The following is a 111,633-nucleotide window of genomic DNA, read 5'->3' on the forward strand; positions in this document are numbered from 1 at the left end:
GGGGACGGTCGACGTCGGGGCGGCCGATGCCGGGGACGGCCGATGCCGGGGACGGTCGACGTCGGGGCGGCCGATGCCGGGGACGGCCGATGCCGGGGACGGTCGACGTCGGGGCGGCCGATGCCGGGGACGGCCGATGCCGGAGCGCGACTTCAGGCGGTAGGGGTTCTGGCGAGCAGGAGGATGACCTCGTAGACCTCTTCGACCCAGCCGTCGGGGAACGTCCTCAGCAGGTGCTCGCGTTCGGTGGCGAGGAAGGCGGCGGTGTGTTCCTGGCCGTGCACCAGGAAGACCGAGTGGCTGCCGATGTTGGCCAGGTGGGTGTCGACCGGGACGCGGCGGCTCCAGCGGACCGTGCGGCGGGTGAAGTCGAGGCGGCCGGCGGGGTCGGCGGCGTGGGCGTTGACGTTGCGTTTCTCGGCCGAGACGTCGATGCCGAAGTGGCGGGCGGTGCGTTCGGCGGCCTCGGCGATCCAGGGGACGTCCAGGGCGTCGGTGTTCCACCACAGCGCGAGGGCGCCGCCGGGGCGCAGGACGCGGAGGGCCTCCGGGATCGAGCGGGCCGGGTCGGTCCAGTGCCAGGCCTGGGCGTAGGTGACGAAGTCGAGGGAGGCGGTGGCCAGGGGAAGGTCGTCGCCGGTGCCGCGGACGAGGGGGATGCCAGGGTGTGCGCGGCGGAACTGGGCCGCCATGCCGTCGCCGGGTTCCACGGCGACGACGTCGGCGCCGCGGGCGGGCAGGAGGGCGGTGGCTATGCCGGTCCCGGCACCGACGTCCGCGACGCGGGAGCGGGCGAGGGGCCGGCCGGCCAGGGCCTCCACCGCGTCGAAGAGAGGTGGGGGGTAGGTGGGGCGGTTGGCCGCGTACTGGGCCGCGGCGGCGTTGAAGGAGTGGGCCCTCGCGGAGCGCGGGGCCGGCTGGGGGGCCGGGGGGTGTGGGGGGTGTGGGGGCGAGGGCTGTGTGGCCGCGCGCTGTGTGACCGAAGGCTGTGTGGCCGCGCGCTGTGTGGGAGGGGGTTGTGTGGCCGAAGGCTGTGTGGTCGAAGGCTGTGTGGCCGCGTGTTGTGACGTGGGGTGCTGGGGTTGTGGGGGCGTGGCTTCGGTGGGGGTGCGGGCGGAGTCCGTCATACCGCCATGGTGGCCGGGGGCCGGAGGCCTGGCGGTGAGTTTTCGGTGTGAGCGGCGTCAGGCGCGGCGCTTCTTCGAGGGGTTGCCCGTGCGGCGGGTCGAGCGCTTCTCGTGCTGTTTGCGCGCTGCCTCGTACTCGGCGCGGTGGAGCCCCTCGCCCGGGGCCTCGGTGAGGGAGCGGAAGAAGTAGGCGAGGAGGGAGCCGACGAAGCCGATGGAGAGGAGGCCGCGCAGGGATGCCTGGCGGTCGGGGTCGGGGCGGCGGGTGAAGCCGTCCCAGGTGTGGCGGAAGGCCATGGCGCTGCAGACGGCGAACATGACGATCATGAGGAGCGAGACGAAGCCGCCGATCGCGGCGATCTGCAGGCCCTGGTAGGCGAGGCGCAGGACGACGCACGCGGCGACGGCCGCGGCGAGGGAGCCGGCGGCGACGGCGGCGCGGCGGGCGGCGTAGCCGTTGTCGTGGTGCAGCCAGGTCGTGCCGAAGAAGCGGAGGGGTTCGGGCTGCGGGCCGTCGTGGGTGGGGGTGCCGGTCTCTGTGCTCACGGCTCGATTATGGCTCTCCCGGGTGCCCGGGGTGCCTGCGGTGGTCCCTGCGGGTGGGCGGGGTGCGCGTCCAGGCCCGCGCAGCGGCAGCGGCGGTGGGTCGAGGCCGCGCCTGCGGATGAACCCCTCGTCGTCCCGGCCTGGACGGCCCCTGCGGATCGACACCCTGCACGGCGATGTGGCCCGCAGTGGGGGCGGGCCACACCGGCCTGTGCGGTCAGGAGCAGCGGGGGCGGATGTAGCCGTCGCTGCCCGTGTTCACATAGGCGTCCGAGACGTACTGGCCGCTCGCGATGTTGTCCCAGATGTTCGTCGTGCCGTAGGGGCCCGTGATCCACGTGCCGGGTGTCTGGCAGTGGATGGCGACACGGGATCCCGCGGGCAGGACCTTGACGATCGGGTAGCCCGTGCCGGGGCCGCTGCGGACGTTGACGCTGACGCCGGGTGCGATCGGGAACGTCGTGGCCGCTGCGGCCAGTGTGGTGACCACCGGCGCGGCGGTCCCTTCCTCCGGCCGTTCGGTGCGCTCGATCTCGACAGGCTCGACTGACATGGTGTACCTCCCCCGTTGACCCCATGGCTGCCATGGGGTCCCGTTGATTCCCCCGCATCACGCCTTCAAACACGTGTGCGTGACTTGCCGGTGGAGGCTGGCAAGCCGCCTCTGTCCCGAACGACTCATCGACTAGGCTCCGTGCGTCGCGCGCGCGGACGAACAGCACGGGGGTGGTTCCATGGCGCCACAGCGAAACGCCGGGGCGGGCGCGGAAGCGGAACTTCCTGAATACGCCGGTCACTACCGTCTGGAGTCCTGCCTGGGCTCGGGCGGGATGGGCGTGGTGCACCTGGCCCGGAGCACCTCCGGGATGAAGCTCGCCGTGAAGGTCGTGCACGCGGAGTTCGCCAAGGACCCGGAGTTCAGAGGGCGTTTCCGGCAGGAGGTGGCAGCCGCCCGGCGGGTCAGCGGGGCCTTCACCGCGCCGGTCGTGGACGCCGATCCCGAGGCCGGGCGGCCCTGGATGGCCACGCTGTACATCCCGGGTCCGACACTCGCCCAGGAAGTGAAGCGGAACGGGCCGCTGGCGCCGGCCCAGTTGCGCCGGCTGATGGCCGGGCTCGCGGAGGCCCTCCGGGACATCCACCGGGTCGGGGTCGTGCACCGGGATCTGAAGCCGAGCAACGTGCTGCTCGCCGAGGACGGACCGAAGGTCATCGACTTCGGCATCTCCCGCCCGGCGGACAGCGAGTTGCGGACCGAGACCGGCAAGCTCATCGGCACCCCGCCCTTCATGGCGCCCGAGCAGTTCCGGCGGCCGAGGGAAGTGGGGCCCGCCGCCGACGTGTTCGCCCTCGGGTCCGTGATGGTGCACGCGGCGACCGGGCGGGGGCCGTTCGACTCCGACAGCCCGTACGTCGTCGCCTACCAGGTCGTGCACGACGAGCCCGAACTGACCGGCGTGCCGGAGGAGTTGGTGCCGCTCGTGCGGCGCTGTCTCGCCAAGGAGCCCGAGGACCGGCCCTCGCCCGACGCGTTGATGCGGGAACTGCGCTCGGTGGCCGCCTCGTACGACACGCAGGCCTTCATACCGCAGCAGCGGGTGGAGGAGCAGCCGGTGGGGCAGGCGGCGGAGCGGGGTGAGCCCGTGCCCGTGGTCGCCTCCGGCGACGAGGGCGAGGAGCGTGTGGAGAAGGCCGCCCGGCGGCGGTTCGGCAGGCGCGGGGTTCTGGTCGCCGGGGCGGTCGGGCTGGTCCTGGCCGGGGCGCTGGCGTCGGTGTCGCTGGCCGGGGGCGGCGGTCCGGCCCCGGTCACCTCGCCGCGGACGACGGCTGCCGCGTTCTCCGGCTGGGAGGCGGAGCCCGTGGGCCGGGAGGGCGTGCCGCAGTGCTCGTACGCGAAGGGCTTTCTGCTCTGCGCCCGGAACGGGGTGGTGTTCGCCCTCGATGCCGCGGACGGCCGGGTGCGGTGGCGGCACGCGCTGGAGGGGGCCGATGCCGCGGGGCCGCCGGCCGGTCCGCCGGTCGTGACGGACGGTCTGGTGCTGGCGGGGCTCGGGCAGGGGCGAGGGCTGACCGCGCTCGACATCGCCTCGGGTGACGTGGTCCGGGACGCGGAGCTGCCCGTCCACGGGGGGTTGCGGGCCGTGGACGGCATGGTCCTGCTCACCGCGTCCGACGGCACGGTGAGCGGGGTGGAGGCCGCCTCCGGTGAGGTGAAGTGGAGCCATCGCGTCGCGGGCCAGGACGTGCCGTACTTCGTGTCGTTCGCCGGTGATCCGCTGGCCTACGCGGCGAGTGTGTCCGGTGACGGGGGCAGCACCCGGGTCACGGCGGTGGATCCGCGCTCGGGCGACGTGCGGTGGGACGCGCGGCTCGACGGCGGTCTGGAACCGCTCGGGACGGTGGACGGGGCGGTCGTCTTCCTCTCGGTCGACGCGGTCACGCAGGAGACCCGGGCCGTGGTGCGCTACGACCCCCGGAGCCGGAAGAGCGTGCGGGTTCCGTTGCGGGTGCCGCTGCAGCAGGCGATGGGCGGTGTGCGCGGGGACGTCGTGCACCTCATGGCGACGGGCGGTTCGCTGGTCGCGGTCGATCTGGCGGCGCGCGAGGAGCTCTGGCGGCTGGAGACGGGCGTCGTGCGGGGGTCCAGGCCGGTCGCCGACGACCGGCATGTGTACGTCACCGCGCCGGACGGGCGGCTGCTCGGCGTCGACGCGCGGCGCGGAAAGCTCCTCGGGGAGACGCCGCCACGGCTGGGGACGCGGTCGGACCGGGTCCCGGCCGCCCTGCCCGAGCCGGTGGTGGTGGGTGACCGGGTCTACGGCAGCGCACCCGACGGGACGGTCTTCGCCGTCAGCGGGCGCGCTCCGGCCGGCTGGTAGGACGGCACGGACGAGACCTCCCGGTGGCAAGGCGCGGCACGGCGGAGGCCCCCGGTCACGAGGCGCGGCACAGCCGAGGACCCCCCGTTGACGAGGCACGGCACAGCCGAGGACCGCCCCAGGCGACAAGGCGCGACACGGGCAAGGGCCGCCCCCCGTGACGGGAAGCGGCCCTCGGCCGGATGTTCCAGGCCGGATCGTGGCCGATCGCGGTCGCGTCGGCTCAGCCCAGCTTCGACACGTCCCGGACGGCGCCCTTGTCCGCGCTGGTCGCCATCGCCGCGTAGGCGCGCAGGGCGGCCGACACCTTGCGGTCGCGGTTCTTCGGGGCGTACCGGCCGTTCAGGGCCTGCTCGCGGCGGGCCAGCTCGGCGTCGTCGACCAGGAGGTCGATCGAGCGGTTCGGGATGTCGATGCGGATGCGGTCGCCGTCCTCGACCAGGGCGATGGTGCCGCCCGCGGCCGCCTCGGGCGAGGCGTGGCCGATGGACAGGCCCGAGGTGCCGCCGGAGAAGCGGCCGTCGGTGACCAGCGCGCAGGTCTTGCCCAGGCCGCGGCCCTTCAGGTACGAGGTCGGGTAGAGCATCTCCTGCATGCCGGGGCCGCCCTTGGGGCCCTCGTAGCGGATGACGACGACGTCGCCGTCCTTGACCTGCTGGGTGAGGATCTTCTGGACGGCCTCCTCCTGCGACTCGCAGACGACCGCCGGGCCCTCGAAGGTCCAGATGGACTCGTCGACGCCGGCCGTCTTCACGACGCAGCCGTCCACGGCCAGGTTGCCCTTGAGGACCGCCAGGCCGCCGTCCTTGGAGTAGGCGTGCTCGGCGGAGCGGATGCAGCCGCCCTCGGCGTCCTCGTCCAGGGCCTCCCAGCGCTCGGACTGGGAGAAGGCCTCGGCGGAGCGGACGCAGCCGGGGGCGGCGTGCCACAGCTCGACGGCCTCGGCGGACGGGGAGCCGCCGCGCACGTCCCAGGTCTTCAGCCAGTCGGCGAGGGAGGGGCTGTGCACGGAGTGCACGTCCTCGTTGAGCAGGCCCGCGCGGTGCAGCTCGCCGAGCAGGGCGGGGATGCCGCCCGCCCGGTGCACGTCCTCCATGTAGTACGTGCGGTCCTTGGCCACGTTCGGGGCGACCTTGGCCAGGCACGGCACGCGGCGGGAGACCTCGTTGATCTCCTCCAGGCCGAAGGGGACGCCCGCCTCCTGGGCGGCGGCCAGCAGGTGCAGGATCGTGTTGGTGGAGCCGCCCATCGCGATGTCGAGGGCCATGGCGTTCTCGAAGGCCGCGAAGGACGCCACGCTGCGCGGCAGGACCGTCTCGTCGTCCTGCTCGTAGTAGCGGCGGGTGATGTCCATGACGGTCTTGGCCGCGTTGACGTAGAGCTGCTTGCGGGCGGTGTGCGTGGCGAGGACCGAGCCGTTGCCCGGCAGGGACAGGCCGATGGCCTCGGTCAGGCAGTTCATCGAGTTGGCGGTGAACATGCCGGAACAGGAGCCGCAGGTCGGGCAGGCGTTCTCCTCGATGCGGAGGATGTCCTCGTCCGAGATCTTGTCGTTCACGGCGTCGGAGATCGCGTCGACCAGGTCGAGTGTGCGGACCGTGCCGTCGACGAGGGTGGCGCGGCCGGACTCCATGGGTCCGCCGGAGACGAACACCGTGGGGATGTTCAGCCGCAGGGCCGCGTTGAGCATGCCCGGGGTGATCTTGTCGCAGTTGGAGATGCAGATCAGGGCGTCGGCGCAGTGGGCCTCGACCATGTACTCCACGCTGTCCGCGATCAGGTCGCGGGAGGGCAGGGAGTACAGCATGCCGCCGTGGCCCATGGCGATGCCGTCGTCCACGGCGATGGTGTTGAACTCGCGCGGGATGCCGCCGGCCTCCCGGACGGCCTCGCTGACGATCCGGCCGACCGGCGCGAGGTGCGTGTGGCCGGGGACGAACTCCGTGAAGCTGTTGGCGACCGCGATGATCGGCTTGCGGCCGATGTCCGCACCCGGTACACCGGAGGCGCGCATCAGGGCGCGGGCGCCCGCCATGTTGCGGCCGTGGGTGACTGTGCGGGACCTCAGCTCGGGCATCGTCGCTCGCTCCTTCAGAGACTGCGTCAGAGGATTCGGGGATTTCTGACTGCTGTCGAGCGTACGCCGCTCATCCAGAGGGCGGGACGCGCTGTCCGGAATACGGGACGACTGTCTCGTCGGCGGCACACGCGGGGCTCACGGATCGGTCAGGTGTCCCTGGACGACCGGGGCCAGCCGGGCGATGATCTGCTCCGGGTCCGCCGAGGCCAGCGGTTCGACCCTGATGACGTAGCGCAGGATCGCCGTGCCCACGAGCTGGGCGGCGGCCAGCTCGGCCCGCAGCTCCGCGTCGGGCAGGTCCAGGCGTACGGCGATGCGGCGCAGCACCTGGGTGGCGACGATCCGGCGGAAGACGGCGGCGGCGGTGTCGTTGGTGAGGGCGGAGCGGACGATGGCGAGCAGGGGCGCGCGGGTCGCCGGGTTCTCCCAGACGCCGAAGAAGAAGCGGGCCAGCCGCTCGCCGACGCCGTCGAGCGGGCCCTCCTCGATGGCCTTCGGGGCCTGCAGCGCGGGTCCGAAGGACTGGGTGATGGCCGCTTCGAAGACCTGTTCCTTGGTGCCGAAGTAGTGGTGCACGAGGGCCGAGTCGACGCCGGCGGTCTTGGCGATGCCGCGCACGGACGTCTTCTCGTAGCCGCGCTCGGAGAACTCGTCGCGGGCGGCGGTGAGGATGCGGTCGCGGGTGTCGGCCGACTCCGTGCGCGGAGGGCGGCCGCGGCGGCGGGCGGCCGGTCCGGTGCCGGCCGGGGGCCGGTCGGTCATCGGCGCGGCACCTTCGCGGCCGAGGCCAGGTGGAGGCGGGTGAAGGCCAGGGCCTCGGCGAGGTCGGCCTCGCGCTCCGCGCTCGACATGGCGCGGCGGGTGTTGACCTCGATGACGACGTGGCCGTCGAAGCCGGTCAGGGCGAGCCGCTCCAGCACCTCGGCGCAGGGCTGCGTGCCGCGGCCGGGCACCAGGTGCTCGTCCTTGGCGGAGCCGCGGCCGTCGGCGAGGTGGACGTGGCCGAGGCGGTCCCCCATGCGGTCGACCATGGCCAGCGCGTCGGAGCGGGCCGTCGCCGTGTGGCTGAGATCGATCGTGAAGTGGCGGTAGTCGTCCTTCGTGACGTCCCAGTCGGGGGCGTAGGCGAGCATCTCGCGGTCGCGGTAGCGCCAGGGGTACATGTTCTCGACGGCGAACCGCACGTCGGTCTCGTTCGCCATGCGCCAGATGCCCGTGACGAAGTCGCGCGCGTACTGGCGCTGCCAGCGGAACGGGGGGTGGACCACGACCGTGCTCGCGTCCAGCTTCTCGGCCGCCGCGCGGGCCCGCTGGAGCTTCGTCCACGGGTCGGTGGACCACACGCGCTGCGTGATGAGCAGGCAGGGGGCGTGCACGGCCAGGATCGGGATCCGGTGGTAGTCGCTCAGTCTGCGCAGGGCCTCGATGTCCTGGCTGACGGGGTCGGTCCAGACCATGACCTCGACTCCGTCGTAGCCGAGGCGCGCGGCGATCTCGAAGGCCGTGGCCGTCGACTCCGGGTAGACCGAGGCCGTCGAGAGGGCGACCTTCGCGTCCGGGATCTTCACGGCTGGCTCTGCCATGCAGGACAGATTACGGGGTGCGGCGGGCAGGTCGTGGGGTGCCCGTTGGCCGTTGTGGTGATTGCCACGTGGTGGATCCGCGCGCGCCGGGTTCCCTACGCCGACTCCATGTGGTCGAGCCGGCGCAGGATCACGCCCTCGCGCAGCGCCCACGGGCAGATCTCCACGCACTCCACGCCGAACAGGTCCATCGCGGCCTCGGCCACCAGGGCACCGGCCAGCAGCTGGCCCGCCCTGCCCTCCGAGACGCCGGGCAGTTCGGACCGTTCCCGCTCGGTCATGCCGGACAGCTTCGGGACCCAGCTCTCCACGGACTCGCGCTTGAGTTCCCGCTGGACGTAGGGGCCCTCGGCGGAGCGGGCGGCGCCGGCTATGCGGGCCAGTTGCTTGAAGGTCTTGGACGTGGCGACGACGTGGTCGGGGGCGCCGAGCCGGCTGAACTCGCCGACCGTACGGGCGATCTCCGTGCGGACGTGGCGGCGCAGGGCCCGGACGTCGTCGGGGGCGGGCGGGTCGCCGGGCAGCCAGCCGGCGGTGAGGCGGCCGGCGCCCAGGGGCAGGGAGGCGGCCGCGTCGGGCTCCTCGTCCATGCCGTAGGCGATCTCCAGGGAGCCGCCGCCGATGTCCAGGACCAGCAGCTTCCCGGCCGACCAGCCGAACCAGCGGCGGGCCGCGAGGAAGGTCAGGCGCGCCTCCTCCTCGCCGGTGAGGACCTGCAGCTCGACGCCGGTCTCGGCGCGCACGCGGGCGAGGACCTCGTCGGCGTTGCGGGCCTCCCGGACGGCGGACGTGGCGAACGGCAGGAGGTCCTCGACGCCCTTGTCCTCGGCGGCCTGGAGCGCCCGGTGGACGACCGAGACCAGCCGGTCGACACCGGCGGGGCCGATCGCGCCGTCGGCGTCGAGGAGCTGGGCGAGGCGCAGTTCCGCCTTGTGCGAGTGCGCGGGCAGCGGGCACGCGCCGGGGTGCGCGTCCACCACGAGCAGATGCACCGTGTTCGAACCCACGTCGAGGACACCGAGTCTCATGTACGGAACGCTACTGCCAGCGGGGCCGTCCGCCGTCCTCGGTGCGGGGATACGGCCCGTACCCTGGAGGCGTGCCAAAGACGAAAAAGGCCAAGCGCGACAAATCACCGGGCGTCGCGGTCCCCGACGAGCAGGGGCTCGACTTCGCTCGCGCGTGGGTGGAGTTTCCCGATCCGGCGGACGACGAGCAGGTGTTCCGCTGCGATCTGACATGGCTGACCTCTCGCTGGAACTGCATCTTCGGCAGCGGCTGCCAGGGCATCCAGGCCGGCCGCGCGGACGACGGGTGCTGCACCCTGGGTGCCCACTTCTCCGACGAGGACGACGAGAAGCGCGTCGCCGAGCATGTGGCCAGGCTCACGCCGGACATCTGGCAGCACCACGCCGAGGGCACGGCCAACGGCTGGGTCTCCGAGGACGAGGACGGCGACCGGCAGACCCGGCCCTTCCAGGGGTCCTGCATCTTCCAGAACCGGCCGGGCTTCGCGGGCGGCATGGGCTGCTCGCTGCACATCCTCGCCCTCAAGGAGGGCCGTGAGCCGCTGGAGACCAAGCCGGACGTGTGCTGGCAGCTGCCGGTGCGCCGGACGTACGAGTGGATCGACCGGCCCGACGACACGCGTGTGCTGCAGGTGTCGATCGGTGAGTACGACCGGCGCGGCTGGGGCCCGGGCGGGCACGACCTGCACTGGTGGTGCACCTCGGCGACCTCGGCGCACGGGGCGGGCGATCCGGTGTACGTCTCCTACCGGCCCGAGCTGATCGAGCTGATGGGCAAAGCCGGCTACGACCGTCTGGTCGAGCTGTGCGAGGAGCGCCTGGCCTCGCAGCTGCCGCTCCTCGCGCCGCACCCCGCGGACCCGGTGGTCTGAGCCGGGCCCTACGAGGTGGCCGGGCTCGGGTCGCCGCTGCCCGGGGGCGGGGGCGTCGAGCCCGCCGGCTCGGTGGGTTCCGGGTCCGTCGTGGGCGTGGGGTCCGGGTCGGGCGACGGGGGCGGTGTGGTCGGCGTCGGGTCCGGGTCCGGGGCGGACGTCGTGGGCGTCGGGTCGGGCCGGGTCGAGGGCGGCTCGGCCGGGCTGCTGGGGCGCGGGCCGGGGCCCGGGGGGCTGGGCGCGCTGCCGTAGCCCTCGATGTGGACGACGGCTCCGACGGGGGCGACCGCCACCTGCGCGTGCCAGGGGCCGGCGGGCTCCCGCAGGTGGTCGACGTACACCTTGATCGTCAACGACTCGCCGGGGCGGAGCGTTCCCGAGGACTGGCTGAGGTAGAGCCAGTGGGCTCCCGTGGTGGCCGACCAGCGGACCGGCGCCGTCCCGGTGGCGGTGAGGGTGACGAGGGTGGTGTCGCCGCTGTTGTCCGCCGTGACCTCCAGGGCGGTCCCGCGGCCGGCGCCGGCGACGCCGATGACCTCGACGGAGACGTCGGCCTTGCCGTCCTTGCCGAACCGGGGGGCGGGCCGGGTGCCGGCGTTGCCGGTGTTCTCGTAGCCGCCGCCGGCCATCTCGCCGTCCAGGGCGAACGGGTCGTCCGCCTCGCGCGCGGAGGCCGAGCGGCCGTCGTGGCCCTCGCCGATCGGGGTGCCCCGGTAGGCGGCCCACAGGGCGAGCACGGGGGCGGCGACGACGGTGGCGACGACGGTCGTGGTGACGGCACGCGCGCGAAGCCGGTCCCGGCGGGCGGCGTGGTCCTTGGGGTCCATCGGGAAGCCGCGCCGGTCGAAGCGTGGCCCGGCGCTCCGCGCGCGCGGGTGGTGCGCCATGGCGACGTGCAGCGCCGCCCGGGGCGCCGGCAGGACGGGCAGTTCGGCGGGGGTGACGCTGTTGCCGGGCCAGCGGCCGGGGACGGCGCGCTCGGCGGCCCGGCGGCAGCGCGGGCAGTCGTCGACGTGGCGGACGAGCTCGCGGCGCAGCGCCGTGCCGAGCACCAGCCGGTCGTCGCCGACGAGGTGCGCGACGCTCGGACACGCCCCGGTCTCGACGACGGCGAGGGCCGCACGCGTGCGTTCCACCTCGCAGGCGGCGGAGGCGAGCAGGTCGCGGGCGGCCGCCTCGTCCATGCCGAGCACGGCGGCGACCTCACCCGCGGCGAGGTGGTGGCGCACGGCCAGTTCGAGCGCCTCGCGCTGCTCCGGGGTGGTGCCGGCGGCCTCCGGCCAGGCCAGCAGGGCCAGTTCGCGGCGGCGCCGCTCCTGGACCTCCTCCGAGAGGCCCGGGGCGGCCTGCCGGTCGGCGCGCTGCCGGTCGGAGCGGCCCGCGGCGTGGCTGCTCTGACGTTTCTGCTTGGCCTCGGCCAGCTTGCGCAGGCACGCCCAGCGGGCCAGCGCGTAGAGCCAGGCCCTGCGGTCCGCGGGCGCGTCGGGGACGTGCCGGCCGCGGCGCTCGGCGAGGGCGAGGACGTCGCCCAGGGCGGCGGTCGCGGCGTCGTGGTCGCACAGCACCGACAGGCAGTAGGTGAACAGGCCGTCCAGGTACGGCTCGTAGCGCGCGGGCGGACGCTGCGCCAGCGTGCGCGCCGCCCCTCGGTCGCGCGCTTCCCGGTGCGCCCGATGCGCGCCGGCCGTGCGGGTCGAGCGGGTCGAGATCTCCGGAGAACTGCTCATCATTCGGCGACCGTAGGCGGCCGGGAGGGGCGCCTTCCGACGGCTTGAGCACATTTAATCCGTACGGGTGAAACGATCCCTCAAACGGGGACACGGGCCCCTGGCTCCGGCCCCCGCGGGGGGTGGCGGAGCCCTGGCGCGTGAGCGGCCGGCGCCGTCCGGTGGCCGCGTTGTCAGTGGCGGGGGCTACGGTTCGGTCCATGGCTGCCCGTACGAAATCCACCAAGGACCGCCCGTCCTACCGCTGCACCGAGTGCGGCTGGCAGACGGCGAAGTGGCTCGGCCGCTGCCCCGAGTGCCAGGCCTGGGGGACGATCGAGGAGTACGGCACACCCGCGGTCCGCACGACGACCCCCGGCCGGGTCACCACCTCCGCCCTGCCCATCGGCCAGGTGGACGGCCGCCAGGCAGCCGCCCGCACCACGGGCGTGCCCGAGCTGGACCGCGTGCTCGGCGGCGGGCTGGTCCCGGGCGCGGTGGTGCTCGTCGCGGGCGAGCCCGGCGTCGGCAAGTCGACGCTCCTGCTGGACGTGGCGGCCAAGTCGGCGAGCGACGAGCACCGCACGCTGTACGTGACGGGCGAGGAGTCGGCGAGCCAGGTCCGGCTGCGCGCCGACCGCATCGGCGCCATCGACGACCACCTGTACCTGGCGGCCGAGACGGATCTGGCGGCGGTGCTGGGCCACTTGGACGCGGTGAAGCCCTCGCTGCTGATCCTGGACTCGGTGCAGACGGTGGCCTCCCCGGAGATCGACGGCGCGCCCGGCGGCATGGCCCAGGTACGCGAGGTCGCCGGGGCCCTGATCCGGGCCTCCAAGGAACGCGGCATGTCCACGCTCCTGGTGGGCCACGTCACGAAGGACGGCGCGATCGCGGGCCCGCGCCTGCTGGAGCACCTGGTGGACGTCGTCCTGCACTTCGAGGGCGACCGGCACGCCCGCCTGCGGCTCGTACGCGGCGTCAAGAACCGCTACGGCACCACCGACGAGGTCGGCTGCTTCGAACTGCACGACGAGGGCATCACGGGCCTCGCGGACCCGAGCGGACTTTTCCTGACACGCCGGGCGGAACCGGTCCCCGGCACCTGCCTGACCGTCACCCTGGAGGGCCGCCGCCCCCTGGTCGCCGAGGTCCAGGCGCTCACGGTCGACTCCCAGATCCCCTCCCCGCGCCGCACCACCTCCGGCCTGGAGACCTCCCGCGTCTCGATGATGCTGGCGGTGCTGGAACAGCGGGGCCGGATCAGCGCCTTGGGCAAAAGGGACATCTACTCCGCGACGGTCGGCGGGGTGAAGCTCTCGGAGCCGGCGGCGGACCTGGCGGTCGCCCTCGCCCTGGCGAGCGCCGCGAGTGACACACCTCTCCCCAAGAACCTCGTCGCGATCGGCGAAGTGGGCCTCGCGGGCGAGGTGAGACGAGTCACGGGCGTGCAGCGCCGCCTGGCCGAAGCCCACCGTCTGGGCTTCACGCACGCCCTGGTACCGGGCGATCCGGGGAAGATCCCGGCGGGCATGAAGGTCCTGGAAGTCGCGGACATAGGGGACGCCCTGCGGGTCCTCCCCCGGTCCCGTCGCAGAGAGGCCCCACGGGACGAGGAGGGTCGCCGGTAGACTTTGCCCTGGTCTCGCCCGTCCGTGCGAACCGAGCGCGCGACACGGGGGCGCCCAGAACCTGCGACCGGAGGAGTGCAGTGGCAGCCAACGACCGGGCATCAGCTCCCGGAAAGTCCGGCGGGAGTGCCGGCACCGATGGCCTGATGCGCGCCTCCCTGAGCGCCGTGGCACCCGGCACCGCCCTCCGCGACGGCCTGGAGCGTGTGCTCCGCGGCAACACCGGCGGTCTCATCGTGCTCGGCTCCGACAAGACGGTCGAGGCGCTGTGCAGCGGCGGTTTCGTGCTGGACGTCGAGTTCACCGCGACCCGTCTGCGCGAGCTGTGCAAGCTGGACGGCGGCATCGTGCTGTCGTCGGACCTGTCCAAGATCCTGCGCGCGGGCGTGCAGCTCGTCCCGGACCCGACGATCCCCACGGAGGAGACGGGCACCCGGCACCGCACGGCGGACCGCGTCAGCAAACAGGTCGGCTTCCCCGTCGTCTCGGTCTCGCAGTCGATGCGCCTGATCGCCCTGTACGTCGACGGCCAGCGCCGCGTCCTGGAGGACTCGGCGGCGATCCTGTCCCGCGCCAACCAGGCCCTCGCGACCCTGGAGCGCTACAAGCTCCGCCTGGACGAGGTCGCGGGCACGCTGTCCGCGCTGGAGATCGAGGACCTGGTGACCGTCCGGGACGTCTCGGCGGTCGCCCAGCGCCTGGAGATGGTCCGCCGCATCGCCACGGAGATCGCCGAGTACGTGGTGGAGCTCGGCACGGACGGCCGGCTGCTCGCCCTCCAGCTGGACGAGCTGATCGCGGGCGTCGAGCCGGAGCGCGAGCTGGTCGTGCGGGACTACGTCCCCGAGCCCACGGCCAAGCGGTCCCGCACGGTCGACGAGGCCCTCGCCGAGCTCGACGCCCTCAGCCACGCCGAACTCCTCGAACTGCCCACGGTCGCCCGGGCGCTGGGCTACACCGGCTCTCCCGAGACGCTGGACTCGGCGGTCTCCCCGCGCGGCTTCCGGCTGCTCGCCAAGGTGCCGCGCCTGCCCGGCGCGATCATCGACCGCCTGGTGGAGCACTTCGGCGGTCTGCAGAAGCTGCTCGCGGCGAGCGTGGACGACCTGCAGACGGTCGACGGCGTGGGCGAGGCCCGGGCGCGCAGCGTACGCGAGGGGCTCTCGCGGCTGGCCGAGTCGTCGATCCTGGAGCGGTACGTCTAGCGCGCGAGGCGCACGGACCGACGACGGACAGAGCCCCTGGACGGCTGAACGGCTGAGGGCGGTACCCGGTGCGGGTACCGCCCTCAGCCGTCCGTGCCGCCGGCCCGGGACGTGGGCCTGCTTCGGCCGAGGGACGAACGCAACCGGCCGGACGGGCTCAGTCGGCGGACAGCACGAACGACGTCTGCACCTTCGCGAAGCCCGGGGTCTTGGCCTCCACCAGGTAGGTGCCGGTCTTCGCCGAACCCGCCGGGGGCGTGGCGCACTCGGGGGCGCTGGGCTTGCGGTCCCACTTCACCATGTAGGTGATGTCGCTGCCCGCCGGCACCCGGAACACCTGGCGCGCGGCCGCCTTGGGGCAGTCCGCGGAGGACCAGTAGTCGTCGTCGCCGCCGGCCGGGGTGACGGTGAACACCGCGCTCTTCGGCCCGAGGTCGATCTTGCAGTCGTTGCCCGAGATGTTCCGCGCGGTCAGCAGGAACGTGGGCGTCTTCTCGGGGTCGTACGTGTTGTTGCGGCTGCGCAAGCTCAACTTGACCACGCTCGCGGTGCAGTCGGGCAGGGTGGAGCCGGCCGGCAGCGTGTCGCCCGCGCCGACGCCGCCCACCGTGCTGCCGTCCCCGGAGCCACCGGCGCCGCCCGACCCGGCGGATCCGCCGGAGCCGTCACCGGACCCGTCCCCCGAACCGCCGTCCGAGCCACCGCCGTCCCCGGAGCCGTCGCCCGAGCCGTCACCGGACCCGGACGACGAGCCGCCCGAGCCCGAGCCGCCCGACTCGTCGCGTCCGCCGGGGGCTTGGCTGATGGCCGGACCCGAACTCGACGGGCCGGGCGTGATGGAGGGCGCGGGATTCTTGCCGTTGGCGCCGTTGTCGCCGTCCTTGCCGCCCCCGCCGCCCATGGTCACGATCCAGGTGATCAGCAGCGCCAACAGGGCGACCACAGACACGAGTACGACCCTCCGACGCCAGTAGATGGAGGAGGGAAGCGGCCCGACCGGATTGCGCAGAGATCCCACGGCGCAAACCTTACGAGAGAACGGCGCGTTCGCTTGTCCCACCCGCCGCTCGGGGCACAACTTTTCCGGATCATCATCCCGGAAGAACGCCGCCCCACCCCTGTCTTTCGACAGGTACGGCACCCGACGATCGCAGGGTGTGACGGTTTCGGGCCGCGGCCTACCGTCCGTGACCATGACCTTCGACGACACCGCGCGCTACCGCGACCTCACCGACTTCGCCCGTGACACCCCGATGTGGGTACGGCAGAGGGCCGAACTGTGGACGGAGGCCGGGCTGCTCGTGTTCGTCGCGCTGTTCGCCGCCGCGTGGTGGCGCGCCCGTCACGACGGTCCACGGGCGTTCGCGATCGCGGTCCTTGCACCTCTGGCCACGGCAGGGGCGTACGTGTGCAGCGAGTTGCTCAAGTCCGTGGTGACGGAGGAGCGTCCGTGCCGTGCGGTCGCCGGTGCGGCGGCGTCCCTGGCCGCGTGCCCGCCGCACGGCGACGGGTCGTTCCCGTCCAACCAAGCGACGATCGCGGGCGGATCGGCCGTCGCCCTGGCCCTGGTGCGGCGCGCGCTGCTGCGGCTGACGGCCCCGCTCGCCCTGCTGATGGCCTTCTCCCGGGTCTTCGTCGGCTGCACTGTCCGCACGACGTCCTCGCCGGGCTGGTGCTGGCCGCCCTGGTCGCACCGGTCGCGGTCCGGCTGGGTACGGGGCCCGTGACGCGGCTCAGCGGCGCGCTGCGCGGCTCGTCGGCCCCCGTCGTGCGCTGGCTGGTGGGACCGCGCCGTCCGGCTCACGCACGGTCCTACGAGGTACGCGCCGGGCGTTGACGGGGCGCCCGGGGCGTGGAGGCGGCGGGAGCGGGGCCGAGCACTTCGCGTTCGCGGGGGCTCAGCACCGCCACGCGCGCGGGCCTTCGCCTCACGGGTGAGCCGGTCACCGCCGAGGCCCTCGTCGATGACGTACCGGGCCACCTTCGGCGACAGGAGCGCGGCGCCCGCCGCCACCGCCCGTACGCCCGCGATGAGTTCGTACGGGTCGCCGGACTTCAGCAGGAACCCGGTGGCGCCGCCGCCCAGGGCGCGGGTCCCGTAGGAGCCCTCGGAGAGGGTGGTGAGCATGGCGACGGCCGTGCCGGGCACGGTCCGTACGATCTCCTCCGCCGCGGTGAGACCGTCCAGGCGCGGCATGCGGATGTCGAGCAGCGCGACGTCCGGGCGGTGGGCGCGGGCCAGTTCGACCGCCGCGCGCCCGTCACCGGCCTCGGCGACGACCTCCGTCCCGTCGTCGCTGCCCAGGATGGCGCGCACCCCGGCACGCACCATCGCCTCGTCGTCGGCCGGCAGTACGCGGATCACCGTGCGAACTCCGCGTATTCCTCTCGCCCTTCGCCGGACAGGCCGACGCGCGGGACGGCGTCCTTGGCGACCAGCCGCCCGGCCCGGAAGCACAGTCCGAAGTGGTCGACGGAGACGAAGAGTTCGCCGCTGGCGCGGTAGTGATGGCAGTCGGCTCCGGCAGGCGGTTCAGGGGCCCGTCCCACGGGCGGGTCGTGCACCTCGCGCCCGGGCAGCACGCGCGCGACCCCGGCGGCCGCCGCGCCCGGCTGGAGCCGCGCGTAGACGGCGGGCGAGAGGACCGAGTGCGTCGGCGTACCCCGCGACAGCGGCGACAGGCCCCCGTGGACGGCGGCGTACCGACGACAGAGACGGTGGGCCTCGTCGGCGACCTACCCCGCGACAGCGGCGACGGGCCTCGTCGGCGGCGTGTCCCATCGGTGGCGGTGTGCCCGCGACGGCGTCCGTGCGTGGCACCATCGGAAGGTCATGACTGCTCCCACGAAGCCCTCGCACCCCGACCCCGCCGAGACCCCCGCCGTCCCGTCTGCCGCCGCCGCTTCCCCCGCCGTCCCTTCTCCGGTGTCGCCCGGCCCGGACCTGCACTCCCCCGTCATCGACTGGTTCGACGAGAACGCCCGCGACCTGCCCTGGCGGCGCCCCGAGGCCGGGGCGTGGGGCGTGATGGTCAGTGAGTTCATGCTCCAGCAGACGCCGGTGAGCCGTGTCCTGCCCGTCTACGAGCAGTGGCTGGCCCGCTGGCCGCGCCCCGCCGACCTCGCCCGGGAGGCACCCGGCGAGGCCGTGCGCGCCTGGGGCCGGCTCGGCTACCCGCGTCGCGCCCTGCGGCTGCACGGCGCCGCCGTCGCGATAACGGAACGGCACGGCGGTGACGTACCGGCCGACCACGCCCAGCTGCTGGCGCTGCCCGGCATCGGCGAGTACACGGCCGCCGCCGTCGCCTCCTTCGCCTACGGACAGCGCCACCCCGTGCTGGACACCAACGTGCGCCGGGTCCTCGCCCGCGCGGTCACCGGCGTGCAGTACCCGCCCAACGCCACCACCGCCGCGGAACGCAGGCTGGCCCGCGCACTGCTGCCCGACGACGAGCCGACCGCCGCGCGCTGGGCCGCCGCCTCCATGGAGCTGGGCGCGCTGGTGTGCACGGCGAAGAGCGAGTCGTGTCACCGCTGCCCGATCGCCGCGCAGTGCGCGTGGCGGCTGGCGGGCAAGCCGGCGCACGACGGTCCGCCACGCCGCGGCCAGACGTACGCGGGCACCGACCGGCAGGTGCGCGGACGGCTGCTCGCCGTGCTGCGGGACGCGCACGGACCGGTGCCGCAGGCGGCCCTGGACCGGGTGTGGCACGAGCCGGTGCAGCGGGCCCGCGCCCTCGACGGGCTCGTCGCCGACGGTCTGGTGGAGCCGATGGCGGGCGGGCTGTACCGGCTGCCCCTGGCCTGACGCACCGGGACGTCCCCGACGTACAGGACGCCGACGCACAGGAACGTCACAGACGCTCCCCCGCCCTCACCGAGCCACCACGGTGGGCAAATCACCCCATAACGGCATCAACAAGCCCACCGTTTTACCCCGTTCCGACATCCGTTACACAACCGACGGACAGCCGAGCGCTGGCCGCAGGCTGCTTCGGACAGCGCCGTGACAACGCCTCCGTACCTTCAGATGCGTTCCCGGAAGACACGGGACGACTGAGGACCACAGGCAGTGCACGGGCGGCGGGGAGCCGGCCCGGAACGGGGAAACGGGAGGCGGTTCACCATGGCGCAGGGCGAGGTGCTCGAGTTCGAGGAGTACGTCCGCACCCGGCAGGACGCGCTGCTGCGCAGCGCCCGCCGCCTGGTCCCGGACCCGACGGACGCGCAGGACCTGCTGCAGACGGCTCTGGTGCGGACCTACGGCCGCTGGGAGACCATCGAGGACAAGCGGCTGGCCGACGCCTACCTGCGCCGGGTGATGATCAACACCCGGACGGAGTGGTGGCGGGCCCGCAAGCTGGAGGAGGTGCCCACCGAGCAGCTCCCGGACGCCTCGGTCGACGACTCCACCGAGCAGCACGCGGACCGCGCCCTGCTGATGGACATCCTGAGGGTGCTCGCCCCGAAGCAGCGCAGTGTCGTGGTGCTGCGACACTGGGAGCAGATGTCCACGGAGGAGACGGCCGCCGCCCTCGGCATGTCGGCCGGAACGGTCAAGAGCACGCTGCACCGGGCGCTCGCCCGGCTCCGCGAGGAGCTGGAGTCCCGCGATCTGGACGCACGCGCGCTGGAGCGTGAGGAGCGGGAGCGGTGCGCGGCCTGACCGGCGAGGGTTCCCCGGAGAACCGGGGCGGCTTCCAGGCGGTGATCACGGCACTGGCCGTGTTCGCCGCCCTCGCCCTTTTCGCGTCCTCGTGTGCCGCCGGCGGCACCGGTGCCCGCGACGAGGGCCCGGCGCACGCCGACTCGGTGTCGGGTGCCGCCGCGGCCAGCCCGACCGCGGTGCCGTCGAAGACCCCCGACGCCGTGAACGCGGTCGCGCTCGTCAAGGACGACCCGAAGGTCGCGCCGGAGGTCAAGCGGGACCTCAAGCCGTGCGTGGCCGACGAGTACCCCGTCGACGTCTCCTACGGGAAACTGACCGGCGGCTCGGCCGACGATGTCGTCGTCAATGTGCTGACCTGCGGTGACGCGGTGGGCGTGGGCAGTTATGTGTACCGCGAGCAGGACGGCTCGTACCAGAATGTGTTCAAGGCCGAGGAGCCCCCGGTCTACGCGGAGATCGACCGCGGCGACCTCGTGGTCACCAAGCAGGTGTACGACAAGGGTGACCCGGTGTCGAGTCCCTCCGGGGAGAACGTGATCACGTACCGCTGGTCGTCGGGCCGGTTCGAAGAGGAGTACAGCACGCACAACGACTACGGGAAGGTCGTCGGCGACACCCCGTCGCCGGCGCCCGCGAGCTGACGCCGCCGCACGGCCGCGTGAACCGTTCGGGCGCCCCGGACCGATGACTCGGTGAACGCGGCGCCCGTTCCCCGCGTCACAGCGAAGAGAACGCACCCCACGAACCACAGAGGACAGAGAGCACCGGGATGGCAGACCAGACCCACGTCCTGTTCGTCGAGGACGACGACGTCATCCGCGAGGCCACGCAGCTCGCCCTGGAACGGGACGGCTTCGTGGTCACCGCCATGCCCGACGGGCTGTCGGGTCTGGAGGCGTTCCGGGCCGACCGCCCCGACATCGCGCTGCTGGACGTGATGGTCCCCGGCCTGGACGGGGTCAGTCTGTGCCGCCGCATCCGGGACGAGTCGACCGTGCCGGTGATCATGTTGTCGGCCCGGGCCGACTCCATCGACGTGGTGCTGGGTCTGGAGGCGGGCGCCGACGACTACGTGACCAAGCCGTTCGACGGCGCCGTGCTGGTCGCCCGGATCCGCGCGGTGCTGCGGCGGTTCGGGCACGCGGGCGGGGGCCGCGGCGAGGAGCGGGCCGCCCCGGCCGACGGCGGGGTGCTGACCTTCGGGGACCTGGAGGTCGACACCGAGGGCATGGAGGTCCGCCGCGCCGGGCAGCCGGTGGCGCTGACGCCGACGGAGATGCGGCTGCTGCTGGAGTTCTCCTCGGCTCCGGGCACGGTGCTCTCCCGGGACAAGCTGCTGGAGCGGGTGTGGGACTACGGCTGGGGCGGGGACACCCGGGTCGTCGACGTGCACGTGCAGCGGCTGCGGCAGAAGATCGGCCAGGACCGGATCGAGACGGTCCGGGGCTTCGGCTACAAGTTGAAGGCCTGAGCGGGGTATGAGGGGGCACTTCCGGCGCCTGGCCGCCGCGGGTCTGGAGCGCGCGGGCATCCGCACGGGCCTGAGATGGAAGCTGAGCGCGGCCATCGCGCTGGTCGGTGCGCTGGTGGCGATCGCGCTGAGCCTGGTCGTGCACAACGCCGCGCGGGTGTCGATGCTGGACAACGCGCGCGACCTCGCCGACGAACGGATCATGATCGCCCAGCGCAACTTCGAGCTGTCCGGGCGGATGAACTTCCCCAACACGAAGATCGACGACCCGAACCTCCCGGAGGAGCTGCGGGACCGGGTCGAGGCCGGCCAGCGGGCCACCTACGTGGCGGACCGGCCAGGTGACGCGCCGGACATATGGGCCGCGGTGCCGCTGAAGAACGGGCACGTGATGTCGCTGCACTCGGGCTTCACGGACCGCAGCTCGGACATCCTGAAGGACCTCGACCAGGCCCTGGTGATCGGGTCGATCGCCGTCGTCCTCGGCGGCAGCGCGCTCGGCGTGCTCATCGGCGGGCACCTGTCGCGGCGGCTGCGCAAGGCGGCCATCGCCGCCAACCAGCTCGCGGGCGGCGAGACGGACGTGCGCGTGCGGGACGCCATGGGCGGGGTCGTCCGGGACGAGACCGACGACCTGGCGAGCGCGGTGGACGCCATGGCGGACGCCCTGCGCCAGCGCATCGAGGCCGAACGGCGGGTCACCGCCGACATCGCGCACGAGCTGCGCACCCCGGTGACGGGGCTGCTGACCGCCGCCGAACTGCTGCCGCCCGGCCGCCCGACCGAGCTGGTGCTGGACCGGGCCAAGGCCATGCGCACACTCGTGGAGGACGTGCTGGAGGTGGCCCGTCTCGACGGCGCCTCGGAGCGGGCGGAGCTGCAGGACCTCATGCTGGGCGAGTTCGTCGCCCGGCGGGTGGCGGCCAAGGACCCGGACACCGAGGTGCGGATCGTGCACGAGTCGGAGGTCACCACCGACCCCCGGCGCCTGGAGCGTGTGCTGTTCAACCTGCTGGCCAACGCCGCGCGGCACGGCAAACCGCCCGTCCAGGTCACCGTCGAGGGCCGGGTCATCCGGGTGCGCGACCACGGCCCGGGCTTCCCGGAGGACCTGCTCGCCGAGGGGCCGAGCCGCTTCCGCACCGGCAGTCAGGACCGGGCCGGGCACGGCCACGGGCTCGGCCTGACCATCGCGGCCGGGCAGGCCCGCGTGCTGGGCGCCCGGCTGACCTTCCGCAACGTCCGCACGCCGGGCGCGCCGGCGGGCGTGCCGGCCGAGGGCGCGGTGGCGGTGCTGTGGCTGCCGGAACACGCGCCGACGAACACGGGCAGCTACCCGATGCTGCCCGGGTCCGGCACGTAGGAGCCGTCCGCTTCAGCAGGACCAGTCCTGGTCCATGTCCAGGCCGCCCTCGCGGGGCTGGGTGAACGAGAACCAGTTGCCGGAGTCGTCGCGGAACAGCGCCTCCGTGCCGTACGGGCGCTCCTGCGGCTCCTGGAGGAACTCCACGCCCCGGTCCTTGAGCTTCTGGTAGTCGCCGTGGATGTCGTCGGTGGTCAGCACGCCCGCGCCGAGCGCGCCCTTGGTCACCAGCTTGCGGAGCATCTCGGCGGACTCGGGGTCCATCGCGGGCCCGCCGGGCACCATCAGGGTGAGCTCGACGTCGGGCTGGTTCGGCGAGCCGACCGTGAGCCAGCGCATGCCGCCCTCGCCCATGGTCATGTCCGTACGGACCTCCAGGCCCAGCTTCTCCGTGTAGAACTCCTTGGCCCGGTCCTGGTCGAGGACCCAGACGGTCGAGATGGCGAGACCCTTGATCATGGCGTGCTCCTGCTGCTTCGCGGCCGGTCGTGCTTGCCCTGCCACCGTAGGCAGCGGGGGTGTCAGCGCGCTTCTCCGGAATTGCGCTGCTCGTCGGCGGGGGCCGGGGCGGAGCGGAAGCCGCCGGCCCAGAGCATGGCGTAGCAGCCGGGTATGAGGGCGGCTCCGCGGCCGACGTGCCGGGACCGGTACGCGCTGGGCGACAGGCCCGTCCACGCCTTGAAGCGGGCCGAGAACGTGCCGACGCTGCTGAAGCCGACCAGGTGGCAGATCTCCGTCACCGACAGGTTCGCCGTGCGCAGCAGGTCCTCGGCCCGTTCGATCCGGCGGTGCGTGAGGTACTGGCCGGGGGTCTCGCCGTAGGCCTCCTTGAAGGCGCGGATGAAGTGGTACCGCGAGTACCCGGCGTGCGCGGCCACCGTGTCCAGGTCGAGCCCGGGGTCGGCCCAGTCCCGGTCCATGGCGTCCTTGGCGAGCCGGACCTGCCGCATCCTGTCCATGCGACCGATGGTGACACCAGGGTCCGACACCGGCCGGTCCGCGCCCGCACGGCGGCACGGACACGCCCGCCGCTTCCCCCCGTGTCGGCGGGACCCGGGTGCGGGCACGGGCGAGCCCCCGGGGCCGGAGTCCCGGGGGCTTGTGTGCGGGCCGCTGTGCCGGTCGGCGTGCGGGCATCGCCGTAGGTGCGGCGGCGGTCAGACCGCCTCGGCCACCGGGGCCGGAGCGGCGGCCGGGTCGCCGGCCTTGCCGTCCTCCGCCGCCTTGGGCCCCGCTCCCTTCAGCGGCACCTCCTTGACGAAGACCGCCGCCGCCAGGGCGAGGACCGCCACCACGGCTCCCAGCAGGAACGCCGAGTGCGTGCCGGCGGCGACCGCGTGCTGGTACGCCTCCCGGGCGGCCTCCGGCAGCCTGGCCAGGCTCGCCTGGTCGAGCTGGGCGGACTGCTCGGTCACCTTCGACCCCAGCGCCCCGGCCCGCTCGGCCATGACGTCCTGGACGCGGTGGTTGAACAGCGCGCCCATGATCGCGACGCCGAAGGAGGAACCCAGGGTGCGGAAGAGGGTGGTGGACGAGGACGCGACGCCCATGTCCTTCATCTCCACGCTGTTCTGCGCCACCAGCATGGTGATCTGCATCAGGCAGCCCATCCCGAGGCCGACCACGGCCATGAAGACACCGGAGGTGAACCGCGAGGTGCCCGTGTCCATCGTGGACAGCAGGTACAGGCCGACGATCATCAGCGCGCTGCCGAGCACCGGGAAGATCTTGTACCGGCCGGTGTTGGTGGTCACCCGCCCGGCGACCATCGACGTCACCAGCATCGCGCCGAGCATCGGCAGGAGCAGCAGCCCGGAGTTGGTCGCGGAGGCACCCTGCACGGCCTGCTGGTAGAACGGCAGGAACAGCGTGGCGCCGAACATCACGAAGCCCGTGATGAAGCCGATGACCGACATCAGCGTGAAGTTCAGGCTGCGGAAGATGTGCAGCGGCAGGACCGGCTCCGCGGCCCGCGTCTGCCAGAACACGAACCCGACGAGCGCGGCGACGCCGATCCCGATCAGCTCCATGATCCGCGCCGAGGTCCAGGCGTACTCCGTGCCACCCCAGGTCGTGACCAGCACGATCGCGGTGATGCCGACGGTCAGCAGCACGGCGCCCAGGTAGTCGATGCGCGCCTGGGCCCGCTTCTTCGGCAGGTGCAGCACGGCGCTGACGGCCACCAGCGCGACCACGCCGAGCGGCAGGTTGATGTAGAACGCCCAGCGCCAGCCCCAGTTGTCGGTGATCGTGCCGCCGACCAGCGGGCCGCCGATCATCGCCAGCGCCATGACGCCGGCCATCATGCCCTGGTACTTGCCGCGCTCCCGGGGCGGGATCAGGTCGCCGATGATCGCCATGACGCCGACCATCAGACCGCCGGCACCCAGGCCCTGGACCGCGCGGAAGCCGATGAGCTGGCCCATGTCCTGGGCCATGCCGCTGAGCGCCGAGCCGATCAGGAACAGGACGATCGACGACAGGAACGTGCCCTTGCGGCCGTACATGTCGCCGAGCTTGCCCCACAGCGGGGTGGAGGCGGCGGTGGCGAGCGTGTACGAGGTGACCACCCACGAGAGGTGTTCGAGCCCGCCCAGCTCACCGACGATCGTCGGCATCGCCGTACCGATGATCATGTTGTCGAGCATCGCGAGCATCATCGCGATCATCAGCGCGAGGAGCACGACCCGCACGCTCCTGGGCTGTTTCCCCCCGGTGCCGGCGTCGGCCGCCACCGTGGTGTCCGTCGTGTCCGCCATCGCTTCCCACTCCCCCAGCTACCGCTACTTACTTGCCGACCGGCTAGTGAATACACTCGGAAGCTAGCCGCGGAACTAGCCGGGCGTCAAGTAAGTTTTATGGAAAGCGAGCGGCGTAGGAGGATGGGCGGCACCATGGACGGCACCAGGCAGCGGCGCCGCGGGGACACCCGCCGGCGCATCCAGGACGTGGCCCTCGAACTCTTCGCGGAGCAGGGCTACGAGAAGACGTCCCTGCGCGAGATCGCCGAGCGCCTGGACGTCACCAAGGCGGCGCTCTACTACCACTTCAAGACGAAGGAAGAGATCCTCGTCAGCATCTTCGAGGACCTCACGCAGCCGATCGAGGACCTGATCGACTGGGGGCGGAGCCGGCCGCACACGCTGGAGACCAAGCAGGAGATCATCCGCCGCTACGCCGACACGCTCGCCCAGGCGGCACCGCTGTTCCGCTTCATGCACGACAACCAGGCGTCGGTACGGGACCTGCGGATCGGCGAGTCCTTCAAGGCGCGCGTGCACAGCCTGCGCGACATCATCGTCGACCCGGACGCGGACCTGGTCGACCAGGTCCGCTGCGCGAGCGCGATCTTCACGCTGCACGCCGGGATGTTCCTGCTCCAGGACGTGGGAGACGACCCCGAGGAGCGGCACAAGGCCGTTCTCGAGGTCGCCACGGATCTGGTGACCCAGGCCCACCGGGCAGCCAGGAGCTCCTAGCGGGCCCGGTCGGCGCGGAGCCGGGTCAGACCTTCACGCCCTTGGCGCGCAGGAACTTCACCGGGTCGACCGCCGTGCCGTAGTTCGGGGTCGTGCGGATCTCGAAGTGCAGGTGGGGACCGCTGGAGTTGCCGGTGTTGCCGGAGCGGGCGATCTCCTGGCCGGTCTTGACGACCTGGCCGATGCGCACGTTCACCTTCGACAGGTGGGCGTACTGCGAGTACGTGCCGTTGCCGTGCTTGATCACGACGGCGTTGCCGTACGCGGGACCGTCACCGGCGCCGTTGGGGCCGGCCTTGACGACGGTGCCGCCGTGGGCGGCGACGACCTGGGTGCCGCTCGGGACGGCGTAGTCCTGCCCGCTGTGGGTGGACTGCCACATGCCGCCGTTCTGGGCGAAGCTCGCGGAGAGCTTGTACTTCTTCACCGGGTCGACCCAGGACGGCTTGGCCTTCTTCGCGGCCGCCTTCTTCGCTGCGGCCTTCTTCTCGGCCGCCTTCTTGGCGGCGGCGGCCTGGGCGGCCTTCTCGGCCTTCACGGCCTCGGCCTTGGCGGCCTTGGCCTGGGCGGCGGCCTGTGCCTGGACGGCACTGGCGGCACCGGACGCGGCCGTGGTGTCGGCGGCGGACGCGACCCCGGCTCCCAGTGCGACCGAGACACCGAGGCCGGCGGCCAGCACGGTCGCACGGGTGCGGAGCTGGGACGTACGGAAGGAACGGGACGTGACGCGCTGGGACATCGAAACCTCGTGGGGAAGGGGACGGAGAAAACCACCCGGCGCGCAGTCGCTCGCCGCATGGCCATCCCTTGGTAACCCGAGGCCCGACAAACTCCCAAAAACGTGATCTACGACAGAAGTTAGTAATTTGGTTCAGTGTTCTACGTCTCTTGACACACCCCTCATTCGGGACGAATCAGGGCATGGGCCTGCACTTCCACCCCTTCCCCGGGGGTGATGTCCGTTTCCTCCCAGCCCGCTCTCCACTATTCCAGGTAGTAACGGACATATCGCCTGTGCGGCATGTCACCGGGACCCTTCTTCGGCCATTCCGGAAATGTGGCGCACGCCTCTAGGCACCTACCGTCCGGTAACCCTACGGTTCCCCTCGCGCCACCCTCGACCACGAACATGCACACGACATGTTGGCAGCGTCATTGACGTGAGAGGACCCCCACGACATGCAGACCCGACGCCCCTGGCTGCGCCGCGCATCCGTCACCGCGGTCTCCGCGGCCGCCCTCGTGGCGATGGCCGCACCGGCCGATGCCGCGACCCCCTCCCGCGCCTCCGCGGCCGTCACCGCCGCCGCCACGGCCGCGGCGGCGGACGTCGACTACGCCACCTGGCAGAAGGACTGCCAGGCGGTGATGGACCAGGCGCTGCCCTACCTGAAGCAGCGGATCGCCGCGCCGAAGCCGGGCGAGAAGCAGGCCGTCGTCCTCGACATCGACAACACGGCGCTGGAGACGGACTTCGGCTTCAGCTACCCGCAGCCGGCCAACAAGCCGGTCCTGGAGGCCGCCAGATACGCCCAGGAACGCGGCGTCGCGGTGTTCTTCGTGACCGCCCGGCCCGGGATCATCTACTCGTTCACCGAGTACAACCTGAAGCAGAGCGGCTACCGGGTCTCCGGACTCTACGTCCGCAACTTCCTCGACCTCTTCAAGAACGTCGCCGACTACAAGACGGCCCAGCGCGTCGACATCGAGAGGAAGGGCTACACGATCATCGCGAACATCGGCAACAGCGCCACCGACCTCTCCGGCGGCCACGCCGAGCGCACGTTCAAGCTGCCGGACTACGACGGGCAGCTGTCCTGACCCGTCTCCGACGGGCGCAGAACGAAGTGGGGCCACCGCCCGAAGGCGGTGGCCCCACTTCGTGTCAGGAGCAGCCCCGAAGGGTCACGCGTCCTTGCTCAGGTTCGGACCGGTGCCACCACCGGCCGCCTGCTCGATCGGCGGGACGTCCGGCAGGGCCGACTTCTCCTCGCCGCGGAAGGTGAAGGTCTTGGCCTCGCCCTCGCCCTCCGTGTCCACGACCACGATGTGACCGGGGCGGAGCTCGCCGAAGAGGATCTTCTCCGACAGCGAGTCCTCGATCTCGCGCTGGATGGTGCGGCGCAGCGGACGCGCGCCCAGCACGGGGTCGTAACCCTTCTTGGACAGCAGCTCCTTGGCGGACTGGGAGAGCTCGATGCCCATGTCCCGGTCCTTCAGGCGCTCGTCCACCTTGCCGATCATCAGGTCGACGATCTGGAGGATGTCGTCCTGGCTGAGCTGCGGGAAGACCACCACGTCGTCGACGCGGTTGAGGAACTCGGGCCGGAAGTGCTGCTTGAGCTCGTCCTGGACCTTGTTCTTCATGCGCTCGTAGTTGGTCTTCGTGTCACCCGAGGCCGCGAAGCCCAGGTTGAACCCCTTGGAGATGTCCCGGGTGCCGAGGTTGGTCGTCATGATGATGACCGTGTTCTTGAAGTCCACGACCCGGCCCTGGGAGTCGGTCAGGCGACCGTCCTCCAGGATCTGCAGCAGCGAGTTGAAGATGTCCGGGTGGGCCTTCTCGACCTCGTCGAAGAGGACCACCGAGAACGGCTTGCGCCGCACCTTCTCGGTCAGCTGGCCGCCCTCTTCGTAGCCCACGTAGCCGGGGGGCGAGCCGAAGAGACGCGAGACCGTGTGCTTCTCGCTGAACTCCGACATGTCGAGGGAGATCAGCGCGTCCTCGTCGCCGAAGAGGAACTCGGCGAGCGCCTTGGACAGCTCGGTCTTACCGACACCGGACGGGCCGGCGAAGATGAACGAGCCACCGGGACGCTTGGGGTCCTTCAGACCGGCACGCGTACGGCGGATCGCCTTCGACAGCGCCTTGACGGCGTCGTTCTGGCCGATGACCCGCTTGTGGAGCTCCTCCTCCATGCGCAGCAGGCGGGAGGACTCCTCCTCGGTGAGCTTGAAGACCGGGATGCCGGTGGCGGTCGCGAGGACCTCGGCGATCAGCTCGCCGTCGACCTCGGCGACGACGTCCATGTCGCCGGCCTTCCACTCCTTCTCCCGCTTGGCCTTGGCGGCGAGGAGCTGCTTCTCCTTGTCGCGCAGGGACGCGGCCTTCTCGAAGTCCTGCGAGTCGATCGCGGACTCCTTGTCCCGGCGGACACCGGCGATCTTCTCGTCGAACTCGCGCAGGTCCGGCGGCGCGGTCATCCGGCGGATGCGCATCCTCGATCCGGCCTCGTCGATCAGGTCGATCGCCTTGTCCGGCAGGAAGCGGTCCGAGATGTACCGGTCGGCCAGCGTGGCGGCCTGGACCAGCGCCTCGTCCGTGATGGAGACGCGGTGGTGCGCCTCGTACCGGTCGCGCAGGCCCTTGAGGATCTCGATCGTGTGCGGCAGGGACGGCTCCGCGACCTGGATGGGCTGGAAGCGGCGCTCCAGGGCCGCGTCCTTCTCCAGGTGCTTGCGGTACTCGTCCAGCGTGGTCGCACCGATGGTCTGCAGCTCACCGCGGGCCAGCATCGGCTTGAGGATGGAGGCCGCGTCGATGGCGCCCTCGGCGGCACCCGCACCGACCAGCGTGTGGAGCTCGTCGATGAACAGGATGATGTCGCCGCGGGTGCGGATCTCCTTGAGCACCTTCTTCAGGCGCTCCTCGAAGTCACCGCGGTAGCGGGAGCCGGCGACCAGGGCACCGAGGTCCAGGGTGTAGAGGTGCTTGTCCTTGAGGGTCTCGGGCACCTCGCCCTTGACGATGGCCTGGGCGAGGCCCTCGACGACGGCGGTCTTGCCGACGCCGGGCTCACCGATCAGCACCGGGTTGTTCTTGGTGCGGCGGGACAGCACCTGCATGACCCGCTCGATCTCCTTCTCGCGCCCGATGACCGGGTCGAGCTTGGACTCACGAGCGGCCTGGGTGAGGTTCCGGCCGAACTGGTCGAGGACCAGGGACGTGGAGGGGGTGCCCTCGGCAGGACCGCCGGCGGTGGCGGTCTCCTTGCCCTGGTAACCGGAGAGCAGCTGGATCACCTGCTGCCGCACGCGGTTGAGATCTGCGCCCAGCTTGACCAGGACCTGGGCGGCGACGCCCTCGCCCTCGCGGATCAGGCCGAGCAGGATGTGCTCCGTGCCGATGTAGTTGTGGCCCAGCTGAAGGGCCTCGCGGAGCGACAGCTCCAGGACCTTCTTGGCACGGGGGGTGAAGGGGATGTGCCCGGACGGGGCCTGCTGGCCCTGGCCGATGATCTCCTCCACCTGCTGGCGGACCGCCTCGAGCGAAATCCCGAGGCTCTCAAGGGCCTTGGCGGCGACACCTTCACCCTCGTGGATCAGGCCCAGGAGGATGTGTTCAGTGCCGATGTAGTTGTGGTTGAGCATCCGGGCTTCTTCCTGAGCCAGGACGACAACCCGCCGCGCGCGGTCGGTGAACCTCTCGAACATCGTTAATCGCTCCTCAGAGCGGTCAGGCAGTGGGGGGAACTTCCCCTCCCTGTCCTTCCGCAGCTTAGTCCCGCAAGCGGGGACCGCTCATTCCAACTGCCGACACCGTCCTTGGCCTCCTGACCCCGAACGCCGACATCTGCTCCAACCCGATGGTGCGAGACGATGTTCCCGCAGGCCAGGCAGATACCCCACTCGCCAGTACGCCGATGGCGAACGTGAGACGTCCTTTCCTGCGTGTCGCCCCCTCCCACTAGGGATGTCTTACCCGTGGGGACCGACAGTCCATGCCGAGCGCCCCCGTTCCCTCCGCTACGGGCGAACAACCTTGCGCCTCCCCGCACCCCCCGCACGCCCCCTTTTCGCCACGCAACGCGCTCACATCAGCACACAAAGTGAACACAGCGTAACCCGCACGCCTTTCCCGCGGTTGCACTTGGCATGTTCGGCGCCCTCCCCTCCGTGTCCGCCCGCACACCCGGCGTGGTCCCACGGCCCCGCCGCTGCCGGGTCCGGCGGTGGTACGAGGACGCCCTGGGCTGGCCGACGGCGCCCGGGGACCCGGTGCGGCTGGCGCTCGGGGTGCGCTTCGACGTCCTGGACGTACCGGCGGAAGCGGGGAGCGCCGCGCTGCGGCGCCTGGGGCCGCGCTCTCCGGTGGCCGTCCGGGGCGGGCGCGCACTGCTGCTGGTGGCCGCGGGGAGCGCGGAGGAGCTGCCGGGGCTGCTGGAGTGGCTGGACTGGGGAGCCCTGCCGCTGGACCTCAGGGCACTCGGCTCGGGCGCCTTCATGGCGGCGCCGCTGCCGCCGGAGGCGCCCCTCAGGGAGGAGCCGCCGTCGCCGGGTGGACCGGACACGCGGTCGGCCCTCGCCGGCCCGCACGGCGTCACGGGCGTCCTGCCACCCCCCGGTACGGACGTGCCACCGCCGCGCAGGCCCGCCCCGGACGTGCCTCAGCCGCGTGTGCCCGCTGCGGAGGTGCCGCTCCCGCGGATGCCCGGCGGGGGTGCCGGCCGGCCGCTTCCCCTGGGCCGGCTCGGTTCCCAGGGGGCCGCCGTGTGGCTGCGGCCCCCCGAGCCGGGATGCGAGGTCGAGGCCTCGCTGCCGACGCTGTCGGCCTTGGGGGGCGGTGGAGACGCCCCCGATCTCGTGCGGCTGGTGGACACGGTGGCCACGCAGTGCCACCGGGCCCGGCTGCGGCGCGCGGGCGCCCCGCCGCCGGCCTTGCGTGCGCAGGGTCGGTAGTGCCGCTGTTCAGCCGTTGGCCTTCTCGTAAGCCTCGCGGATGGTCGCGGGAACACGGCCGCGGTCGTTGACCTCGTAGCCGTTCTCCTTCGCCCAGGCGCGGATCGCCGCGGTGTCCTGGCTGCCGCTCGAAGCCGCGCGCGTCTTTCCGCGCCCGCCCGAAGCACGGCCTCCGGTACGACGACCGCCCTTCACGTAAGGCTCGAGAAGGCCACGGAGCTTGTCCGCATTGGCGGTGGTGAGATCGATCTCGTACGTCTTGCCGTCCAGCGCGAACGTCACGGTCTCGTCCGCCTCGCCGCCGTCGAGGTCGTCGACAAGAAGGACCTGAACCTTCTGTGCCACCGGATTTCCTTTCATCGATATCTTCAGGGCCGGGGTGTGCCGGCGTCCGCCGTATCGCCGTCCCCTGTTATATGCAGTACTGCAGTACCTCGGAAAGCAAACCGCTTTTGCCGGAAAAACACAAACCCTCGGCAGAGACCGGTAGCCCCGCCCCCGTCCGGAAACGTGCGCGTTTCGGACATAGGGCACCGGGGCAGGGGCCGCGCCCCGGAATATGCCTTGACGAACCGGGCGGGCCCAGTTGTGGCCGGAGTGTTGTCCGCCCCGGCGATCACAGATGCAGAAGCATCCGGCTGTTGCCCAAGGTGTTCGGTTTCACTCGTTCGAGACCGAGGAACTCCGCGACACCCTCGTCATAGGAACGCAGCAGCTCCGCGTAGACATCCGTGTCGACCGGGGTCTCGCCGATCTCCACGAAGCCGTGCTTGGCGAAGAAGTCCACTTCGAAGGTGAGACAGAAAACGCGGCGAACGCCGAGCCAGCGGGCGGTCTGCAGCAACTTCTCCAGCACCCGGTGTCCCACGCCCGCGCCCTTCAGGCCGGGCTGCACCGCCAGAGTGCGCACTTCCGCGAGGTCTTCCCACATCACGTGCAGGGCGCCGCAGCCGACGACCTCGGCGTTGTCGTCGCGTTCCGCGACCCAGAACTCCTGGATGTCCTCGTAAAGAGTCACCGTCGCTTTGTCGAGGAGGATGCCCCCGCGGACGTAGGCGTCAAGGAGGCGACGCACGGCCGGGACATCGCTGGTGCGCGCCCGTCGGACGGTGATGGCTTTTGCGGGGACATCAGGGCTCTTCGCGGACATGAACGGACGCTATCGCCCGCCGGGCCCCCGAGCCGAGGCGGGGTTCTCCGGGGGCCCTTCCGCGGGTTCCGCCTGTTCCGGCTGTTCCGGCTCGGTCGTGGGTTCCGGGGCTTCCGCGGATTCCGACGCTTCGGTCGGTTCCGGGGTTTCCGGGCCCTGGACGATGCGTACGGCATCGTTGAGAGCCCGACGCTGTTCCTCGCTCATCATGCCGAAGAAGGCGACGAGAGCGGCGGCGGGGTTGTCACTCTGCGACCAGGCGTCGTTCATCAGGGCGGCGGCGTAGGCGGCACGGGTGGAGACCGCCTCATATCGATAGGCGCGGCCTTCCGCCTCGCGGCGCACCCAGCCCTTCTGGTGGAGATTGTCCAAAACGGTCATCACCGTGGTGTAGGCGATGGACCGCTCCTTCTGAAGATCTTCCAGGACTTCTCGAACGGTCACGGGGCGGTTCCACTTCCAGACCCGCGACATGACCGCGTCTTCGAGTTCTCCCAATGGGCGAGGCACAGCTCAGAACAATAGTGGGAGATCTGGGTAATGGCGTGGCGGACGTGCGCTTCACCGGCGAACGGGCACAAAAAGGGCGTACGACTCGAAGGCGCGGGCGCCGTGCGACGGGCCCCGCGGAGTCGTACGCCGTGGGAAGGGTGAGGTCAGGCGTCTGCCTTCGGGCCGGGCGCGGAGGCCTGGCGGGCGCCCTCCACGCGCGTGAGGGCGGCGTCGACGGCCGCGTCCTCCTTGGCCTTGTTGGCGCCGCCCTGTGTCTTCACGATCACCCGGATCACGCCGATGAAGAAGACGGCCATGACGACCGGGGGCAGGAGCGCGGAGACGTAGTCCATGGATCCAGGGTAGCCACGTCAGCCCGCGGCGAGCTGCTGGGGGTTCGCCGGGGGTGGCGGGGCGGGCTTGCGGCGCGGGAAGACCTCGCCCGGGGTGGGGATGGGGCGGGAGGGCTTCGGGCCGCCCGGGGCGGGCGCCGGATCCGGGGCCGGGGAGGGCTTGGGCGCGGGTTTCGGGGCCGGCGGCTTGCGGGCGGGCTTCTTCTCGGGCTGCCGGTCGGCTCCGCCGGGGAGGGCCAGGAGGCGGGTGCGGGCGGCGGGGACCGTGGAGTGCGGGCCGGGGGCCGCCGGGGCGCTCGTGGTGACGAGGGTGACCGTGCAGCGGTCCAGCAGGGCCGCGGCGGCGGGGTTGCCGCGCAGGGCGCGCAGGGCGGTGAGGTCGTCGGGGCGGGGGCGGTAGCCGGCGGCCAGCGCCTCGTCGAGGAGCGTGAGGTAGCCGGCGGCGGTGCCGGGGAGGGCGGCGCGGTACCGGCCCAGGTCGGCCACGAGGAAGGCACGCAGCCTGGCCCCCTCCCGCATCGCCTCGTCGAGCGACTCTGCGAGACGGAGACAGTCCTGGACGTCGTCGGACGAGGCGGGGGTCGGGTGGAGGGCGAGGGCGAGAGCGCGGCGGAGCACACGCAGCTCCTCCACGCCGAACGCCATGCCGCCGCGGGATCCGTAGGGCGTGGGCATGCGGCGACGATACGCGCTAATCAGACAATTTCGACATAGGGGACGGGTGTGGCGTGGGGGACCACTCGGGTGGGCGGAGGTGCCAGCGCTTCTCGGCTGCCGCCTCGCCCCGGCCCGGGGCCAGGGGCGGGCGCAGCCGAGCACGCCGCTCACATACGGGACACGTTCCGCTCGTAGACCAGCCGCAGTCCGATCAGGGTCAGCCACGGCTCGTGCTCGTCGATGACCGAGGACTCGCCCAGCACCATCGGCGCCAGGCCGCCCGTCGCGATGACGGTGACGTCGTCGGGGTCCTCCGCCAGCTCGCGGGCCACACGGTTGACGACGCCGTCGACCTGGCCGGCGAAGCCGTAGATGATGCCCGACTGCATCGCCTCGACCGTGTTCTTGCCGATCACGCTGCGCGGCCGGGCCACCTCGATCTTGCGGAGCTGGGCGCCGCGGACGCCCAGGGCTTCGACGGAGATCTCGATGCCGGGCGCGATGACGCCGCCGACGTACTCGCCGCGCGCGCTGACCGCGTCGAACGTCGTCGCCGTGCCGAAGTCGACGACGATCGCGGGGCCGCCGTAGAGCTCGACGGCCGCGACCGCGTTGATGATGCGGTCCGCGCCGACCTCCTTGGGGTTGTCCATGAGGATCGGGACGCCGGTCTTGACGCCCGGTTCGACGAGGATGGCGGGCACGTCGCCGTAGTAGCGGCGGGTCACCTCGCGCAGCTCGTGCAGGACCGAGGGGACGGTCGCGCAGATGGCGATGCCGTCGATGCCGTCGCCCAGTTCGTCGCCGAGCAGCGGGTGCATGCCCATCAGGCCCTGGAGCAGGACCGCCAGTTCGTCGGCGGTGCGCCGCGCGTCCGTGGAGATGCGCCAGTGTTCGACGATCTCCTCGCCGTCGAACAGGCCCAGGACCGTGTGGGTGTTTCCTACGTCGATCGTCAGCAGCATGGCCCGTACCCGCTCCCCTACTCCGCCGGCCGCAGGTCCAGGCCGATGTCCAGGATCGGCGAGGAGTGGGTGAGGGCTCCGACGGCCAGGTAGTCGACGCCGGTGTCGGCGTAGGCCTTGGCGTTGTCGAGGCCGAGGCGGCCGGAGGCCTCCAGCGCGGCGCGGCCCTGGACGATCGCCACGGCCTCCGCGCACTCGGCGGGCGTGAAGTTGTCCAGGAGGATCAGGTCGGCGCCGGCGTCCAGGACCTCGCGGAGCTGGTGCAGGGTGTCGACCTCGACCTCGATGGGGACCTCGGGGAAGCGCTCGCGTACCGCCTGGAAGGCCTGGGCGACGCCGCCCGCGGCGACCACGTGGTTGTCCTTGACCAGGGCCGCGTCCGAGAGGGACATGCGGTGGTTGACGCCGCCGCCGCAGCGGACCGCGTACTTCTCCAGGCTGCGCAGGCCGGGGGTGGTCTTGCGGGTGTCGCGGACCTTGGCCTTGGTGCCCTCCAGGACGTCCGCCCACGCGCGCGTGGCCGTCGCGATGCCCGACAGGCGGCACAGGATGTTCAGCGCGCTGCGCTCGGCGGTGAGCAGGTCGCGGGTGCGGGTGGTGACCGAGAGCAGCTTCTGGCCCGCCTCGACGCGGTCGCCGTCCTCGGCGTGGCGCTCGATCTCCAGTTCCTCTTCGCAGACGACCGAGAGGACGGCCTCGGCGACGCGCAGGCCGGCCACGACGCCCGCCTCGCGGGCGGTGAAGTCGGCCGTGGCGACCGCGTCCTCGGGGATCGTCGCGACCGTGGTCACGTCCACGCCGTGGGCCAGGTCCTCCTGGACGGCCACGTTGGCGATGTCCTCGACCTCGACGGGGTCGAGGCCGGCGTCGGCCAGGAGCTGGGCGAGCGCGGGGTCGAGGCCGCACTCCAGGTACACCTCGTCGTCCGCGCCGCAGGCGCAGCCGTCGCCGCAGCCGCCGGAGGAGGCGAGGGGAAGGTCGGGGGAGGTCACGTCGGTCACTGCTCCTGGAGGGCGGGGGGCGGGAAGGTCGCGGGGAAGTGTGTCGTGTCCGTGGTGTGCACGGCCAGGCTCCGGTCGGGGTTCAGGCGTACGACGATGTGGCGGCGCCAGGCCGTGTCGTCGCGCTCGGGGTGGTCCTCGCGCCAGTGGCAGCCCCGGGTCTCCTCGCGCAGCCGGGCGGCGGCGACCAGGACGCGGGCCACGCACAGCAGGTTGGTCGCCTCCCAGGTGTCGACGCCGGGCTCGGCCGTCTTGCCGTGCTCGGCGAGGGCCTCCCGGGCGTCCGTGTGCAGCCGCTGGAGCCGGTCGGCGGCCTTGGTGAGCGACTCCGCCGAGCGCAGGACGCCCGCCCCGCCGGTCATGATCCGCTGGATGGTGAAGCGGGCCTCGGCGCTCTGCAGGGGGTGCTCGGGGATCTCGGGGTACGGCAGCGGCTGCGGCACGCGCGCGTGCAGGCCGGTCGCCGCGATGTCGGCCGCGATGCGCTCGGCGTAGACGAGTCCTTCGAGCAGCGAGTTGGAGGCCAGGCGGTTGGCTCCGTGCACGCCGGTGCAGGCGACCTCGCCGCACGCGTACAGCCCCGGCACGGTCGTACGGCCGTGTGCGTCGGTGCGGACGCCGCCGGAGGCGTAGTGGGCGGCCGGGGCGACCGGGACGGGCTGGGTGACCGGGTCGATGCCGTGGGCGCGGCAGGCGGCCAGGATCGTCGGGAAGCGGTGCTCCCACATCTCGGCGCCGAAGTGGCGGGCGTCGAGGTACATGTGCTCGGCGTCCTGCTCCTGCATGCGGCGCGTGATGCCCTTGGCGACGATGTCCCGTGGGGCCAGTTCGGCCAGTTCGTGCTGGCCGACCATGAAGCGCACGCCGTCGGCGTCGACCAGGTGGGCGCCCTCGCCGCGCACCGCCTCGGAGACCAGGGGCTGCTGGCCCTCGGCGTCCGGGCCGAGGAACAGCACGGTCGGGTGGAACTGGACGAACTCCAGGTCGCTGACCTCGGCGCCCGCGCGCAGGGCCAGCGCCACGCCGTCGCCGGTCGACACCGACGGGTTGGTCGTGGCGGAGAAGACCTGGCCCATGCCGCCGGTGGCCAGGACCACCGCGGGGGCGTGGACGGCGCCGACGCCGTCGTGCTGGCCCTCCCCCATCACGTGCAGCGTGACGCCGGCCGTGCGGCCCTCGGCGTCCGTGAGCAGGTCCAGCACGAGGGCGTTCTCGACGGTGCGCATGCCGCGCGCGCGGACCGCCTCGACCAGGGCGCGGGAGATCTCGGCGCCGGTGGCGTCACCGCCGGCGTGGGCGATACGGCGGCGGTGGTGGCCGCCCTCGCGGGTCAGTTCCAGACCGCCCTCGGAGGACTCGTCGAACCGGGCGCCGGTCTCGATCAGCCGGCGCACGGCGTCGGGCCCCTCGGTGACGAGCAGGCGCACCGCCTCCTCGTCGCACAGGCCGGCACCGGCGACCAGGGTGTCGTCGAGGTGCTGCCCGGGGGTGTCGCCCTCGCCCAGGGCCGCGGCGATGCCGCCCTGCGCCCAGCGGGTGGAGCCGTCGTCCAGCCGGGCCTTGGTGACGACCACGGTGCTCAGTCCGGCGGCCTCGCAGCGCAGGGCGGCCGTCAGCCCGGCGACGCCGGAGCCGACGACGACCACGTCCGCGGCGATGGACCACCCGGGGGCGGGCGCGTGCAGTCGTATGCCTGTGGAGGTCACGAGGCGGCTCCGAGGGTTCCGAAGGTGAGGGGGATGTTGTCGATCAGCCGGGTCGCCCCGACCCGGGCGGCGACGGCCAGGACCGCCTCGCCGGTGAAGTCGTCGCCGATCTCGGTGAAGTCGGACGGGTCGACCAGGGCGAGGTAGTCCAGCCTGAGCGGCGGCTGGAGGCGGGCCGCCTCGTCGAGGACCTGGCGGGCGGCCGCGCGGACGGCGGCCGGGCCGCCCGGGACGGCCGTCGCCACGGCGTGCGCGTCGGCCGCCGCGCGGGACTCGCCGAGGGCGCTGAGGGCCTCGGCACGCGCGCGCGTGGCGGGCACCTCGCGGGCCCGGGCGCGCAGCGCCTCCTGCGCGGCGTGCCGGTCCTGGCCCGCGAACAGCGCCCGGGACAGGGCGAGGGCGGTGCGCCGCTCGGCGGCCGAGAGGTAGCGGTTGCGGCTGGACAGGGCCAGGCCGTCCTCCTCGCGGACGGTGGGCACGCCGACGATCTCCACGCCGAAGTTCAGATCCCGCACCATGCGGCGGATCAGCGCGAGCTGCTGGGCGTCCTTCTGGCCGTACAGGGCGACGTCCGGGCGGGTGAGGTGCAGCAGCTTGGCGACGACCGTGAGCATGCCGTCGAAGTGCCCCGGGCGGGAGGAGCCCTCCAGGCGCTCCCCCATGGGGCCCGCGCTGACCCGGACCTGGGGCTCGCCGCCCGGGTAGACCTCGTCCACGGCGGGCGCGAACACGACGTCGGCGCCCGACCGGCCGGCGAGACCGACGTCGGCGTCCAGGGTGCGCGGGTAGCGGTCGAGGTCCTCGCCCGCGCCGAACTGCAGCGGGTTGACGAAGACGGTGACGACGACCTCGCCCTCGGGTCCTGCGATGCCGCGGGCGGTGCGGATGAGCGTGGCGTGGCCCTCGTGCAGGGCGCCCATGGTCATCACCACGGCGCGGCGGCCCGTACGCGCGCGTGCGTGCAGATCGGCGGCGGTGCGCAGCAGGGTGGTGGTCATCGGGCGTCCCCTTCGGTGCCTCGGGTCCCGTCGGTCCCGTCGGCGAGTACCCCGAGGAGGTCCTCGGCGAGCTCCGGCTTCAGCAGGCCGTGCGCCAGGGCGCGGTCGGCGGTGGCGCGGGCCATGGCCAGGTATCCGGCGACGGTCTGCGGGGCGTGCCGGCGCAGCTGGGTGACGTGCGCGGCGACCGTGCCCGCGTCCCCGCGCGCGACCGGGCCGGTCAGGGCCGCGTCGCCGGAGCGCAGGGCGTTGTCCAGGGCCGCCCCGAGCAGCGGGCCGAGCATCCGGTCGGGGGCGGCGACCCCGGCCGCGCTCAGCAGCTCCATCGACTGGGCGACCAGCGTGACCAGGTGGTTGGCGCCCAGGGCGAGGGCCGCGTGGTAGAGCGGCCGGTTCTCCTCGGCGATCCACTCCGGCTCGCCGCCCATCTCGATGACCAGGGCCTCGGCGGCCAGGCGCAGTTCCTCGGGCGCGGTGACGCCGAAGGAGCAGCCGGCCAGGCGCTGGACGTCCACGGGCGTGCCGGTGAAGGTCATCGCCGGGTGCAGGGCCAGCGGCAGCGCGCCCGCGCGCAGGGCGGGGTCCAGCACGCCCACGCCGTACCGGCCGGAGGTGTGGACGAGCAGCTGCCCCGGGCGCACGGAGCCGGTGTCGGCGAGGCCGGCGACCAGCTTGGGCAGGGCGTCGTCCGGGACGGTCAGCAGCACCAGGTCGGCCCGCTTCAGCACGTCCTCGGGCGGCAGCACCGGCACGTCGGGCAGCAGCTGCGCGGCCCGGCGCCGGGAGGCGTCGGAGACCGCCGACACGGCGACCGGGCGGTGCCCGGCGAGCTGGAGGGAGGCGGCCAGCGCGGGTCCCACGCGGCCGGCGCCGACGACGCCGACGGTGAGCCGCGCGGGGCGGTCCCTGGGGTCTGGCTGTGGGGTTGTGTTCACTCGACGGCGGCCTTCCCGTTCCAGTCCGCTCCGGGTACCGGACGATTTCTCGTCATGTTAACGCGATCGGTTCCGGGGGCGTTCGGTTGTCCACAGGCTGTGCGTTCCGGTGGACACGGGGCCGTGGGTTCCGGTTGACGCGGCGGCGACGGGCCTGCGGACGGCCCGGGCGTACGGAAATGCGGGTGCCGGGCCGCACGCGCGCGGGGGAGGATCCGGGGCATGACTGACACGGCGGCACAGGACGAGCGGGTCCCCGACGAGGACCGGAAGGCACAGCTGCGTGAGCGGCGGCTGGCCGCGCACCGCGGCGCGCGGCGGGTGATGGCGCGCTTCGGCTTCCACCAGACGCTCCGCGAGCGCCTGGCCCGGCTGGACGGGGCGGCGGACGTGTACGACCTGGACACGCTGTCCGACGTGTACGGCGACGGCGTCGTCGAGGCGCTGGAGACGAAGGTCGCCGCGCTGCTCGGCACCGAGGCCGCCGCGTTCTTCCCGACCGGCACGATGGCCCAGCAGGTGGCGCTGCGCTGCTGGGCGGGCCGCACCGGCAACCCGACCGTCGCCCTGCACGCCCTCGGCCATCCCGAGGTGCACGAGCGGAACGCGTTCAGCGAGGTCGGCGGCCTGCGCCCGGTGCGCGTGACGAGCGAGCCGCGGCAGCCGACCGCCGCGGAGGTGCGTGACTTCGAGGAGCCGTTCGGTGCGCTGATGCTGGAACTGCCGCTCCGGGACGCCGGTTTCGCGCTGCCGGCCTGGGAGGAGCTCACCGAGGTCGTCGCGGCCGCCCGGGAGCGGGACGCGGTGGTGCACTTCGACGGGGCCCGGCTGTGGGAGTCCACCGTGCACTTCGGCCGCCCCCTGGAGGAGATCGCCGGCCTGGCCGACAGCGTCTACGTGTCGTTCTACAAGTCCCTGGAGGCGTTCGGCGGCGCCGCCCTCGCCGGTCCAGCGGAGCTCGTCGCCGAGGCCAAGGCCTGGCGGCACCGGTACGGCGGCCTGGTCTTCCAGCAGTTCCCCACCGCCCTGTCGGCGCTGCTCGGTCTGGAGCGGGAGCTGCCCCGGCTGCCGGAGTACGTGGCGCACGCGCGCGTGGTGGCCGCCGCCCTGCGCGAGGGGTTCGCGGCGGCCGGGACGCCGTGGGCGCGCGTGTACCCGCCGGTGCCGCACACCCACGACTTCCAGGTCTGGCTGCCGTACGACCCGGACGTGCTCGGCGAGGCGGCGGTCCGGGCGGCCGAGGAGACGGGCGTCGTCCTGTTCGGCGGTGCCTGGGACCGGCGCGGTCCGGACCTGGCGGTCACGGAGGTGCATGTGCGGGCCGCCGCGCTGGAGTGGTCCGCCGAGGACGTGAAGGCCGCGGTCGGGGAGTTCGTGGCCCGGCTTCCGGATCGGGTCAGGTAGGGCGCCGCCGCCACCGGACCAGGGCCGCGCGGAGCCCGTGGCGGACCGGGCGGCCCGCCAGGACGGCCCGGAACCGCCGTTCCTCGCGCCACGCCCGCAGCAGCCGCCAGTCGTGGGTGCCCGGCGCGGGCGGCGCGGCCGCACCGAGGGACCGGGCGCGGTGGGTGTCGAGGAGGTACTGCTGCGTGATGCTCATGACGGATCTCCTCTGCGGGACGGGAGCGGGAGTGGGTGGGCCGAAGGCTCCGCGGAAGGCCCCGGTCGTCCCACCGTGCGCCTCCGCCCCGCGTGGCGTCGCGCCGATTGACGACCCCCGTCAATCGGCGGGGGCGTTGTCGGTGGCGGGGTGCACCATGAGGTCATGAGCGTGCGGATCGACATCACGGGGCTGCGGCAGGAGAGGGTCGCCGTCGTCCCCTCCCCCCTGGCCGAGCTGGGCATGGCCCTGCACGCGCTGTCCGAGCCGGCGCACCATCCGGGACTGCAGGGCTGGGTGACGGGCGTGACGGCCCGGCTCGACCCGCACCTGGCCGACCGGATGTGCGAGGCGGACTTCCTGTGGCGCACGACGTTCTCCGACCTGTTCCTGCCGTGCGCGGGCCTGCCGGACCGCACCGCGCTGCCGGGCGCCGCGCTCGCCGAGGAGCTCGACCTGCTCGACAAGCTGTCCGACGAGCAGTTCGTCGACGCCGCGCTGGAGTTCACCTGCGCCACCGGGTACGGCGAGTGCGCGCCCACCGCGCTGACCGACCCGGAGGTGCGCCGCCGCGCCCTGGAGCTGGCCGCCGCGCGCGGGCCACGGCAGCTGCGGTTCAGCGAGCGGCTGCTGGCCGATCCGCCCCGGATCCGGCAGTGGCTGCGGCAGTTCCTCCAGGACTGCGACGAGGCGTTCTTCGCCGAGGCCTGGTCCCGCCTGCGCCACCAGCTCGCGGCGGACACCCGGCACAAGACGGACCTGCTGCGCCGCAAGGGCCTGGCCGGAGCGCTGGCCGCGGTGTCCCCGGCGGTGACGCTGGACGAGCCGGCCGCCGTGATCTCGGTCGACAAGCTCGGCGACGGCCGCACGGCCACCGGTGACGGCGGTCTGCTGCTCGTCCCGACGAGCCTCGGCTGGCCGCACCTGATGGTCCTGCACCGCCACGGCTGGCAGCCCGTGCTGCACTACCCGGTCGGCTCCCCCGAGCTCGCCGCCCCGCCCACGCTGGAGCAGCTGGCCCTGCGCATGACCGCGCTCTCCCACCCGGTGCGCATGCGCCTGTGCCGGTACCTGGCCCGCAGCGCCTACAGCACCGGCGAGCTGGCTCAGGTGCACGGCATGACGGCCCCGGAGATCTCCCGGCACCTGGCCGTGCTGAAGAAGGCGGGCCTGGTCACCACCCGCCGCCGGGGGCGCTACGTCCTGCACCAGCTGGACGTGACGGTGGTGGCCCGGCTGGGCAGCGAGTTCCTGGAGGGCATCCTCCGGTAGCGGACCCGGCCCGGGCGGCCGCCCGGGTCAGCCGTGCCCGCCGGCCCGCACCAGCCCGGTCTCGTAGGCCAGCACCACGACCTGCACCCGGTCCCGCAGCCCCAGCTTGGTCAGGATGCGGCCCACGTGGGTCTTCACGGTGGCCTCCGACAGCACGAGCCGGGCGGCGATCTCGCCGTTGGACAGTCCCTGCGCGACCAGCACCATGACCTCGCGCTCGCGGTCGGTGAGCCGCTCCAGCTCCTTGTGCTGGGGCGGCTTGGTGCCCGGCAGCATCGGCGCGAAGCGGTCCAGCAGCCGCCGGGTGGTGGACGGCGCGACGACCGCGTCCCCGCTGTGCACGGCCCGGATGGCGGCGAGCAGCTCACCGGGCGGCACGTCCTTGAGCATGAAGCCGGAGGCACCGGCCTTCAGCCCGGAGAAGGCGTACTCGTCGAGGTCGAAGGTGGTCAGGATGAGCACCTTCGGCGGGTCGGTGTCGGCGCAGATCCGCCGGGTCGCCTCGACGCCGTCGAGTTTGGGCATGCGGACGTCCATGAGCACGACGTCCACCTCGGTCGTCCGCAGCGCCTGGATGGCCTCCACGCCGTCGCCCGCCTCCGCCACGACCTCCATGTCCGGCTGGGCGGCGAGCACCATCCGGAACCCGGTGCGCAGCAGCACCTGGTCGTCGACGAGCATCACGCGGATCGTCATCGGGGTCTCTTCCGTTCTGTGGAGATGTCTGTGGCGGGATCTGTGGCGGTGGTTGTGGCGGGCGGGGAGAGCCGGGGCGGTGACAGGGGCTGTGACAGGTGTCAGCAGGGCGCGTGTCGACGTCAGTGCGCCGGTTTGAGCGGCAGCAGGGCGCTGATGCGGAATCCTCCGCCCGGGCGCGGGCCCGCGTCCAGGGTGCCGCCGACCATACCGACCCGCTCCCGCATGCCGATCAAACCGTGGCCCTGTCCGTCGAACCCGCCCTCCTCGTACAGCTCGTGCGGGGCGCCCTTGCCGTCGTCCTCGACGAGCAGGCCGAGGCCGTCGTCGAAGTAGACCAGGCGCACGCTGGCGCCCGCGTTGGGCCCGCCGTGCTTGCGGGTGTTGGTCAGCGCCTCCTGCACGATGCGGTAGGCGGTGAGCTCCACGCCGCTGGGCAGCGGGCGCGGGGTGCCCTCCACCTTGAAGTCGACGGGCAGCCCGGACCCGCGGCACTGCTCGACGAGGTCCTCGATCTGCTGCACGTCGGGCTGCGGCACGTACTCGCCGGCCTCCTGGTGCTCCCCGGTGCGCAGCACGCCGAGCAGGCGGCGCATCTCGGCGAGGGCCTGGCGGCCGGTGGAGGAGATGGTCTCCAGGGCCTTCTTCGCCTGGTCGGGCGCGGCGTCCAGGACGTAGGCGGCGCCGTCGGCCTGCACCACCATCACCGAGACGTTGTGGGCAACGACGTCGTGCAACTCGCGGGCGATGCGGGCGCGTTCGGCGGCGACGGCCACCTTGGACTGCGCCTCGCGCTCCCGCTCCAGGCGGGCCGCCCGCTCCTCCAGCTGTGCGAAGTAGGCGCGGCGGGTGCGGATGGAGTCGCCCAGCACCCAGGCGAGGGCGAAGGGCACGGTCATGAAGACGGTCAGCGCGATGTTGCCCGCGAGGCCCGTCTGGTCGCTGGGCCAGCGCAGGTGGGCCACGGGCGCGGCGCACAGACCGGCGCCCAGCGCGAAGCGGGAGGCCCAGCGGGCGCCCTCGGCCGCGACCGTGTAGACGATCACCAGCATCGCGAAGTCGGCCGGGCCGATCTCCACGTCGGTGATCAGCTGGGCCACGCCGGCCACCGCCGCGAGCAGCAGCATCTGCTCGGGCAGCCGGCGGCGCAGCGCGACGACCAGGCACAGCATCAGCGTGATCGGCACGGCGGCGGCCGGGGAGCCGTAGCCGCCCGCCACTCCGCCCACCAGCGAGATCCCGAGGAGGACGACGGCCCAGGCGGCGTCGACCCACGTCGGGTGCCTGCGGAGGAAGTCATAGAGGCGCTGCACGTAACCCAGCGTAGGGAAGCGGATAGGTGCAGGGGTCAACCGGAGGGCCGATCCGCGTCCGGCGCGCGTACTCCGCAAGGTGGAGTTGCGTGCGTTGTGTGCGCATAGCCTGGCCCGGTGACGGCGGGTGCGAGAGACGAGTGGCGTGGGTGGCGGGCCGCGGCGCAGGAGGCGCTGTACGGGCCGCGCGGGTTCTACCGCCGGGCCGAGGGGCCGGGGGCGCACTTCCGCACCTCCGTGCACGCCTCTGCGCTGTTCGCGGGGGCCGTGGCACGGCTGCTGTGCCGGGTCGACGAGGCCCTGGGCCGGCCCGCCGTGCTGGACTTCGTCGACATGGCCGCCGGGCGGGGCGAGCTGGCCGCCGGGGTGCTCGCCGCGCTCCCCGCCGAGGTGGCGGGCCGCACGCGCGCGTACGCCGTCGAGATCGCCGGGCGGCCCCCGGGTCTCGATCACCGGATCGAGTGGCGGTCCGCGCCCCCGCCCGGGACGACGGGGCTGCTGTTCGCCAACGAGTGGCTGGACAACGTGCCGGTGGACGTCGCCGAGGTGGACGCGGCGGGCCGGGCCCGGCGGGTCCTGGTCCGTGAGGACGGGACCGAGCGGCTTGGTGAACCGGTCGGCGGGGCTGAGGCTCGCTGGCTGGAGCGGTGGTGGCCGTTGCCCGCCGAGGAGGGGCTGCGGGCCGAGATCGGGCTGCCCCGGGACGAGGCCTGGGCCGGGGCGGTCGCGACCGTCGGCCGGGGACTCGCCGTCGCCGTGGACTACGCCCACACGGCGGGGACACGGCCGCCGTACGGGACACTCACCGGCTTCCGGGAGGGCCGCGAGATCCCGCCCGTACCGGACGGCACCCGCGACATCACGGCCCACGTCGCCCTGGACGCCTGCGCGCTGCCCGGCGGGCGGGTGCTCCCGCAGCGCGAGGCACTGCACGCTCTCGGCGTCACCGGCGCACGCCCCCCGCTCGCGCTGGCCTCCACCGACCCCGCCGCCTACGTGCGCGCCCTCGCGGGCGCCGGGGAGGCCGCCGAACTCACCGCGGCGGGCGGCCTCGGCGACTTCGGCTGGCTGGTGCAGCCGGTCGGCGTCCCCGACCCGTTCCGGACGTGAGCCCCTGCCTCGCCCGGCCCGTCCCTACTTGTCGATGTCCCCGACCACGAAGAACATCGACCCCAGGATCGCCACCATGTCCGCCACCAGCGTCCCCGGCAGCAGCTCCGTCAGCGCCTGGATGTTGTTGTACGAGGCGGAGCGCAGCTTGAGCCGGTACGGCGTCTTCTCGCCCTTGCTGACCAGGTAGTAGCCGTTGATCCCGAGGGGGTTCTCGGTCCACGCGTACGTGTGCCCCTCGGGTGCCTTGAGGACCTTGGGCAGGCGCTGGTTGACCGGCCCGGGGGGCAGCTCGGCCAGGCGGTCCAGGCAGGCGTCGGCCAGGTCGAGCGCGTTGTGGGTCTGCTCCAGCAGGCATTCGAAGCGGGCCAGGCAGTCGCCCTCGGACCGGGTCACGACCTTCAGGGTGTCCCGCAGTTCGCCGTAGGCGAGGTACGGCTCGTCGCGGCGCAGGTCGAAGTCGACGCCCGAGGCGCGGCCGATCGGTCCGCTGACGCCGTAGGCGTGGACGGCCTGCGGGCTGAGGACGCCGACGCCCCGGGTGCGGCCGCGGAAGATCTCGTTGCCCAGCACCAGGTCGTCGAAGCGGTCCATGCGGGAGCGGACGTCGGCGACGGCGGTCCGCGCGCGTCCGGTCCAGCCGGCCGGCAGGTCCTCCTTGAGCCCGCCGACGCGGTTGAACATGTAGTGCATCCGCCCGCCGGAGAGCTCCTCCATGACGTGCTGGAGCTCCTCGCGCTCCCGGAAGGCGTAGAAGATCGGAGTGATCCCGCCGAGTTCCAGCGGGTAGGAGCCGAGGAACATCAGGTGGTTGAGCACCCGGTTCAGCTCGGCGAGCAGCGTGCGCAGCCACACCGCGCGCTCGGGCACCTCCATGCCGAGCATCCGCTCCACGGCGAGGACCACGCCCAGTTCGTTGGAGAACGCCGACAGCCAGTCGTGGCGGTTGGCGAGCATGATGATCTGGCGGTAGTCGCGCGCCTCGAACAGCTTCTCCGCGCCGCGGTGCATGTAGCCGATCACCGGTTCCGCGTGCGTGATCCGCTCGCCGTCCAGGACGAGCTTCAGACGCAGCACGCCGTGCGTGGACGGGTGCTGGGGCCCGATGTTGAGCACCATGTCGGTGCTCTCCGCGGCGCCGCCGATTCCGACCATGGTCTCCGTCGTAGGAGTCATGCACACAGTCTCCCCTACGTACCCTGACCTCATGGAGACGGGGAGCCCGCACGAGGCGGGGGCGACGGGGGCAGGCGCGGCGACCGGACCGGAGGGGGCGGCCGAGCCCGCGTGGATCGCGCTGCCGCCCGGTCTGCTGCGGATGCGGCGGCTGCTGCTCGTCTTCTGGATCGGGCTGGTCACCCTGGCCGCCGGGCTCGTGCCGGGACTGCTGGCCGGGCCCGCCTGGGCGCTGTTCGCGCTCATGCCGCCGGCGCCGGCGGTCTGGGGCTGGGTGATGATCGAGCGCAACTGGCGTTCCTGGCGGTACGCCGAGCGGGCCGACGACCTGCTGATCAGCCGGGGCGTGCTGTGGCGCGAGGAGACCGTCGTGCCGTACGGGCGGATGCAGCTCGTGGAGGTGACCTCCGGGCCCGTCGAGCGGCACTTCGGGCTGGCCAGCGTGCAGTTGCACACGGCCGCCGCGGCGACCGACGCGACCATCCCGGGCCTGGACCCGGCCGAGGCGGAACGGCTGCGCGACCGGCTCACCGAGCTCGGCGAGGCCCGATCGGCGGGGCTGTGACGACCGACCGGGCCGCCGGACCGAACGGACCCGTCGAGCCCTCCGAAGCCACCGAGACCACCGAGACCACCGAGACCACCGAGACCACCGAGGCCACCGAGGCCACCGAGGCCACCGAGGCCACCGAGGCCATGCTGACCGACCGGGCCATCGGGCCGGAGCGACCTGTCGGGCTCGCGGCGCCGGCCGACGCCACGGTGACCGGCCGGGCCGCCCAGCCGGACCGGCCCGCGGAGGCGGCCGGCCCCACGGTGCCCGACGGGCCCGCCCGGGCCCCGGGCGACGTGATCGAACGGCGGTTGCACCCCGTCACCCCGCTGCGGCGGGCCTGGGCCCCGGTCGCCGTCGTCATCGGCTGGGCCGTGCACGACCCCGACGGCGCGCAGCGCCACCTGACCCGGCTGACCACGACGACCCTGCTCATCGGCCTCGCGGTGATCGTCCCGGCCGCCGCGCTCTACGGCTTCTGCTCCTGGTGGTTCACGCACTTCGCGGTGACCGGCACCGAACTGCGCATCCGCACCGGCCTGGTCTTCCGGCGCACCGCCCACATCCGCCTGGAGCGGATCCAGGCCGTCGACGTCACCCAGCCGCTGCTCGCCCGGGTCGCGGGCGTCGCCAAGCTCCGGCTCGACGTCATAGGCACCGACAAGAAGGACGAACTGGCCTTCCTGGGCGCCGACGAGGCCCGGGCCCGGCGGGCCGAACTCCTCGCCCGGGCGGCGGGTTTCGCCCCCGAGACCGCACACGAGGTCGGTGAGGCGCCCGCGCGGCAGCTGCTGCGGGTGCCGCCGGGCGTGCTCGCGATGTCCCTGGTGCTGACCGGCGCGACCTGGGGGTCGCTGGCCGCGGCGCTCGTCGTGCCGCCGGTGCTGTGGCTGGCCACCCACAGCCTGTGGACGGTCCTCGCGGTCGCCCTGCCGCTGCTGGGCGCGGCGGGCGCGAGCAGCGTGGGCCGGTTCGTCACCGAGTACGACTGGACCGTCGGCGAGTCGCCCGACGGCCTGCGCATCGACCACGGCCTGCTGGACCGGGCCCACGAGACGGTGCCGCCGGGGCGCGTGCAGACCGTGCGGATCGTGGAGCCACTGCTGTGGCGGCGGCGCGGCTGGGTGCGCGTGGAACTGGACGTCGCCGGCTCGTCCAACTCCGTGCTGCTGCCGGTCGCCCCGCGCGCGATCGCCGAGGAGGTCGTCGCGCGCGTGCTGCCCGGGGTGACCGTGCCGGAGCACACGGCCCTGACGCCGTCGCCGCGCCGCGCCCGCTGGTGCGTGCCGGTGTGGTGGCGGGGCTACGGACTGGCCGTCACGGACGCGGTGTTCGCGGCTCGTTCGGGGCTGCTGCGGCGCACTCTGGCCCTGGTCCCGCACGCCAAGGTGCAGAGCGTACGGATGACACAGGGGCCGTGGGAACGGGCCCGGGGCCTGGCCGGCGTGTCGGTGGACACCGGCGCCGACAAGACGGTGACGGCCCGGCTGCGCGACGCCGCCGAGGCCCGCGATCTGCTGGCCGCCCAGGCGGAACGCTCCCGCACCGGCCGCCGCGACGCCCGCCCGGACCGCTGGATGACCTGATCCCCGTCGCGGCAGCGGTGACGGCTAAGGCCCCCGGCCATGGGCCGGGGGCCTTAGCCCTCGTTCGTCCGCGCAGGCCTCACAGCGCGGTCAGGACACCGCGCTGCGCAGGCCCTGCAGGTCGATCTGTTCCGTCTCGTCGTGCGCCGTCAGGTCGATGACCTGGCCGATGCCGCGCGACTCCTCGTCGGCCGGCTTGTAGCGGGCCTCGGTCTCGGCCTTGTGCAGGGCGAGCGCCTCCTGGCCGACGACATCGGCGAGGTCCTCGTTCTGCACGGCCTCCAGCGCCGCCGGCGAGGTGCCCTTCTTGGTGCCGAAGAAGTCGAACCCGCCCTCGGTCCGCGGGCGCCGCACCGGCTGCTGCGGCGCGACGGCCACGGCGGTCGGCACCGTGTAGTGGCCGGACACCCCCTGCCCGGCCCGGGCGGGCGCGGGAAGCCGCTCGGCGTCGGCCGTCCGCTCGGCGTCGCTCGTCCGCCCGGCCGTGGCGGCGCTCCCGTGCTCGTGCCCGTCGGCCGTCTCGGACCGCCCCTGCGGCTCGCCCTCCCGGGACGGCTCCGGCTGCTCCGGCTGCCCGGCCTGCTCCGCCCTGGTCTCCCGCGCGGGCTCCGCGGCGTCCTCGGTCTCCTGGGCCTCCTGGGCCTCCTGGGCCTCCTGCATGGGCTCGGCGGCGTCGTCACCGTTCGGTACGCCGTCACCGTCACCGTCCCCGCCGCCGTCCGGGTCCGGGACCCGCTCGCCGTCGAACCGGGCGAGCGCGGCGGCGGCCCGCAGGAACAGCCGGGAGCCCTCCGGCGAGAACACCGCCGGCAGCGCGGGCTCCGCGTCGACGGAGAGGCCGGCGGCCTTCGCCTCCGGCTCCGCCGGAGCGGCGTCCGTCGCGTCCGTCACGGCCGCGTCCGTGGCCCCCGCCGGCAGCGCCGCCCGCACCGGAGCCGTCGCCTCGATCTCCAGGACCCGGCGCTCCTCCAGGACGCTCGCCCGCTCGGTCTCCGACGTGGCGTACCGGCGCAGCAGCGCGGCGTGTTCGTTGCGCAGCCCCGCCAGTTCCGTGCGCTTGGCGCGCAGCCGCTGCTCCAGCTTGGCGCGCAGCTCGCGGGACTCCTCCAGGTCGGCTTCGAGTTCGGCGACGCGCTCCTCGAAGCGCCACTCGTCGCTCGCCCGCGCGCGCGTGAGGTCGGCGACGCGCTTGCCCGCCTGGGTGTCCCAACGGCGCAGCACGACCGCGCCGATGACCGCCGTCGCCGCGGCGGCCGCGGCCAGTCCACGGAGCACCGCCGGCTCCGTGAACACCCAGGGCCCCAGGGCGCAGACGAGGGAGACGCCAGCGATCGCCGACGGGGGCAGCAGCCTGTGCAGGGGCGGGGAATGGCGATGACGTCCACGTGGCATGGCCAGAAACTTACCGCGCGTAGGCGAATCGTGGTGAGCCACCCCGCAAAAACAAAGCCATACCAAGAGGGTCACGCCGCATCAGAACCCGGGAAGAAACGGAAGACTCCGTTCATTCAATTGCCAAGATCATTATCGGCGCCTCCCGACCGGCGTGCCGGGCCCTCTGTCAGCCGCTCGCTCATCCACTCCAGCGTCGCCGGAATCTCACGCCGCCAGGTGTTGAAGTTGTGCCCGCCGCTTTCCAGCACGACCGAGGAGATCCGGGTCCGCCCGGTCTCCTTCACCCGCTCGATGAACTCCAGCGTGTCCCGGTAGTTGCTCTCGCCCTTTTCGCTGCTGGTGACCAGCAGGGACGTGTCGGGAGCGGGCATGTGCGCGAGGTACCACCACAGATCGGCCCGCCGGCGCAGGCCCTTGTCGCCCTGGAAGAGATCGCCCGTCGTGGCGTCGATCGGCGCCTTGTAGTACGCGGACAGACCCGCCCCGGCGGCGTACACACCGGGATGGTGCATCGCGATCTTCAACGCGCAGTACCCGCCCGTGGAGTTGCCGACGATGCCGAGACCACCCGGCTTTTCCGACACCCGGTAGTGGGCGCGCAAGGCGTCGGGCAGATCCTTCGCAAAGAACGACTCGGTCTGCGGGCCGCCGGGTATGTCGACGCACTCCGTGTCCCGGGGCGGTGCCACCGTCGGCCGCAGCATGACGAGGATCATCGGCCGCATCCGGCCGGCCCGGGCCAGTTCCAGCGCGGTGCGCGGATAGTGCAGTTTCTCCACCAGCGCGGACGCCGTGCCCGGGTAACCGGTCAGCACGACCGCGGCGGGGAACCGGTGGGTGCGGTACCGGGGTTGGAAGTACTCCGGCGGCAGATACACGTAGGCGGGCGTGGCGATCCGGGTCGTCCGGCCCACGAGTTCCACCTCCTGGATCCGGCCGCCGGAAGCCGGCCGCACCCCGCCCGCCCCCGGTACCCGCCGCGAGCCGACCACCTCCAGAGGGCCCCGGCCCGGCGTGTGGTCGACGACCACACCCTGGTCCTTCTCCTGCCCGAACAGGTCCGCCCAGCTCGCGTAGAACCCGAAGGCCTGGTTGGCGGCCAGGCCCACCGCGGCGAACAGCGCCACCTGCGTGCCCAGCAGCAGGCCGATCCGCCCGGCCACCGCCCGCGGGCCGCGCCGGGCCAGCCGCGGCCACAGCCAGACCGTGCCGGTGAACAGCAGCACGGCGCAGAGCACCGCCAGTGCCAGCGTCTTGTCACTCGTGAGACCCATGGATCGGTTACCTGTCCGCGCTCTCCGCCCGGGACCCCGCGCGCACACCTTCGCGAGGGGTTGTCCCGGGCTTTCCTCCGCCTTTGAAACGGCTTTGACGTGGGGAGTGAACCTCTCCCCCCGAGACACCGTCCTAGAGGGCGCAATGTCGCCGGATGCCCGAATCGGCACCGGATCCAAGGTCTCTCGCAGAACTACGGGATGCGATGTCTGTCAGGACAGATGAGGAAATGTCGGGCGGGGTTCCGAGCCGCCGCGGCACCACGGCGCGCACGGGCCGGGTGGGCCGGCTGCTGCGCGGGCCACGCCCCGAGGCCGTGCCGCTCCTCGTCGGCAGAGCCTGCGCCCTGGTGGGTGCACTGGACATCGCCGCGGGTGTCTTCCCCCGCTTCCGGCACAGCCGGATGCACGCCATCGCCGAGGTGCTGCCCGGTGCCCTCGGGCCCTTCGCGGCCGCCCTGTCGCTGAGCACGGGCGTGCTGTTGCTGCTGCTCGCCCACGGCCTCAAGCGCGGCAAGCGCCGGGCCTGGCGGGCCGCCGTCGCCCTGCTCCCGGCCGGTGCCGTCGCGCAGTTCACCTACCGCCACTCGGTCGTCGGCGTCCTCGTCTCCCTGGCCCTGCTGGCGCCCCTGCTGCGCCACCGCGACCAGTTCGACGCCCTGCCCGACCCGCGCAGCCGCTGGCGGGCACTGGCCAACTTCGTGCTGATGAGCGCCGGTTCGCTGCTGCTGGGCCTGGTCGTCGTCAGCGTCCACGGCGACCGCATGCTCGGCGACCCGAGCCTGGCCGACCGCCTCACCCACGTCGTCTACGGCCTCTTCGGCTTCGAGGGGCCGGTCGACTACCGGGGCAGCACCTCCTGGACCGTCGCCTTCTCGCTCGGCGCCCTCGGCCTGCTCACCGCCGTCACCACCGTCTACCTGGCCTTCCGCCCCGAGCACCCGGCCGCGCAGCTCACCGAGCAGGACGAGGCGCGGCTGCGCGCCCTGCTGGACAAGCACGGCGGCCGCGACTCCCTCGGCCACTTCGCCCTGCGCCGCGACAAGGCCGTGGTCTTCTCCCCCAGCGGCAAGGCGGCCGTCACCTACCGCGTGGTCTCCGGCGTGATGCTCGCCAGCGGCGACCCCATCGGCGACGTCGAGGCCTGGCCCGGCGCCATCGAACGGTTCATGGACGAGGCGAGAGCCCACTCCTGGACCCCCGCCGTCATGGGCTGCTCCGAGACCGGCGGCGAGGTGTGGACCCGCGAGACCGGGCTCGACGCCCTCGAACTGGGCGACGAGGCGGTGGTGGACGTCCAGGATTTCTCCCTCGCCGGCCGCGCGATGCGCAACGTGCGCCAGATGGTCAAGCGCATCGAGCGCGCCGGTTACGAGACCCGGGTCCGACGTGTCCGTGACCTCGGCGAGGCGGAGCTGGAACGCATCCGGCGCGCCGCCGACGACTGGCGCGGCACCGACACCGAGCGCGGCTTCTCCATGGCCCTCGGCCGGATCGGCGACCCCTCCGACGGCGACTGCCTCATCGCCACCGCGCACAAGCGGGACGACCACCCCGGCCCCCACGGGGATCTCAAGGCCGTCCTGCACTTCGTGCCCTGGGGCATGGACGGCGCCTCCCTCGACCTGATGCGCCGCGACCGCTCCGCCGACCCCGGCATGAACGAACTGCTCATCGTGGCCGCCCTCCAGGCCGCCCCGAAGTTCGGCATCGCGCGCGTCTCCCTCAACTTCGCGATGTTCCGCTCGGCCCTGGCCCGCGGCGAGAAGATCGGCGCGGGGCCGGTCCTGCGCGCCTGGCGCGGCCTGCTGGTCTTCCTCTCCCGCTGGTTCCAGATCGAGTCGCTGTACAAGTTCAACGCCAAGTTCCAGCCGCGCTGGGAGCCCCGCTTCGTGGTCTACCGCGCCTCCGCCGACCTGCCCCGCATCGGCTTCGCCGCCATGCAGGCGGAAGGTTTCGTCAACCTGGCCCTGCCGCTGCCCCGCTTCCTGCGCGGCCGCCGCACGACGGGCCCCCGCCCCTGCGCCCACCGCACGGCGACCGAACACGGCGTGCGAGCGGCCTGACCCGGACGCCCACCCGGGCCCGTCGCCCGGGCCGCGGCGGCTGACGGCCCCTGCCGGGGCCTACGCTGAACATATGAGCAACCAGAGCGGACGCGGGCGCGTGGCGGGCCTACCGGAATGGGACCGCTGCGCGGTCATGGGAGTCGTGAACGTCACGCCCGACTCCTTCTCCGACGGCGGCCGCTTCTTCGACACCACGGCCGCCGTCAAGCACGGCCTCGGCCTCGTCACCGAGGGCGCCGACCTGGTCGATGTCGGCGGCGAGTCCACCCGCCCCGGCGCCACCCGGGTGGACGAGGCCGAGGAACTGCGCCGGGTGATCCCGGTCGTGCGCGGCCTGGCCTCCGAAGGCGTCGCCGTCTCCGTCGACACCATGCGCGCCTCCGTCGCCGAGCGGGCCCTGGCGGCCGGCGCCGTCCTCGTCAACGACGTCAGCGGCGGCCTCGCCGACCCGCGCATGATCCCCGCCGTCGCCGACGCCGGGGCGCCCTTCGTCGTCATGCACTGGCGCGGCTTCCTCCAGGGCGGCAACGTCAGGGGCGTCTACGCCGACGTCGTCTCCGAGGTCGTCGACGAGCTGCACGCGCGCGTGGAGGCCGTCCTCGCCGGCGGCATCGCCCCCGACCGCGTCGTCGTCGACCCCGGCCTCGGCTTCTCCAAGGACGCCGAGCACGACCTGGCGCTCCTCGCGGGCCTCGACCGGGTCCTGCGCCTCGGCCACCCCCTCCTCGTCGCCGCCTCCCGCAAACGGTTCCTCGGCCGGGTCCTCGCCGGACCCGACGCCCCGCCCCCGCCGGCCCGCGAGCGCGACGCGGCCACGGCCGCCGTCTCCGCCCTCGCGGCACACGCCGGCGCGTGGGCCGTCCGCGTGCACGAGGTACGCGCCACGGCGGACGCCGTACGGGTCGCCCGTGCCCTCGAAGGGGCGCGCACCGGCGCGGAAGGAACCCGGTGAGCGCCCCGCACACCGACGTCGAGCAGGTCGAGGCCGCCAACACCGCCTTCTACGAGGCACTGGAACAGGGCGACTTCGAGGAACTCGCGTCGCTCTGGCTCACCCCCGCCGACCTGGGCGTCGACGAGACCTACCACGACCCGGCCGACACCGGCGTGGTCTCCTGCGTGCACCCCGGCTGGCCCGTGCTCACCGGCCGCGGCGAGGTCCTGCGCTCGTACGCCCTGATCATGGCCAACACCGACTACATCCAGTTCTTCCTCACCGACGTGCACGTCTCCGTCACCGGCGACACCGCCCTGGTGACCTGCACGGAGAACATCCTCAGCGGCGGCCCCGCCCCGCAGGGCGAGGACGAGGAGCTCGGCCCGCTCGTCGGGCAGCTCGTGGTCGCCACCAACGTGTTCCGGCGCACGCCCCAGGGGTGGAAGATCTGGTCGCACCACGCTTCCCCCGTCCTCGCCGAAACGGACGACGACGAACAGGACGACACACCCGCATGAGTGGGTAGTCGCCCGGTAGTGGTTGGGATCACCGAGCCACGGGTATGGGCGGCTATCAACCCGTGAGCCGCCGGATTCCCCAGGGGAAACGCTGGATGGGTCCTGCCGGGCCCCGGCCGTGCCCCACCCCCGCGGCCCGGCCCCGCCCGGGCTCGCAGGTAGATTCGAGCGAGGCCGGTGTGCCGCCCGCACGCGGCACGGACCGGCCGTGACCGACGATTGCAGGAGTGATTCGCGTGGATCGTGTCGCGCTGCGCGGCCTGAAGGCCCGTGGGTACCACGGTGTGTTCCCGAGGGAACGCGAGGAGGGCCAGACCTTCATCGTGGACCTCGTCCTCGGCCTGGACACCCGGCCGGCCGCCGCCGACGACGACCTGGCGAAGACCGTGCACTACGGCATCGTGGCGGAGGAGGTCGTGGCCGCCGTCCAGGGCGACCCCGTCGACCTCGTCGAGACACTCGCCGAGCGCATCGCCCAGGTGTGTCTGAAGCACGAAGCGGTTCAGCAGGTCGAGGTCTGCGTCCACAAGCCGGACGCCCCGATCACGGTCCCCTTCGACGACGTGACCGTCACCATCACCCGGAGCCGAGTATGACCGCGCCCTTCCTCAAGGGTCCCAGCGACCCGACCGTACAGCCGGTACCCGCCTCCGTCGTCGACAAGGTCGACGCCGCCGACACGACCCTGTCCAACCCGAAACGCGCCGTCGTCGCCCTCGGCTCCAACCTCGGCAACCGCCTGGAGACGCTCCAGGGAGCCGTCGACGCCCTGGAGGACACGCCCGGCGTCCGCGTCAAGGCCGTCTCCCCCGTCTACGAAACCGAGCCCTGGGGTGTGGACCCCGGCAGCCAGCCCTCCTACTTCAACGCGGTCGTGGTCCTCAAGACCACCCTCCCGCCCTCCTCGCTCCTGGAGCGCGCGCACGCGGTCGAGGAGGCCTTCCACCGCGTCCGCGACGAGCGCTGGGGCCCGCGCACCCTCGACGTCGACATCGTGTCCTACGCCGACGTCGTCTCCGACGACCCGCGGCTCACCCTCCCCCACCCCCGTGCCCACGAGCGCGCCTTCGTCCTGGCCCCCTGGCACGACCTGGATCCGGAGGCGCAGCTCCCCGGCCGCGGCCCGGTCGCCGCACTGCTGGACGCCGTCACCCGGGAAGGTGTCGCGCCCCGCGCCGACCTGGAACTCCGGCTGCCCGAGTAGCCGTTAAGGTCAAGACGGCCGCGAACGGGGCCGGAGCCGGGGGAACCGAAGGGACACCGTGAAAGAGCTGCGCATCAGGTTGCTGGTCGGCGTCTTCGTCGTGGCCGGGGTCCTGTCCTGGGCGGGCGCCCGCCTGTGGAACTCGATCGGCACGCTGCCCAGCGTCCCCCTGGCCGCCCCCGTCGTGCTGGCCCTGATCGCCGTGGTCCTGCTGGCCACGGCGCTCTCGCTGCGCTCCCGGCTGAAGGCCCAGCGCGAGCGGCGGCCCGACGCCAAGGGCGTCGACCCCATGATGGCGGCCCGCGCGGTCGTCTTCGGACACGCCAGCGCCCTGGTCGCCGCCCTCGTCTCCGGCATGTACGGGGGGACCGGCGTCTTCCTGCTGGAGTCCCTGGACATCCCCGCCCGCCGCGACCAGGCCATCTACGCCGGCTTCTCGGTCCTCGCGGGCATCGGCGTCATAGCGGCGGCGATCTTCCTGGAGCGCGTCTGCAAGCTCCCGGAGGACGACGAGCACGACGGCACGGGGGCGGCGCCCTCGGTGTGACGCGGGTGGGTCAGCGCGCCATGATGAGGCTCATCGCCTCATTGCGCGTCGCCGGGTCGCGCAGCTGCCCCCGCACCGCCGAGGTGATCGTCTTCGCGCCCACCTTCCGCACTCCGCGCATCGACATGCACATGTGCTCGCACTCGACCACGACGATCACGCCGCGCGGCTCCAGGATCTCCATCAGGGAGTCGGCGATCTGCGTGGTGAGTCGTTCCTGCACCTGCGGGCGCCGGGCATAGACGTCCACGAGCCGGGCGAGCTTCGACAAGCCGGTGATCTTGCCCTCGACGGACGGGATGTACCCGACGTGCGCCACCCCGACGAACGGCACGAGGTGGTGTTCGCAGGAGCTCAGCACCTCGATGTCCTTCACCAGGACCATCTCGTCGTGCCCGAGATCGAAGGTCGTCGTCAGCACGTCCTCGGGCTTCTGCCACAGCCCCGCGAATATCTCCCGGTACGCCCGCGCCACCCGCGCCGGTGTCTCCCTCAGGCCCTCGCGGTCCGGGTCCTCGCCGACCGCGATCAGCAGTTCGCGTACGGCGTTCTCGGCGCGCTTCTCGTCGAACTCGCCGATCTGGCCCTCGCCGTCCAGCGTCACGGGGTCGGTCATCTGGTGCCTCGTTCCTGTGTCCATCACGGGGCGGCCTGCGTAAATGGCGGAAAGCCGCGCCCCCCAGGCTAAAACCTGGGGGGCGCGGCATCCATTCCGGGCCGGGTGGGACCGTCGGGAGAGCTCGGTCAGCTCTCGGGGCGGTCCTCCGGGGTGCGCTCGGGCGCCGGGGCCGGCTCCGCCGCGGTGCTCTTGGCGGTGCTGATGGCCGGCGTCGCGCCGTTCGCCCCGTTCGTCAGGGCCAGCTCCTTGGGGGAGAGGACCGGCGGGCGGGTGGACGGCGTGCGGCGGGAGGAGCCGGTCCAGGCGGGCCTGGGCGGGCGCTTGACGATGGGAGCGAAGATCTCGGCGATCTCCTCCTTGCCCAGCGTCTCCTTCTCCAGCAGCTGCAGCACGAGGTTGTCGAGGACGTCGCGGTTCTCGACCAGGATCTCCCAGGCCTCGTTGTGCGCGGTCTCGATGAGCTTCTTGACCTCTTCGTCGACCAGCGCGGCGACCTCTTCCGAGTAGTCCCGCTGGTGAGACATCTCACGTCCCAGGAACGGCTCGGTGTTGTCCCCGCCGAACTTGATCGCGCCGAGACGCTCGGTCATGCCGTACTGCGTGACCATCGCGCGGGCCAGACCCGTGGCCTTCTCGATGTCGTTCGCGGCACCGGTGGTCGGGTCGTGGAAGACGAGCTCCTCGGCCGCACGGCCGCCCAGCATGTAGGCGAGCTGGTCGAGCATCTCGTTGCGCGTGGTCGAGTACTTGTCCTCGTCCGGCAGGACCATCGTGTAACCGAGGGCACGGCCGCGCGAGAGGATCGTGATCTTGTGGACCGGGTCGGAGTTCGGCGAGGCCGCCGCGACCAGGGCGTGGCCGCCCTCGTGGTACGCGGTGATCTTCTTCTCCTTGTCCGACATGATCCGGGTCCGCTTCTGCGGGCCCGCGACCACACGGTCGATCGCCTCGTCCAGCATGTGGTTGTCGATCAGCTTCTGGTCGCTGCGGGCCGTCAGCAGGGCGGCCTCGTTCAGCACGTTGGCGAGATCGGCACCGGTCATGCCGGGCGTACGGCGGGCGACGGCCGACAGGTCGACGTCCGGGGCGACCGGCTTGCCCTTCTGGTGGACCTTGAGGATCTCCAGACGGCCCTGCATGTCCGGGCGGTCGACGGCGATCTGCCGGTCGAAGCGGCCGGGGCGCAGGAGGGCCGGGTCGAGGATGTCGGGCCGGTTCGTCGCGGCGATGAGGATCACGCCGCCCTTGACGTCGAAGCCGTCCATCTCGACGAGCAGCTGGTTCAGCGTCTGCTCGCGCTCGTCGTGACCACCGCCGAGGCCGGCGCCGCGGTGACGGCCGACCGCGTCGATCTCGTCGACGAAGACGATCGCCGGGGCGTTCGCCTTGGCCTGCTCGAACAGGTCACGGACCCGGGAGGCACCGACACCGACGAACATCTCGACGAAGTCGGAACCGGAGATCGAGTAGAACGGCACGCCCGCCTCGCCGGCCACGGCACGCGCGAGCAGGGTCTTGCCGGTTCCGGGCGGGCCGTAGAGCAGCACGCCCTTGGGGATCTTGGCGCCGACGGCCTGGAACTTGGCCGGCTCCTGGAGGAACTCCTTGATCTCGTGGAGCTCCTCGACGGCCTCGTCCGATCCGGCGACGTCGGCGAACGTCGTCTTGGGGGTGTCCTTGGTGATGAGCTTGGCCTTGGACTTCCCGAAGTTCATGACCCGGGAGCCGCCGCCCTGCATCTGGTTCATCAGGAACAGGAACACGACCACGATCAGCACGAAGGGAAGCAGCGAGAGCAGGATCCCGACGAACGGGTTCTGCTTGGACGGCGAGACCGTGTAGCCGTCCGGGATCTGCTTGTCCTGGTACTTGTTCTGCAGCATGTTGGCGACGGCCACACCCTGGTCGCCGATGTAGCTCGCCTGGATCTTCGAGCTGCCCTCGATCTTTTCGTCGCCCTTGAGCGTGACCTTGATGATCTGCTCGTCACCGGTGGTGAGCTTGGCCGACTCGACCTTGTTCTGGTTGATCGCCTGGACGACCTGGCCGGTGTCCACCGTCTTGTAGCCGCCGGACGAGCCGACGACCTGCATCAACACGACCACGGCAAGGACGGCCAGCACGATCCACATGACCGGCCCACGGAAGTATCGCTTCACGTCCATCCACACGGAGCGGTGCCGCCCCGTCCCTCCTGCCATAGTGAGTTTGATAAAAGACTGTTCTTCGGACGGTACCCCAGCATTGTCACCTGAAGCTGCGCGGTGCGGCTGGCGATCCGTCCACGCATGCTCCAACGGCGGGAAGCGCGCTGGGGTTCCCGATCACCGTCACGGCGCCCCGGCGGCAGGTTCAGCCGCCGTAGACGTGGGGCGCGAGCGTACCGACGAACGGGAGGTTGCGGTACTTCTCGGCGTAGTCCAGGCCGTAGCCGACGACGAACTCGTTGGGGATGTCGAAGCCGACCCATTCCACGTCGATGGCGACCTTCGCGGCCTCGGGCTTGCGGAGCAGCGTGCACACCTTCAGGGAGGCGGGCTCGCGCGAGCCGAGGTTGGAGAGCAGCCAGGACAGCGTCAGGCCGGAGTCGATGATGTCCTCGACGATGAGGACGTGCTTGCCCTTGATGTCGGTGTCGAGGTCCTTGAGGATCCGCACCACACCGGAGGACTGGGTGCCCGCCCCGTACGAGGATACGGCCATCCAGTCCATCGTGACGGGGGTGGACAGCGCCCGCGCGAGGTCGGCCATGACCATCACCGCGCCCTTGAGGACACCGACGATCAGCAGGTCCTTGCCCGCGTACTCCGCGTCGATCTTCGCCGCCAGCTCTGCCAGCTTGGCGTCGATCTCTTCCTTGGTGATGAGTACCTGCTGGAGGTCGGCACCCATGTCTTTCGCGTCCACCCGCATCACTTTCGGTCGTCCCACCGGCCGGCCGCCCCTGCTCCGACTGCTCGGAGGGGTCGGATTCAGCCTTGCCGAATCACCAGTCTGCCACCCTGCCGCTGCGCCACGACCTTGCCGGGGAGGTTGATGGCTCCCTGACCGCGCCAGCCGGTGATCAGCCGGTCCACTTCCTCGATGTGGCGGGCGAACAGCGAGCCGGCGGGGGCACCGGCCGCGATGGCGGCGCGGCGCAGCACGCGGCGGCGCACGGCGGGTGGCAGGGCGTACAGCTTGGCGCACTCCAGCTGTCCGGCGGCGTCACGGACGGTGGTCTCGGCCTGGGCGGCCCAGGAGTCGAGGGCGTCGGCGTCGTCGCGGGAGAGCTGGGCCGTCCGGGCGAGGGCCTCGACGACGCCCTTGCCGAGGGCCTTCTCCAGGGCGGGCAGACCCTCGTGGCGCAGCCGGGAGCGGGTGTAGGCCGGGTCGGCGTTGTGGGGGTCGTCCCAGACGGGCAGGGACTGGACCATGCAGGCCTTGCGGGCGGTCTGCCGGTCGAGTTCCAGGAAGGGGCGGCGGTAACGGCCGCCGGCCCCCGAGACCGCGGCCATTCCGGACAGGGAGCGGATGCCGGAGCCCCGGGCGAGGCCGAGCAGGACGGTCTCGGCCTGGTCGTCGCGGGTGTGTCCGAGCAGGACGGCGGCGGCGCCGTGGCGTTCGGCCGCGGTGTCGAGTGCGGCGTAGCGGGCGTCGCGGGCGGCGGCCTCGGGTCCGCCGGCGCGGCCGACGGTGACGGCGACGGAGTCGACGGGGTCGAGGCCCAGTTCACGCAGGCGCTGGACGACTTCCGCCGCGCGCAGGTCGGAGCCGGCCTGGAGGCCGTGGTCGACGGTCACGCCACCGGCTCGGATGCCGAGCTTGGGCGACTCGAAGGCGAGGGCGGAGGCCAGGGCCATGGAGTCGGCGCCGCCGGAGCACGCCACGAGCACGAGCGGAGGGGGTGAGGGCTCGTGCGAGAGGGCGTGCGGGACCGCGGCGGGGGCGCGGTGGTGTTCGGTGAGGAGGTCGTGGAGGACGCGGCGTACCGCCAGGCGTATCGCCGCGACCGCAGGATGGGGACCCATGTCCGGTTCCCTTCATGAAGTTTTCGGGGGGTGGGCCCGCGTGTCGGTCACGCAGAGTGTGTAGATGGTGACAGAACCGGGCCGTTCCCCGAGCATTGCACGCCTACCCCTGGCTCACGGTCCCTCGGACGGGTGATTGGAGGGGCGTTCGCCTGCCGTCGACCGGTTTCCTTTCACGACCTTCCCGCGATGCTCACTACTCGGCCTTGCGATGCACCCGCGCGACCCAGTCCGCCGGTTTGGCGATCTCCGACTTGGTGGGGAGGGTGTTGGGCGAGGTCCACACGCGGTTGAAGCCGTCCATGCCGACCTCGTCCACGACGGCCCGGACGAAGCGCTCGCCGTCGCGGTACTGACGGAGCTTGGCGTCCAGGCCGAGCAGCTTGCGCAGGGCCAGGTCCAGCCGGGAGGCGCCCTTGGCGCGGCGCTGCTGGAACTTCTCGCGGATCTCGCCGACGGACGGCACGACGGCCGGGCCGACGCCGTCCATCACGAAGTCGGCGTGGCCCTCCAGCAGGGACATCACGGCCGTGAGCCGGCCGAGGATCTCGCGCTGGGCGGGGGTCTGGACGATCTCGACGAAGGACCGGCCGCCGTCGTCCTCCTCGGCCTCGGGACGGCCCCCGGCCAGGCTCTGGGCGGCTTCGCGGACGCGTTCCAGGACGGTCATGGGGTCGACGTCGGTCTCCCCCAGGAACGACTGGATCTCACCCTCCAGGTGGTCCCGCAGCCAGGGCACGGCGGTGAACTGCGTGCGGTGGGTCTCCTCGTGCAGGCACACCCAGAGGCGGAAGTCGTGCGGGTCGACGTCGAGTTCGCGCTCGACGTGGACGATGTTCGGGGCGACCAGGAGCAGCCGGCCGCCGCCGTTCTCCCCGGCGGGCAGTTCACGGGTGGCCGGGGCGAAGGTCTCGTACTGGCCGAGGACGCGGGAGGCCAGGAAGGACAGCAGCATGCCGAGTTCGACGCCCGTGACCTTGCCGCCGACGGCGCTCATCACGGCGCCGCCCGCGCTGCTGCCGCGCCGTTCCTGCATCTTGTCGAGCAGGGGCCTGAGGATCTCCCGGAAGCCGGCGACGTTCGCGCGGATCCAGCCCGGGCGGTCCACGACGAGGACGGGGGTGTCGTGGCCCTCCTCGGTGCCGAGCCGCGTGAACCCGCGCACGTGTTCCTCCGAGGCCTTCGCGTGCCGGCGCAGTTCCGCGACGACGGCCCTCGCCTCGTCGCGGCTGACCTCGGGGCCCGGACGTACGAGCCGGGTCGCGGTCGCCACCGCGAGATTCCAGTCGACCATGCCGGTTGAAGCACCACCGATGCTCGTCATGCGTCAACCGTACGTGAGCGCTCGCCGCGGGGGCAGGGCGGCGAGGGGTGGGTGATGCGGGGCTGCGCTGTCGGCCGCGCGGCGTTCGCCGTCCCGGGCGGGGTCGTGCGCGACCGGGCGGGCGATCACCTGCCCCCCGGACACGGCCGGTCTCGCGGCGCCGAACGGCCACCCGGACACGCACCCCACCGCCGGTGTCGCGGCCCCCAACGGCCACCCGGACACGCACCCGCCGCCACGGGCGCGGCGCCCCACGGCCACCCTGACACGCACCCGCCGCCACGGGCGCGGCGCCCCACGGCCACCCTGACACGCACCCCACCGCCGGTCTCGCGGCGCCGGACGGTCGCCTGGACGCGCAGCCCGCCGCCGGTTGCGTGACGCCCGGCGGTCACCCGCGCTCGCCCGCGCCGGCGGTCACCCGCAACGCCCGCCCCTGCGGTCACCCGCACTCGCCCGTCCCTGCGGTCACCTGCACCCGCACGCCGCCAATGTCGTGGCGATCTTGTCCAGTGCCTGCTGCGTCGCCGCCGCGGCGAGGGGATCCGTGTCCGTGGCCATGACGGCGAACGCCAGCAGGCGGCCGTCGTGGTCGACCAGGGTGCCCGCGAGGGTGTGGACGCCGCTGAGGGTGCCGGTCTTGGCGCGGATCACGCCGGACGCCCCGTCCGTGTAGCGGGCGCTCAGTGTGCCGGTGAAGCCCGCGACGGGCAGGCCGGTGAGGGCCGGGCGCAGTGCGGGGTGGGACGGGTCGGCCGCCTTCGCCAGCAGCGCGGTGAGCAGGTCGGGCGTCAGGCGGTCGGCGCGGTCGAGGCCGCTGCCGTCCTTGAAGGCGACGCCCTTGAGCGGCAGGCCCAGTGCGCGCAACTGGGTGGCGATGGCCCGGCCCGCACCCGCGAAGTCGGCCCGTTCGCCGGTGGCGATCGCGGTCTGGCGGGCGAGGGCCTCGGCGATGTCGTTGTCGCTGTTGGTCAGCATGCGTTCGACGAGGGCCGACAGCGGGGGCGAGGAGACCGCCGCGAGGGTCTCGGCGCGGGTCGTGGCCTTGGACGGGCCGGGGGCGGTGGTCTTGATGCCGTGGGAGGTCAGCAGGTCCCGGAACTGCCGGGCCGCGTCCTCCGCCGGGTCCTCCACGCGGGTGACCGGGCCGCTCGTGGAGTCGTCGGTGCGGCCCTCGTCGGCCATCAGGGGGGTGACCAGGGCGAGGTTGGGGTTGTTCCCGATCGGGTGTTTCGGGGAGCCGGCGTAGCGGGTCGTGTCGTAGGACAGGGTCACCTCGCGCACCCCCCGCTCGGCGAGCGCGGCGGCCGTCTCGGCGGCCAGGGTGCGCAGGCTCGCCGCCCCGTCGGCCTTCTCGCGCGCCGTGAGGGTGGGGTCGCCGCCGCCGACGAGGACTACTTCCTTCGTGTCGGGTTCCAGCGCGGCGCGGGTGGTGAGGCGGTGGTCGGCGCCCATGGCGGACAGCGCGGCGACGGCCGTGGCGATCTTCGTGGTCGAGGCGGGGGTGAACGCGGTGCCGGAGCGTGCCCCGTACAGGCGCCTGCCGGTGGTGACGTCGAGGACGGACACCGCGGGCCGGGGGCCCAGCACCGGATCCTTGAGCAGGGGTTCGAGGGCCTTGGTGAGGGCCTTGCCGTCCGGGGCGGACTTCACGGTGCTGACGCCGCCGAGGCCGGTCAGGACGGGCCCGGCGCTCGGGGCGGGCCGGGGCCGCGCGGGCGTGCCGGGGGCCCCGCCGTGATCTGTGCCACCCGCGTGTCCCAGGGCCACGGCCCGGTCCCGCTCGGCCGTACGCTGACCCGAGGAGTCCCAGGGACCGGCGGCGGTCACCACCCCGGCGGCCAGTGCCAGCCCGGCGGTGGCGGCGCCCGCCGTGTACTGCCAGGTCTTCGGCCGCGTGACCCGCGCGACCTGCGGTTCCCCGGCTCCCACGAGCCGTGTGACCCGCGGTCTCACGGCCGCCGCGGCCCGGGCCAGGCGCGGTCGTACGGCATCCGCGAGCCGCACCACGTGCGCTCTCGCGGCCCGCCAAGGCCTCAGCTCTGGCACGACCACCAGCCCCTTTCGCGATCACACACCTGCGTGAGGGACACTTAACCACCAGAACTATGTGTTGATCATGGAGGAGCCACCGGTGGAGTTCGACGTCACGATCGAGATTCCGAAGGGTTCGCGCAACAAGTACGAGGTGGACCACGAGACCGGTCGGATCCGCCTGGACCGTCGCCTCTTCACCTCGACCAGCTACCCGGCCGACTACGGCTTCGTCGAGAACACCCTCGGCGAGGACGGCGACCCGCTGGACGCGCTGGTCATCCTGGACGAGCCGACGTTCCCGGGCTGCCTCATCCAGTGCCGGGCGATCGGCATGTTCCGGATGACGGACGAGGCCGGTGGCGACGACAAGCTGCTGTGCGTGCCCGCGCACGACCCGCGGGTGGAGCACCTGCGGGACATCCACCACGTGTCCGAGTTCGACCGCCTGGAGATCCAGCACTTCTTCGAGGTCTACAAGGACCTGGAGCCCGGCAAGTCGGTCGAGGGCGCCAACTGGGTGGGCCGCACGGACGCCGAGGCCGAGATCGAGCGCTCCTACAAGCGCTTCAAGGAGCAGGGCGGTCACTGACCCCTCGCCCCGGCGTCACCGGGCCGCACGCCTGCGTCGCGTGCGGCCCGTTCGTCCGTCTGTGCGCATACTGAGGCTGTGGGGGGTACGAGGCTGACGTGTCGTACAGGGAGCGCCAGGCAGTGACGGACGCGGAGGACCGCAAGCCCAGGTCGGACGAGGCGAGGAGTGCCTTCGCACCTCCGTCCGGGGCCGCCGTCGACGGGGACATGTCGGTCACGTCGGAGTTCGCGATCCCCGAGGGTCTGGCGGTTCCCCGGGCGGCCGGACCGGAGTCCGAGACCACGTCCGAGTTCGCCGTTCCCCGAGGGCTGGACGTTGCGCACGCGCCGGGTGCCGAGGCGGAGGGGTCGGCGTTCACCCCGCCGAGCACGTACAGCGCGCGGCAGGCCCCGACGGCCTTCACCCCGCCGAACGGGATCCCGAAGGTCAGTCTGACCAAGGACGTGCCCTGGCAGGACCGGATGCGCACGATGCTGCGCATGCCGGTGGCGGAGCGGCCGGCTCCGGAGACCGCGCACCGCGGCGGCGACGACGACAGCGGGCCCGCGGTGCCGCGCGTGCTCGACCTGACGCTGCGTATCGGCGAGCTGCTGCTGGCCGGCGGCGAGGGCGCCGAGGACGTGGAGGCGGCGATGTTCGCCGTCTGCCGTTCGTACGGCCTGGACCGCTGCGAGCCGAACGTCACCTTCACGCTGCTGGCGATCTCGTACCAGCCCTCGCTCGTGGACGACCCGGTCACGGCGTCGCGGACCGTGCGGCGCCGGGGCACGGACTACACGCGGCTGGCGGCCGTGTACCAGCTGGTGGACGACCTGAGCGACGACGAGACGGCGGTCTCCCTGGAGGAGGCCTACCGGCGCCTCGCCGAGATCCGCCGCAACCGGCACCCCTATCCCGGCTGGGCGCTGACCGGGGCCAGCGGGCTGCTGGCGGGTGCGGCCTCGGTGCTGGTCGGCGGCGACCTGATCGTGTTCGTGGCGGCGGCGCTGGGCGCGATGCTGGGCGACCGGCTGGCGTGGCTGTGCGCGGGGCGCGGGCTGCCGGAGTTCTACCAGTTCACGGTCGCCGCGATGCCGCCGGCCGCGATCGGGGTCGCGCTGACGCTCGGCCACGTCGACGTGAAGGCCTCGGCGGTCATCACCGGTGGGCTGTTCGCGCTGCTGCCCGGGCGGGCGCTGGTGGCCGGGGTGCAGGACGGCCTGACCGGCTTCTACATCACCGCTTCCGCGCGGCTGCTGGAGGTCCTGTACTTCTTCGTGGGCATCGTCGCGGGTGTGCTGACGGTGCTGTACTTCGGCGTGCAGCTGGGGGCGCGGCTGAACCCGGACGCGAAGCTCGGGGTGTCCGACCAGCCGGTGCTGCTGATCGGCGCGTCGATGCTGCTGTCCCTGGCGTTCGCGGTGCTGCTGCAGCAGGAACGTTCCACCGTGGTGTGGGTGACGCTGAACGGGGGTGTCGCGTGGGTCGTGTACGGCGCGATGCACTACGCGGGCGACATCTCGCCGGTGGCGTCCACGGCGGCGGCCGCGGGGCTGGTGGGGCTGTTCGGGCAGTTGCTGTCCCGGTACCAGTTCGCCTCCGCGCTGCCCTACACGACCGCGGCGATCGGGCCCCTGCTGCCGGGTTCCGCGACGTACTTCGGGCTGCTGGCCATAGCGCAGAACGAGATCGACGAGGGGCTGGTGTCGCTGTCCAAGGCGGTGGCGCTCGCCATGGCCATCGCCATCGGGGTGAACCTGGGGTCCGAGATCTCGCGGCTGTTCCTGCGGATCGGTTCCGCGGAGAAGCGGCGGGCCGCGAAGCGCACGCGCGGGTTCTAGCGCGGTCTCCGCGGCCCGGACAGGGTCGGCTCGGCCCGATCAGTACCCGTTGTTGTACGGGCCCTGCTGGGTGCCGTACGGCTGCTGCCGGCCGTACGGCTGCTGCTGGCCGTAGCCGGGGGCCTGGGGGTACTGGTCGTAGTACTGCTGGTCGCTGTACTGCTGGTCGCTGTACTGCCGGTTGTCGTGCTGCCGGCCGTCGTGGCCGTTCTGCCGGTGCTGCGGCTGCTGCGCGGGCCGGTCGTCGGGGGCGATGCGGCGGAGCTGGGTCGTCGCGTCGTCCATGACCGGGGGGTGGGGCTGCGCGGCCGCGGGGGCCTCGGCCGCCGCGCGCTTCTTCTTCGAGCGGTCGCGCAGGTACTCGATGATGATCGGGACGACCGAGAGCAGGACGATCAGGATGAGGATCGACTCGACGTTCTTCTTGATGAAGTCGATCTGGCCCAGCCAGTAACCCGCGAGCGTGACGCCGGTGCCCCAGGCGATACCGCCGATGACGTTGTACGTCAGGAACGTGCGGTACTTCATGCGGCCGGCGCCGGCGACGATGGGGGCGAACGTGCGCACGATGGGGACGAAGCGGGCCAGGACGATCGCCTTGGGACCGTACTTCTCCATGAACTCGTGGGCCTTGTCCAGGTTCTCCTGCTTGAACAGCTTGGAGTTGGGACGGTTGAACAGCTTCGGGCCCAGGAACTTGCCGATCATGTAGCCCACTTGGTCGCCGATGACGGCGGCGAGCACGATCAGCGTGCAGACCAGCCACAGCGGCTGGGTGATGTACGTGCCCTCGGCGACGAAGAGGCCCGCCGTGAACAGCAGGGAGTCGCCGGGCAGGAACGCGAAGAGTCCGGACTCGGCGAACACGATGAGCAGAATGCCGGGCAGGCTGAACGTCGAGATCAGGTAGTCCGGGCTGAGCCACTCGGGGCCGAGCGCAAGCGTGGTCACGGGGATGTGGCTCCTGCTGCTGTGGGGTACGGGCTGGGGCTGACTGCCTCAAAGTATCAACGCTGCCGTCGCGGCCCGGGTTCCATGGGGGATATCAGGATGCACCGTGGCCCGTCCCGGGCAAAGCTGTGGGCATGGGCATCGATGAATACGGCGGCGGACAGGGCCCTCAGCCCGACGTCCTCGTCGTCACCACGAACGACGTACCCGGCTACTACGTGCAGGAGGTGCTCGGCGAGGTCTTCGGCCTGACCGTGCGCTCCCGGCACCTGGGGAGCCAGATCGGCGCCGGGCTGAAGTCGATGGTCGGCGGCGAGCTGCGCGGGCTCACCAAGACGCTCGTGCAGACGCGCAACCAGGCCATGGAGCGCCTCGTCGAGCAGGCACGCGCGCGGGGCGCCAACGGCGTGCTGGCGTTCCGCTTCGACGTGACGGAGGCGGCGGACGTGGGCACCGAGGTGTGCGCGTACGGCACGGCGGTGGTGCTGGCCCGGGAGTAGCCCTCCCGGGCCGGGATCAGGAGGTGTGGCGGGCCGCGTTCGCGGCGATCGCCTCCTTGAGGTGCTCCGCCAGGCCCGGGCGCACGGACTCGTAGAACGCCTTGAAGCGCTCGTCGGCGACGTACATCTCGCCGAGGCTGCGGTGCAGTTCGTAGGGGCACTCGTAGTACCAGGTGCAGATGTGCTGCCGGTGCTCCTCCGCCAGGGCCATGGCCGCCTCGCCGGTGGGCGGTTCGCCGGCGGTCATCAGGGCGTCGTAGCGGCGCCCCCAGTCGGCGGTCTGGTCCTGGATCCGCTGCCAGTCGTCCTTGGTGTACCGGGCGACGCGGCGCTGCGACTCGGCGTACTGCTCCGTGCCGCCCCAGCGCGCCTCGGCCTCGTCGGCGTACTGCTCCGGGTCCTTGTCCCCGAAGACCTCGAACTTCTCCTCGGGCGTGAGGTTGATGCCCATCTTGCGTGCCTCCATGGCGTGCTCCACGGCCGCCGCCATCTTGCGCAGCTGCTCGATCCGGGCGGTCAGCAGGTCGTGCTGGCGGCGCAGGTGCGCGCGCGGGTCCGCCTCGGGGTCGTCGAGCAGGACGGCGACCTCGTCGAGCGGGAAGCCGAGCTCGCGGTAGAACAGGATCTGCTGCAGCCGGTCGAGGTCGGCGTCGCTGTAGCGCCGGTGGCCCGCGTGGCTGCGCTCGCCGGGCACGAGCAGGCCGATCTCGTCGTAGTGGTGCAGGGTGCGCACCGTGACGCCGGCGAAGCCCGCGACCTGTCCCACGGAGTAGCTCACTTCCGCTCCCTTCTTCTTCCGTGCTCCACGGTCGGGCCTCACGCCACGTGAGGTGCAAGCGTGTTTCCCGTTTGTACCGTTTGATCCGCTTATCGTGTGCCCGTGGTCCAGGACACCGGGCAGCGGGCGCCCTCCGTCACCCCCGCGACCCCCGCGCGCGTGCTGCTGCCGTCGATCGTGCCCGCCGCGGCCGTCGGCGTGCTCTGTGCCCTCGTGCTGGTCGGCGTGAGCGCCGCCGCCGAGGAGCTGCAGAAGGTGCTGTGGGGTCCCCTCCCGGACGCGCTGGGGATCGGCCGGTACTCCGTGCTGTGGATGGTCGTGATGCTCGTCGCGACGGGTGTGGCGGTCGGGCTCGTGGTGTGGCGGATGCCGGGGCACGCGGGGCCCGATCCGGCCACCGTCGGCCTGGACGCCCCGGTCCTGCCCCCCGCCGTGCTGCCGGGGCTGCTGCTGGCGACCGCGCTGATGCTGGCCGGCGGGCCCAGCCTCGGCCCGGAGAACCCGATCATCACGGTGAACGTCGCCCTGGCCGCCTGGCTGGGGGCGCGCGCCCTGCCGAAGGCACCCGGCCGCGTCTGGCCCGCGCTGGCGGAGGCGGCGACCATCGGCGCCCTGTTCGGCACGCCGGTCGCCGCCGCCCTGGTCATCTCCGAGGCGCTGGCCCGCCAGGAGACCCGCGGACTGCTGTGGGACAACGTCTTCGCGCCGCTGACCGCGGGCGCGGCCGGGGCGCTGACCGCCTCCCTGATCGACCACCCGAGCTTCGACCTGGACCTGCCGTCCTTCGGCCGGCCGGGCTGGGGCGACCTGCTGGCGGCGGTCGTGATCGCCTCGGCGGGCGCGCTGCTCGGCATGGCCGCCGTGCGGGCCTTCCCGTACGTGCACGCGGCCTTCGCCACCCTGCGGCATCCGATGCTGATGCTCCCGGCGGGCGGGCTGGTGCTGGGCGGTCTCGCGGCGCTGGGCGGCCATCTGACGCTGTTCAAGGGGCTGGACGAGATCGCCGAGCTGGCGCACGACCCGGACGGCAGGTCGGCCGGCCGGTACGCCCTGCTGGCGGTGGTGAAGCTGGCCGCGCTGCTGGTCGCCGCCTCCTGCGGCTTCCGGGGCGGGCGCATCTTCCCGGCCGTGTTCGTCGGCACCGCCCTCGGGCTGTGCGCCCACGCCCTGGTGTCCGGGGTGCATCCCTCGGTGGGCGTGTCGGCCGCGGTGCTCGGGATCCTGCTGGCGATCACCCGGCAGGGCTGGATCAGCCTGTTCGTCGCCGCGGTGCTGGTCGCCTCGCCCGGGATCCTCGCCCTGCTCTGCGTCGCCTCCCTGCCCGCCTGGCTGCTCGTCACGGGCCGCCCTCAGATGCAGCTGCGCGAGGACGGCACACCGGTCCGCTGACACCCCCCTGTCGAAACCACCCCTGGAGGCTCCCTTGCCGCTCGACGAAGGCACCCGCCGCTCCGGCGAAAGCCGTCTGTCCGTCAACCCCTTCTACGGCCCCGCCAACCCGGTCGGCGACATGGCCGAGGCCCCGCCCACCCACCGGCTCCCGGACCAGCCCATGGCCCCGGCCACCGCCCACCAGCTGGTCCGCGACGAGCTGATGCTCGACGGCAACGCCCGGCTGAACCTCGCCACCTTCGTCACCACCTGGATGGAGCCGGAGGCCGGGGTGCTGATGGCGGAGTGCCGCGACAAGAACATGATCGACAAGGACGAGTACCCGCGCACGGCCGAGCTGGAGCGGCGCTGCGTGGCGATGCTCGCCGACCTGTGGCACGCGCCCGACCCGTCGGCCGCGGTGGGCTGTTCGACGACCGGGTCGAGCGAGGCGTGCATGCTCGCCGGGATGGCGCTGAAGCGGCGCTGGTCCCGGCGCAACGCCGACCGGTACCCCGGGGCCCGGCCCAATCTGGTGATGGGCGTGAACGTGCAGGTCTGCTGGGAGAAGTTCTGCACCTTCTGGGAGGTGGAGGCACGGCTGGTCCCCATGGAGGGCGAGCGCTACCACCTGGACCCGCAGGCCGCCGTCGAGCTGTGCGACGAGAACACCATCGGGGTCGTCGGCATCCTGGGCTCCACCTTCGACGGCTCCTACGAGCCGATCGCCGAGCTGTGCGCGGCCCTGGACGCGCTGCAGGAACGGACGGGCCTGGACATCCCGGTGCACGTGGACGGGGCGTCCGGCGCGATGGTCGCGCCGTTCCTCGACGAGGACCTGGTGTGGGACTTCCGGCTGCCGAGGGTGGCCTCCATCAACACCTCGGGGCACAAGTACGGGCTGGTGTACCCGGGCGTCGGCTGGGCGCTGTGGCGGGACGCGGACGCGCTGCCCGAGGAGCTGGTGTTCCGGGTGAACTACCTGGGCGGCGACATGCCGACGTTCGCGCTGAACTTCTCCCGGCCGGGCGCCCAGGTCGTGGCGCAGTACTACACGTTCCTGCGGCTGGGCCGGGACGGCTACCGGGCCGTGCAGCAGGCCGCCCGGGACGTGGCCACGCGGCTCGCCGGGCGCATCGAGGCGCTCGGTGACTTCCGGCTGCTGACCCGGGGCGACCAGCTGCCGGTGTTCGCCTTCACGACCGCGCCGGAGGTCACGGCGTACGACGTCTTCGACGTATCGCGGCGGCTGCGGGAGCACGGCTGGCTGGTGCCCGCCTACACGTTCCCGGCGAACCGCGAGGACCTGTCCGTGCTGCGGGTGGTGTGCCGCAACGGCTTCTCCTCCGACCTCGCCGACCTGCTCGCCCAGGACCTGGAACGGCTGCTGCCGGAGCTGCGCCGGCAGCCGGGCCCGCTCACCCGGGACAAGGACGCGGCCACCGGCTTCCACCACTAGCGGGCCGACGGGTCCTAACGGCTCAGCCGTGCGAACCTCCTGACCGCCAGCGGGAAGAACATCGCGAGCAGGGCCAGGGGCCAGACGACCGCCCATCCGACGTGCCCGGACTCCGCGCCGGGCACACCGAACAGGTCCCGAACGGCCGTGGCGGTGTGGGACATGGGGTTCCACTCCACGGCCGTGCCGAGCCAGCCGGGCATCGAGTCGGGGGTGGCGAAGGCGTTGGACAGGAAGCCGACCGGCCAGACCAGGATCTGCACCGCCTGCACCAGCTCGGGCCTGCCCGCCACCAGGGCCAGGTGGATGCCGATCCACAGCATCGCGAAGCGGAACAGCAGCAGCAGGCCGACGGCGGCCAGGAGGGCCGCCGGACCGCCGCCGGGGCGCCAGCCGAGCGCGGCGCCCACGGCGATGAGCACCAGCAGGGTCAGCGCCGACTGGAGCATGTCGGCGGCGGAACGTCCCACCAGCACCGCCCCGTTGGCCATGGGCATCGAGCGGAAGCGGTCGATGACGCCCTTGTCCAGGTCCTGGGTGACGGCGATCATCGTGCCCTCCAGGCCGAAGGCCATGGTGAGGGCGAGCATGCCCGGGATCAGGTAGTCGCGGTAGTCCCCGGCCACGCCCCGGCCGCCGCCGACCAGGTAGCCGAACATCAGCAGCAGCATCACCGGGAAGACCAGGTTGACGGCCAGCTGGACCGGCTGCCGCTGCCAGCGGGCGAGCTCCCGGCGGGTCATGGTCCAGGAGTCGGTCAGTGCGTGAGCGGTCACGCGGCCTCCTTCTCTCGGGTGTCGTCCCCGGTCAGGTGCAGGAACACCTCGTCCAGCGTGGGGCGGCGCAGCGCCACGTCCTCCGCCCGGATCCCGGCCTGCTCCAGGGCCCGTACGACCGCCGACAGCGCCTCCATGCGGTCGGTCACCGGGGCGCTCAGCAGCCGCCGGTCCGCGTCGACGGTGACCCCGGTGAGGGGCAGCAGGGCGACGGCGGCGCCCAGGCTGCCCGCGTCCCGCAGGACCACGTCGATGCGGTCGCCGCCGGTGGCGGCCTTCAGTTCGTCCGCCGTGCCGTCGGCGATGACCCGGCCGGCGTCGACGACCGAGATGCGGTCGGCGAGCTGGTCGGCCTCCTCCAGGTACTGGGTGGTGAGCAGGACGGTCGTGCCGGCGCCGGCCAGCGAGCGGACGGAGTTCCACACCTCGGCGCGGCCGCGCGGGTCGAGGCCGGTGGTCGGCTCGTCCAGGAAGAGCACCTCGGGCTCGGTGATCAGGGATGCCGCCAGGTCCAGGCGGCGCCGCATGCCGCCGCTGTACTGCCGGACCGCCTTGCGGCCGGTGCCGGCCAGGCCGAAGCGCTCCAGGAGTTCGTCCGCACGCGCGCGTGCCCTCCGTGCACCCAGGTGGTGCAGCCGGCCGAACAGCTCCAGGTTCTGCCGGCCGCCGAGCTCCTCGTCGAGGGCGGCGTGCTGGCCGAGCAGGCCGATGCGCAGCCGGACGGCGTAGGCCTCGCGCACCACGTCGTGGCCGGCGACCTCGATCCGGCCCGCGTCGGGCCGCAGCAGCGTGGACAGAATCCGGACCAGGGTGGTCTTGCCCGCACCGTTCGGGCCGAGCACCCCGTGCACCGTGCCGCGCGCGACCGTGAGGTCGAGCCCGTCCAGCGCCTTCTTCGTGCCGTACCTCTTCTGTGCGCCTTCCACGGTGATCGCCGCGTCGGCCACTGAGCCTCCCTTGTTAGTCAAACTTGACTACAGGCTCGAACGTAACCCTCCCTCCGCCATTCGTCAAATTTGATTAGAGGGCGTCCCCGGGATGCCGCTCCCCCGTCGCGTACGGGTTCTCCTCGCCCTCCGCCAGGATTCCCACGAACGGGTCGCCCTCGTCGGCGAAGGTGTAGGCGCCGCCCTCGATGCGCTCGATCAGGCCGCGGGTCCACTCGGCCTCCGAGTCGGCCGTGTGGACCCACATGTTCATGATCTCCCCGATGTGACCGAGCTGCCCGGGCCCCTCCTCGGGCACGTAGTGCTCCAGGACGGAGGCCCGCCACTGCTCGATCCGCAGGGTGCGCTCCTTGAGCAGCGCGACGGCCTCCGCCCGCGGCAGGTCGACCACGAATCCGACCGCCGCCGTCTTCACGTCCCCACGCTGGTCGTAGGTGACCAGCGCTTCCCGCAGCAGCCGGAAGTACTCCTCGGTGCCCGGCTCGGTGATCTCGTACTCCGTGCGCGGCGGACCGCCGGCCGTGGACGGGGCGATCTCGTGCGCGTGCAGCAGCCCCTGCTTCGCCATCTGCTTCAGGGCGTGGTAGATCGAGCCGGGCTTGGCGTTGGACCACTCGTGCGCGCCCCAGTACTCCAGGTCGTTGCGCACCTGGTAGCCGTGGGCGCGGCCGTGCATACGGACCGCGCCGAGCACGAGAAGACGGATCGCTGACATACGGTCCAGGTTAGGACCCGGCCGCCACCTGCTGTTCCGCGGCCACCAGCTCGAAGGCCGTCCGGCCGTCCAGCGACTCGCGGATGATGTCGGCGTGACCGGCGTGCCGGGCCGTCTCGCGGATCAGGTGCAGGCAGAGCCAGCGCATGGACAGCTGCTCGTCCTTCAGGTTCCAGGAGGTCGCCGGCAGCTCGAAGGTGTCGTCGAGGCTGGGCACGGCGCGGATGAACGCCTCCGTCTCGGCGGCCACCTTCTCGTAGTACGCGAGCTGCGACTCCACGGTCTCGTCGCCCACCAGCACGAAGCACTCGTGCCAGTTCGACTCGTCCCGGTGGACGGCCGGCGGCTCGCCCTTGGCCCGGGCGATCCAGCCCTGCTCGACCTCCGCGACGTGCTTGAGCAGCCCGGCCAGGGACAGCTCGCTGGCACTCGGCCGGGACGACGCCTGCTCCGCCGTCAGACCGAGCAGCGCCCGGCGGATGCCGCCGCGCTGCTCGGCGATGAAGGACAGAAGCGCTCCGCGCTCGTCACCGGGTGCCTCGGGTCCCACGTGCGTCACCATGACCGGTCGCCTTTCGTCTGTGGGGCTGCTGCCTGACACCAACGAAGCTACGGGCCCTTGCGGTCAGCTTCTGTCCGCAAGGGCCCGGCGGGTCCCACTGGGTTCAGAACGGGAAGCCGCTGCGGCCGTGCTGCACCGAGATCCACTTGGTCGTGGTGAAGGCGTCCAGCATCGTGTCGCCGTTGAGCCGGCCGAGGCCGGAGTGCTTCTCTCCGCCGAAGGGGACGATCGGCTCGTCGTGGACCGTGCCGTCGTTCACGTGGAACATGCCCGTGTCGATCCGCTTGGCGAAGTTCACGCCGCGCTCGATGTTCCCGGTGTGCACGGCCCCGCTCAGCCCGTACGGGGTGTCGTTGACGATGCGCACGGCCTCCTCCTCGCCGTCGAACGGCACGAGGAAGGCGACCGGGCCGAAGACCTCCTGGCGCAGCAGTGCCGAGTCGGCGGGGACATCGGTCAGCACCGACGGCTCCACGAGGTTGTCCGTGCGGCCGCCGCGCACCAGGGCCGTGGCGCCCTCGGCGAGGGCCTGCTCGACCACGCCGGCGACCGCGTCGGCCTGCTGGGAGTTGATCACCGGGCCGATGACGGTCTGCGGGTCGCGCGGGTCGCCCGCCTTCAGGCTCTTCACCTTGGCGACGAACTTCTCGGTGAACTCCTCGGCCACCGACCGGTCGACCAGGACGCGGTTGGCGGCCATGCAGACCTGGCCCTGGTGGACGTACCGGCTGAAGACGGCCGCGTCGACCGCGTAGTCGACGTCGGCGTCGTCGAGGACCACCAGCGCGCTGTTGCCGCCCAGTTCGAGGACGGCCCGCTTGAACTGGCGGGCGCAGACGGTGGCCACGTGCCGGCCGACCTGGTCGGAACCGGTGAAGGAGATGACCTTGGGGACCGGGTGCTCGATGAACGCGTCGCCGATCTCCGCGATGTCGGTGATGACGACGTTGAGCAGACCGCCGGGCAGCCCCGCGTCCTCGAAGATCTTCGCCACCAGCGAACCGCCGACGATCGGGGTGTTCTGGTGCGGCTTGAGCACCACGGCGTTGCCCAGGGCGAGCGCCGGGGCGACCGACTTGACCGACAGCAGGAACGGGAAGTTGAAGGGGCTGATCACGCCCACGACCCCGACCGGGACGCGGTAGACGCGGTTCTCCTTGCCGTCCACCGGGGAGGGGATGATGCGGCCCTCGGGAGCCAGCGCCAGATGGACCGCCTCGCGCAGGAACTCCTTGACGAGGTGCAGCTCGAAGGCGGCCTTCAGGCGCGTGCCGCCGAGCTCGGCGATGATGGCCTCGGAGATCTCCGCCTCGCGCTCCTCGACGAGGCTCAGGGCCTTCTCGAAGACCGCGCGGCGGGCGTACGGATTGGTCGCGGCCCACTGCTTCTGGGCGCGGGCCGCCGCCCGGTACGCCTGATCGACCTCGTCGGCCGTGGCTATGGTGATCGACGCCAGCTTCTCGTCGTCGTACGGGTTGAAGTCGATGATGTCCCAGGATCCGGTACCCGGGCGCCACTCACCGTCGATGTACTGCTGTGCAAGGTCGGTGAAGTAGGACGACGACATGTGTGATCCCTCGATCCCTGGCAGACCCTCGATCGCGCCTTCACGATCTGATCACACGTCATCGTACTGGCGTCTCAGGAGAGTTGGAGGAGTCCCCGAAGAAGATCCCGGCTCTCCGACGGGCCCGGACTGTCGCTCTGCAGCTCCTTGAGCGCCTTCTCGTACTGGGCGACGTCCTCGGCCTTGTCCAGGTACAGCGCGCTGGTCAGCTGCTCCAGGTAGACCACGTCCGAGAGGTCGGACTCCGGGAAGCTGAGGATCGTGAACGCGCCACTTTCGCCGGAGTGGCCGCCGAGGCTGAACGGCATCACCTGCAGCCGCACGTTGGGCCGCTCGGAGATCTCGATGAGGTGCTGGAGCTGGCCGCGCATGACCTCGCGGTCGCCGTAGGGGCGGCGCAGCGCGGCCTCGTCCAGGACGATGTGGAAGTCGGGCGCGCGCTCGTCGACCAGGTACTTCTGCCGCTCCAGGCGCAGCGCCACCCGCCGCTCGACGTCGGCCTCGCTGGCGCCCTGCATGCCGCGGCGGACCACCGCGTGCGCGTAGGCCTCGGTCTGCAGCAGGCCGTGCACGAACTGCACCTCGTAGGCCCGGATCAGCGAGGCGGCGCCCTCCAGGCCGACGTAGGTCGGGAACCAGCTGGGCAGCACGTCCGAGTAACTGTGCCACCAGCCCGCGACGTTGGCCTCCTTGGCCAGGGACAGCAGGGAGGCACGCTCCTGTTCGTCCGTGATGCCGTAGAGGGTCAGCAGGTCTTCCACGTCTCTGGTCTTGAAGCTCACCCGGCCCAGCTCCATCCGGCTGATCTTCGACTCGGAGGCGCGGATCGAGTAGCCCGCGGCCTCGCGCGTGATGCCCCGCGCCTCACGCAGTCGCCTGAGTTGTGATCCGAGCAGCATGCGCCGCACCACCGATCCCGGCTCTCCCGCGCTCACGTTCGCCAGCCTCCCCAACGTCTTCAGGGGCCGAAGTCTGCCACTAAAACACTCCGAGCAGTACTCGTCCGGTTACGGAAACGGAATCGAGACAGTCGGCGCACGCGCACGCACTCAAGAAACGGGGAAGTGAACGGCCGGAAGGGGACGCGAAGATGACGGAAAAATTGACCAAGAAGCGGTACGGGACGGCTTAATCCGGTCACCTGCACGTGCATCTGCCCTTGCATCTGCTGTACGCATCCGAAACCATGGTCCCGCACCACCGCCGCATCGCACCGACCGCGAATTCCCGGGAGTGCCTCGCATGGGGACGAATGGATCGACCATGCTCGAGCCGTTACGGCAGGGCCTTCCGCCGCTCGACCCCGCGGCCGTGTCCGACGCCGCCTCCTGTGCCCTCCCCGCCCGCTTCGAAGCGGTGCGCGAGGCGCGGAGGTTCACCCGCAGAACCCTCGACCAGTGGGACATGGGCGAGCGTTTCGACGACGTCTGCCTCGTCGTCTCGGAGCTCGTCACCAACGCCCTGCGGCACGGCCTGACGGCGGACGCCCCGTGCGCCGGTCCGCACGAGCCGCCCGTGCGGCTGCACCTGATGCGCTGGACCGAGCGGCTCGTGTGCGCGGTGCGCGACCCCAGTCACGACAGCCCCGTCACCCGGGAGACCGACGACTTCTCGGCCGAGTCGGGCCGCGGGCTGTTCCTCGTCGACTCCTTCAGCGACAGCTGGGGCTGGCACCCGATGGCCGGCGCGCTGAGCGGCAAGGTGGTGTGGGCGCTGTTCCGGCTGCCCCGGACCGGAGCACGGCCGCACGCCGAATGAGGAACCGCGGCGCCTCCTCGCGCCGCGGTTCTACGCGCGTCACGGCGTGTTGACCGCCGGTCGCCCACCGTCAGGGGGCCCGCACGGCGTCAGCCGCCCACCAGGTGGTCGAACTCGCCGTCCTTCACACCCAGCAGCATCGCCTCGATCTCCGCACGGGTGTAGACCAGCGCCGGACCGTCGGGGAAGCGGGAGTTGCGCACGGCCACGTCCCCGCCCGGCAGGCGGGCGAACTCCACGCACGAGCCCTGCGAGTTGCTGTGCCGGCTCTTCTGCCAGGCCACACCGTGCAGCCTGGTGGCCGCCATACCGTTGTACACGTCGTGGTCCACAGGTCGCTCCCCGGTGGTGCACTGGCTGGTGTGGCCATTGATGCATCGGTCAACTGACCCGGATCATAGCTCTGTTCAAGTGCAGATGCATGGGCAGATGCACGTGCACGGGGGGTGGTCCTCCGGTTACAGCTTTGACCGCCGCTTGACCGGAGCCTTGCCTGGTTGGACGCCCGGACACCGGCGCGCGTTCCCGGCGGACGGTGGTGAAGTAGGCGGGTTCGGCGGAGGTCTCGTGGAGGCGGAGCATCCGCTCGGCGGCACGCCCCGGCGGCTGTGCGGCTGCGGGAGGGGCGGACCGGCCCTTATGTGGAAGCGGTTTCCGCAGGCCGGGAGCAGGGAGAGACAGGCCGTACGCGGGACGGGGAGGTCGTCCCGCTGGGCGAGGTCCGGCTCGGACCGTCGCCGGACCCGTGCCGGGCGCGCGGCACCGCACGACCCGGAGGAGGTGTCCCGCCGGGGGTCGGCCGGACGTCCGGCGGGCGGCGGCCGACCGGGCACGCAGCCGGTCCGGGTACGGCCCGGGCGCGGGTGCGGGAGCCGGCCGCTTCACGGGGAAGAGGTCCCCCACCCGTCAAGCGTGGGGAACCTCACCCGGATCCGTACGTGTTCAGCGGCCGGTGCGCGGCAGCAGGCTCAGCGGCCGGCGTACGGCAGCAGCGCCATCTCGCGCGCGTTCTTGACCGCCCGGGCCAGCTGCCGCTGCTGCTGGGCCGACACCCGGGTGACGCGACGGCTGCGGATCTTGCCGCGGTCGGAGATGAACTTCCGCAGCAGGTCGGTGTCCTTGTAGTCGATGTATGTGATCCCGGCCTGGTCCAGGGGGTTGGGCCGGTTCTTCGCGGGCTTGCGCTCGGGCTTGCGGGGCATGGCGGGGTCAGACCTCCAGGAGGGTGTCGAAGGCGTGCGGCAGCCGCTGCCAGGCGTCGCGCCCGGCGGCGTACTCGGCGTCGGTCAGCAGGCAGGACTCCAGCAGCCGCTCCAGGCCGTCCCGGTCGAGGCCGGGCGAGGTGAAGACCAGGTGCTGGCAGCGGTCGCCGTGCTCGGGGTGCCAGTCCAGCGCGGCGGCGGCGCGGCGCACCGGCGGGACCATCTCCCAGGCCGCGTCCGGCAGGGAGGCCAGCCACGGGCCCGCGCTCTCCACACACAGGGCGCCGCCCGCCGCGTCCCAGTGGAACAGCGTGTCGGGCTTGTCGGCCAGCCAGAAGCGGCCCCGGCTGCGGGCGGCCGCGCAGGTCAGGTCCTCCAGGGCGGCGTAGAGCCGCTCCGGGTGGAAGGGGCGGCGGCGGCTCCAGACCAGGGTGGAGACGCCGTGCGCGTCGGCCTCGGCGGGCAGCAGCGCGCAGGCCGGGTGCTGGGCGGCGGCCGCCGCCTCGACGTCGAAGCCGGCGAAGGCCGCCCGGGCCAGCGGGGAGAGCGGGCGCAGGCGCGGGGCCGGCGCGGTCAGGCCGTCGGCGTCCGTCATGGCGGGGGCTTCCCGCCCGGCGGCCTCTCGCCCGGTGGCCTCCTGTCCGGTGGCCTCGCGCCCGGTGGCCACCCGTTCGATGGCCACCCGGAGGGCCGTCGGGTGCAGCTGGTGGAGCAGTTCCCGGTCCTCGTCGTCGGCCTCGGGGGAGTCGGCGACGGCGAGGACGGGGGCGTACTCCAGCTGGCGCGCGAAGGTGTCGGCGACCGTGCGCTGGTCGGTCGCCGCCGCGGCGAGGCCGCCGTCGGCCAGGTCGTCGCCGTTGCCGAGATACGGCAGGACCAGGGCCGGGTCGACGGCGGTGATCACGCCGGTGACGGTGAGCCCGCCTGCCGCGACGACCTCGGCCATGGCCTTGGGCTCGACGGAGTCCCACAGCTCGACGACCGCGAGCCGGGTGGCACCGGCGTCCCGGAGCCGCTCCAGCTCCGGGACCAGGTCCTCGCGCAGGGCGCAGCACGCGCAGTCGTTGACGAGCGGCGCCTCCCCCGCGTCGAGGATGCCGCCGGCGTCCCGCACGGCCCGTACGACCGTGCCGGCGGCCGCCGTCGCCAGGTCGTGGTGGAGGACGACACTGCCGGGCACCTCGGCGAGCAGCCGGTCCACGGCCGCCCGGCGGGCGTCGGCGTGCAGCCCGCCGACGATCACGACGGGGAGCCCAGGGGAGACAGCCACGCGCTCAGCCCTTCTTTCCGTACCGGCGCTCGAAGCGCTCGACGCGGCCGGCGGTGTCCAGGACGCGCGCGGTGCCGGTGTAGAAGGGGTGGCTGACGTCGGAGATCTCGACGTCGACGACCGGGTAGGTGTTGCCGTCCTCCCACTCGATCGTCCTCTCGCTCGTCATGGTCGAGCGGGTGAGGAAGGCGTAGTCGGCGGCACGGTCGCGGAAGACGACGGGCCCGTACTCCGGGTGGATTCCCTGGCGCATGGTCAGCGCTCCTCTCGGAAGTCGACGTGGCGGCCGGCGACCGGATCGAACTTGCGCAGGGTCAGTCGGTCCGGGTCGTTGCGGCGGTTCTTGCGGGTGACGTAGGTGAAGCCGGTCCCGGCGGTGGACCGGAGCTTGATGACCGGACGGAGTTCGTTGCGTGCCATGCCGCTATGATACTGAAAACGACTTCCATTTGCATCAACGAGGCCAGAGAGGTACGTCACCACCCATGTCCGCGCACTGCATGCTGACCGGCGCCCAGCCGGGCTTCGGCAACCGCATCTCGCACTCCCACCGGCGCACGTCCCGCCGGTTCGACCCCAACATCCAGTCCAAGCGCTACTGGCTGCCGAGCGAGAGCCGGTACGTACGGCTGCGGCTGAGCGCCCGGGGGATCAAGACCGTCGACACGATCGGGATCGAGGCGGCCGTGGCCCGGATCCGCGCCCGGGGAGGGAAGGTCTGATGGCGAAGAAGAGCAAGATCGCGAAGAACGACCGGCGGCAGGAGATCGTCGCGCGGTACGCCGCCCGGCGCGCCGAGCTGAAGGAGATCATCCGCAGGCCCTCCTCGACGGACGCCGAACGCCTGGCCGCGCAGGCGGAACTGCGCCGGCAGCCCCGGGACGCGAGCGCCACGCGGGTGCGCAACCGGGATCAGGTGGACGGGCGGCCGCGCGGCTACTTCCGGGCGTTCGGGCTGTCCCGGGTGAGCCTGCGGGAGCAGGCGCACGCGGGGTATCTGCCCGGCGTGCGGAAATCGTCCTGGTAGGTCTGGAAGTCCAGGAGGTCCTGGGAGTCCAGGAGGTCCTGGGAGTTCTCGGTCCGGTAGGCGGGGAGTTCTCGAAGGCCGGCAGGCGGGAGTCCTGGTGGTCCTGGCAGGTGGGGCGGCCGGGGGTTGTGCCGCGGCCGTCCCGATCATTCCGAGGGCCCTTGACGGGCCCTGGTAGCTTGCTGCGATCGTTCCGGCCACGGGCCGGCCGGTGCTGTCGGGACCGGCCGGCCGGCTACAGCTTGGGGGCTTGCAGTGACTTCGGTGACCTTCTGGCGCCGCTCCGGCGCGGTGCGCGTCGCGGCGGCGGCCGCGGGGCTGGTGGGCGCGCTCGTGCTGACGGGGTGCAGCGGCGACGGTGACTCCGGGGACGACTCGGCGTCGAGCCCGGCCCCCTCGGCCACGGAGTCGCCCACAGCCGGCGGCTCGGACCCGGGCTCGGACGCCGGTTCCGGCGGAGCGGGCGCCGGCGAGCTGGCGGGCAGCTGGCTCGCGACGACCGACGGCAAGGCCGTGGCCCTGGTGATCACCGGGAAGCAGGCCGCGCTGTTCGCCACCGGCGGCAGCATCTGCAGCGGGACCGCGGGCGAGGAGTCCGGGATGCGGATGATCCGCCTGAAGTGCACGGACGGCAGCAAGAACCGGGCCACCGGCATGGTCGACTCCGTGAACGGCAGCAGCATGAAGGTCACCTGGGAGGGCGGTCTCGGCACGGAGACCTACACCAAGGCGGAGGGCGGCAAGCTGCCGACGGGCCTGCCCACGGCGAGCCTCGGCGCGCAGCAGTAGTGGAGCGCGAAGGGGGCCCTCCCAGCCACCTGGAGTGACGCGGGAGCCGTGGTCTGGCCGTGGCAGGGGCGCCTGGGGCGGCAGCGCACAGGAGTCGTGGCGGTCGCGCCCGGGGCAGCGACGCATGCGAGCCATGCCAGTGGCTCCCGGGGCGGCGGCATGCCAGCCGTGGCGGTGGCGCCCGGGGCGGCGGCGCACAGGGGCCCCGGCCGTCCGGCGTTCGGGGGATTCGCAGGGGGTGCGTGCCCGCCGGGTCGCCGGGTGCGTGATGATCCTGGGGCCCGATGCCGCTCCTGTTCATCACGCCCAGAGGAATCCATGCGCACCTTGCCCCTCACCCTGACCGCCGCCCTCGCCGCGACGCTCCTGCTGACCGGCTGCGGTGGTGGCGACACCGGCGCCACCGGCGACGACGACGCGAAGAACGCGGACCCGGCGAACGGTTCCGCCTGCGCCCTCGCCGACCTGGGCGTGGAGGTCGGGGCCGGCGCCGCCCCGGCCGCCGGGGACACCGGAACCGTCACCGTCACGCTGACCAACCAGGGCGCGGAGTGCACCCTGAAGGGCTTCCCCGCCGTGAAGCTGCAGGCCGATGACAGCACGGTGTCCGTGTCCCCCGAACAGTCCGCGCAGAGCCGGCCGCTCACGCTCGGCGAGGGCGGCACGACGTCCTTCACCCTCACGTACGTCCGGGGCGAGGCGGGCTCCGCGCAGAGCCTCCCCGTGCGGAAGGCGTCCTTCACCCTGCCCGGCGCCACCGGCGACGCGCACGAACTGACGTGGTCGTACGGCGAGGTCGCCCGGACGGACGACGGCGGCGTGGAGGCGTCGGTGAGCGGCTTCGAGTCCACCGGCGACTGACGGGGGACGGCGGACGGCGCCTCAGCACAGTGGCGGACGACGTCTCAGCGCAGTGGCGGACGGCGTCTCAGCGCAGTGGCGGGCGGCGTCTCAGCGCAGTGGCGGGCGGTGGTCGACGCGGGCCCGGTCCGCCGCCCGGGCGCCCTCCGTCCAGCCCGCCGCGTCGCTCACGCCGCGCAGCCGGGTGGTGGTCGTCTCCGGGAACATCCGGTCCAGCCGGCCGGTGACGGCGACGTCCCGGGAGGCCAGGACCGGGAGCAGGTCGTCGGACACCTGGGTCTCGGCCGCCGCTGCCAGGCGCGTGCCGATGCGGTGGGCGTAGGCCGCGAGGAACGACTGCCGGAACGTCTTGGTGCGCTTGCGGCCACCGGCCCGCTGCGCCGCCTCCGCCTTCGTCATCGCGGTCGTGGCCTGCACGAGGACTGAGGCGTAGAGGAGTTCGACGGCCTCCAGGTCGGTTTCGAAGCCGACGACGGTGGAGAAGCCGAGCGGCTCGTGCCACACCGCCCGGCAGTGGTTGGCGGTGGCGACGGCGTCGAGCAGCACCGCCTTGGCCTGCTCGTAGGGCGGCTCGACACCGATCCGGCAGGCCCCGGGCGTGTCGGGCGAGGGCGCCCGGGCCGCGAGCAGCGCCTCGTCGACGCTGTGCCGGGCCATCAGCTCCTGGGCCTTGGCGCTGAGCGCCTCCGCCTCCTCCGGGAACCCGGTCGCCTCCGCCTTCGCGAGCAGGGCACGGATGCGGGTGAGCATGCGGGACTCGGTCCTCGGCCCGCCCGGTGCCTCGTCGAGGGGCTCCAGGCCGGGCAGGCGCAGCAGCAGGCGGTACAGCTCCAGCACGGCCGTGGCGTGCGAGAAGCGGTCGGTGCGCGGCGGGGCACCGGCGGGCAGCTCCGCGAGCTGCGCGCTCCAGCGACGGCCGCGGGGGACGTCGTCGGGGGCCTGGGCCCGGATCAGGGCGGAGACGAGCAGGACGTGCGGCTCGTCCAGCTCCCGCCGGACGATCCGTACGACGTCGGCGGGCTGCCAGCCGCGACGCCAGGCCGCCGCCACGAACTCCCGCCCGCGCCGGGCGAGTTCCGCGTCCGCGGCCGGGTCGGAGGAGAGCAGGGACGCGCCGGTGTCGAGGGCGGTCTCGCCGGTCTCGTACAGGGCGGCTGCGAACGCGCGGTCGACGGTGCTGGGCGTACTCACGGGCCGATGGTGCCACGCCGGTCGGCTCAGGCGAACGGGACCTCCGAAGGTGTCAACTCGCGGTTGACACCCCTCGGGGGCGCAACCTACGGTTGACAGCATGACGAACCCCGACATCACGTCATCCGTGCGCCTCGACGACCTGATCGCGGCGATCAAGAAGGTGCACCAGGAACCGCTGGAGCAGCTCCAGGACGCGGTGATCGCCGCCGATCACCTGGGCGAGGTGGCCGACCACCTCATCGGCCACTTCGTGGACCAGGCACGGCGGTCCGGCGCGTCGTGGAGCGACATCGGCAAGAGCATGGGCGTCACCCGCCAGGCCGCGCAGAAGCGCTTCGTGCCGAAGGAGTCGGCCGACCTCGACCCCAACCAGGGCTTCAACCGCTACACGCCCCGCGCCCGCAACACGGTGATGGCCGCGCACAACGAGGCCAGGGCCGCGCGCAACGCCGAGGGCGTGCCCGAGCACCTCGTCCTCGGGCTGCTGGCCGAACCGGAGGGCCTCGCCGCCAAGGCCGTCATCGAGCAGGGCGTCTCCCTGGACGCGGTCCGCGAGGCGGCGACGGCGGCCCTCCCGCCGGCCGTGGAGGAGGCCCCCGAGCTCGTGCCGTACGGCCAGGCCGCGAAGAAGGTCCTGGAGCTCACGTTCCGGGAGGCGCTCCGCCTCGGCCACAACTACATCGGCACCGAGCACATCCTGCTCGCCCTGCTGGAGCACGAGAACGGCGAGGGCGTCCTCAGCGGCCTCGGCATCGACAAGGAGCGCACCGAACAGTACGTCGCCGGCGCGCTGCAGAAGATCGTGCAGGCACGACGGGACGCACCGGACGAGTCCTGACGGCAAGCGGAAGCGGGGCCGCGGGGCCGCAGGCCGCGGGGCTCCAGAGAGCGCGGGGCCGCGAGACGCGAGGCCGCGAGGCCGCGAGGCCGCGGAGAGTGCAGGGCCGCGAGACGCGAGGCCGCGGAGAGCGCAGGGCCGCGTGGGGCCACGGAGAGCGCAGGGCCGCGTGGGGCCGCGGCGCAGGCGCGCGGGAGCGTGATCGCGCGGGAGCGCAGGGCCGCGGGGGCGTGAGCCGTGGACGGCGCGGGCGGGCAGGAGCGGCGCTGGGAGGGTGATGTCAGACCCCCCTGCCACACTCGCAGCATGGCCGACCGGTGGGCTCTCGCTCCGGCCGAGGACGGTGGCGTGGACGTCGCCCCCCTCGGTCCGGACGGGATGCCCGCCGGGCCCGTACGGCGCGAGGCGGACCTCGCCGAGGCCGTCCGGAGCCGTCCCGGTGTCACGCGGTGGGTGTGGCGTTCCACCGCCGAGGTCTACCCGCGCCTGCTCGCCACGGGGGTGCGAGTCGAGCGGTGCTACGACATCGAGGCCGCCGAGACGCTCCTCCTCGGCCACGAGGGGCGGTACGGGGAACCACGCTCTGCGGCGGCCGCCCTGGCGCGCCTGCGCGGCGGCCCCGTACCGCCCGATCCGCCGCTGCGCTCCGCCGAGCCGGGCTCCCAGTCCTCCCTGTTCGAGCCCCAGGGCGTCCGGCTGCCCCTGCCGGACCTTCTCGCCGTCTACGCCGAGCAGCAACGGCGGCACGAGCGGGCCGGGCACCCCGACCGGATGCGGCTGCTCACCGCCGCCGAGTCGGCGGGCATGCTGGTGGCCGCGGAGATGAACCGGGCCGGGCTGCCCTGGAGCGCCGAGGTGCACCGGGCGGTGCTGCACGACCTGCTCGGCGAGCGGTACGCGGGTGGTGGCGAGCCGCGCCGCCTCGCCGAGCTGGCCGACGAGGTGTCCGCCGCGTTCGGCCGCCGGGTCCGGCCCGACCTGCCGGCCGACGTGATCAAGGCCTTCGCGCAGGCCGGCATCAAGATCTCCTCGACCCGCCGCTGGGAGATCGAGTCCGTCGACCACCCGGCCGTGAAACCGCTGATCGAGTACAAGAAGCTGTACCGCATCTGGGTCGCCCACGGCTGGTCCTGGCTCCAGGACTGGGTGCGCGAGGGCCGGTTCAGACCCGAGTTCCTCGCGGGCGGGACGGTGACCGGGCGCTGGGTGACCAACGGCGGGGGCGGGCTCCAGATCCCCAAGGTGATCCGGCGGGCCGTGGTCGCCGACCCCGGCTGGCGGCTCGTCGTCGCCGACGCCGACCAGATGGAGCCGCGCGTCCTCGCCGCGATCTCCCGCGACCCCGGGCTGATGGAGGTGGCCGGCCGGGAGACCGACCTGTACCAGTCCGTCTCCGACCGCGCGTTCTCCGGCGACCGCGCCCAGGCCAAGCTCGCCGTGCTCGGCGCGGTCTACGGGCAGACCTCGGGCGACGGCCTGAAGAACCTCGCCGCGCTGCGCCGCCGCTTCCCCAAGGCGGTCGCCTACGTCGACGAGGCGGCGCGGGCCGGCGAGGAGGGGCGGCTGGTGCGGACCTGGCTGGGCCGCACCTGTCCCCCGGCGGCCCGGGCGGCCGACGAGGGCACGGAGGAGGCGGGCATCCCCCTCTCCGAGGACGACCCGCAGCAGTGGGTGCCGGGCTACGCCTCCACCAACACCCGCGCCCGCGGCCGCTTCGCCCGCAACTTCGTCGTCCAGGGCAGCGCGGCCGACTGGGCCCTGCTGATGCTCGCCGCGCTGCGCAGGACGTGCGCGGACCTCGCGGCCGAGCTGGTCTTCTTCCAGCACGACGAGGTGATCGTGCACTGCCCCGAGGAGGAGACGGAGACGGTCGTCGCGGCGATCCGCGAGGCGGCGGACCTGGCCGGGCGGCTCACCTTCGGACCCACGCCGGTGCGGTTCCCGTTCACGACGGCGGTGGTGCGGTGTTATGCCGACGCCAAGTGATCGGCAGCGGTGGCCGACGTGCCGACTGTGGTGGGTCGCCGACGGAGCCGATCGCCGGCGGTGGCCGATGGCAGACGCCGGTTGATCAGCGTCCGGCGCTGGTTCCGGCCCGTTCGAGCTGATCCGCCTCGGTGGTCCGACCACGGCTACGCGCGTAGGGGAGAAGCAGCCGGACGAGGGTGGCGACCTGGGCCGCACGGTCGCCGCGCGGGTCGCCCGCGTGCCGCCGCACCAGGACGACGATGTTGGCCAGCTCCAGGTCCGCCCAGGCGAAGGCCTCCTCGGGGGTGGTGAAGGGGGCGGTGGGACCGCTGCGCGCCGGGTGCCCGCCCGGGTGCCGGTCCGGGTGTCCGCCCGGGTCTCGCTCCGGCTGATGCGCGGCGGGGCGGCAGCGGTGGGTCCGGTCGAGGTGGGGCCCGGCGCCCTGACCGCGCCCGCAGCCGGTGACCGGGTCGTGAACGGCCGCGGCGGCGCGCTCGGCCTCGGCGGCGTACCAGCGGAGGGCGAGATCGGCGGCGTCCGGGCCGGGGGCAGGGGCCCGTCCCGCGATCGGTGCCGCGGCCAGTTCCCGGGCGGCGTCCCGCACGAGTTCGTGTGGTGCGTAGCGGCCGTACGCGGGTTCCTCCAGCAGGGCCACGTCGACGAGCCGGTCCAGCGCGGCCTCCGCGCGGGGCACGCCGGTGCCGGTGAGGCGGGCCAGCAGCGGGGCGCCGTACGCGGGGAGGTCGAGCGCGCCGATACGCCGGAGAGTCAGGGCCGCGTCCCGGTCGGCCTCGTGCGGGGAGTCGGCCAGGGCGTCGTGTGCGCCGACCAGGGTGCGGCGGACGCTCAGGTCGTCGTACTCCAGATGACGCAACCTGCCCTCACCGGACGCCAGTCGAGCGACGAGGGCATCCGGGGTGAGGGCCGGCCGGGCGGCGAGGCGCGCGGCGGCGGCCCGCAGGGCCAGGGGCAGCCCGCCGGTGCGTTCGACCAGGAGACGGGCGGCCTGGGAACCGTCCAGTCCGTCACGTCCTGAGGCGGTGCGCAGGAGCCCGGCGCTCTCGTCGTCCGACAGCGGGGCGAGCGGGAACCGGGCCGCTCCGTCCAGGGCGGTGAGCGGGGAACGGCTGGTGACGATCACCGCACAGCCGGCGCCGCCCGGCAGGAGCGGCCGTATCTGCGCGGCGCTCACGGCACCGTCCAGCACGAGCAGGGTGCGGGTCCGGGCGAGCAGGGACCGCAGCAACGCCGACGCCGCGTCCGGCAGTTCCGGGATGCGGCAGGGCTCGACGCCGAGGTCACGCAGCAGGGCGGTGAGCGCCTGACCTGGGGTGAGGGGTGCCGTGCCCGGGGTGGCACCGCGCAGGTCGAGGTGGAGCTGCCCTTGGGAGAAACGTTCCGCCAGATCGTGCGCGACCCGCAGGGCGAGGGCGCTCTTGCCGACACCGGGCATGCCGCTGATCACCGCGGTGGCGCGGGGGCCGGCGGCGGTGAGAACGCGGTGCAGGGCCTGACGCTCGGAGGTGCGGCCGGTGAAGTGGGCCGGGGGTGGGGGCAGTTGGGCGAGGGCTGGAGATAGCCGGACGGGTGAGGGGGGCGAGGAGGGGGAGGGGGCGGGCGCAGGAGGCGATGAAGCCGGGGTGGAAGAGGCGTGCAGTCCCGGCCCATCCGAGCCCTGGCCGCTCGACACCGGCCCGTCCGAACCCTGCTGCCTCGCCCCCGGCCCGTCCGAGCTCTGCTCCCTCGACACCGGCGCGTCCGTGCCCGGCCCGCTCACCCCTGGCCCGAGCGAGCCGTGCCGGCCTCCCCCGGCCCCTCGCAGCACCTCCACGTGCGCCGCCCGTATCCCCGGTCCCGGCTCGATGCCGAGTTGGCCGACGAGGCGGGTGCGCAGGTCGCGGTGGACGGCCAGGGCCTCCGCCTGGCGGCCGGTCCGGTGCAGCGCGAGCATCAGCTGGCGGTGGTACACCTCGCGCAGCGGATACGCCCCGGTCAGCGCCACGAGCTCCGGCACCAGGGCGTGCAGACGCGGCCCGCCCAGCGCCAGCTCGGCGTCGTAACGCCACTCCAGGAGCAGCAGCCGGGCCTCGCGCAGCCGCTGGGCGAAGGCGTAGCCGCCCACCTCGGGCGGGAGCCCGGCCAGCGGCGCGCCCCGCCACAGCGCGAACGCGTCGGCACACGCGCGGAGAACGCCCTCCCAGTCCCGGCCGGCGTGCGCGGCCCGGGCCGCGACGACCTGGGCGTCGAACACGTGGACGTCCAGTTCGCCCTCGTCGACCCGCAGCAGGTATCCGGAGGGCGTGGTCCGCAACCGTTCCGGGTCGTCGAGCAGCCGCCGCACGCGGGCCACGTGGTTGTGCAGCGAGGCCTGGGCGGAGACAGGCGGCGCCTCCCCCCACAGCGCGTCCTTGAGCGACTCGACGGAGACGACCCGCCCCGCGTCGAGCAGCAACGCGGTCAGCAGCGCGCGGGACTTGGGGCTCCGAATCCCGACGACCCGGAGCGGACCGGGCAGGACGCCGCTCCTGCTACCGTCCGGGACGCCGCTCCCACTACCGTCCGCGACGTCGCTACTGCTGCCGTCCGGAACGCCGCTCCCGGTGCCGTCCGGAACACTGCTTCCGGCGGCTCCCGGGCGGCCGCTCCCGGTGACGCCCGGGCGGCCGTTCCCGGTGACGTCCGGGACACCGTCCCCGATGCCGTCCGGTACGTCTCGATAGAGCACGGGCGGTCCCAGCAGCCCGAACCTCAGCGCACGTCGTGCCCGGCCCTCGCTCCCCGCGCCGGTGTCCTCGCCGCCCGCACCGGAAGATGCAGATGCCCCCATGCCGCCCCCGTTGTCGCAACCGCCCGCGGCGGGATCGCCCCCTTGACGAGTTTCCGCTCCCTGGGCGGTGGTTTTCCGCCACCTTGGCCCGTACGTCCTCCACCGGAATCCACCGCTGCTCCGGTCGTCCTTGATCCTGGTTCGGCGACTTCTCGCCAATCGACCAACGACGCAACGGCGAACCGTTGGCCACATGTTAGCGATCCGTTGGCAAAGCCTGATGTGATCACTACATCGGATCTGGCCCGGCGGCGCGCGCGTAGAAACGCGCAACTCGGGGGAGTGTCGCCGCCGCGGCCGGGTCCGGGTCCCGGTCGGCGGAGGTGAACGGCCGGGGCCCCTCAACTTCCCCGGAGCCCGGCTCAGACGACCGGCGGCCGCCCCAACCGCGTCAGCCGCCACACCGTGCGCCAGCGCATCGGCCGCCGCTCCCCCGCCGGTTCCCGTACGCCTTCCACGAATCCGCCGCACCATGCCCGCAGCCCCGCACGCGACCGGATCCGGGCGAGCGTGAGCAGCACCCAGACGCCCAGATGCACCGGGACGAGCGGGAGCGGCAGCCGGCGGCGGACCAGCCAGACCCGGTTGCGGGCGTTGACGCGGTAGTAGATGGCGTGCCGGGCGGGTGAGGTCCGCGGGTGCCGGAGCACCAGCTCGGGCGCGTAGAGGATCCGCCAGCCCGCGTCTGCCGCGCGCCAGGCGAGGTCGGTCTCCTCGTGCGCGAAGAAGAACGCGGCGGGCCAGTCGCCGATCTCGTCGAGCATCGCCATCCGCAGCGCGTGCCCGCCGCCGAGGAACCCGGTGACGTAACCGCCCCGCATCGGGTCCGCGTTGCCGATCCGCGGCACGTGGCGCTGCTGCGTCCCGCCCTCCTCGTCGGCGATGCGGAAGCCGACGATGCCGAGCCGTTCGTCGGCGGCGTACAGGTCCCGCACCCGGCGCAGCACATCGGCGTCGACGAGCAGACCGTCGTCGTCCAAGTCGACCACGACGTCGACGTCGCCGAACTCCCGGACCCGGGCGAGCGCGGCGTTGCGCCCGCCGGGGCAGCCCAGGTTCTCGTCGAGTTCGACCGTGGTGACCTCCCCGGGCAGCGACAGCCGCCGGGCGAATTCGGGCAGCGGGCAGCCGTTGCCCACGACGACGATCCGCTCGGGCGGCACGTCCTGTTTGGCCACGGACTCCAGCAGGGCGTCGACCTCAGCGGGCCGGTTGCCCATGGTCACCACGGCGACGGCGATCCTGGGTGCCCGCATGTCCTCACCTCGTCCCGGTCGGCAACTGACGGTTGACGGGCGATGCTAGCCGTTCACGGCGAGGACCCTCTCCGTACGCCTGCCGGACGGCGATTCGCCCACGCCGCCCCGGCACCGGCGATCAGGCCCCGCAGCGCAGCATGACCAACGGCGGGTTGGCGTGGAAGTCCGCCCAGAAGTCCGCACCGAACGCGCGCACACCCGCCTCGGACACCGTCACGGGAACCCACTCCGGCTCCCCGAACCCGGCTGCCCGCAGGCACTGTTCGTAGACCTCGCGGCGCGGGCAGGTCGTGACGAACTCGACGGGTGGGTCGAGCAGCGCGGTGACCCGGACGCGCGGTCCGGTCCCGGTCACCTCTCCGGTCGGCTCGCAGCGGAAGCCGTACTTCTCCGGGGACGGCCCGTCGAAGCGGAATTCCGGCGTCTGCGCGAGCACGAAGAACGCGCCGCCGGGCTTCAGGTGCCGGTGTACGGCACGGCACATCCGTTCCATGGCGGCAATGTCCTGCGCGTAGTTGAGCAGCTGGACCGCCGTGGCGATGTCGAAGCGCCGGCCGAGGGGCCGCAGGGCGGACACGTCCGCCACCTCGTAACGCACACCCAGCGGCTCCCGCTCCTCCCGTTCCCGCGCCGCGGCGACCATCTCACCGGAGATGTCGATCCCGAGCACCTCCGCGGCCCCGCGCCGCCGGAACTCCCTGCTGTAGAAGCCGGTGCCGGACGCCAGGTCGAGCACCGGCCTGCCGCGCACGTCCCCGACCAGGGCCAGAAAACCGGGCACCTCGGCGTACTGCGCCAGCGGCAGGTCCTTGAACCCCTCGAACGCCTCACCGATCTCGTCGTACTGCTGCACGCTCATCGCGCGGCCTCCCCGGTACTCCGTCGCGTCGCGCCCCGGCGGCAGTCTCCCCGCGCCCCGGCGGACCCGCGCACTGGCGGAACCCACAAAGATCCGGACCTCACACCGGACCGCCGCACGAACGGACTTGACCCTCACGCGGCGTGAGGCCGGACGGTGGACCGCATGAGCGACCACTACGACGCGTTCGCGATGAGCCCCGTACCCCCTCCCGGCCCGGACGCGGTGGCACCGGAGCCGTTCCGCGGGATCTACGGGATGCCCGCCTTCGTGACGATCCCGACGAGCGATCTGGCCGCGTCCCTGGACTTCTGGACGCGTGGCCTCGGCTTCTTCGAGCTGTTCGGCATCCCGGGCCGGCTGGTGCACCTGCGCCGGTGGGCCTTCCAGGACGTGCTGCTCGTCGCGGCGGCGGACGTCCCCGAGCAGGCGCCGGCGATGAGCTTCAGCTTCGCGTGCGTGCTCGGCGAGGTGGACTCCGTCGCCGAGGCCTGCCGCGCGCTGCGCCCCGCCTCGGTCGACGGCCCGCGGGACACGCCCTGGAACACCCGCGACCTGGAGGTGATCACACCCGAGAACGCCCGGATCGTCGTCACCGCGGCGAAGCCCTTCGACCCGGACGGTGAGGAGGCACGGAATCTCGCGGCCGTCGGCATCACCCCACCGGCCCCCGGACGCGACGCCGACGGCGTCGACAATGGGGAGCATGCCTGACGCCACCGACGCCGAGGGCCTGACCGTCGGCCAGGTCTCGTCGCGCCTGGCCGTGACCGTCCGCGCACTGCACCACTGGGACGAGATCGGCCTGGCGCGTCCGTCCCTGCGCACGCCCGCCGGATACCGGCTCTACACCGCCACCGACCTGGAACGCCTGCACCGCATCGTCGTCTACCGCGAACTCGGCCTCGGCCTGGACAGGATCCGGGCCGTCCTGGACGACCCGGCCACGGACGTGACCGGCGCACTGCGCGCCCAGCGCGCCCAGGTCGACGAACGGATCGACCGCCTCCGGCAGCTGGGCGCCGGACTGGACCGGATGATCGACGCCCACGAGCACGGCCTGCTGCTCACCGCCGCACAGCAGGCCGCGATCTTCGGCCCCGAATGGAACCCGGACTGGGCCGCCCGGGCCCGCGAGCGCTACGGCGGCACACCCCAGTGGCTGCGGTACGCCGAACGCTCCGCCACCCGCACGCCGGAGGAATGGCAAGCCGTCGCCGACACCGTCACCGGCTTCGAACGCGCCCTCGGCGAGGCGATGGACGCCGGCGTCGCGCCGGGCGACCCGGGGGCGAACGCACTCGTCGAACGGCACCGGGAGGTCTTCGCCGCGTACTTCCCCCTCACCCGGCAGATGCAGGTCTGCCTCGGCCGCAAGTTCGACTCCGATCCGGGCTTCGCCGCCCACTACGACGGCGTGCGCGCCGGCCTCGCCGCGTGGTTCCGCAGGATCATCGACGCGAGCGCCCGCGCCCACGGCATCGACCCCGACAGCGCGACCTGGCACTGAGAGGATGACGGGGACCAGCACAGCGAGAAACGGGGGATCGAGCATGCTCGTGCTCATACCGTCGGTCGTCGTCCTCCTCGTCATCGGCGGCTGCGCCTGCGTCTTCCGGACGGCCCGAGGCGACGCCCCCCGCTGGGCCCGAGGCGTGGCCAAACTGACCCTCCTCGGCAGCGAACTGGCCGAGACGGCAACCCGCGGCTCGGGTTCACGCCGCAGCGGCAGCGGCGACTAGCCGGAACCCCGGCACCCTGCCACCGAACGACGAAACCCCAGGTCGGAGTCCATCCGACCTGGGGTTTCAGTGGAGCCGCCTTCGGGATTCGAACCCGAGACCTACGCATTACGAGTGCGTTGCTCTGGCCATCTGAGCTAAGGCGGCGCGCTGTCCGCACTATGGTGCGCTCAGCAACGACGGTAAGTCTACACAGTTTCCGGGGGTGCTCCGTACCAGCCCCGGAGGCGGTCCCTCCGGGGCCCGGCGCGCCCGCTACGCGCAGCGCTTTCCGTTCTTCGGCGGGGTGCCGCGGAGCAGGTACGCGTTGATCGTGCGGTCGATGCAGGAGCTGCCGCGGCCGTACGCCGTGTGACCGTCGCCGTCGTAGGTGAGCAGGCGGCCCGAGGAGAGCTGGCCGGCGAGGGCCTGGGCCCAGCGGTAGGGGGTGGCCGGGTCACGCGTGGTGCCGACCACGACGATCGGTGCCGCGCCCTTCGCCTCGATGCGGTGCGGCTCGCCCGTGGCGCCCACGGGCCAGTACGCGCAGTTCAGCGCGGCCCACGCCAGACCCTTGCCGAACACCGGCGAGGCCTTCTCGAACTCGGGCAGCGCCCCGCGCACCTCGTCGGGGGTGTCGAAGGACGGCGGCAGATCCAGGCAGTTCACGGCCGCGTTGGCGAACATCAGGTTGCTGTAGCGGCCGTCGGCGTCCCGCTCGTAGTAGCCGTCGGAGAGGATCAGCAGCCCGGAGCCGTCGTTCTCCTTCATCGCGGACGTCAGCGCCTCGCGCAGCTGCTCCCAGGAGCCCTCGTCGTACATGGCCGCGATCACGCCGGTCGTGGCGAGCGACTCGGTGAGGCTGCGGCCGGTGTCACCGGTGGGTACCGGCCGCGCGTCCAGCTTCTCGAAGAACGCCTTGAGGTTCTTGCCCACCTGCTCGGGCGAGGTGCCCTTGCCGCCCAGCGGGCAGTCGGCCTGCCGTACGCAGTCCCGCGCGAACGACCGGAACGCCGTCTCGAAGCCCGCCGTCTGTTCGAGGTTCAGGCGCCGCGCGGGCAGCGACGGGTCCATGGCGCCGTCCAGCACCAGCCGGCCCGTCCGGTTCGGGAACAGCCCGGCGTACGTCGCTCCGAGGAACGTGCCGTAGGAGGCTCCGACGAAGTTCAGCTTCTCGTCGCCGAGCGCCGCCCGCACGATGTCCATGTCGCGTGCCGTCTCCGCCGTGGACACGTGCCGCAGCAGCCGGGGCGCGTCCGCGCCGCAGCCCTCCGCGAACGTCCGGTAGGCCTTGACCAGCCCGTCCGTCTCCCGCACGTCGTCGGGCGTGGTGTCCGTCCGGGTGTACGTGTCCATGGCCGGGCCGTCCAGGCACTCGACGGGCTCGCTGCGGGCCACGCCGCGCGGGTCGACCGCGACCATGTCGTAACGGGCGCGGACCTCGGCCGGGTAGCCGATGCCGGCGTACGCCTGCACGTAGCCGATCGCCGAGCCGCCCGGCCCGCCGGGGTTCACCAGGAGCGAGCCCAGCCGCTCGCCGGGTCCGGTGGCGTTCTTGCGGGTGACGGCGAGCCGGACGTCGCCGGCGGAGGGCTTCGCGTAGTCGAGCGGCGCCTTGATCGTGGCGCACTGGAAGCCGGGCACGCCGCAGCCGCGCCAGGCCGGCTTCTGCGCGTAGTACGGCGAGAGGGCGGCCGGCGTGGACCGCGGCAGCGCGACCAGGGCCGCCTCCTGTGCCGCCGAGGCGGTGGACGTCGTCGAGCTCCCGGAGGAGCAGGCGGAGACGAGCAGTGCGGCCGTGGCGAGGAGGCCGGCCGCCGTCCTGGCTCCGCTGCGGGCCCTGCGGTGGGCGCCGCGGCAGCGGGACGCGGCGGGGCCGGGCGACGAGACGGTGCGTGGAGTGCGCCTGGTGTCCATCCAGCGAGCGTAACTCTGCGCGACGGAATGAGTGCCGTGCGTGCGTGTCGTGCCCCGTACGAGTTACGGCGTCAACCGTGTACGAGGTACTGCACCGACCCGTCACGAGTCAGGGTGCCGACCCGGCACGAGTCAGAGTGCCGACCGGCCACGAGTCAGAGTGCCGACCGGCCACGAGTCACGGCGTCGACCGGGCACGAGTACGGGGTCGCCGGGCGCGAATCACGGCGTCGGCCCGGCACGAGTACAGGGTCGCCGGGCACGAGTACAGGGTCGGCCCGGCGCGTGCGCCCGCGCTTTCAGCCCGCTCTGAGTGCCATCGTCATCGCCTCCACCGCCAGCAGCGGCGCCACGTTGCGGTCGAGGGCGTCGCGGCAGGCGGCGATCGCCTCGATGCGGCGCAGCGTGGCCTCCGGGGAGCTGCCGCGCGCGAGCCGCTCCAGGGCTTCCTCCGCGTCCGCGTTGGCGATGGCCACGCGGGAGCCGAGCTGGAGGGCGAGGACGTCGCGGTAGAAGGCGGTCAGGTCGGTGAGGGCGAGGTCGAGGCTGTCGCGCTGGGTGCGCGTCCTGCGGCGCTTCTGCTTGTCCTCCAGGTCCTTCATCACGCCTGCCGTGCCGCGCGGCATCCGGCCGCCCTGGGCCGCACCGAGGGCGGCCTTCAGCTCCTCGGTCTCCTTGCCGTCGACCTCCTCGGCCAGCTGCTTGGCGTCCTCGGCGGCCGCGTCCACCAGCTCCTGCGCGGCCCGGAGCGCACCGCCGATCTCCTCGACGCGCAGCGGCAGGCGCAGCACGGCGGCCCGGCGCTCCCGCGCGGCCGGGTCGGTGGCCAGCCGGCGCGCCCGGTCGACGTGGCCCTGCGTCGCGCGGGCCGCCGCGGCGGCGACGGCCGGCTCGATGCCCTCGCGACGCACCAGCATGTCGGCGACGGCGTCGACCGACGGCGTGCTCAGGTTCAGGTGGCGGCAGCGGGAGCGGATGGTCGGCAGGACGTCCTCGATGGAGGGCGCGCACAGCAGCCAGACCGTGCGCGGGGCCGGCTCCTCCACGGCCTTGAGGACGGCGTTGGCCGACTTCTCGTTCAGCCGCTCGGCGTCCTCGACGAGGATGATCTGCCAGCGGCCGTTCGCCGGGGAGGTGAAGGACTTGCGGACCGTGTCCCGCATGTCGTCCGCGAGGATCTGCGTGCCGACCGCGGCGACGGTGGTGACGTCGGCGTGCGTGCCCACCAGGGCCGTGTGGCAGCCGTCGCAGAAGCCGCAGCCGGGGGCTCCGCCGAGCGCGCGGTCGGGGCTGACGCACTGGAGGGCCGCCGCGAACGCCCGCGCCGCCTGGTTGCGCCCGGCCCCGGGCGGACCCGTGAACAGCCACGCGTGCGTCATCTTCGACGCCTCGGGCGGCGGGGCGTCGGTGGCGGCGGCGGTGACCAGGGCGTCGGCGTCCCGGGCGGCAGCGGCCAGCTGCTCGCTCACCCTCTCCTGCCCGACGAGGTCGTCCCACACGGTCATGGGTCACGCCGCCCTTCCATCATGTTCTGCGGTGCGGAATCCATTGTGGGGGCGGGCACTGACAATGCCGGACGGGGCGAGGGCCTGAGAGGCAGCCGATACCGCCCTGATGCCGGACGAGGTGGGGCCCGGGGGCAGCCGATCCCGCCCTGGTGCCGGACGGGGCGAGGGCCTGAGAGGCAGACGAAAGGGGCCCGGACCGGGTCGGCCCGCGCCCCCTTCATCACGCCCTCATCCGGCTCCCGCCGGCGGCCTCAGCGGCCCCGGCCGCCCCTCCCCCGGCGTCCGCGGCCGCCCTCGCCCGGCTCGTCGTCGTGCGGTCCGAGCAGTTCGTCCGCCAGCGACGGCAGGTCGTCCAGCGGCGTCTCCTCGGCCCAGTCGGACCGGCGGCGCGGCGTGCCCTCGGCGTCGACCTGGGGCAGCTCCCGCGTACGGTCCTCCCTCCCGTCGGGCCGGGCGGACGGGGCCTCGTCCCGGAAGTAGCCGGGCGGCACGCGGTCCGCCGATCCGTCCCCGCGCACGGGGGGCAGTACGGCCGTCTCCTCGGCGTCACCGGGCCGGACGGGCGGCAGTACGGCCGTCTCCTCCGCGTCACCGGGCCGGACCGGCGGCAGCACCGCCGTCTCCTCCGCGTCCGCCGACGGGACGGGCGGCAGCACGGCCGTCTCGTCCGACGCACCGGGGCGCACCCGGGGCTCCTCGGTCCGCGCGGGAACCGGCGGCAGCACCTCCGTCTCCTCACCGGCCGCCGCGGGGGCCGGCGGCAGCGGCAGCTCGGCGGTCACCTCGGCGTCGGAGTCGCCGGAGGCACGGCCGGAACCGCGCTCCTCGTCCCGCACCGGGCGCAGCACGGTCGTGTCGTCCGCCGAACCTCCCGGCGTCACCACGGGCGTCGGCACGGTCGCCGCGTCCTGCCCCGCCACCGGGCCGGAGGGACGCTCCGGCGCGGGGCTCTTGGCCATGGAGATCTTCGGTCCGGCCTCGGCCGCTGCGGCCGCCGCCTCCGCGAGCCGGCGCGCCTCCTCGGCCCGCAGCAGGGCCTCCTCGGCCTTGCGCTGCTTCTCCAGGCGGAGCGCCTCGGCCTCGGCACGCAGCCGGGCCTCCTCCTCGGCCTGCTTGCGGCGCCGCTCCTCCTCGGCCTTGCGGCGGGCCTCCTCCTCGGCGCGGGCCTTCTCCTCCGCGAGGAGCCGGGCCCGCTCCTCCTCGGCCTTCCTGCGTGCTTCCTCGGCCCGGCGCCGGGCCTCCTCCGCCTGCCGTTCGGCCTCGCGGCGCTGCGCCTCCTCCAGCTCGCGGCGCTTGCGCTCCTCCTCCTCGGCGCGCAGCTTGGCCAGCTGCTCCTGGCGCTCACGCTCCAGGCGCTCCTCCTCGGCCTTGCGGGCGGCCTCCTCCTCGGCCTTGCGGCGGGCCTCCTCCTCGGCCTTCCTGCGGGCCTCCTCGCGGGCCTGGATCTCGGCCTCGGAAAGCGGCAGCACCTGGTCGAGCCGGTGCCGGATGACGGTCGTGACGGCCTCGGGCTCCTGCCCGGCGTCCACCACCAGGTACCGCCCGGCGTCGGCCGCGGCCAGGGTGAGGAAACCGGCCCGCACACGCGCGTGGAACTCGGCGGGCTCCGACTCCAGCCGGTCGGGCGCCTCGGTGAACCGCTCCCGCGCGGTCTCCGGCGCGACGTCCAGCAGCACGGTCAGATGCGGCACGAGTCCGTTCGTCGCCCAGCGGTTGATGCGGGCGATCTCGGTCGGCGACAGGTCCCGGCCCGCTCCCTGGTAGGCCACGGAGGAGTCGATGTACCGGTCGGAGATGACGACCGCGCCGCGCTCCAGGGCGGGCCGTACGACGGTGTCGATGTGCTCGGCCCGGTCGGCCGCGTACAGCAGCGCCTCCGCGCGGTGCGACAGACCCGCGCTGGACACGTCGAGCAGGATCGACCGCAGCCGCTTGCCCACCGGCGTCGCCCCCGGCTCGCGCGTGAGCACGACCTCGTGGCCCTTGGCGCGGATCCACTCGGCGAGCGCCTCGGCCTGCGTGGACTTGCCGGCGCCGTCGCCGCCCTCCAGGGCGATGAAGAAACCGGTCGTGGCGGGCGCCTGCTCGGGGTCGTCGCCGCCGAGCAGCGCGTCCTTCAGGTCCTGCCGCAGCGGCACGCCGGAACGGTCGTCGACCTTGGCCAGCACCAGCACGGCGACCGGCAGCAGCAGCGCGCCGGCCAGCATCAGCGTGAAGGCCGCGCCGCCGTGCGCGAAGACGAACTTGCCGCTCTCCAGCCGGTGCGGCCCGATGCCCGCCGCGACCAGCGGGGCGATCACCGCGGCGAGCGCCACGCAGACCCGGACCACCGCGTGCAGGTGCTCGGTCGTGCGGGGGCGCCGGTACTCCTCGGTCTCCTGGTCGAGCAGGGTGTGCCCGATGTTGGCGGACATGCCCGCGCCGACGCCGGACAGGGCGAGGATCAGCAGCACCGAGGTGACGTCCGGGACCAGCCCGGCGGCCAGCAGCGCGATGCCGGTGAAGGCGATCGCCAGGGCGAGCATCCGGCGGCGCGACAGAGCGGGCAGCAGGGCGGGCGCCGTGCGGATGCCGATCACGACACCGCCGGTCAGCGCGCCCACGAACAGCCCGTACAGCACCGGGCCGCCGCCGAGGTCCTTCGCGTGCAGCACGGCCACGGCGACGGCGGCGGAGACCGCGGCGGCGACGGCCGCGCAGGCCGGCACCAGCAGCGGCGTCGCGCCGGTGCGGCCCTTGTCGGTGCCGGTGCCGGTCCTGGGGCGGCGCAGGCCTTCGAGCGGCGGGCGGGCGCGCGGGGTGCGCGTGCCGGGCAGCTCCAGGAAGGTCAGCACGGACAGGGACGCGGCGAACAGGCCGGCCGCCACGTAGGAGGCGAGGGCCGCCTGGTGCTGGGCGAACCACTCGATGCCGGCGCCCAGCAGGTTGTTGAACAGGGCCGCGACGACGAGCACGACGGCGGCGAGCGGAATGGCGACGAAGCCGGTGCGCAGCGAGAGCCGGCGCAGGGCGTCCAGGTGGTCGGGCAGCGGCCGGACCGTCGCGCCCTCGGGGGGCGGGGCGGGCAGCAGCGCGGGGGCCGCGCTCTCCCGGCACACCGTCCAGAACCGCTCGGCGACCCCCGTCACGAAGGCCGTGACGAGGAGGACGGCCAGCGCGTCCTCGGGCGTCCAGTCGATCCACAGCGGCGCGACGATGAGCAACGCGGCGCGCAGCCCGTCCGCGCCGACCATGGTCCAGCGGCGGTCGAGCGGGCCGTCCTGGGAGGTGAGCGCGGTGAGCGGGCCGAGGAGCACGGCGCCGAACAGCAGCGTCGCGAGGATGCGCACCCCGAGAACGGTCGCCACTGCGAACGCCGCGCCTCGGTAACCGCCCCCGAACGAGCCCTCGGCGACAGCCGCCTGGAGGGCTAGGAGGACCAGCACGAGGAGGGCGAGGGTGTCCCCCACACCGCCCACGAGCTGCGCGCTCCACAACCGCTTCAGCTGCGGGCGGCGCAGCAGGGCGCGGACGGCACGCTCGCGGGAGTCCGCGACCAGGGCGTCGTCGGGGGCCGGCTGAGGGGCCGTTGGATGCTCGGCTCGCGTCATGCGTTCAGCCTATCGGCAGCCGACGACACCCTGGAGGGCCCGGTCTGGCATGCGCACGCCCCGACACCGAAGTGTTGCCGGGGCGTTCGCGTTCCGAACCCTGGGCGAAGATCCGGACCTGGGCCTCGGGGGCCGGTCCGGGGCGCGAACGGCCTCAGTCCTCGGCCGGCTCGGCGGCGGTCGCCGTCTTGGCGGCCGTCTTCTTCGCCGTCGTGGCCTTCTTCGCGGTCGTGGTCTTCTTCGCCGCGGTCTTCTTGGCCGTCGTCGTCTTCTTCGCGGTCGTGGTCTTCTTCGCCGGGGCCTTCTTGGCTGTCTTCTTCGCCGGACCCTTGGCGCGCTTCTCGGCGAGCAGCTCGAAGCCGCGCTCCGGGGTGATCGTCTCGACGCTGTCGCCGGAGCGCAGGGTCGCGTTGGTCTCCCCGTCGGTGACGTACGGGCCGAAGCGGCCGTCCTTGACCACGACCGGCTTCTCGCTGACCGGGTCCGTGCCCAGCTCCTTCAGCGGCGGCTTGGCCGCGGCCCGGCCACGCTGCTTGGGCTGGGCGTAGATCGCCAGCGCCTCCTCCAGCGTGATGGTGAAGAGCTGGTCCTCCGACTGGAGCGAGCGCGAGTCCGTCCCCTTCTTCAGGTACGGGCCGTAGCGGCCGTTCTGCGCGGTGATCTCCTGGCCCTCGGCGTCCGTGCCGACCACGCGGGGCAGCGACATCAGCTTGAGGGCGTCGTCGAGGGTGACGGTGTCCAGGGACATCGACTTGAACAGGGACGCCGTGCGCGGCTTGACCGCGTTCTTGCCCGTCTTCGGGGTGCCCTCGGGGAGGATCTCCGTCACGTACGGGCCGTAGCGGCCGTCCTTGGCGACGATCGTGTGGCCGGTGGCCGGGTCGGTGCCCAGCTCGAAGTCGCCGCTGGGCTTGGCCAGCAGTTCCTCGGCCAGTTCCACGGACAGCTCGTCCGGGGCGAGGTCGTCCGGGATGTCGGCGCGCTGGTGCTGCTCGGTGTCCTTCTCGCCGCGCTCGATGTAGGGGCCGTAGCGCCCGACGCGCAGCACGATGTCGTTGCCCACGGGGAACGAGGACACCTCTCGGGCGTCGATCGCGCCCAGGTCGGTGACCAGTTCCTTGAGGCCGCCGAGGTGGTCCCCGTCGCCGTTGCCCGCGTCGGCGGCGGCGCCGCCGGCCCCCGCGGCGAAGCCGCTGTCGGGCGCTGTCTCGCCGAAGTAGAACCGCTTCAGCCACGGCACGGACTGGGCCTCGCCGCGGGCGATGCGGTCGAGGTCGTCCTCCATCTTGGCCGTGAAGTCGTAGTCGACGAGCCGCCCGAAGTGCTTCTCCAGGAGGTTGACCACGGCGAAGGACAGGAAGGACGGCACCAGGGCCGTGCCCTTCTTGAACACGTAGCCGCGGTCCAGGATCGTGCCGATGATCGACGCGTACGTCGACGGGCGGCCGATCTCGCGCTCTTCCAGCTCCTTGACCAGGGAGGCCTCGGTGTAGCGGGCCGGGGGCTTGGTGGCGTGCCCGTCGACCGTGATCTCCTCGGCGCTCAGCGGGTCGCCCTCGGCGACCTGGGGCAGGCGGCGCTCGCGGTCGTCCAGCTCGGCGTTCGGGTCGTCGGCGCCCTCGACGTAGGCCTTGAGGAAGCCGTGGAAGGTGATCGTCTTGCCGGACGCGCTGAACTCGACGTCCCGGCCGTCGGAGGCGGTGCCGCCGATCTTGACCGTGACGCTGTTGCCGGTCGCGTCCTTCATCTGGGAGGCGACGGTCCGCTTCCAGATCAGCTCGTACAGCTTGAACTGGTCGCCCGTCAGTCCGGTCTCGGCGGGAGTGCGGAAACGATCACCCGAGGGGCGGATCGCCTCGTGGGCCTCCTGCGCGTTCTTGACCTTCCCGGCGTACGTCCTCGGCTGCGGCGGCAGGTAGTCGGCGCCGTACAGCTGCGTGACCTGGGCGCGGGCGGCGGCGACCGCCGTGTCGCTCAGGGTCGTGGAGTCCGTACGCATGTACGTGATGTAGCCGTTCTCGTACAGCTTCTGCGCGATCTGCATCGTGGCCTTCGCGCCGAAGCCGAGCTTGCGGCTGGCCTCCTGCTGCAGCGTCGTCGTACGGAACGGGGCGTACGGCGAGCGGCGGTAGGGCTTGGACTCGACCGAGCGGACGGCGAACCGGGTCTGCTCCAGGGCGGCGGCCAGGGCGCGGGCGTTCGCCTCGTCGAGGTGGAGGGTGTTCGCGCTCTTCAGTTGTCCCAGGGAGTCGAAGTCGCGGCCCTGCGCGACCCGCCTGCCGTCGACGGTCTGCAGGCGCGCGACCAGCGACGACGGGTCCGACGAGTCTCCGGCGCGACCGGTCGCGAAGGTGCCCGTCAGGTCCCAGTACTCAGCCGAACGAAAGGCGATGCGGTCGCGTTCCCGCTCCACCACGAGACGGGTGGCGACCGACTGGACACGGCCGGCGGACAGCCGCGGCATGACCTTCTTCCACAGGACCGGCGAGACCTCGTAGCCGTAGAGGCGGTCGAGGATGCGGCGGGTCTCCTGGGCGTCGACGAGCTTCTGGTTGAGCTGGCGGGGGTTGGCCACGGCGGCCTGGATCGCGGCCTTGGTGATCTCGTGGAAGACCATCCGCTTGACCGGGACCTTGGGCTTGAGCACCTCCTGCAGGTGCCAGGCGATGGCCTCGCCCTCGCGGTCCTCATCGGTGGCGAGGAAGAGCTCGTCGGATTCCTTCAGCAGGTCCTTGAGCTTCTTGACCTGCGCCTTCTTGTCGGCGTTGACCACATAGATCGGCGCGAAGTCATGGTCGACATCCACACCGAGGCGGCGGACCTCGCCGGTGTACTTCTCGGGCACCTCGGCGGCGCCGTTGGGAAGGTCGCGGATGTGCCCGACGCTCGCCTCGACGATGTAGCCGGGGCCGAGATAGCCCTTGATCGTCTTCGCCTTGGCAGGCGACTCGACGATGACGAGTCGGCGGCCGCCCTTCGCGGTCTCGCTGGTCGGGGACAACTTCGCTCTTCTCTCCGGTCGACGCTGGGGCCTCCCCGGAGTCGCTCACCGGGGCTGGGTACGTGCTGACGCTGCGGAGTGTGACGGTACATCCCGCCCCCGTGTCAAACGGGAAAAGCCCGCAACGGCCACTCGAACGGTAACCCGACTACCACCGTTCCTGCCGCCCGGAGTGCCGGGACCCGGCCCGGCCCCGTGCGGAGCGCGACCCCCCGGTCACGCGCCGGCGTCTCACCGGAGCGGGTCTCACAGGCGGGTGAAGCACCACGTTCCGACCGCGAGGGCGAGCACCGCGACGACGCTCGCCACGGTCGCCGACGTCGCCGGCCGCACGCCCTGGGCGACCGGCAGCTGCCGGCGCACGCGCGTCACGGTCCAGGCCAGCAGCCCCCCTCCGAACAGGGAGAACACCGTTCCCGCGAAGATCGCCGGTTCGCTCTCCATGGCTCGCCGCGCCCCTTTTCCCCTGTCCGAACGGTCCCAGCCACGGGAGGCTGACACGCGTGGGCTGCGGGGAGGCGAACCCGAGGTGAACGCCAGGACGACAGGGTTGCGGAGCGGGGACGTCCGGCCCTCCACCACCTGTTCCGGGCGAGGTGTCCAAATCGACTCGAATTTGTTGGCGGGCCTCCGTGGCGGGGGCGAGGGAAACCGGTTCTCCGGACCGGACGGCTTCCCTCGGCCCTCCCCTCAGTCCTTCAGCCCGTCACACCCCACTCGGCCCTGGGCATTCCTCTCAGCGCACCGGCACCAGGAACCCCTGCTCCACCAGCAGCCGGATCTGGGCCGGGGTGCGGTCGCGCAGCACGACCGGGTCCTCGCCGAGCAGCTGGGCGATGGCGTCGAGGATGCGGCCCGCGCTCATCGTGCCGTCGCACACGCCGGCGAAGCCCGCGCCGACCGTGTCGACCCGGGTCGCCCGGCGCATGCCGCGGTTCTGGCGCAGCACGAGGTGCTCGGGGTCCTCCGCGCCGGGCAGCCCGACCTGCTCCTGCACGACCTCGTCGGCCAGCCGGAAGTGTCCCTCCAGCAGGGCGGCGTCGTCGTGCTCCCGCAGGTGGTCGAGCCGGTCGAAGTGGTCGCGGATGGTGTCGCCGAGCGGCTGCTCCACCGGATGCGGCCACTCCTCCACCGTCAGCGACGGCACGGCGGCGCCCGTCTTGCGCAGGGTGATCCAGCCGAAGCCGACGGCCTTCACCTTGCGCGCCTCGAACTCGTCGAGCCACGCGTCGTACCGCGCCTGGTACTCCGCCGCGTCCTCGCGGTGATCGCCCGCGTCCCGCAGCCACAGCTCGGCGTACTGATTGACGTCCTGCACCTCGCGCTGCACGATCCACGCGTCGCAGCCCCGGGGCACCCATGACCTGAGCCTGTCCTGCCAGTCCTCCCCTTCCACGTGCTGCCAGTTGGCGAGGAACTGCGCGAACCCGCCCTCGTTCAGCCGCTCCCCCGCCTCCTGAACGAGCGTGCGGCACAGATCGTCCCCGCCCATCCCGCCGTCGCGGTAGGTGAGCCGGGCTCCGGGCGAGATCACGAACGGCGGGTTGGAGACGATCAGGTCGTACGTCTCGTCGGCGCGCACCGGCTCGAAGAGGGAGCCCTCGCGCAGATCGGCGGCCGGGGCGCCGGACAGCGCCAGCGTGAGAGCGGTGATGTGCAGCGCGCGCGGGTTGAGGTCGGTCGCGGTCACCCGCGTGGCGTGCCGGGCGGCGTGCAGGGCCTGGATGCCGGAGCCGGTGCCCAGGTCGAGCGCGGCGGCGACGGGCGTACGGACGGTGATGCCGGCGAGGGTCGTGGAGGCGCCGCCGACTCCCAGGACGACGCCCTCGTCACGACGGCCGATCCCGCCGGCCCCGCCGACCGCGCAGCCCAGGTCCGACACGATGAACCAGTCCTCGCCACCGGGTCCGCCGTAGGGCCGGACGTCCACCGTGGCGGAGATCTCGTCCGCGCCGGTGCGGGCGAGCCAGCCGCTCTCCAGGCACGCCTCGACGGGCAGGACGTCCGCCACGCGCGCGTGCGGTACGGGCTGCTGCAGCAGGAACAGCCGGACGAGCACCTCCAGGGGCGTGTCCCCGCGGGTGGCCCGGAGCGCGGGCACGGTCTCGCTCCGGGCGAGCGCCGCGTACGCGGGGGCGCCGAGCAGTTCGAGCAGTCCGTCGGCGGTGAAGGAGGCCTCGAGCAGGGCGTCCCGGAGCCGGGCGGCGACCTCGGGGCGGTCGGAGGCGGGCAGCGGGGGCAGGGGTGACTGGCTGGCGTTACTCACGCCCCCATTGTGGCGGCCGGGGGCGTGCTCGCACGTGCTCGTGCACCTGCCCGCGCCGAGGCCCGGCCGGCCGACCGGCGTGGGTACGGCCGAGGCCCGGCCGACCGGCGTGGGCACGCCCGAGGCCCGGCCGACCGGCGTGGATACGGCCGAGGCCCCCCCTCACGGCGTGAGGCGGGACCTCGTTCGGCCGCTCGGCCGGCTCAGCTCTGCGTCGCGCCCGCCGAGGCCGTGGCCGCCTTGCAGCTCGACTGCCGGGCCATCGCCTGGCCGACCTCGCCCTCCTCCAGGTTCCGCAGGGCGTCGTTGCCGCTCTTGCTCAGCTTGTCGAGCTCGGTGGCGATGTCCTTGAGGCCGTCGGCGAACTTGCCCTGGTCCTTGGTGTCGAGCCCGTCGACCTGCTTCTTCAGGGAGGCGTAGGACGCGGAGATCGAGTTGAGCTCCTTGACCGCGTCCTGCTGCTTCTTCTCACCGTTCTCGACGTCCGGCGCCCCGGCCTTGTTCACCGCGTTCCCGATCGCCTTGTAGGCGTCGGACATGTCCTGGAAGGCCTGCGCGTCGGTCTTCTGGACGTCCTCCGGCGTGCTGTTGTCGGAGGTCTCCTTCTGGATCGCGGCATTGGCCGACTCGATCTTCTTCGCCTGCGGCTGCACGGCGTCGCAGACCTGCTTGGCCCAGGAGTCCAGCTTCTCGTTGCCGTCGTCGCCTCCGCAGCCCGACAGCGCCAGTACCAGTACCGCACCGCCGGACAGTGCGGCCGCGAGCTTCTTGTTCACCGGTTTGGTCCCTTCCATGGCTCTCGGCCCCGGAACTTACACGCCAGATGCACGGCAACCGCACGTCGAACGTCTATTAAGACCGTTTTGTAACCTTTTGCACCAAGAGAGAGAAGGCTCACGCGTGATCGTGTACCCAGACGGAGCGGGCGGGCGACGCGCCAACGCGCACCGCCCGCCCGCACCTTGAGCTGGGGCTCCTCGGACCTCCCTACGAAACCACCGCCGGATCGGCCGACTTGGGCTTCGGCTCTGCGTTGCCTTCGTCACCCATGGCGATTCCGCGCCGCTTTGACACGTACACCGCCCCGGCGATCACCAGGAACGAGAGGACCGCGATCAGGATCCGCACCCCCACGCTCTTGTCCGGGCCGTAGGAGAACTTGATCACCGCGGGCGCGATGAGCAGCGCGACCAGGTTCATGACCTTCAGCAGCGGGTTGATCGCGGGGCCGGCGGTGTCCTTGAACGGGTCGCCGACGGTGTCGCCGATCACGGTCGCCGCGTGCGCCTCGCTGCCCTTGCCGCCGTGGTGGCCGTCCTCGACGAGCTTCTTGGCGTTGTCCCAGGCGCCACCGGAGTTGGCGAGGAACACCGCCATCAGCGTGCCCGCGCCGATCGCGCCCGCCAGGAACGCGCCGAGCGCTCCGACGCCGAGCGTGAACCCGATGAAGATGGGCGCCATCACGGCCAGCAGCCCCGGGGTGGCCAGCTCGCGGAGGGCATCCCTGGTGCAGATGTCGACGACCTTGCCGTACTCCGGTTTCTCGCTGTAGTCCATGATCCCGGGCCTCTCGCGGAACTGCCGCCGCACCTCGAAGACCACGGAACCCGCCGACCGCGACACGGCGTTGATCGCCAGCCCCGAGAAGAGGAAGACGACCGCCGCGCCCGCGACGAGACCCACGAGGTTGTTGGGCTGCGAGATGTCCATCATCAGGCTCATGGGCGCGCCCTCGCCGCTGAGCTTCTCGCCCACGTCCCGCGCGCCGGTGATGATCGCGTCGCGGTACGACCCGAACAGCGCCGCCGCCGCGAGCACGGCCGTGGCGATCGCGATGCCCTTGGTGATCGCCTTGGTGGTGTTGCCCACCGCGTCCAGGTTGGTGAGCACCTGCGCGCCCGCGCCCTCGACGTCGCCGGACATCTCCGCGATGCCCTGCGCGTTGTCGGAGACCGGCCCGAAGGTGTCCATCGCGACGATCACACCGACCGTGGTGAGCAGGCCGGTGCCGGCCAGCGCCACCGCGAACAGCGCCAGCATGATCGACGTACCACCGAGCAGGAACGCGCCGTACACGCCCAGTCCGATCAACAGGGCGGTGTAGACGGCCGATTCGAGACCGACGGAGATACCGGCGAGGACGACGGTGGCCGGGCCGGTCAGCGAGGTCTTGCCGATGTCCCGGACCGGCCGGCGCGTGGTCTCCGTGAAGTAGCCGGTCAGTTGCTGGATCAGGGCGGCCAGCACGATGCCGATGGCCACAGCGACGAGCGCGAGGATCCGCGGGTCGCCGTCCTTGCCCTGGATCGCGGCGTCGGTGACGCCGTCCAGCTCCGAGTACTTCCCCGGCAGGTAGACGAAGACGGCCACCGCCACCAGCACGAGGGAGATCACCGCGGAGATGAAGAACCCGCGGTTGATCGCGCTCATGCCGCTGCGGTCCGAGCGCCGCGGCGCCACCGCGAAGATGCCGATCATCGCCGTGACCACGCCGATGGCCGGCACCAGCAGCGGGAAGCCGAGCCCCGCGTCGCCGAAGGCCGCCGAGCCCAGGATCAACGCGGCCACCAGCGTCACGGCGTAGGACTCGAAGAGGTCGGCCGCCATGCCCGCGCAGTCGCCGACGTTGTCGCCCACGTTGTCGGCGATGGTCGCGGCATTGCGCGGATCGTCCTCCGGAATGCCCTGCTCGACCTTGCCGACCAGGTCGGCGCCGACGTCGGCGGCCTTGGTGAAGATGCCGCCGCCGACCCTCATGAACATCGCGATCAGCGCGGCACCGAGGCCGAAACCCTCCAGCACCTTCGGCGCGTCGGCCGCGTACACCAGCACCACGCAGGCCGCGCCCAGCAGGCCGAGGCCCACCGTGAACATGCCGACCACGCCGCCCGTGCGAAATGCGATCTTCATCGCTTTGTGCGAGACGGCGGTCAGATCCTTTTCCGGTTCCCCGGCCGCCGGAGTGGCCTCGCGCGCCGCCGCGGCGACCCGCACATTGCTGCGCACGGCGAGCCACATGCCGATATAGCCGGTGGCCGCCGAGAACGCCGCTCCGATCAGGAAGAACACCGACCGTCCGGCCCGCTGATTCCAGTCGTCCGCGGGCAGCAGCATGAGCAGGAAGAACACGACCACGGCGAATACGCCGAGCGTGCGCAGCTGGCGTGCCAGATAGGCGTTGGCGCCTTCCTGGACCGCGGCCGCGATCTTCTTCATGCTGTCGGTGCCCTCACCGGCCGCGAGGACCTGGCGCACCAGGACGCCCGCGACCGCTAGTGCCGCCAGTGCCACGACCGCGATGACCACGACGAGGACGCGGTTGCCATCGGTCAGTACGGCGGCTGCGAGATCTGTGGGATGGCCCGACTGTTGTGAGAGAGAAAGCCCCGCCATTCGTCCTCCTTGACGCTTGGGCTGAGCTCAAGATGTGGACGGGATTGTAGGTACCGGAACCTGATCAAAACAGAGCGCGATAAACGGAATTGGCCTGCTGAAGTAATGCCCTGAAAGCATTCTGGTGCGACCGCGGAGCACGCGAATGATCGTGAACGAATTCACGCGATGAACGGCACAGGAACTACTGTAAAGGCGAGCACTGACACCCGCACATGACGAAGGGCCCCACGGGTGGGGCCCTTCGGGTGGAACGGTGTGCGCGGTGGCCGGTTCAGACCAGGATCGTCGGCGGAGGCGTGGTCGGCCACGTCATCTTGATCGATCCGCCGTGCTCGCCCGCGCTGACCTCCACGTCGTCGACGAGGCCGCTGATGACCGCGAGGCCCATCTCGTCCTCCTCGGCCTCCGTGTCGGGATCGCCCGCGCCGCCACGTTCACCGGGCACCGCGTGCGGGGCTTCGTCGCCGACCTCGATGGAGAACTGCTTCTCCTCCTCGATCAGCAGCACCTTCACCGGTGCGGAGATCCCGCCCAGCTGGTGCAGTCCGACGGCCCGGGTGCAGGCCTCGCCGACAGCGAGCCTGACCTCGTCGAGGACGGCCTCGTCCACTCCGGCCCTGCGCGCCACCGCCGCCGCCACCAGCCGGGCGGTCCTGACATGCTCGGGCAGCGCGCTGAAGCGGAGCTCAACGGTGGCCATGCATCCCCCTCGCAACTACGGGCGTGCTGTCGAGGGGCTCCGGGCCGCCGAAAGCCCGGGCCCCCTCGGTCTTCACTACTGCCGAACTCGTGCCGCACCTCGGCCGGCCCGGGCGCGGGGCCCGGGACCGGTCTCAGTCGGTGGCCGCAACCGCTTCCTCGACCGAGGTGTGAATCGGGAACACCTTGGTGAGGCCGGTGATGCGGAAGATCTTCAGAATGCGCTCCTGGTTGCAGACCAGGCGCAGGGAGCCCTCATGGGCTCGCACACGCTTCAGGCCGCCGACCAGTACGCCGAGCCCGGTGGAGTCGAGGAAGTCCACGCCCTCCATGTCGACGACAAGGTGGAAACTGCCGTCGTTCACCAGCTCGACCAACTGCTCGCGCAGCTTGGGCGCGGTATATACGTCGATTTCGCCACCGACCCTGACGATCGTGCGATCGCCCATGGTCTCGGTCGACAGGGACAGGTCCACGGATCCTCCAGCACCTTGCTATCGAGCGGTCGCCCTTCGGGCATCTCGGCTTCAGCCCTTGGACGCTTCGCCAGCCGCGATGGCATTCAATCACTTACCGGCAGGCGTGCACGACGCCTTGGCTCCATTGTCCGTCACGCCAGTGACACACTCGGTGCCGATGGCCAAGAATCACCGATCCGATCGAACCCCGACGGACCCCGCCTCCCGGCCCGCGCCGGGCGCGGTCCTGGACCGGCTCGCGTCCGGTCCGAGCAGGGCTTCGCGCATTACTCATACGGAGCACTTGCCCCCGCGTGCGGGTCGCCATGCCGTCTGGCCGGACCGGATCCGCGCCGAGGTCGTCTCGGCCGT

The 111,633-nt window shown here is 72.7% G+C and carries 103 protein-coding genes, 1 tRNA gene and 2 pseudogenes (1 of these 106 cut by a window edge); 40 read left to right on the plus strand and 66 right to left on the minus strand.

All coding sequences use genetic code 11. From position 1 onward, the window contains the following. Window positions 1–152: 152 nt before the first annotated feature. The 3 genes from ACIGAQ_RS20270 to ACIGAQ_RS20280 form a co-directional block, all read right to left on the minus strand. Entirely contained in the window at window positions 153–1,127 is a 975-nt protein-coding gene (locus tag ACIGAQ_RS20270; RefSeq protein ID WP_399784671.1) for a methyltransferase domain-containing protein, read from the minus strand. A gap of 57 nt (window positions 1,128–1,184) precedes the next feature. Continuing rightward, window positions 1,185–1,673 carry an EamA/RhaT family transporter gene (locus ACIGAQ_RS20275; protein ID WP_311689057.1) on the minus strand — a complete coding sequence of 163 codons (489 nt, stop codon included), beginning with the start codon at window positions 1,671–1,673 and terminating at the stop codon, window positions 1,185–1,187. Between the two features lie 217 nt (window positions 1,674–1,890). Beyond that, window positions 1,891–2,226 (minus strand): SH3 domain-containing protein, encoded by a 336-nt coding sequence (locus ACIGAQ_RS20280; RefSeq protein ID WP_399784674.1) that lies wholly within the window; start codon window positions 2,224–2,226, stop codon window positions 1,891–1,893. A gap of 181 nt (window positions 2,227–2,407) precedes the next feature. Between ACIGAQ_RS20280 and ACIGAQ_RS20285 the strand changes: the two genes are divergently transcribed. Further along, complete coding sequence (locus tag ACIGAQ_RS20285; RefSeq protein ID WP_399784677.1) at window positions 2,408–4,552, plus strand: serine/threonine-protein kinase; 2,145 nt, start codon at window positions 2,408–2,410, stop codon at window positions 4,550–4,552. Between the two features lie 223 nt (window positions 4,553–4,775). On the opposite strand, the gene ilvD is transcribed toward ACIGAQ_RS20285, so the two are convergent. From ilvD to ACIGAQ_RS20305, 4 genes are all read right to left on the minus strand, one after another. Next, a complete protein-coding gene (gene ilvD / locus ACIGAQ_RS20290) occupies window positions 4,776–6,629 on the minus strand; it encodes a dihydroxy-acid dehydratase (RefSeq protein WP_094057010.1) in 1,854 nt (617 codons plus the stop codon). Between the two features lie 138 nt (window positions 6,630–6,767). After that, the gene (locus ACIGAQ_RS20295; protein ID WP_311689065.1) at window positions 6,768–7,394 is read right to left on the minus strand and encodes a TetR family transcriptional regulator; all 627 of its coding nucleotides are present in this window, start codon (window positions 7,392–7,394) and stop codon (window positions 6,768–6,770) included. Further along, window positions 7,391–8,215, minus strand: a complete 825-nt coding sequence (locus ACIGAQ_RS20300; protein WP_309096665.1) for a sugar phosphate isomerase/epimerase — start codon at window positions 8,213–8,215, stop codon at window positions 7,391–7,393. Before ACIGAQ_RS20300 ends, ACIGAQ_RS20295 begins: the two co-directional genes overlap by 4 nt. A gap of 95 nt (window positions 8,216–8,310) precedes the next feature. Continuing rightward, window positions 8,311–9,243 (minus strand): Ppx/GppA family phosphatase, encoded by a 933-nt coding sequence (locus tag ACIGAQ_RS20305; RefSeq protein WP_399784681.1) that lies wholly within the window; start codon window positions 9,241–9,243, stop codon window positions 8,311–8,313. 71 nt (window positions 9,244–9,314) lie between these two features. Between ACIGAQ_RS20305 and ACIGAQ_RS20310 the strand changes: the two genes are divergently transcribed. Further along, window positions 9,315–10,115 carry a hypothetical protein gene (locus tag ACIGAQ_RS20310; RefSeq protein WP_311689069.1) on the plus strand — a complete coding sequence of 267 codons (801 nt, stop codon included), beginning with the start codon at window positions 9,315–9,317 and terminating at the stop codon, window positions 10,113–10,115. Between the two features lie 8 nt (window positions 10,116–10,123). On the opposite strand, the gene ACIGAQ_RS20315 is transcribed toward ACIGAQ_RS20310, so the two are convergent. Next, complete coding sequence (locus tag ACIGAQ_RS20315; protein ID WP_362286926.1) at window positions 10,124–11,845, minus strand: hypothetical protein; 1,722 nt, start codon at window positions 11,843–11,845, stop codon at window positions 10,124–10,126. 197 nt (window positions 11,846–12,042) lie between these two features. Here ACIGAQ_RS20315 and radA point away from each other — a divergent pair, with 197 nt between their 5' ends. Both radA and disA read left to right on the plus strand, forming a co-directional pair. Further along, window positions 12,043–13,452, plus strand: coding sequence for a DNA repair protein RadA (radA, locus tag ACIGAQ_RS20320; RefSeq protein ID WP_094057016.1), 1,410 nt, complete (start codon window positions 12,043–12,045; stop codon window positions 13,450–13,452). Window positions 13,453–13,532: 80 nt separating this feature from the next. Further along, window positions 13,533–14,657 (plus strand): DNA integrity scanning diadenylate cyclase DisA, encoded by a 1,125-nt coding sequence (gene disA, locus ACIGAQ_RS20325; RefSeq protein ID WP_311689073.1) that lies wholly within the window; start codon window positions 13,533–13,535, stop codon window positions 14,655–14,657. Between the two features lie 157 nt (window positions 14,658–14,814). Here the strand turns inward: disA and ACIGAQ_RS20330 are convergent, their stop codons facing one another. Then, the gene (locus tag ACIGAQ_RS20330) at window positions 14,815–15,675 is read right to left on the minus strand and encodes a hypothetical protein (protein WP_399784687.1); all 861 of its coding nucleotides are present in this window, start codon (window positions 15,673–15,675) and stop codon (window positions 14,815–14,817) included. A gap of 175 nt (window positions 15,676–15,850) precedes the next feature. On the opposite strand from ACIGAQ_RS20330, the pseudogene ACIGAQ_RS20335 reads away from it, so the two are divergent. Next, window positions 15,851–16,494, plus strand: a pseudogene (locus ACIGAQ_RS20335) (phosphatase PAP2 family protein). Window positions 16,495–16,529: 35 nt separating this feature from the next. On the opposite strand, the pseudogene ACIGAQ_RS20340 reads toward ACIGAQ_RS20335, so the two are convergent. Both ACIGAQ_RS20340 and ACIGAQ_RS20345 read right to left on the minus strand, forming a co-directional pair. Next, a pseudogene (locus ACIGAQ_RS20340) lies at window positions 16,530–17,022 on the minus strand (response regulator transcription factor); the annotation flags it as partial. Then, entirely contained in the window at window positions 17,019–17,207 is a 189-nt protein-coding gene (locus tag ACIGAQ_RS20345; protein ID WP_399784690.1) for a hypothetical protein, read from the minus strand. The gene ACIGAQ_RS20345 and the pseudogene ACIGAQ_RS20340, both read right to left, overlap by 4 nt. 283 nt (window positions 17,208–17,490) lie before the next feature. On the opposite strand from ACIGAQ_RS20345, the gene ACIGAQ_RS20350 reads away from it, so the two are divergent. From ACIGAQ_RS20350 to cseC, 5 genes are all read left to right on the plus strand, one after another. After that, window positions 17,491–18,465, plus strand: a complete 975-nt coding sequence (locus ACIGAQ_RS20350; RefSeq protein WP_399784693.1) for an A/G-specific adenine glycosylase — start codon at window positions 17,491–17,493, stop codon at window positions 18,463–18,465. A 318-nt stretch (window positions 18,466–18,783) separates the two neighbouring features. Beyond that, complete coding sequence (locus tag ACIGAQ_RS20355; protein ID WP_311689083.1) at window positions 18,784–19,323, plus strand: SigE family RNA polymerase sigma factor; 540 nt, start codon at window positions 18,784–18,786, stop codon at window positions 19,321–19,323. Beyond that, complete coding sequence (locus ACIGAQ_RS20360; RefSeq protein WP_394814368.1) at window positions 19,311–19,967, plus strand: hypothetical protein; 657 nt, start codon at window positions 19,311–19,313, stop codon at window positions 19,965–19,967. The genes ACIGAQ_RS20355 and ACIGAQ_RS20360 overlap by 13 nt, the downstream gene beginning before the upstream one ends. 128 nt (window positions 19,968–20,095) lie before the next feature. Continuing rightward, window positions 20,096–20,797, plus strand: coding sequence for a two-component system response regulator CseB (gene cseB, locus ACIGAQ_RS20365; protein ID WP_311689085.1), 702 nt, complete (start codon window positions 20,096–20,098; stop codon window positions 20,795–20,797). Between the two features lie 7 nt (window positions 20,798–20,804). Further along, window positions 20,805–22,160, plus strand: coding sequence for a two-component system sensor histidine kinase CseC (gene cseC / locus ACIGAQ_RS20370; RefSeq protein WP_399784698.1), 1,356 nt, complete (start codon window positions 20,805–20,807; stop codon window positions 22,158–22,160). 12 nt (window positions 22,161–22,172) lie between these two features. On the opposite strand, the gene ACIGAQ_RS20375 is transcribed toward cseC, so the two are convergent. The 3 genes from ACIGAQ_RS20375 to ACIGAQ_RS20385 form a co-directional block, all read right to left on the minus strand. Continuing rightward, window positions 22,173–22,619, minus strand: a complete 447-nt coding sequence (locus ACIGAQ_RS20375) for a VOC family protein (protein WP_311689089.1) — start codon at window positions 22,617–22,619, stop codon at window positions 22,173–22,175. A 62-nt stretch (window positions 22,620–22,681) separates the two neighbouring features. Then, window positions 22,682–23,110 carry a helix-turn-helix transcriptional regulator gene (locus ACIGAQ_RS20380; protein ID WP_399785859.1) on the minus strand — a complete coding sequence of 143 codons (429 nt, stop codon included), beginning with the start codon at window positions 23,108–23,110 and terminating at the stop codon, window positions 22,682–22,684. 207 nt (window positions 23,111–23,317) lie between these two features. Beyond that, window positions 23,318–24,919, minus strand: a complete 1,602-nt coding sequence (locus ACIGAQ_RS20385) for an MDR family MFS transporter (RefSeq protein ID WP_399784702.1) — start codon at window positions 24,917–24,919, stop codon at window positions 23,318–23,320. Window positions 24,920–25,042: 123 nt separating this feature from the next. Between ACIGAQ_RS20385 and ACIGAQ_RS20390 the strand changes: the two genes are divergently transcribed. Continuing rightward, window positions 25,043–25,639 carry a TetR/AcrR family transcriptional regulator gene (locus ACIGAQ_RS20390; protein ID WP_399784705.1) on the plus strand — a complete coding sequence of 199 codons (597 nt, stop codon included), beginning with the start codon at window positions 25,043–25,045 and terminating at the stop codon, window positions 25,637–25,639. A gap of 25 nt (window positions 25,640–25,664) precedes the next feature. On the opposite strand, the gene ACIGAQ_RS20395 is transcribed toward ACIGAQ_RS20390, so the two are convergent. After that, on the minus strand, window positions 25,665–26,378 hold the full coding sequence (locus tag ACIGAQ_RS20395) for a M23 family metallopeptidase (RefSeq protein WP_311689095.1): 714 nt from the start codon (window positions 26,376–26,378) through the stop codon (window positions 25,665–25,667). Window positions 26,379–26,818: 440 nt separating this feature from the next. Between ACIGAQ_RS20395 and ACIGAQ_RS20400 the strand changes: the two genes are divergently transcribed. Beyond that, window positions 26,819–27,460 (plus strand): HAD family acid phosphatase, encoded by a 642-nt coding sequence (locus tag ACIGAQ_RS20400; RefSeq protein ID WP_399784708.1) that lies wholly within the window; start codon window positions 26,819–26,821, stop codon window positions 27,458–27,460. Between the two features lie 84 nt (window positions 27,461–27,544). On the opposite strand, the gene ACIGAQ_RS20405 is transcribed toward ACIGAQ_RS20400, so the two are convergent. After that, window positions 27,545–30,073: an ATP-dependent Clp protease ATP-binding subunit gene (locus tag ACIGAQ_RS20405; RefSeq protein ID WP_311688676.1), complete on the minus strand. Its 2,529-nt coding sequence runs from the start codon at window positions 30,071–30,073 to the stop codon at window positions 27,545–27,547. 441 nt (window positions 30,074–30,514) lie between these two features. On the opposite strand from ACIGAQ_RS20405, the gene ACIGAQ_RS20410 reads away from it, so the two are divergent. Continuing rightward, entirely contained in the window at window positions 30,515–31,318 is an 804-nt protein-coding gene (locus ACIGAQ_RS20410; RefSeq protein WP_399784711.1) for an SCO3374 family protein, read from the plus strand. Window positions 31,319–31,327: 9 nt separating this feature from the next. Here the strand turns inward: ACIGAQ_RS20410 and ACIGAQ_RS20415 are convergent, their stop codons facing one another. From ACIGAQ_RS20415 to ACIGAQ_RS20460, 10 genes are all read right to left on the minus strand, one after another. Then, window positions 31,328–31,663: an Lsr2 family protein gene (locus tag ACIGAQ_RS20415; RefSeq protein WP_094057033.1), complete on the minus strand. Its 336-nt coding sequence runs from the start codon at window positions 31,661–31,663 to the stop codon at window positions 31,328–31,330. Between the two features lie 271 nt (window positions 31,664–31,934). Next, window positions 31,935–32,468: an amino-acid N-acetyltransferase gene (locus ACIGAQ_RS20420; RefSeq protein WP_311688681.1), complete on the minus strand. Its 534-nt coding sequence runs from the start codon at window positions 32,466–32,468 to the stop codon at window positions 31,935–31,937. Between the two features lie 9 nt (window positions 32,469–32,477). Beyond that, window positions 32,478–32,942 carry a BlaI/MecI/CopY family transcriptional regulator gene (locus ACIGAQ_RS20425; protein ID WP_399785862.1) on the minus strand — a complete coding sequence of 155 codons (465 nt, stop codon included), beginning with the start codon at window positions 32,940–32,942 and terminating at the stop codon, window positions 32,478–32,480. Between the two features lie 182 nt (window positions 32,943–33,124). Continuing rightward, complete coding sequence (locus ACIGAQ_RS20430; protein ID WP_311688685.1) at window positions 33,125–33,313, minus strand: hypothetical protein; 189 nt, start codon at window positions 33,311–33,313, stop codon at window positions 33,125–33,127. Window positions 33,314–33,331: 18 nt separating this feature from the next. Further along, window positions 33,332–33,958, minus strand: coding sequence for a hypothetical protein (locus ACIGAQ_RS20435; protein ID WP_399785865.1), 627 nt, complete (start codon window positions 33,956–33,958; stop codon window positions 33,332–33,334). 179 nt (window positions 33,959–34,137) lie between these two features. After that, window positions 34,138–34,935, minus strand: coding sequence for a type III pantothenate kinase (locus tag ACIGAQ_RS20440; protein ID WP_094057038.1), 798 nt, complete (start codon window positions 34,933–34,935; stop codon window positions 34,138–34,140). A gap of 17 nt (window positions 34,936–34,952) precedes the next feature. Continuing rightward, window positions 34,953–35,927 carry a carboxylating nicotinate-nucleotide diphosphorylase gene (nadC, locus tag ACIGAQ_RS20445; RefSeq protein WP_362285056.1) on the minus strand — a complete coding sequence of 325 codons (975 nt, stop codon included), beginning with the start codon at window positions 35,925–35,927 and terminating at the stop codon, window positions 34,953–34,955. Window positions 35,928–35,932: 5 nt separating this feature from the next. Beyond that, window positions 35,933–37,642 (minus strand): L-aspartate oxidase, encoded by a 1,710-nt coding sequence (locus ACIGAQ_RS20450; protein ID WP_362285039.1) that lies wholly within the window; start codon window positions 37,640–37,642, stop codon window positions 35,933–35,935. Beyond that, on the minus strand, window positions 37,639–38,640 hold the full coding sequence (panC, locus tag ACIGAQ_RS20455) for a pantoate--beta-alanine ligase (RefSeq protein ID WP_399784716.1): 1,002 nt from the start codon (window positions 38,638–38,640) through the stop codon (window positions 37,639–37,641). Before panC ends, ACIGAQ_RS20450 begins: the two co-directional genes overlap by 4 nt. Then, window positions 38,637–39,575: a DUF2520 domain-containing protein gene (locus ACIGAQ_RS20460; RefSeq protein WP_311688693.1), complete on the minus strand. Its 939-nt coding sequence runs from the start codon at window positions 39,573–39,575 to the stop codon at window positions 38,637–38,639. Before ACIGAQ_RS20460 ends, panC begins: the two co-directional genes overlap by 4 nt. 222 nt (window positions 39,576–39,797) lie before the next feature. Here ACIGAQ_RS20460 and ACIGAQ_RS20465 point away from each other — a divergent pair, with 222 nt between their 5' ends. Next, on the plus strand, window positions 39,798–40,979 hold the full coding sequence (locus ACIGAQ_RS20465) for a threonine aldolase family protein (protein WP_399784719.1): 1,182 nt from the start codon (window positions 39,798–39,800) through the stop codon (window positions 40,977–40,979). On the opposite strand, the gene ACIGAQ_RS20470 is transcribed toward ACIGAQ_RS20465, so the two are convergent. Then, on the minus strand, window positions 40,972–41,175 hold the full coding sequence (locus ACIGAQ_RS20470) for a hypothetical protein (protein WP_311688697.1): 204 nt from the start codon (window positions 41,173–41,175) through the stop codon (window positions 40,972–40,974). The genes ACIGAQ_RS20465 and ACIGAQ_RS20470 overlap by 8 nt on opposite strands. A gap of 165 nt (window positions 41,176–41,340) precedes the next feature. Here ACIGAQ_RS20470 and ACIGAQ_RS20475 point away from each other — a divergent pair, with 165 nt between their 5' ends. After that, window positions 41,341–42,447: a DUF5937 family protein gene (locus ACIGAQ_RS20475; RefSeq protein WP_311688699.1), complete on the plus strand. Its 1,107-nt coding sequence runs from the start codon at window positions 41,341–41,343 to the stop codon at window positions 42,445–42,447. A gap of 27 nt (window positions 42,448–42,474) precedes the next feature. Here ACIGAQ_RS20475 and ACIGAQ_RS20480 read toward each other — a convergent pair whose 3' ends face one another. Together ACIGAQ_RS20480 and ACIGAQ_RS20485 are read right to left on the minus strand one after the other, a co-directional pair. Continuing rightward, window positions 42,475–43,143 (minus strand): response regulator transcription factor, encoded by a 669-nt coding sequence (locus ACIGAQ_RS20480; RefSeq protein ID WP_311688701.1) that lies wholly within the window; start codon window positions 43,141–43,143, stop codon window positions 42,475–42,477. 122 nt (window positions 43,144–43,265) lie between these two features. Continuing rightward, on the minus strand, window positions 43,266–44,456 hold the full coding sequence (locus tag ACIGAQ_RS20485; RefSeq protein WP_311688703.1) for a sensor histidine kinase: 1,191 nt from the start codon (window positions 44,454–44,456) through the stop codon (window positions 43,266–43,268). Between the two features lie 117 nt (window positions 44,457–44,573). Between ACIGAQ_RS20485 and ACIGAQ_RS20490 the strand changes: the two genes are divergently transcribed. Then, window positions 44,574–45,566 (plus strand): SAM-dependent methyltransferase, encoded by a 993-nt coding sequence (locus ACIGAQ_RS20490; RefSeq protein WP_399784724.1) that lies wholly within the window; start codon window positions 44,574–44,576, stop codon window positions 45,564–45,566. Window positions 45,567–45,590: 24 nt separating this feature from the next. Here the strand turns inward: ACIGAQ_RS20490 and ACIGAQ_RS20495 are convergent, their stop codons facing one another. Next, complete coding sequence (locus ACIGAQ_RS20495; RefSeq protein WP_311688707.1) at window positions 45,591–46,742, minus strand: NADH-quinone oxidoreductase subunit D; 1,152 nt, start codon at window positions 46,740–46,742, stop codon at window positions 45,591–45,593. A 31-nt stretch (window positions 46,743–46,773) separates the two neighbouring features. Here ACIGAQ_RS20495 and ACIGAQ_RS20500 point away from each other — a divergent pair, with 31 nt between their 5' ends. Together ACIGAQ_RS20500 and ACIGAQ_RS20505 are read left to right on the plus strand one after the other, a co-directional pair. After that, window positions 46,774–47,307, plus strand: a complete 534-nt coding sequence (locus ACIGAQ_RS20500) for a PH domain-containing protein (protein ID WP_311688709.1) — start codon at window positions 46,774–46,776, stop codon at window positions 47,305–47,307. Window positions 47,308–47,438: 131 nt separating this feature from the next. Continuing rightward, complete coding sequence (locus tag ACIGAQ_RS20505; RefSeq protein WP_399785868.1) at window positions 47,439–48,881, plus strand: PH domain-containing protein; 1,443 nt, start codon at window positions 47,439–47,441, stop codon at window positions 48,879–48,881. A gap of 90 nt (window positions 48,882–48,971) precedes the next feature. On the opposite strand, the gene ACIGAQ_RS20510 is transcribed toward ACIGAQ_RS20505, so the two are convergent. Further along, window positions 48,972–50,273, minus strand: a complete 1,302-nt coding sequence (locus tag ACIGAQ_RS20510) for a hypothetical protein (RefSeq protein WP_399784728.1) — start codon at window positions 50,271–50,273, stop codon at window positions 48,972–48,974. Window positions 50,274–50,389: 116 nt separating this feature from the next. Then, the gene (locus tag ACIGAQ_RS20515; protein WP_399784731.1) at window positions 50,390–51,550 is read right to left on the minus strand and encodes an alpha/beta hydrolase; all 1,161 of its coding nucleotides are present in this window, start codon (window positions 51,548–51,550) and stop codon (window positions 50,390–50,392) included. 230 nt (window positions 51,551–51,780) lie between these two features. Here ACIGAQ_RS20515 and ACIGAQ_RS20520 point away from each other — a divergent pair, with 230 nt between their 5' ends. The 6 genes from ACIGAQ_RS20520 (at window position 51,781) to ACIGAQ_RS20545 (ending at window position 56,825) form a co-directional block, all read left to right on the plus strand. Beyond that, on the plus strand, window positions 51,781–53,616 hold the full coding sequence (locus tag ACIGAQ_RS20520) for a phosphatidylglycerol lysyltransferase domain-containing protein (protein WP_399784734.1): 1,836 nt from the start codon (window positions 51,781–51,783) through the stop codon (window positions 53,614–53,616). Between the two features lie 73 nt (window positions 53,617–53,689). Continuing rightward, window positions 53,690–54,571, plus strand: a complete 882-nt coding sequence (gene folP / locus ACIGAQ_RS20525) for a dihydropteroate synthase (RefSeq protein ID WP_399784737.1) — start codon at window positions 53,690–53,692, stop codon at window positions 54,569–54,571. Then, on the plus strand, window positions 54,568–55,074 hold the full coding sequence (locus ACIGAQ_RS20530; RefSeq protein WP_362285014.1) for a nuclear transport factor 2 family protein: 507 nt from the start codon (window positions 54,568–54,570) through the stop codon (window positions 55,072–55,074). Before folP ends, ACIGAQ_RS20530 begins: the two co-directional genes overlap by 4 nt. Before the next feature lie 236 nt (window positions 55,075–55,310). Further along, window positions 55,311–55,670, plus strand: coding sequence for a dihydroneopterin aldolase (folB, locus tag ACIGAQ_RS20535; RefSeq protein ID WP_362285012.1), 360 nt, complete (start codon window positions 55,311–55,313; stop codon window positions 55,668–55,670). Beyond that, a complete protein-coding gene (gene folK / locus ACIGAQ_RS20540; protein ID WP_311688723.1) occupies window positions 55,667–56,278 on the plus strand; it encodes a 2-amino-4-hydroxy-6-hydroxymethyldihydropteridine diphosphokinase in 612 nt (203 codons plus the stop codon). Before folB ends, folK begins: the two co-directional genes overlap by 4 nt. A gap of 58 nt (window positions 56,279–56,336) precedes the next feature. After that, a complete protein-coding gene (locus tag ACIGAQ_RS20545) occupies window positions 56,337–56,825 on the plus strand; it encodes a DUF3180 domain-containing protein (RefSeq protein ID WP_399784741.1) in 489 nt (162 codons plus the stop codon). A gap of 10 nt (window positions 56,826–56,835) precedes the next feature. Here the strand turns inward: ACIGAQ_RS20545 and folE are convergent, their stop codons facing one another. From folE to dacB, 6 genes are all read right to left on the minus strand, one after another. Beyond that, on the minus strand, window positions 56,836–57,441 hold the full coding sequence (gene folE, locus ACIGAQ_RS20550) for a GTP cyclohydrolase I FolE (RefSeq protein WP_033310303.1): 606 nt from the start codon (window positions 57,439–57,441) through the stop codon (window positions 56,836–56,838). Window positions 57,442–57,569: 128 nt separating this feature from the next. Continuing rightward, entirely contained in the window at window positions 57,570–59,609 is a 2,040-nt protein-coding gene (gene ftsH, locus ACIGAQ_RS20555) for an ATP-dependent zinc metalloprotease FtsH (protein WP_399785871.1), read from the minus strand. A 187-nt stretch (window positions 59,610–59,796) separates the two neighbouring features. After that, window positions 59,797–60,357, minus strand: coding sequence for a hypoxanthine phosphoribosyltransferase (gene hpt / locus ACIGAQ_RS20560; RefSeq protein ID WP_094057060.1), 561 nt, complete (start codon window positions 60,355–60,357; stop codon window positions 59,797–59,799). Window positions 60,358–60,416: 59 nt separating this feature from the next. Beyond that, on the minus strand, window positions 60,417–61,454 hold the full coding sequence (gene tilS, locus ACIGAQ_RS20565) for a tRNA lysidine(34) synthetase TilS (RefSeq protein WP_362285006.1): 1,038 nt from the start codon (window positions 61,452–61,454) through the stop codon (window positions 60,417–60,419). Between the two features lie 196 nt (window positions 61,455–61,650). Then, entirely contained in the window at window positions 61,651–62,778 is a 1,128-nt protein-coding gene (locus ACIGAQ_RS20570; protein WP_311688730.1) for a zinc-dependent metalloprotease, read from the minus strand. 468 nt (window positions 62,779–63,246) lie between these two features. Beyond that, window positions 63,247–64,833 carry a D-alanyl-D-alanine carboxypeptidase/D-alanyl-D-alanine-endopeptidase gene (gene dacB, locus ACIGAQ_RS20575; RefSeq protein WP_362285000.1) on the minus strand — a complete coding sequence of 529 codons (1,587 nt, stop codon included), beginning with the start codon at window positions 64,831–64,833 and terminating at the stop codon, window positions 63,247–63,249. Window positions 64,834–64,912: 79 nt separating this feature from the next. Here dacB and ACIGAQ_RS20580 point away from each other — a divergent pair, with 79 nt between their 5' ends. Both ACIGAQ_RS20580 and ACIGAQ_RS20585 read left to right on the plus strand, forming a co-directional pair. Then, window positions 64,913–65,404: an inorganic diphosphatase gene (locus ACIGAQ_RS20580; protein WP_003991985.1), complete on the plus strand. Its 492-nt coding sequence runs from the start codon at window positions 64,913–64,915 to the stop codon at window positions 65,402–65,404. Window positions 65,405–65,526: 122 nt separating this feature from the next. Continuing rightward, window positions 65,527–67,227, plus strand: a complete 1,701-nt coding sequence (locus tag ACIGAQ_RS20585; protein WP_311688736.1) for a threonine/serine exporter family protein — start codon at window positions 65,527–65,529, stop codon at window positions 67,225–67,227. 39 nt (window positions 67,228–67,266) lie between these two features. Here ACIGAQ_RS20585 and ACIGAQ_RS20590 read toward each other — a convergent pair whose 3' ends face one another. Then, complete coding sequence (locus tag ACIGAQ_RS20590; RefSeq protein WP_399784747.1) at window positions 67,267–68,178, minus strand: VTT domain-containing protein; 912 nt, start codon at window positions 68,176–68,178, stop codon at window positions 67,267–67,269. A gap of 134 nt (window positions 68,179–68,312) precedes the next feature. On the opposite strand from ACIGAQ_RS20590, the gene ACIGAQ_RS20595 reads away from it, so the two are divergent. Then, a complete protein-coding gene (locus ACIGAQ_RS20595; protein WP_311688740.1) occupies window positions 68,313–68,678 on the plus strand; it encodes a YbjQ family protein in 366 nt (121 codons plus the stop codon). 16 nt (window positions 68,679–68,694) lie between these two features. Here ACIGAQ_RS20595 and ACIGAQ_RS20600 read toward each other — a convergent pair whose 3' ends face one another. Then, window positions 68,695–69,456 (minus strand): MerR family transcriptional regulator, encoded by a 762-nt coding sequence (locus tag ACIGAQ_RS20600; RefSeq protein ID WP_311688742.1) that lies wholly within the window; start codon window positions 69,454–69,456, stop codon window positions 68,695–68,697. Between the two features lie 102 nt (window positions 69,457–69,558). On the opposite strand from ACIGAQ_RS20600, the gene ACIGAQ_RS20605 reads away from it, so the two are divergent. Both ACIGAQ_RS20605 and ACIGAQ_RS20610 read left to right on the plus strand, forming a co-directional pair. Next, window positions 69,559–70,845 (plus strand): ion channel protein, encoded by a 1,287-nt coding sequence (locus tag ACIGAQ_RS20605; protein WP_362284993.1) that lies wholly within the window; start codon window positions 69,559–69,561, stop codon window positions 70,843–70,845. Window positions 70,846–70,879: 34 nt separating this feature from the next. Continuing rightward, window positions 70,880–72,286, plus strand: a complete 1,407-nt coding sequence (locus ACIGAQ_RS20610; protein ID WP_399784752.1) for a glutamate decarboxylase — start codon at window positions 70,880–70,882, stop codon at window positions 72,284–72,286. Between the two features lie 14 nt (window positions 72,287–72,300). On the opposite strand, the gene ACIGAQ_RS20615 is transcribed toward ACIGAQ_RS20610, so the two are convergent. The 6 genes from ACIGAQ_RS20615 to ACIGAQ_RS20640 form a co-directional block, all read right to left on the minus strand. Beyond that, entirely contained in the window at window positions 72,301–73,062 is a 762-nt protein-coding gene (locus ACIGAQ_RS20615; RefSeq protein WP_399784755.1) for an ABC transporter permease, read from the minus strand. Continuing rightward, window positions 73,059–74,009 (minus strand): ATP-binding cassette domain-containing protein, encoded by a 951-nt coding sequence (locus tag ACIGAQ_RS20620; RefSeq protein ID WP_399784758.1) that lies wholly within the window; start codon window positions 74,007–74,009, stop codon window positions 73,059–73,061. Before ACIGAQ_RS20620 ends, ACIGAQ_RS20615 begins: the two co-directional genes overlap by 4 nt. 73 nt (window positions 74,010–74,082) lie before the next feature. Then, on the minus strand, window positions 74,083–74,724 hold the full coding sequence (locus tag ACIGAQ_RS20625; RefSeq protein WP_311688752.1) for a PadR family transcriptional regulator: 642 nt from the start codon (window positions 74,722–74,724) through the stop codon (window positions 74,083–74,085). A 10-nt stretch (window positions 74,725–74,734) separates the two neighbouring features. Further along, window positions 74,735–75,286, minus strand: coding sequence for a DinB family protein (locus ACIGAQ_RS20630; RefSeq protein WP_399784761.1), 552 nt, complete (start codon window positions 75,284–75,286; stop codon window positions 74,735–74,737). Between the two features lie 103 nt (window positions 75,287–75,389). Further along, window positions 75,390–76,853 carry an aldehyde dehydrogenase family protein gene (locus ACIGAQ_RS20635; protein WP_399784764.1) on the minus strand — a complete coding sequence of 488 codons (1,464 nt, stop codon included), beginning with the start codon at window positions 76,851–76,853 and terminating at the stop codon, window positions 75,390–75,392. Window positions 76,854–76,927: 74 nt separating this feature from the next. After that, on the minus strand, window positions 76,928–77,752 hold the full coding sequence (locus ACIGAQ_RS20640) for a helix-turn-helix transcriptional regulator (protein ID WP_311688788.1): 825 nt from the start codon (window positions 77,750–77,752) through the stop codon (window positions 76,928–76,930). A 364-nt stretch (window positions 77,753–78,116) separates the two neighbouring features. On the opposite strand from ACIGAQ_RS20640, the gene ACIGAQ_RS20645 reads away from it, so the two are divergent. Next, window positions 78,117–78,611, plus strand: coding sequence for an ATP-binding protein (locus tag ACIGAQ_RS20645; protein WP_399784767.1), 495 nt, complete (start codon window positions 78,117–78,119; stop codon window positions 78,609–78,611). A gap of 89 nt (window positions 78,612–78,700) precedes the next feature. Here the strand turns inward: ACIGAQ_RS20645 and ACIGAQ_RS20650 are convergent, their stop codons facing one another. From ACIGAQ_RS20650 to rpmG, 5 genes are all read right to left on the minus strand, one after another. Further along, window positions 78,701–78,919, minus strand: coding sequence for a DUF397 domain-containing protein (locus ACIGAQ_RS20650; protein ID WP_052310470.1), 219 nt, complete (start codon window positions 78,917–78,919; stop codon window positions 78,701–78,703). 660 nt (window positions 78,920–79,579) lie between these two features. Continuing rightward, on the minus strand, window positions 79,580–79,813 hold the full coding sequence (gene rpsR, locus ACIGAQ_RS20655; protein ID WP_311688759.1) for a 30S ribosomal protein S18: 234 nt from the start codon (window positions 79,811–79,813) through the stop codon (window positions 79,580–79,582). A 7-nt stretch (window positions 79,814–79,820) separates the two neighbouring features. Continuing rightward, window positions 79,821–81,083 carry a GTP-binding protein gene (locus tag ACIGAQ_RS20660; protein ID WP_399784770.1) on the minus strand — a complete coding sequence of 421 codons (1,263 nt, stop codon included), beginning with the start codon at window positions 81,081–81,083 and terminating at the stop codon, window positions 79,821–79,823. Window positions 81,084–81,087: 4 nt separating this feature from the next. Then, the gene (locus tag ACIGAQ_RS20665; protein WP_399784773.1) at window positions 81,088–81,336 is read right to left on the minus strand and encodes a type B 50S ribosomal protein L31; all 249 of its coding nucleotides are present in this window, start codon (window positions 81,334–81,336) and stop codon (window positions 81,088–81,090) included. A 2-nt stretch (window positions 81,337–81,338) separates the two neighbouring features. Beyond that, a complete protein-coding gene (gene rpmG, locus ACIGAQ_RS20670) occupies window positions 81,339–81,503 on the minus strand; it encodes a 50S ribosomal protein L33 (protein ID WP_003991959.1) in 165 nt (54 codons plus the stop codon). A 65-nt stretch (window positions 81,504–81,568) separates the two neighbouring features. Here rpmG and rpmB point away from each other — a divergent pair, with 65 nt between their 5' ends. From rpmB to ACIGAQ_RS20690, 4 genes are all read left to right on the plus strand, one after another. Next, entirely contained in the window at window positions 81,569–81,805 is a 237-nt protein-coding gene (gene rpmB, locus ACIGAQ_RS20675; RefSeq protein WP_311688767.1) for a 50S ribosomal protein L28, read from the plus strand. After that, window positions 81,805–82,110, plus strand: a complete 306-nt coding sequence (gene rpsN, locus ACIGAQ_RS20680; protein WP_311688769.1) for a 30S ribosomal protein S14 — start codon at window positions 81,805–81,807, stop codon at window positions 82,108–82,110. The genes rpmB and rpsN overlap by 1 nt, the downstream gene beginning before the upstream one ends. 255 nt (window positions 82,111–82,365) lie before the next feature. Beyond that, on the plus strand, window positions 82,366–82,899 hold the full coding sequence (locus tag ACIGAQ_RS20685) for a hypothetical protein (protein WP_399784778.1): 534 nt from the start codon (window positions 82,366–82,368) through the stop codon (window positions 82,897–82,899). Window positions 82,900–83,217: 318 nt separating this feature from the next. Then, window positions 83,218–83,760 carry a DUF4232 domain-containing protein gene (locus ACIGAQ_RS20690; protein ID WP_399784780.1) on the plus strand — a complete coding sequence of 181 codons (543 nt, stop codon included), beginning with the start codon at window positions 83,218–83,220 and terminating at the stop codon, window positions 83,758–83,760. Window positions 83,761–83,850: 90 nt separating this feature from the next. Here ACIGAQ_RS20690 and ACIGAQ_RS20695 read toward each other — a convergent pair whose 3' ends face one another. Then, on the minus strand, window positions 83,851–84,951 hold the full coding sequence (locus ACIGAQ_RS20695) for a DUF2786 domain-containing protein (protein WP_399784783.1): 1,101 nt from the start codon (window positions 84,949–84,951) through the stop codon (window positions 83,851–83,853). 100 nt (window positions 84,952–85,051) lie between these two features. Here ACIGAQ_RS20695 and ACIGAQ_RS20700 point away from each other — a divergent pair, with 100 nt between their 5' ends. Then, entirely contained in the window at window positions 85,052–85,792 is a 741-nt protein-coding gene (locus tag ACIGAQ_RS20700; protein WP_399784786.1) for a Clp protease N-terminal domain-containing protein, read from the plus strand. A 306-nt stretch (window positions 85,793–86,098) separates the two neighbouring features. After that, entirely contained in the window at window positions 86,099–87,778 is a 1,680-nt protein-coding gene (locus ACIGAQ_RS20705; RefSeq protein WP_399784789.1) for a bifunctional 3'-5' exonuclease/DNA polymerase, read from the plus strand. Between the two features lie 85 nt (window positions 87,779–87,863). Here the strand turns inward: ACIGAQ_RS20705 and ACIGAQ_RS20710 are convergent, their stop codons facing one another. The 3 genes from ACIGAQ_RS20710 to ACIGAQ_RS20720 all read right to left on the minus strand — a co-directional run bounded on the left by ACIGAQ_RS20710 (window position 87,864) and on the right by ACIGAQ_RS20720 (window position 92,705). Continuing rightward, the gene (locus ACIGAQ_RS20710) at window positions 87,864–90,587 is read right to left on the minus strand and encodes a BTAD domain-containing putative transcriptional regulator (protein WP_399784791.1); all 2,724 of its coding nucleotides are present in this window, start codon (window positions 90,585–90,587) and stop codon (window positions 87,864–87,866) included. Between the two features lie 362 nt (window positions 90,588–90,949). After that, window positions 90,950–91,843, minus strand: coding sequence for a glycosyltransferase family 2 protein (locus tag ACIGAQ_RS20715; protein ID WP_399784795.1), 894 nt, complete (start codon window positions 91,841–91,843; stop codon window positions 90,950–90,952). Window positions 91,844–91,964: 121 nt separating this feature from the next. After that, the gene (locus ACIGAQ_RS20720; RefSeq protein WP_399784798.1) at window positions 91,965–92,705 is read right to left on the minus strand and encodes a class I SAM-dependent methyltransferase; all 741 of its coding nucleotides are present in this window, start codon (window positions 92,703–92,705) and stop codon (window positions 91,965–91,967) included. Window positions 92,706–92,870: 165 nt separating this feature from the next. Here ACIGAQ_RS20720 and ACIGAQ_RS20725 point away from each other — a divergent pair, with 165 nt between their 5' ends. From ACIGAQ_RS20725 to ACIGAQ_RS20735, 3 genes are read left to right on the plus strand one after another with little or no spacing between them, the layout of a single operon-like run. Further along, the gene (locus tag ACIGAQ_RS20725; RefSeq protein ID WP_399784800.1) at window positions 92,871–93,419 is read left to right on the plus strand and encodes a VOC family protein; all 549 of its coding nucleotides are present in this window, start codon (window positions 92,871–92,873) and stop codon (window positions 93,417–93,419) included. Continuing rightward, window positions 93,412–94,215 carry a MerR family transcriptional regulator gene (locus tag ACIGAQ_RS20730; RefSeq protein WP_399784803.1) on the plus strand — a complete coding sequence of 268 codons (804 nt, stop codon included), beginning with the start codon at window positions 93,412–93,414 and terminating at the stop codon, window positions 94,213–94,215. Before ACIGAQ_RS20725 ends, ACIGAQ_RS20730 begins: the two co-directional genes overlap by 8 nt. A 43-nt stretch (window positions 94,216–94,258) precedes the next feature. Next, window positions 94,259–94,447, plus strand: a complete 189-nt coding sequence (locus ACIGAQ_RS20735; RefSeq protein ID WP_399784806.1) for a hypothetical protein — start codon at window positions 94,259–94,261, stop codon at window positions 94,445–94,447. A 70-nt stretch (window positions 94,448–94,517) separates the two neighbouring features. On the opposite strand, the gene ACIGAQ_RS20740 is transcribed toward ACIGAQ_RS20735, so the two are convergent. The 11 genes from ACIGAQ_RS20740 to bldG all read right to left on the minus strand — a co-directional run bounded on the left by ACIGAQ_RS20740 (window position 94,518) and on the right by bldG (window position 111,279). Further along, window positions 94,518–94,594: transfer RNA gene (locus ACIGAQ_RS20740), tRNA-Thr, on the minus strand. 108 nt (window positions 94,595–94,702) lie between these two features. Then, the gene (locus tag ACIGAQ_RS20745) at window positions 94,703–96,343 is read right to left on the minus strand and encodes an alpha/beta hydrolase (protein WP_399784809.1); all 1,641 of its coding nucleotides are present in this window, start codon (window positions 96,341–96,343) and stop codon (window positions 94,703–94,705) included. A 299-nt stretch (window positions 96,344–96,642) separates the two neighbouring features. Next, on the minus strand, window positions 96,643–97,848 hold the full coding sequence (locus tag ACIGAQ_RS20750; protein WP_399784812.1) for a DNA polymerase III subunit delta': 1,206 nt from the start codon (window positions 97,846–97,848) through the stop codon (window positions 96,643–96,645). Between the two features lie 254 nt (window positions 97,849–98,102). Further along, the gene (gene tmk, locus ACIGAQ_RS20755; protein ID WP_399784815.1) at window positions 98,103–101,441 is read right to left on the minus strand and encodes a dTMP kinase; all 3,339 of its coding nucleotides are present in this window, start codon (window positions 101,439–101,441) and stop codon (window positions 98,103–98,105) included. 154 nt (window positions 101,442–101,595) lie between these two features. After that, window positions 101,596–104,442 carry a type I DNA topoisomerase gene (gene topA, locus ACIGAQ_RS20760; protein WP_399784818.1) on the minus strand — a complete coding sequence of 949 codons (2,847 nt, stop codon included), beginning with the start codon at window positions 104,440–104,442 and terminating at the stop codon, window positions 101,596–101,598. Window positions 104,443–104,688: 246 nt separating this feature from the next. Continuing rightward, window positions 104,689–104,886 carry a hypothetical protein gene (locus tag ACIGAQ_RS20765; RefSeq protein WP_311677933.1) on the minus strand — a complete coding sequence of 66 codons (198 nt, stop codon included), beginning with the start codon at window positions 104,884–104,886 and terminating at the stop codon, window positions 104,689–104,691. Window positions 104,887–105,178: 292 nt separating this feature from the next. Further along, window positions 105,179–106,708, minus strand: coding sequence for a methyltransferase (locus ACIGAQ_RS20770; protein WP_399784821.1), 1,530 nt, complete (start codon window positions 106,706–106,708; stop codon window positions 105,179–105,181). A 203-nt stretch (window positions 106,709–106,911) separates the two neighbouring features. After that, window positions 106,912–107,502 (minus strand): small secreted protein, encoded by a 591-nt coding sequence (locus tag ACIGAQ_RS20775; RefSeq protein WP_311677937.1) that lies wholly within the window; start codon window positions 107,500–107,502, stop codon window positions 106,912–106,914. 193 nt (window positions 107,503–107,695) lie between these two features. After that, the gene (locus ACIGAQ_RS20780; protein ID WP_311677939.1) at window positions 107,696–110,101 is read right to left on the minus strand and encodes a sodium-translocating pyrophosphatase; all 2,406 of its coding nucleotides are present in this window, start codon (window positions 110,099–110,101) and stop codon (window positions 107,696–107,698) included. Between the two features lie 274 nt (window positions 110,102–110,375). Then, the gene (locus tag ACIGAQ_RS20785) at window positions 110,376–110,804 is read right to left on the minus strand and encodes an ATP-binding protein (protein ID WP_311677940.1); all 429 of its coding nucleotides are present in this window, start codon (window positions 110,802–110,804) and stop codon (window positions 110,376–110,378) included. A 133-nt stretch (window positions 110,805–110,937) separates the two neighbouring features. Beyond that, complete coding sequence (bldG, locus tag ACIGAQ_RS20790; RefSeq protein ID WP_003991900.1) at window positions 110,938–111,279, minus strand: anti-sigma factor antagonist BldG; 342 nt, start codon at window positions 111,277–111,279, stop codon at window positions 110,938–110,940. A 79-nt stretch (window positions 111,280–111,358) separates the two neighbouring features. On the opposite strand from bldG, the gene ACIGAQ_RS20795 reads away from it, so the two are divergent. Further along, on the plus strand, window positions 111,359–111,633 hold the start of the coding sequence (locus tag ACIGAQ_RS20795) for a DEAD/DEAH box helicase (protein ID WP_399784826.1). Its footprint extends 2,299 nt past the window's final position; only the first 275 of its 2,574 coding nucleotides appear in the window; it begins with the start codon at window positions 111,359–111,361; the stop codon falls past the right edge of the window.

This window comes from Streptomyces sp. NPDC085932 (genome assembly GCF_044540525.1).
Taxonomy (GTDB): Bacteria; Actinomycetota; Actinomycetes; order Streptomycetales; family Streptomycetaceae; genus Streptomyces; species Streptomyces levis.

Bases quoted from the DNA above. Each gene is read 5' to 3' on its own strand.
- ACIGAQ_RS20430 (WP_311688685.1), bottom strand. From the start codon at position 33,313: ATGGACTACGTCTCCGCGCTCCTGCCCCCGGTCGTCATGGCCGTCTTC.
- ACIGAQ_RS20410 (WP_399784711.1), top strand. From the start codon at position 30,515: ATGTTCGGCGCCCTCCCCTCCGTGTCCGCCCGCACACCCGGCGTGGTC.
- tmk (WP_399784815.1), bottom strand. From the start codon at position 101,441: ATGACGCGAGCCGAGCATCCAACGGCCCCTCAGCCGGCCCCCGACGAC.
- folE (WP_033310303.1), bottom strand. From the start codon at position 57,441: ATGACCGACCCCGTGACGCTGGACGGCGAGGGCCAGATCGGCGAGTTC.
- ACIGAQ_RS20440 (WP_094057038.1), bottom strand. From the start codon at position 34,935: ATGCTGCTGACGATCGACGTAGGAAACACCCACACGGTCCTGGGCCTG.
- ACIGAQ_RS20765 (WP_311677933.1), bottom strand. From the start codon at position 104,886: ATGGAGAGCGAACCGGCGATCTTCGCGGGAACGGTGTTCTCCCTGTTC.
- ACIGAQ_RS20730 (WP_399784803.1), top strand. From the start codon at position 93,412: ATGCCTGACGCCACCGACGCCGAGGGCCTGACCGTCGGCCAGGTCTCG.
- rpmB (WP_311688767.1), top strand. From the start codon at position 81,569: ATGTCCGCGCACTGCATGCTGACCGGCGCCCAGCCGGGCTTCGGCAAC.
- tilS (WP_362285006.1), bottom strand. From the start codon at position 61,454: ATGGGTCCCCATCCTGCGGTCGCGGCGATACGCCTGGCGGTACGCCGC.
- ACIGAQ_RS20625 (WP_311688752.1), bottom strand. From the start codon at position 74,724: ATGTCAGCGATCCGTCTTCTCGTGCTCGGCGCGGTCCGTATGCACGGC.
- ilvD (WP_094057010.1), bottom strand. From the start codon at position 6,629: ATGCCCGAGCTGAGGTCCCGCACAGTCACCCACGGCCGCAACATGGCG.
- ACIGAQ_RS20470 (WP_311688697.1), bottom strand. From the start codon at position 41,175: ATGAGCATCACGCAGCAGTACCTCCTCGACACCCACCGCGCCCGGTCC.
- ACIGAQ_RS20640 (WP_311688788.1), bottom strand. From the start codon at position 77,752: ATGCTGCTCGGATCACAACTCAGGCGACTGCGTGAGGCGCGGGGCATC.
- cseC (WP_399784698.1), top strand. From the start codon at position 20,805: ATGAGGGGGCACTTCCGGCGCCTGGCCGCCGCGGGTCTGGAGCGCGCG.
- ACIGAQ_RS20750 (WP_399784812.1), bottom strand. From the start codon at position 97,848: ATGACCGTGTGGGACGACCTCGTCGGGCAGGAGAGGGTGAGCGAGCAG.
- ACIGAQ_RS20480 (WP_311688701.1), bottom strand. From the start codon at position 43,143: ATGACGATCCGCGTGATGCTCGTCGACGACCAGGTGCTGCTGCGCACC.
- panC (WP_399784716.1), bottom strand. From the start codon at position 38,640: ATGACCACCACCCTGCTGCGCACCGCCGCCGATCTGCACGCACGCGCG.
- ACIGAQ_RS20720 (WP_399784798.1), bottom strand. From the start codon at position 92,705: ATGAGCGTGCAGCAGTACGACGAGATCGGTGAGGCGTTCGAGGGGTTC.
- ACIGAQ_RS20705 (WP_399784789.1), top strand. From the start codon at position 86,099: ATGGCCGACCGGTGGGCTCTCGCTCCGGCCGAGGACGGTGGCGTGGAC.
- ACIGAQ_RS20390 (WP_399784705.1), top strand. From the start codon at position 25,043: ATGGGCGGCACCATGGACGGCACCAGGCAGCGGCGCCGCGGGGACACC.
- ACIGAQ_RS20500 (WP_311688709.1), top strand. From the start codon at position 46,774: ATGGAGACGGGGAGCCCGCACGAGGCGGGGGCGACGGGGGCAGGCGCG.
- ACIGAQ_RS20715 (WP_399784795.1), bottom strand. From the start codon at position 91,843: ATGCGGGCACCCAGGATCGCCGTCGCCGTGGTGACCATGGGCAACCGG.
- rpsN (WP_311688769.1), top strand. From the start codon at position 81,805: ATGGCGAAGAAGAGCAAGATCGCGAAGAACGACCGGCGGCAGGAGATC.
- ACIGAQ_RS20385 (WP_399784702.1), bottom strand. From the start codon at position 24,919: ATGGCGGACACGACGGACACCACGGTGGCGGCCGACGCCGGCACCGGG.
- folK (WP_311688723.1), top strand. From the start codon at position 55,667: ATGACCGCGCCCTTCCTCAAGGGTCCCAGCGACCCGACCGTACAGCCG.
- ftsH (WP_399785871.1), bottom strand. From the start codon at position 59,609: ATGGACGTGAAGCGATACTTCCGTGGGCCGGTCATGTGGATCGTGCTG.
- ACIGAQ_RS20395 (WP_311689095.1), bottom strand. From the start codon at position 26,378: ATGTCCCAGCGCGTCACGTCCCGTTCCTTCCGTACGTCCCAGCTCCGC.
- ACIGAQ_RS20435 (WP_399785865.1), bottom strand. From the start codon at position 33,958: ATGGCGTTCGGCGTGGAGGAGCTGCGTGTGCTCCGCCGCGCTCTCGCC.
- ACIGAQ_RS20355 (WP_311689083.1), top strand. From the start codon at position 18,784: ATGGCGCAGGGCGAGGTGCTCGAGTTCGAGGAGTACGTCCGCACCCGG.
- ACIGAQ_RS20515 (WP_399784731.1), bottom strand. From the start codon at position 51,550: ATGGGTCTCACGAGTGACAAGACGCTGGCACTGGCGGTGCTCTGCGCC.
- ACIGAQ_RS20375 (WP_311689089.1), bottom strand. From the start codon at position 22,619: ATGATCAAGGGTCTCGCCATCTCGACCGTCTGGGTCCTCGACCAGGAC.
- ACIGAQ_RS20400 (WP_399784708.1), top strand. From the start codon at position 26,819: ATGCAGACCCGACGCCCCTGGCTGCGCCGCGCATCCGTCACCGCGGTC.
- ACIGAQ_RS20295 (WP_311689065.1), bottom strand. From the start codon at position 7,394: ATGACCGACCGGCCCCCGGCCGGCACCGGACCGGCCGCCCGCCGCCGC.
- radA (WP_094057016.1), top strand. From the start codon at position 12,043: ATGGCTGCCCGTACGAAATCCACCAAGGACCGCCCGTCCTACCGCTGC.
- cseB (WP_311689085.1), top strand. From the start codon at position 20,096: ATGGCAGACCAGACCCACGTCCTGTTCGTCGAGGACGACGACGTCATC.
- ACIGAQ_RS20280 (WP_399784674.1), bottom strand. From the start codon at position 2,226: ATGTCAGTCGAGCCTGTCGAGATCGAGCGCACCGAACGGCCGGAGGAA.
- ACIGAQ_RS20315 (WP_362286926.1), bottom strand. From the start codon at position 11,845: ATGATGAGCAGTTCTCCGGAGATCTCGACCCGCTCGACCCGCACGGCC.
- ACIGAQ_RS20380 (WP_399785859.1), bottom strand. From the start codon at position 23,110: ATGCGGCAGGTCCGGCTCGCCAAGGACGCCATGGACCGGGACTGGGCC.
- hpt (WP_094057060.1), bottom strand. From the start codon at position 60,357: ATGCGGGTGGACGCGAAAGACATGGGTGCCGACCTCCAGCAGGTACTC.
- ACIGAQ_RS20465 (WP_399784719.1), top strand. From the start codon at position 39,798: ATGACTGACACGGCGGCACAGGACGAGCGGGTCCCCGACGAGGACCGG.
- ACIGAQ_RS20495 (WP_311688707.1), bottom strand. From the start codon at position 46,742: ATGACTCCTACGACGGAGACCATGGTCGGAATCGGCGGCGCCGCGGAG.
- rpmG (WP_003991959.1), bottom strand. From the start codon at position 81,503: ATGGCACGCAACGAACTCCGTCCGGTCATCAAGCTCCGGTCCACCGCC.
- ACIGAQ_RS20775 (WP_311677937.1), bottom strand. From the start codon at position 107,502: ATGGAAGGGACCAAACCGGTGAACAAGAAGCTCGCGGCCGCACTGTCC.
- ACIGAQ_RS20700 (WP_399784786.1), top strand. From the start codon at position 85,052: ATGACGAACCCCGACATCACGTCATCCGTGCGCCTCGACGACCTGATC.
- ACIGAQ_RS20425 (WP_399785862.1), bottom strand. From the start codon at position 32,942: ATGTCGCGGGTCTGGAAGTGGAACCGCCCCGTGACCGTTCGAGAAGTC.
- ACIGAQ_RS20510 (WP_399784728.1), bottom strand. From the start codon at position 50,273: ATGCCACGTGGACGTCATCGCCATTCCCCGCCCCTGCACAGGCTGCTG.
- ACIGAQ_RS20595 (WP_311688740.1), top strand. From the start codon at position 68,313: ATGGGCATCGATGAATACGGCGGCGGACAGGGCCCTCAGCCCGACGTC.
- ACIGAQ_RS20285 (WP_399784677.1), top strand. From the start codon at position 2,408: ATGGCGCCACAGCGAAACGCCGGGGCGGGCGCGGAAGCGGAACTTCCT.
- folP (WP_399784737.1), top strand. From the start codon at position 53,690: ATGAGCAACCAGAGCGGACGCGGGCGCGTGGCGGGCCTACCGGAATGG.
- ACIGAQ_RS20630 (WP_399784761.1), bottom strand. From the start codon at position 75,286: ATGGTGACGCACGTGGGACCCGAGGCACCCGGTGACGAGCGCGGAGCG.
- ACIGAQ_RS20270 (WP_399784671.1), bottom strand. From the start codon at position 1,127: ATGACGGACTCCGCCCGCACCCCCACCGAAGCCACGCCCCCACAACCC.
- ACIGAQ_RS20520 (WP_399784734.1), top strand. From the start codon at position 51,781: ATGTCGGGCGGGGTTCCGAGCCGCCGCGGCACCACGGCGCGCACGGGC.
- ACIGAQ_RS20475 (WP_311688699.1), top strand. From the start codon at position 41,341: ATGAGCGTGCGGATCGACATCACGGGGCTGCGGCAGGAGAGGGTCGCC.
- ACIGAQ_RS20300 (WP_309096665.1), bottom strand. From the start codon at position 8,215: ATGGCAGAGCCAGCCGTGAAGATCCCGGACGCGAAGGTCGCCCTCTCG.
- ACIGAQ_RS20635 (WP_399784764.1), bottom strand. From the start codon at position 76,853: ATGTCGTCGTCCTACTTCACCGACCTTGCACAGCAGTACATCGACGGT.
- ACIGAQ_RS20785 (WP_311677940.1), bottom strand. From the start codon at position 110,804: ATGGCCACCGTTGAGCTCCGCTTCAGCGCGCTGCCCGAGCATGTCAGG.
- ACIGAQ_RS20735 (WP_399784806.1), top strand. From the start codon at position 94,259: ATGCTCGTGCTCATACCGTCGGTCGTCGTCCTCCTCGTCATCGGCGGC.
- ACIGAQ_RS20725 (WP_399784800.1), top strand. From the start codon at position 92,871: ATGAGCGACCACTACGACGCGTTCGCGATGAGCCCCGTACCCCCTCCC.
- rpsR (WP_311688759.1), bottom strand. From the start codon at position 79,813: ATGCCCCGCAAGCCCGAGCGCAAGCCCGCGAAGAACCGGCCCAACCCC.
- ACIGAQ_RS20570 (WP_311688730.1), bottom strand. From the start codon at position 62,778: ATGACGAGCATCGGTGGTGCTTCAACCGGCATGGTCGACTGGAATCTC.
- ACIGAQ_RS20350 (WP_399784693.1), top strand. From the start codon at position 17,491: ATGACTGCTCCCACGAAGCCCTCGCACCCCGACCCCGCCGAGACCCCC.
- ACIGAQ_RS20645 (WP_399784767.1), top strand. From the start codon at position 78,117: ATGCTCGAGCCGTTACGGCAGGGCCTTCCGCCGCTCGACCCCGCGGCC.
- ACIGAQ_RS20710 (WP_399784791.1), bottom strand. From the start codon at position 90,587: ATGGGGGCATCTGCATCTTCCGGTGCGGGCGGCGAGGACACCGGCGCG.
- ACIGAQ_RS20745 (WP_399784809.1), bottom strand. From the start codon at position 96,343: ATGGACACCAGGCGCACTCCACGCACCGTCTCGTCGCCCGGCCCCGCC.
- ACIGAQ_RS20780 (WP_311677939.1), bottom strand. From the start codon at position 110,101: ATGGCGGGGCTTTCTCTCTCACAACAGTCGGGCCATCCCACAGATCTC.
- ACIGAQ_RS20405 (WP_311688676.1), bottom strand. From the start codon at position 30,073: ATGTTCGAGAGGTTCACCGACCGCGCGCGGCGGGTTGTCGTCCTGGCT.
- ACIGAQ_RS20690 (WP_399784780.1), top strand. From the start codon at position 83,218: ATGCGCACCTTGCCCCTCACCCTGACCGCCGCCCTCGCCGCGACGCTC.
- ACIGAQ_RS20305 (WP_399784681.1), bottom strand. From the start codon at position 9,243: ATGAGACTCGGTGTCCTCGACGTGGGTTCGAACACGGTGCATCTGCTC.
- ACIGAQ_RS20505 (WP_399785868.1), top strand. From the start codon at position 47,439: ATGCTGACCGACCGGGCCATCGGGCCGGAGCGACCTGTCGGGCTCGCG.
- ACIGAQ_RS20420 (WP_311688681.1), bottom strand. From the start codon at position 32,468: ATGTCCGCGAAGAGCCCTGATGTCCCCGCAAAAGCCATCACCGTCCGA.
- ACIGAQ_RS20665 (WP_399784773.1), bottom strand. From the start codon at position 81,336: ATGCGCCAGGGAATCCACCCGGAGTACGGGCCCGTCGTCTTCCGCGAC.
- ACIGAQ_RS20650 (WP_052310470.1), bottom strand. From the start codon at position 78,919: ATGGCGGCCACCAGGCTGCACGGTGTGGCCTGGCAGAAGAGCCGGCAC.